We start from the raw sequence: 115343 nt of genomic DNA, 5'->3' as shown, positions 1-115343 counted from the left end.
CTTCCTCGCCGCCGTCCTCGAGAAGGCCACTGACAGCGGCGTCCTGATGAACCCCGTGAAGCTGAGGAAGGTCGCCTCCACGGTCCTCGACTCCGTGCGCGCGGACGGCGGGCTCGGCAGCGCGGAGATGCTCGAACTCGGGCGTGCGCTGCGGCGCTTCAACTCGGACTCCTCGGAGTTCGTGTCCGTCCCCGTCCAGGACGCCGACCACCGCGTGCCGAAGCTGGGCTCCACCGTGAAGTGGGACCGGCGGAAGGCAGACAAGCTCTTCGCCGCGCTGCGCGACGACAAGCCGCTCACCAACGAGAAGCCCAAGGACACCGAACGGGCCGGGGGCTCCCGTACCGGGAAGGGGTCCGGCGACGCCGCACCGGGCGCCGTCGTCAGCATTCCCCCGAGCGGCATCCAGGTGCAGGTCGACAACGGCACGGACCGCGAGGGTCTGGCGGGCGGCGTCGAGAAGAAGCTGGACGGCACCGGCTTCGCCACGACGGGCGCACCGGGGTCCGCGGACCGCCGGGACGTGTCCCGTACGACCATCTCCTACGACCCGCGCTGGGACCGCTCGGCCCGCACGCTCGCCAAGGCCCTGCCCGGGGCCAAGCTGGTGGAGGAACCCGGCCGCGGTCCCGTGATGCGGGTCCTCGTGGGCAAGAAGCACCACAGCGTGCGGAAGGTGCACCTCAGCTCGACCTCGTCGGGGGCTCCTTCGCCCAGCGCCGGCTCGGGGAACAACGGCGCCGTCACAGGGGGCGAGCGGGCCTCCTGCGCCTGACGGGCCGGCCTGACCGGCCTGGCGGGCCTGTGCCCGCCGAACCGGCCGGAACCCAGCCGGAGTCAGCAGACCGTCAGGCTCCGGACCACGGCTCGGACTGCGCCTGTTGCTGCAGGCGCGACTGCTCGCGCTCACGCTGCTTGCGGGCCCGCAGCTCCCTGATGGCGCGGCGGCTGGCCAGCCGGTGCGTGCGGCGGATCTGCGCCTCCTGATGGCGACGCTGGTCCTGCTCCGTCTCCGGCAGCACCGGAGGCACGGGGCGGGGCCTGCCGTCCGCGTCGACCGCGGCGAACACGAGGTACGCCGAGCCGACGTGGGTGGCGGGGACCGCCTCGTTCCAGCGCTCGGCCAGGACGCGCACACCGACCTCCATCGAGGAGCGGCCCGTCCAGTTGACCTGCGCCTTGACGTGGACGAGGTCGCCGACGCGCACGGGCTCGAGGAAGACCATCTCGTCCATGGAGGCGGTGACGGCCGGACCGCCGGAGTGACGTCCCGCGACAGCGCCCGCCGCGTCGTCCACCAGTTTCATGATCACGCCGCCGTGCACCGTGCCGAGGAGATTCGTCTCGTTGCCCGACATGATGTGCGAAAGCGTCGTACGGGAGGCGTGGGTGGGCTTGCCCTGCAGGCCGTTCTCCGCAGCGGGAGCCTGGTCGGTCATGCACCCCACCCTAGGGCGTGCACCCGCCGTGACCAGCCGGTGGCCTTATAGGGGACGAACAGTGCCTTTGCATCAGAACGGCTACAGCATCTGTCCGATCTCGCCCCCGGGCTGTGTTCCTCCGGGCGGGTCAAGGCAGACTGCCCTCCATGAATGACTGGCCCGGTGGATGGAACGACTCACACGACAGGTACGGCAGCCCGCGAGCCCACAGAGGCGTGCCGCCGCAGTCGAGAGGCGGCTATGACGCGGGCTACGGAGGGCAGCCGGGCTACTACGACGATCCGGGCTACGACTCGGGATACAACACCGGGCAGGTCTACGGCGGGCGCGCGGGTGGGCGCGACGGTTACGACGCCTACCCGTACGAGGACGCGCCCCCGAGGCGGCGCCGGCCGCGCTTCAAGACCGTGGTCATATCCCTGGTCGTCATCCTGCTCGCGTGGTCGATCGGCACCTACTTCTGGGCCGACTCCAAGCTCCGGCGTGAGGTCGACCTGAGCATCGTCGAGGACCGTCCGGGGACCGGCGAGGGCACCAACTATCTCATCGTCGGTTCCGACAGCCGTGAGGGCCTGTCCGCGCAGGAGAAGAAGGACCTGCACACGGGTTCGGCAGGCGGCAAGCGGACCGACTCGATGATGATCCTCCACGTCGGCAGCGGCGGCCCCACGCTGATCTCGCTGCCCCGCGACTCCTGGGTCGAGATACCGCCGTTCACCGGCTCCAAGTCCGGGAAGCACTACGACAACAGCCAGCAGACCAAGCTCAACGCCGCCTACTCGCAGGACGGCGCCACGCTCCTCGTCCGTACCGTCGAGCACAACACGGGCCTGAAGATCGATCACTACGCGGAGATCGGCTTCGGCGGCTTCGCCCAGATCGTGGACTCGGTCGGCGGCGTCGAGATGAACATCCCGCAGGACATCAAGGACAAGAACTCCGGCGCGGACTTCAAGAAGGGCAAGCAGGTCCTCGACGGCAAGCAGGCCCTCTCCTTCGTCCGCAACCGTCACGCGGGCACCGGGGACAGCGACCTGGGCCGCACGAAGAACCAGCAGAAGTTCCTCGCCGCGCTGGCGAACCAGACCGCGACCCCTTCGACGATCCTCAACCCCTTCAGGCTCTACCCGACGATGGGTGCGGGCCTGGACACCCTCGTCGTCGACAAGGACATGAGCCTGTGGAGCCTGGGCTCGATGTTCTTCGCGATGAAGGACGTCAACAGCGGTGAGGGCAAGCGGATGAACATGCCCATCTCCGGGCCCGCTCCTGCCGGTTCGCTGCAGTGGGACAAGGCGAAGGTCAAGCAGCTCACGGAGCAGCTGCAGAACGACGAGAAGGTCACCGTCACCTCCGACCGGTGACCCCTCCGCCGTGACCCCCGAGGTCCTCAGGCCTCAGTCACAGGCGCACAGACAGAACGGGTGCCCGGCAGGGTCCAGATAGACGCGGAAGCCACGCTTGCCTCCGTCGTCGCCCTGGATCAGCCGGGCACCCAGTTCGATCACCTCTTTCTCCGCCTGGTCCAGGCGCTCCTTCGGCACGTCCAGGTCCAGGTGCAGCTGCTGGGCGTGCTCGAGGCTGGGCCACTGGGGCGGGATGAAGCCGGGCGACTCCTGGAAGGACAGCCGCTGCCCGCCGGGGCCGTTGACGTCCATCCAGTCCTTCGTGCCGTCCGGATCCAACTTCCAGTCGAGTACCTGCGCGTAGAACTCGGCGAGACGCCGGGTGTCGGGACAGTCCAGAACGATGCTGTGCATCGAGGCGATGGCCATAGTTACCCCTTGAAGCAATTATCTGGTAACGCTGCTGGTTACCAGATGATGGCCCTTCGTCGGTAACGTGGCAAGGGTGACGGACCGATCGCCCCCAGAAGCACTCGTTCTGGTGCGGGAACTGACGAACACGCTCGACGTGGAGACGGGCGAGGACTCGCTCGCCGCGCCGGGCGGCGTCGCCGAGTTCGCGCGGCGTCACGGGATCGAGGGGCTCGGCCGGGACCGCAGCGGCGCCGAGCGCGGCGGACAGGAGCTCGCCGCGGTGTGCGAGCTCCGTGAGGCACTGCGGGCCGCGTGCCTGGCGCACACGGGCACGGACATGCCCCCGGAGGAGTCCGGGGTGCTCGCCCGGTTGCTGGCGGACGCACCGCTCACCGTCGACGTGGACGAGGCCGGGCGTGCGGCGCTGCGCCCCGCCGACGGGCTGACCGGCCTGCCGCTGCTGACCGCGCGCATCGCCGCGGGCATCGTCACGGCGGAGTCGGACGGCACCTGGCAGCGGCTCAAGGCGTGCCCGGCGCACGACTGCCTGTGGGTCTTCTACGACCGCAGCCCCGCCGGCCGCGGCCGCTGGTGCTCCATGGCGGTGTGCGGCAGCCGCGCCAAGATGCGCACGTACAGGGCGAAGCAGCGCTGAGTCCGCGCCGCGCCGAAGAAGGCGGGGGCGGGCCGGTCGGCGGTCAGGCGCTCCCCTCGGGCTCGTCAAGCCCCGTCAGGCTCCGGCGTGGACGCGCGCGGGATCAGGCCGTCGGGCGCCCCAGCGCGCGGAACTTCCAGTTCTCCTTGCGCCACAGCACCGGGTCGAGAGTGTTCCGGCCGTCCAGCAGGCGCCGCACCGCGACGACCTCGCCCAGCGCCGCCGGGTCCAGCTGCTGGAACTCGCGCCACTCCGTCAGATGCAGTACGACGTCCGCGCCGCGCACCGCATCGAGGGCGGTCGACGCGTAGCGCAGGGTCGGGAAGAGCGCGCGGGCGTTCTCCATGCCCTTGGGGTCGTAGACGGTCACCTGTGCGCCCTGAAGGTGCAGCTGCCCCGCGACGTTCAGCGCGGGCGAGTCCCGCACGTCGTCGGAGTCCGGCTTGAACGTGGCACCCAGGACGCCGATGCGGGTGCCCAACAGGGTGCCGCCCACCGCCTCCTTGGTCAGCTCGACCATGTGGACGCGGCGCCTCATGTTGATCGAATCGACCTCTCGCAGGAACGAGAGCGCCTCGGACGCGCCCAGCTCGCCCGCCCGCGCCATGAACGCGCGGATGTCCTTGGGCAGGCAGCCGCCGCCGAAGCCGATGCCGGAGCGCAGGAACTTCTTGCCGATCCGGTCGTCGTACCCGATCGCCTCCGCGAGCTTGGCCACGTCGCCGTCGGCGGCCTCGCACACCTCGGCCATGGCGTTGATGAAGGAGATCTTGGTCGCGAGGAAGGAGTTGGCCGAGGTCTTCACCAGCTCGGCCGTCGGGAAGTCGGTGACGACGAAGGGCGATCCCTCGGCGAGCGGCGTCGCGTACACCTCGCGCAGCTGCTGCTCGGCGCGCTCGCTGCGCACACCGACGACGATGCGGTCGGGGTGCAGCGTGTCCTGAACGGCGAAGCCCTCACGCAGGAACTCGGGGTTCCAGGCCAGTTCCGCGTCCTCGCCGGCGGGCGCCAGCTCGGCGAGCCGGGTGGCGAGCCGCGCGGCACTGCCCACCGGCACCGTCGACTTGCCGACGACGAGGGCCGGGCGCCGCAGATGGGTCGCCAGCGATTCGAGCGCGCTGTCGACGTAACTCATGTCGCAGGCGTATTCGCCGTGCTTCTGCGGGGTGTTGACGCAGACGAAGTGGATGTCGCCGAACTCCCCCACCTCCTCGTAGGAGGTGGTGAAACGGAGCCTTCCGCTCGAACCCTCGTGCCCCGCCACGTGCTTGCGCAGCAGCTCCTCCAGCCCGGGCTCGTACATCGGCGTCTCGCCGCGCTCCAGCAGGGCGATCTTCTCCGGCGAGATGTCCAGACCCAGCACGTCGAAGCCGAGTTCGGCCATGGCGGCGGCGTGCGTGGCGCCGAGATAGCCGGTGCCGATCACTGTGATCTTGAGCGGGGCCTTGTTCGCCATGGTTGGGTTGCTCCTGTAGGACGACACTTGGGACGCTCCGGAAGAGCTGCTCCGCACGCTCCGGGAACGCTGCCCGCGCAGCATATCCGGGGCCGCCTGTCGTGAACCTCACGTATCCCGGGCCGGGCAGCGGGCTCTAGAATCGGGTTACTTAACGGTAATTAGCAGATGCCCCCGTACCGGTCGCCCTACCGGCACAGCACAGCTGATGAGGAGTGAGACACCTTGGCGCCATCGGGAAAAAGCGCAGCCGCTGACTTCGGTCTGTACCGGCCGTCCGAAGAGCACGACATGCTCAGGGACTCGGTGCGCGCCCTCTCCGAGGCGAAGATCGCGCCCTTCGCCACCGAGGTGGACGAGGAGGCCCGCTTCCCGCAGGAGGCCCGGGATGCGCTCGAGGCCAACGACCTGCACGCCGTTCACGTACCCGAGGCCTACGGCGGCGCCGGGGCCGACGCCCTCGCGACCGTCATCGTCATCGAGGAGGTCGCTCGCGTCTGTGCGTCGTCCTCGCTGATTCCGGCCGTCAACAAGCTCGGGTCGCTGCCCGTGATCCTCTCCGGCTCGGAGGAGCTGAAGAAGCGCTATCTCGCGCCGCTCGCCGCCGGCGAGGCGATGTTCTCGTACTGCCTGAGCGAGCCGGACGCCGGTTCCGATGCGGGCGGCATGAAGACCAAGGCCGTACGGGACGGCGACCACTACGTCCTCAACGGCGTCAAGCGCTGGATCACCAACGCCGGTGTCTCCGACTACTACACGGTCATGGCGGTGACCGACCCCGACAAGCGCACCAAGGGCATCTCCGCCTTCGTCGTCGAGAAGGACGACGAAGGGGTCTCCTTCGGCGCCCCGGAGAAGAAGCTCGGGATCAAGGGATCACCGACGCGCGAGGTCTACCTCGACAACGTCCGCATCCCCGCCGACCGCATGCTCGGCGAGGAGGGCACGGGCTTCACCACCGCCATGCTGACCCTGGACCACACCCGCATCACCATCGCGGCCCAGGCGCTCGGCATCGCGCAGGGTGCCCTCGACTACGCCAAGGGGTACGTCGCGGAGCGCAAGCAGTTCGGCAAGCCGATCGGCGACTTCCAGGGCGTGCAGTTCATGCTCGCCGACATGGCGATGAAACTGGAGGCCGCCCGCCAGCTGACGTACGCGGCCGCCGCCAGGTCCGAGCGCATCGCCCTCGGCGGGGCGGACGAGGACCTGACCTTCTTCGGCGCGGCGGCCAAGTGCTACGCGTCGGACGCCGCCATGGAGATCACGACGGACGCGGTCCAGCTGCTCGGCGGCTACGGCTACACCCGTGACTACCCGGTCGAGCGGATGATGCGGGACGCGAAGATCACGCAGATCTACGAGGGCACCAACCAGGTGCAGCGGATCGTCATGGCCCGCAACCTGCCGTAGGACGGGACCCGTTCACGGGTCCCGGAACGGACCCAGCCAGCGAGGGCGCCCGCTCGGGGTCCGGCGGTCCCCCGCCGGTCCGCGCGGGCGTCCTCAGCCGTGCGTACCGGCGCGCGGCACCGGCGCCGACGTCGGGGTGGACGCCTGGGCGCGCGCCGCGATCCAGCTCAGCAGCCTCCGCTCGACGCCCGGCCTGCTCAGCAGGCCCCCGCCGTGCTCGGCGCCCGGCACGGTCACGACGGTGACGTCGCCCGGTGACATGCCCCGTCGCAGCTCGGCCTCCCGCAGCGCCTCGGAGTGCGCGACGGGAACGAAGTCGTGCCGGGAGTGGATCAGCAGCATCGGCGGATCTCCGGCCCCGGAGGCATGACGGGTGGCCGACATGTCCCGCCAGACGCGGCGGCATGCCTCGGCCCCGCGCGTGCCACTGCGGCGCGGCCGTGGCTCACAGCCCGCCAGCCGGACGGCGTTGGCGCGCAGCACCGCCATGCCGGCCTCGTCACCGTCGGGCGCTCTCGCGGCCTTCCACGAGCGGTACGGGTCCACAACGGGGGAGAGCGCGACGACGCCCGCGACGCGGCGCCGCCCCTCCCCCTGCGCGCCGGCGCTGGTGGCGAGCTGCCCGCCCGCCGAGGAGCCGAGGAGGACGATCCTGCGCGGGTCCACGCCGAAGTGCCCGGCACGCTGCCTGATCCAGCTCAGTGCGCGCAGCACGTCCGCGCGCTGGGCGGGCCACGGTGCGTCGGTGTTGCGGCGGTAGTCGAGATTGAAGACGGCGGGGCCGGCACCGGCGATGCGCCTTGCCCACCCGTTCCACCCGGCGGAGCGGTCCTGGTACCAGAAGCCTCCGTGCACGATGACGACGCCGGTACGGCGCGGACCCGGCCGCGCAGGATTCGGGTCACTGTATGCGGTCAGTCTCTGCCCGTGCAGCGGGCCGTAGGAGTAGATCCGGCGCTCCGGCCCCGTCTGCGCGTGTCCGCGCTCCTGGCTGCCCCGGACCACCGGTGACGTGCAGAGAAGGATCGCCAGACATGTGACGAGTACGAGCGGGAGCCTGTGCACCTCACCAGAGTCAGGGCGTCCGGCCCTGGCCGCAACAGCACTCTCCGTGAGCAGGGATCGCGTCCCGCACATACAGAAGCCCCGGCTCCGCGGGTGCGGAACCGGGGCCTCCGTGCCGGGTGCGCGTTACTTCACGGCGCCCAGCAGCGGGTTGATCCTCTTGCGGGCGGCGAGGAAGACGAAGCCCGCGAGCGCGGCGATGACGCCCTGCACCGCGAAGCCCGTCTTGCCGCTGGCGGCGTCGCCGAGCACCAGCTGGACGATCGCGAAGACGCAGTCGCCGGCGGTGACCGCGAGGAACCACACGCCCATGAGCTGGCTCGCGTACTTGGCGGGAGCCAGCTTCGTCGTCACCGACAGGCCGACCGGCGAGAGGCACAGCTCCGCGACGGTCTGGATCAGGTAGACGGTGATCAGCCACAGCGGCGTGACCTTGTCGCCGCCGGAGGCCGAGGCGATGGCCAGCATCATCACGCCGAAGGAGACGCCGATGCCGATCAGGCCGAAGGAGAACTTCGTCGTGGTCGCCGGGTTGCGGCTGCCGAGCTTGACCCAGAGCGCGGCCAGGACCGGGGCGATGATCATCACCCACAGCGGGTTGACCGACTGGAACCAGCTCGTGGGGAACTCGATCCCGAACAGGTCGGTCGATGTGCTCTTCTCCGCGAAGAGGCTCAGCGTGGAGCCGGACTGGTCGAAGATCATCCAGAAGATCGCGGCGGCGACGAAGAACCAGATGTAGCCGGTGAGCTTCTTGCGCTCGTCCTCGGTGACCTCGCGGTCACGGCGCATCCGTACGAAGTAGTACGTCGGGAGCACGAGGCCGGCGATGCTCAGCGGCCACAGCACCCAGTCGATGGTGAAGGCGTCGGCCAGCACGATGGCCGCGTAGAAGACGGCCGTCACGACGGCGGCGATCACGGTGTTCCGGATGGCCTTGTTGCGGTCGGCCGCGTCCAGCGGCTGCGGGACGACACTGGACTCCGGCGCGAGGTGCCTGGTGCCGATCAGGAACTGGATCAGGCCCAGGGCCATGCCGACGGCGGCGAGGCCGAAGCCCAGGTGCCAGCTGACCTTCTGACCGGCCCAGCCGATCAGGAGCGGGGCGGCGAAGGCGCCGATGTTGATCCCCATGTAGAAGACGGTGAATCCGCCGTCCCTGCGGGGGTCGTTGGGGCCCGAGTAGAGGTGCCCGACCATCGTGGAGATATTGGCCTTCAGCAGACCGGATCCGACGCCGATGAAGACCAGGCCCGCGAAGAAGAGCGCGTTGACGCCGGTGGCCAGCAGCGCGTGGCCGATCATGATCACGAACGCGGATATCGAGACCGTCCTGCGCGGGCCCCATACGCGGTCGCCGAGCCAGCCGCCCGGCATCGCCATCAGGTAGACCGTCGCGTTGTAGACGGAGTAGAGAGCCACGGCCGTGGCGGAGGCCATGCCCATACCGCCCTCTGCGACCGCGGCCGTCAGATAGAGGACGAGCAGGGCGCGCATCCCGTAGAAGCTGAAGCGCTCCCACATCTCGGTCATGAAGAGGGTGGCGAGACCGCGGGGGTGGCCGAAGAAGGTCTTGCCGTCGGCCGCAGGCGGGTGCTGCGGCGCGTCCTTGGACGTTGTGGACGCCATGTGGGGGGTTTCCTCGCTGTGTGAGAAGGGGGCCGGTGCGGGATGCCGGCGGGGTGCCGCCGGTCCCGGGCAGCCCCCGCGTGCTTCTCACACGGCAAGGGCCCGGCGCTGGGGACATGTTGATCGCTGGTGCCGCCTCCGCCGCACCGTCCCCGGGCCGGGACATGACGGGTGGGCCCTCGCGGGCAGAGCTCCTGAGGCCCGGCATCCCGGGGGCCGGATGGTGCGTGTGCTCGCCGCCCCCCTTGGCGGAAGTCCACCGCCGGGCCGGCCGGCCTCCGGTCTCATGGACGCGGTCGGCCGGCGACACAGGATCACCGCCGCACTGGCTCCGCCGGGGCCCCCGCCCCTGGGTGATCACGCCGGAAGCCAGCTCACCATACGTCACGGGGGTACCCGTAACGGAAGGGATTGGGAGCGGGATCACAGGCGCAAGGGGTAAATTCCCAGTCAATTCGAAGGTAACGAGTTCGCATCTCCGACGATCCGCGCTGGTTGGCAGGGACCGGCCTTACGCTCGGCGACGAGGACTACCATCGCCGCATGACCCGTGTACTGCTCGCCGAGGACGACGCCGCCATCTCGGAGCCCCTGGCACGCGCGCTGCGCCGTGAGGGATACGAGGTCGAGGTGCGCGAGGACGGCCCCGGGGCGCTCGACGCAGGCCTCAAGGACGGCATCGATCTGGTGGTGCTCGACCTCGGTCTGCCGGGCATGGACGGCCTGGAGGTCTGCCGCCGGCTGCGCAACGAGGGGCACACCTTTCCCGTGCTCGTCCTCACCGCGCGTGCGGACGAGGTCGACACCGTCGTCGGCCTGGACGCGGGTGCCGACGACTACGTCACCAAGCCCTTCCGCCTCGCCGAGCTGCTCGCGCGCGTGCGTGCACTGCTGCGGCGGGGCGCGGCCGTCGAGCCCGCCGTCCCGCCCGCCACGCACGGCGTGCGCATCGACGTCGACTCGCACCGCGTGTGGATGGGCGAGGAGGAACTGCAGCTCACGGCAAAGGAGTTCGACCTGCTGCGTGTGCTGGTGCGGGACGCCGGGCGGGTCGTCACACGCGATCAGCTCATGCGTGAGGTCTGGGACACCACATGGTGGTCGTCGACCAAGACCCTCGACATGCACATCTCCTGGCTCCGCAAGAAGCTCGGCGACGACGCCGCCAACCCGCGCTACATCGCCACCGTGCGGGGCGTCGGGTTCCGTTTCGAGAAGAGCTGAGAGACCGAGCGTGCCGGCCCCGTCGACCTCAGCACCGCTTCCCGGGGACCGGGACCGCCGTCCCCGCGGCGGCTCCTGTACGGAGGACGACTCGTGCGGCGCAGGCTGATCCTCTCGACGCTCGCGGTCGTGCTCGTCGTCGTGGCCGTGTTCGGCATCTCGCTGATCCTCGTCGAGTCCCGCTCCATCGAGAACAGCGCACGCGACAACGTGAAGTCGGAGGCCGTGCAGCTGGTCTCCGTCGTGGAGAGCCGCATCGTCGCCGGAGAGAAGGTCTCCCCCAGGACGATGAACAACGCCGTGCCGCACCACCGCCACGTGCGCATCGAAGTGCCCGGCAAGAAGGTCATCACGCTCGGGAAGCGCCCCGAAGGCAGGGTCATCGAGGCGTCGCAGACCGGTGCGCACGGCGAGCGCATCACCGTTCAGCAGGGCTACAGCTCGGTCGAGGACGAGCTGGGCCGCACGCTGCTGATCATCCTCGCGGTCGCGCTGCTCGCGGTCGCGTCGGCCGCCATCCTCGCCGTACGGCAGGCGCATCGCGTCGCGGCCCCCCTCACCGACCTCGCCGAGACGGCCGAGCGGCTCGGCTCCGGCGACCCCCGGCCCCGGCACCGCCGCTACGGCGTGCCCGAACTCGACCGCGTCGCCGACGTGCTGGACGGGAGCGCGGACCGCATCGGCCGGATGCTGACCGCCGAGCGCCGGCTCGCCGCGGACGCCTCGCACCAGCTGCGTACGCCGCTCACGGCGCTGTCGATGCGGCTGGAGGAGATCATCGCCACCGCCGACACCGACGACCCGGAGGACCGGGCCACGGTGAAGGAGGAGGCGACGATCGCGCTGGCCCAGGTCGAGAGGCTCACGGACGTCGTGCAGCGCCTGCTCACCAACTCCCGTGACCCGCGCTCGGCTTCGGCGGTCGGCTTCGACCTCGACGAGGTGCTCAAGCAGCAGGTGGCGGAGTGGAAGCCCGCCTACAGGAGCGAGGGCCGCGCGATCGTGCGTTCCGGGAAGCCCGGGCTGCGGGTCGTGGGCACGCCGGGAGCGGTCGCGGGCGTGCTGGCGACGCTGATCGAGAACTCCCTGATGCACGGGGAGGGCCGGGTCGCGCTGCGCACCCGCGTCACCGGCAACCAGGTCGTGGTGGAGGTGACGGACGAAGGTCCCGGCGTGGACTCCGAACTGGGTTCACGCGTCTTCGAACGGACGGTCAGCGGCCACAACTCCACCGGGCTCGGCCTCGCCGTCGCCCGCGACCTGGCGGAGGCGGACGGCGGACGGCTGGAGCTACTTCAGCATCATCCGCCGGTTTTCGCGCTCTTTCTCAGCCGCGAGAGCGTCAGCAGAAGCAGATCGGGCGAAGATGCGGCCTGAACCCGAGCGGAATACCCAGGTGCGGTACGTCCAGAAGCGGAAGACGGTACCGATGCCGAGGCCGATGACGTTCTTCGCGATGTTGTCCGCGAGCGGCGAGGTGTAGCCCAGTCCGTAGTGGGACACGGCGAGGACGGCGTTCTCGATGACGAGCGCGACGCCGCTGAAGAAGAAGAACAGGACGGTCTCGCGCCGGATGCGGCGCTTGTCGGTGTGCCGGTACGTCCAGTAGCGGTTGCCCAGGTAGTTCGTACCGATCGCGACGACTTGGGAGATCACACCGGAACGGATCGGCGCCAACTGCAGGGTGTGGATGCACAGGTTGAAGACGGCCACGTTGACCAGGAAACCGACGGCACCCACCGTGCCGAATTTCGCGGCCTCGCGGACGAGACGTTCCAGCCTGGTGCGCAATCGTCTCAACGTGCGCAGCGCGCTCCAGTCACCCATTGTGCCGTTGCCCCGTTTCGGTCGACGTCGTCCGTCCCCCGCGCAACATGCTAACCAGCGGGCATCCGCTCTCGCAGCGCGGGCGAGCGCGACCCCGGCCGCCCGGGCCGCGGGGCGGCGCGTCGGCCCGCTCCGGATCCCGGCCGCGTCCCGCGCCTCGTGCGGGCGCCCGTGGCGGGCGGCGACCGCCGCTTCGGCCGTGCGAGGCGGTGCGGATACGCTGAAGCTGTGACGTTCCCCGTAGTCGGCATGGTCGGTGGCGGCCAGCTAGCCCGCATGACCCACGAGGCGGGCATCCCGCTCGGCATCAGATTCAGGCTCCTCTCGGACACCCCGCAGGACTCCGCCGCGCTGGTGGCCGGCGAAGTCGTGGTCGGCGACCACCGCGACCTCGGCACCCTGCGTGACTTCGCCCGCGGCTGCGACGTGATCACCTTCGACCACGAGCACGTGCCGACGGACCATCTGCGCGCGCTGGAGGCGGACGGGATCCCCGTGCGCCCCGGCCCCGACGCGCTGGTGCACGCCCAGGACAAGGGCGTCATGCGCGAACGCCTGGACAGCCTCGGCGTGCCCTGCCCGCGGCACCGCATCGTGCAGGACCCCGCCGACGTCGCGGCGTTCGCCGCCGAGGTCGCCCTGGCCGAGGACGAGGCCGGGAGCGAGGGAGCCGGTACGTCCGACGGCGCCGGATTCCCCGTTCCCGTCGTGCTGAAGACGGTGCGCGGCGGCTACGACGGCAAGGGCGTCTGGGTCGTGCGCTCCACCGGCGAGGCGGCCGTCCCGTTCAGGGCCGGAGTGCCCGTACTGGCCGAGGAGAAGGTCGACTTCGCGCGTGAGCTGGCGGCCTGCGTGGTGCGCTCGCCGCACGGGCAGGCCGTCGCCTATCCCGTCGTGGAGTCCGTGCAGGTCGGCGGCGTCTGCGACACGGTGATCGCTCCAGCGCCCGGCCTTCCCGGCGACGAAGCGGTCACCGCGCAGCAACTGGCGCTGAGGATCGCCCAGGAGCTGGGCGTCGTCGGGCACATGGCCGTCGAGCTCTTCGAGACGCGCGACGGGCGTGTACTCGTGAACGAACTGGCGATGCGGCCGCACAACTCGGGGCACTGGACCCAGGACGGCGCGGTCACCTCGCAGTTCGCCAACCATCTGCGCGCCGTGCTCGATCTGCCCCTCGGCGACCCGCGCGCCCGCGCACGCTGGACGGTCATGGCGAACGTACTCGGCGGCGACTACCCGGACATGTACTCGGCGTACCGCCATTGCATGGCCCGCGACCCGCAGTTGAAGATCCACATGTACGGCAAGGACGTGAAGCCGGGGCGCAAGGTCGGCCACGTCAACACCTACGGCGACGACTTGGACGACGTGCGCGAACGCGCCGCACATGCCGCCGGATACCTGCGAGGAACGATCACCGAATGACGCCTGAAACCCCGCTCGTCGGCCTCGTCATGGGCTCCGACTCCGACTGGCCCGTCATGGAGGAGGCCGCCAAGGCGCTGGACGAGTTCGAGGTGCCCTACGAGGCCGACGTCGTCTCCGCGCACCGCATGCCCCGCGAGATGGTGACGTACGGCGAGGAGGCGGCCTCACGCGGGCTGCGCGCGATCATCGCGGGCGCGGGCGGCGCCGCCCATCTGCCCGGCATGCTCGCCTCGGTGACGCCGCTGCCGGTGATCGGGGTGCCGGTGCCGCTGAAGTACCTCGACGGCATGGACTCCCTGCTCTCCATCGTGCAGATGCCGGCGGGCGTGCCCGTCGCGACGGTCTCGGTGGGCGGGGCGCGCAACGCGGGCCTGCTGGCCGTGCGCATCCTCGCGGCCCACGACCCCGAACTCCAGGAGCGCATGGGGCGGTTCCAGGACGAGCTGAACGAAGAGGCCACGGAGAAGGGCCGCCGGCTGCGCGGCAAGGTCGCCGCGAGCAGGACCGGCTTCGGCTTCGGAGGCAGCTGATGACCGGTGGCGCGGGGACGGCCGCGGAGCCGGCCCTGCTGGAGCGTGCCCGCGAACTGCTCGCCGCCCACCCGGTGGTGGACGGGCACAACGACCTGCCGTGGGCGCTGCGCACGCAGGTGTCCTACGACATCTCCCGGCGCGACATCTCCCGGGACCAGTCGGCGCATCTGCACACCGACATCCCCCGGCTGCGTGCGGGCGGCGTCGGCGCCCAGTTCTGGTCGGTGTACGTGAGCACGGAGCTGGCCGGGGACGCCGCGGTGAGCGCCTGCCTCGAACAGATCGACGTCGTGCGGCAGTTGGTGGCACGCCACCCGTCGGAGCTGCAACTCGCGCTCACCGCACGGGAGGTGGAGGCGGCACGCTCCGAGGGCCGTATCGCCTCGCTGATGGGCGCCGAGGGCGGGCACTCCATCGTCAACTCCCTTGCCACGCTGCGCGCTCTGCACGAACTGGGCGTGCGCTACATGACGCTGACGCACAACGACAACACCGACTGGGCGGACTCCGCGACGGACGAACCGCGCCACGACGGCCTCTCGCGCTTCGGCGAGGAGGTCGTTCGGGAGATGAACCGGGCCGGGATGCTCGTCGACCTCTCCCACGTCGCCGCCTCCACGATGCGGGACGCGCTGCGCGTCAGCGAGGCGCCGGTGATCTTCTCGCACTCCTCCTCGCGCGCCGTGTGCGACCACCCGCGCAACATCCCCGACGACGTGCTGGAAGCGCTGCCGCGCAACGGCGGCGTGGCGATGGCGACGTTCGTGCCGAAGTTCGTGCTGCCGGAGGCCGTCGCCTGGACGAAGGCCGCCGAGGAGAACATGCGGGCGCACGGGCTGCATCCGCTGGACACCGGCGAGGAAGGCATGCGCGTACACCGCGCCTACGAGCAGGAGAACCCGCGTCCGGTCGCGGACGCGTCCACCGTCGCGGACCATCTGGACCACATGCGTGAGGTCGCCGGCATCGACCATCTCGGCATCGGCGGCGACTACGACGGCACGGCGTTCGTACCGGCACAGCTGGAGGACGTCTCCGGCTATCCGAACCTCATCGCCGAACTGCTGCGGAGGCACTGGTCCGAGGAGGACCTGGCGAAGCTGACCTGGCGGAACGCGGTGCGCGTGCTGGGTGAGGCGGAAGCGGTCTCCCGCGAACTGCGCGAGCGGCGCGGGCCCTCGGTCGCGACGATCGCAGCGCTGGACGGCTGAACGGCCGGTTCGATGCCCCGTCGGCACGCGGCCGCCGGGGCGGTCCGCCTGTGTGCGCTTCAATCTGGGCGTGGGTCTGCCGGCCTCCGGTCAGCCGGCCTCCGGTCAGCTGGGCCCCGGTCAGCTGGGCGGGGCCAGCTCCGCCCAGACCGTCTTGCCCATGCCCTCCGGATTGCGGACCACGCCCCAGTCCAGGCAGAGCCGCTGGACGATGAACATGCCGTGGCCGCCCGGACGACCGGCGCGGTGCGGTGTGCGCGGCGCCGGCGATCCGCTGCCCTGGTCGACGATCTCCAGCCGCAGCACCTCCGCGCCGCTGCCGACCCGCAGCTCCTCGGGCCCGTCCGCGTGCAGGCACGCGTTCGTCACCAGCTCGGAGACGACGAGCAGAACGTCCTCGGCGGCGGCGCGCTGGTCACCGGTCGAGGCGGGAAGCCAGCCCCAGTCCTGCAGCGCCTGCCGGACGAAATCGCGGGCACGGGGCACGGCACCGCTGACGCCGACCAGGCGCAGCCTGCGCACCTGGCGCATCGGACGACCCTTCCCCGTCTCTCCCCGTACGGACTCGCCGCTCTCCCGCTCCGCCCTGCCCACGACCTGACCCGGCTCGTCCGCGGAAGCGGCGTGGGCGGCGGAAGGGCCCGTGGAGGCACCCTCGGACGGAGCGGACGTGCCGCTGTGGTCGGAGGGCTGCTCCACCTGAGCGGCTCCCGCCGTCTTGCCCTGCGGGCCGGACTGCTCCGGCCCTCCGGCGGCACCGGCGGAGCCTGCCGCACCCGAGACCCTCGACGGTCCGGACGCCCCCGAGGCCCCTGACGAGCCCGCGGAGAGCCCGCTGAGGGCTCCGGCCCCGGTGCTCCCGGCCCCGGACGCAGCCGCTGTCGCGGTGCCCTCGGGCTCCGGACCGCAGTCGCCAGCCGGAAACGGCCGGGTGGTGCTCATCAGTGGTTCACCTCACCGATCACCGATAGTGCCTCTCGTCGCCGGGCCACGGGCAGGCGGGCGACATCGCGCGTGCCTGACTGGCTCAGGGGATCTCCTGCCCTACGGAACCGTGAGAACACCCACTGATGCGGACGGAGTGATGTGACGCGTGTAACTTCCGCGTAGCGGGCTGTACACACATGCCGGAACGTGCATCACGCCTCCGCCACATTGGCCAATGCCGAGTCGAGGTCGTCGTGGAGAGTGAACACCGCTCCCGCGCCCGTGATCTCGAAGACCCGGGCGACGACGGGCCGCATTCCCGCGAGGTGGACGCCTCCCCCGGCGGCCTCGGCCTTGAGCCGGGCCCCCAGCAGGACGTTCAGTCCGGTGGAGTCGCAGAACTCCAGTCCGGAGCAGTCCACGACCAGGCGGCTGCCGCCCTCCGCGATGGCCTGCTCCAGCGCTTCGCTGAACAGGTCCGCGGTGTGGTGATCGAGCTCCCCCTCAGGGGTCACGACGGCACTGCCCGCCTGGTGCCGAACGTCGACCGTCAGCCGACCCCGGCTCGTGCTGCCGGGCATCCCGCGGTCCATGCACACCCCTCTTGATCGCCAAAGCGCCGTCTCTTCTGCCCCCGTCAACAGACTCGAACCCTACGCCTTCACCGGCAGTACCGGTAGCCGAACAACCCACACATTGGGGCAAATTCGGACATCCAGCACTTGCCATACACGTACGCGAGCGGGTAGGCGTATAGGAATACAGAAACACGTCGGCATTGGAGGCGCCGCACCTTCGTAGTGCACGTCACGGCTTCGGCAGCCATATGCCGAGAATGATGGAGGACATCGCCATGTCACCGAGGCTCGATCAAGGGATACCGGACACCGCTACCGAACCGGTCCTCCCGGAACAGCTCGGCGCGGAGCAGCTCGGCGCGGAGCAGTTCAGCCCGGTCCAGGTGCCCGAACCCACGAGCCCGGAAGCTGTCGAGGAGATCTTCGACCAGCTTCAGCTCCCGGAGATCCCACCGTATGACGAGGTGGGCCCGGTCGACGCACGAGCCATGTCGAAGACCCTCTTCAAGCGCCTCGAGAAGCTGGACGAGGGCACCCACGAGTTCTCGTACGTGCGCAACACGCTCGTCGAACTCAACCTGGCCCTGGTCAAGTTCGCCGCCTCCCGCTTCCGCTCACGCAGCGAGCCGATGGAGGACATCGTCCAGGTGGGCACGATCGGTCTGATCAAGGCGATCGACCGGTTCGACATGGAGCGCGGAGTCGAGTTCCCGACGTTCGCCATGCCGACCATCGTCGGCGAGATCAAGCGCTTCTTCCGTGACACCTCCTGGTCCGTGCGCGTGCCGCGCCGGCTGCAGGAGCTGCGCCTGGACCTGGCCAAGGCCGGTGACGAGCTCGCGCAGAACCTCGACCGCGCACCGACGATGGAGGAGCTCGCCGAGCGGCTCGACATCTCCGTCGAGGAGGTCGTCGAGGGCATGGCGGCGAGCAACGCCTACACCGCCAGCTCCCTGGACGCGCAGCCGGAGGAGGACGACACCGAGGGCGCCCTCGCCGACCGCATCGGCTACGAGGACAACGGACTCGAGGGCATCGAGTACGTCGAGTCGCTCAAGCCGCTGATCGCCGAACTCCCCGCGCGTGACCGGACGATCCTCTCGCTGCGGTTCGTCGCCAACATGACCCAGAGCGAGATCGGCGACGAGCTCGGCATCTCCCAGATGCACGTCTCCCGTCTGCTCTCGCGCACGCTGAACAAGCTGCGCAAGGGCCTGATGGTCGAGGACTGAGCCCCGCGCCTCGCGCGGTCACACGGAACACGCGAGCGGGCCGCCCCGGTGGAGACACCGGTGGCGGCCCGCTTCGTCGTACGGGGACGGGGCTCCGGCGACGGTCAGGCGCCGGCCGGCCGCCCGCGGTGCCAGACCCGGCTCGTGAGGGGGACGCCGGGGCGGTAGGCGAGATGGACGTGCGAGGGGGCGTCCATCAGGACCAGATCGGCGCGGGCGCCGGGGCTCAGCCGGCCGATGTCGTCGCGGCGCAGCGCCCGTGCGCCGCCGGCCGTGGCGGACCAGACGGCCTCGTCCGGCGTCATCCCCATCTCCCGTACGGCGATGGCGACGCAGAACGGCATCGACGAGGTGAACGAGGAACCCGGATTGCAGTCCGTGGAGAGTGCGACGGTGGCGCCCGCGTCCAGCAGGCGGCGGGCGTCCGGGTAGACGGCCCTGGTGGAGAACTCGCAGCCGGGGAGCAGCGTGGCGACCGTGCCGTCGGCATGCGCGAGCGCGTCGACGTCGGCGTCGGTCAGGTGCGTGCAGTGGTCGGCGGAGGCGGCGCCGAGTTCGACGGCGAGCTGGACACCGGGGCCGTGCGAGAGCTGGTTGGCGTGGATACGGGGGATCAGGCCCTTCGCCCGGCCCGCCGTGAGGACGGCACGGGCCTGGTCCCCGTCGAAGGCGCCCTTCTCGCAGAAGACGTCGACCCAACGGGCGTACGGCGCGCAGGCGTCCAGCATGGGCCCGGTCACGAGGTCCACGTAGGCGGCGGGGTCGTCGGCGTACTCGGGGGCGACGATGTGCGCGCCCATGTATGTGACTTCGTCGGTCTGCTCCGCCGCCACGCGCAGGGCGCGCGACTCCTGTTCGGGAGTGAGGCCGTAGCCGGACTTGGTCTCCATGGTGGTCGTGCCCTGGCGGCGGGCCTCGTCGAGGAACCGGGTCAGGTTGCGGCCGAGTTCGTCGTCGCTCGCCTCGCGGGTCGCCGCGACGGTCGTGCGGATGCCGCCGGCTGTGTAAGGGCGCCCCGACATGCGGGCGTTGAACTCGGCCGTGCGGTCGCCCCCGAAGAGCAGATGCGAGTGGGAGTCGACGAAACCGGGGACGGCTGCCCGGCCTTCGGCGTCGTGGGCGGAGTCGGCGGCGGGCGCCTCCGCGGCGGGACCGACCCATGCGACGCGGTCGCCGTCGAGGACGACGGCGGCGTCATGTACGAGACCGAGGGGCCCGCCCTCGCCGAGTGCGGGGTCGTTGGTCACCAGGGTGCGGATGTTCGTGACGACTGTGCTGGTCATGTGTCGCTTCCTCGGCCCTTCTTCGACGATTCCTCGACGCTCGGTCGACCGGCCCTGCTCGCCGGCGCTGTGCTGCTGCGGGCGCTTCCGTTCCGGTGCTGCGGGTACTTCCGGTGCTTCGGGTGCTTGCGGTGCCGCGGCCCCACCGCCCGGAAGGTGGGACGGCGGCCCAACTCTCAGTGGACGGCGCCGATCGCCTCGGCCAGGGCGGCCGGCACGTCGGGGACGTACGCGTGCCGGGCGTCCCGCACGATGTGTTCCCCGCCCACGACCGTGTGGCGGATGTCGGCGGCGGACGCCGCGAAGACGGCCGTCTCGGGCGCCATGCGGAGCGGAGGTCCGGCCGTGCGCACCGAGTCCAGCGAGACCGTCGTGAAGTCGGCGAGCATGCCCGCCTCCAGGCGTCCCGCCTCGGGCCAGCCCAGCGTGGCATGGCCGTCCTCCGTGGCGGCGCGCAGCAGCTGTGCCGCCGTCCAGTGGCCGCGTGTGCGCGTGCGGAGGCGCTCGTCGAGCTCCAGCGCGCGAGCCTCCTCCAGCAGGTCGACGACGGCGTGGCTGTCGCTGCCCAGGGACAGGGTGGCGCCGGCGCGTTCCAGCCGGGGCGCGGGCCCGATCCCGTCGGCGAGGTCCCGTTCGGTGGTGGGGCACATGCACACCCCGGTCGAGGAGTCGCCGATGAGCTTGATGTCCTCGTCGGTCAGATGGGTGGCGTGCACGGCCGTCGTACGGCGCCCGAGGACCCCGTGGTCGGCGAGGAGCCGCGTGGGGGTGCAGCCGTGCGCCTCCTGGCAGGCGTCGTTCTCGGCGGTCTGCTCGGAGAGGTGGACGTGCAGCGGCGCCGAGCGCTCCTCCGCCCACTCCACGATCGGGCCCAACTCCCTTGCCGGGACGGCCCGTACGGAGTGGATGGCCGCGCCGGTACGTGCGTGCCCGCCCTCGGGGGCCCGCAGCTGCGCCGCACGCTCGGCCCACGCCTCGGCGGTGCCGTCGGAGAAGCGGAGCTGCTGCCGGCCGGGAGGCTCACCGCGGCCGCCCCGCCCGAAGCCCGAGGCGAGGTAGGCCGTGTCGAGGAGCGTGATGCGGAGCCCGGCGTCCCGGGCGGCGGAGATGAGGGCGTGGCCCATGGCGTTGGGATCGTCGTAGGGCTCGCCGCCCGGCCCGTGGTGGAGGTAGTGGAACTCGCCGACGCAGGTGATGCCGGCCAGCGCCATCTCCGCGTACGCGGCGCGGCCGAGGGCGTAGGCCGAGTCCGGCGTGAGGCGGCCGGCGACCTGGTACATCATCTCGCGCCACGTCCAGAAGGTGCCCGACCCGACCTGCACGGTGCCGCGCAGCGCGCGGTGGAAGGCGTGCGAGTGCGCGTTGGCGAAGCCCGGCAGGGTGAGGCCGCGCAGCTTCACGGCGCCGCGGGGCGGTGAGCCGACTCCCCTGCGTACGGCGGTGATCCGGCCGTCAGCGCCGGTCTCGATCATCACGTCGAGCTCCAGCGTGCCGTTGAGCCAGGCGTGCGTGCACCAGTACACGTGCTCCGGGTCGGGGGACGGCCCGCCCGGGCCCTCGCGGGAGTGCGACGGCGAGGCGGGCGTGGGGGACGAGGACGAGACGGATGGCATCAGCAGGCCAGCCCTTCCAGCACGTCGGCGAGTGCTCGCACTCCGGCCACGCAGTCGTCCTCTTCCGCGGACTCGGCGGGCGAGTGCGAGACACCGGTGGGATTGCGGACGTAGAGCATCGCCGTCGGGACGGAGGCGGACAGGATCCCCGCGTCGTGTCCCGCGCCGGTGGGCAGCAGCGGCGCTCCGCCCAGCCGCCGTGCGATCCGGTCACGCAGATCGTGGGCGAACTCCACGGTCCCCGTATGGGATTCACGTGTGACGCCGACTTCCACGCCGTCGGCACGCCCGCGCAGAGCGGCCGCGCTCTCGATGCCGGCGACGACGGCGGCGAGGGTCTCCTCGTCCGGGGCGCGCGAGTCGAGCCAGCCCCGTACGACGGAGGGGATGGCGTTGACGCCGTTCGGCTCGACGGCGACCTTGCCGAACGTGGCGAGTGCGCCCGCGCGTTCGGCCTCCTCACGGGCGGCGAGCACCGTCCCGGCGTAGGTCAGCATCGGGTCGCGGCGGTCCTCGAGCCGGGTGGTGCCGGCGTGGTTGGCCTCGCCGCGGAAGTCGAACCGCCAGCGGCCGTGCGGCCAGATCGCCGATGCGACGCCCACGGCGTGACCGGCTGTCCCGGCCGCCGCAGCCTCCCGGTCCCCCGCCGCCGCGGCCGCGAGGAGGCCGGGGTCCGCGAGCGCGCGTCCCTGCTCGATGTGGAGTTCGACGAACGCTCCGATGCGGGCGAGCCGGTCGGGGTCGGGACCGATGCCGTCCGGGTCGTGGCCGGCCCGCTCCATGGCCTGCGGCAGCGAGACGCCCTCTGCATCGCGCAGCTCGTACGCCTGCTTCTGTGTCAGCCCTCCGACGCTGAGCCGGGATCCGACGCACGCAAGGCCGAAGCGTGCGCCCTCCTCGTCGGTGAAGTTGACCAGGCCCAGCGGCACCCTGAAGTGGGCGCCCTTCGCCCGGAGTTCGTCCAGCGCGGCGAACGCCGAGACGACACCGAGGGGCCCGTCGAAGGCGCCGCCGTCCGGGACGGAGTCGAGATGGGAGCCGGTCACGACGGCGTTCCCGCGAGCGACCTCCTCCGCGCTCGTCACGCCGAGCCAGGCCCACTGGTTGCCGTTGCGGTCCGACTCGTAGGCCAGGCCGCGGGATTCGGCCTGTGCGCGGAACCAGGCGCGGCAGTCGGTGTCCGCTCCCGTCCACGCGTAGCGGCGGTAGCCGCCGCCGGCCTTGTTCTTGCCGATCGCGGCCAGGTCACGCCACATCTCGTGGAACGAGGGCGGGCTCGCCGCGGGGGTGCGGGGGCTCCCGATGTCGGGCACCGGCCTGCCGACGACAGGCCGCCGCGCCGGGCTCCCCTCGGCACCCTCGGCGTCCCCCGCTCCGCCTGCGTCCCGTGCGGTCACGCGCCGACCTCCCCTTCCCGGTCCTCCCGGCCCTCCCGGCCCTCACGCATCGGCACCCGCACGCCCCGCTCGGCGGCGATCTCCTCCGCGCGCTCGTAACCGGCGTCGACGTGACGCACCACGCCCATGCCCGGGTCGTTCGTCAGCACCCGGCGCAGCTTCTCGCCGGACAGCTCCGTCCCGTCAGCCACCGTGACCTGGCCCGCGTGGATCGAGCGGCCCATGCCGACGCCGCCGCCGTGGTGGATCGAGACCCAGGTCGCCCCGGAGGACGCGTTCACCATGGCGTTCAGCAGCGGCCAGTCGGCGATCGCGTCGGAGCCGTCGCGCATCGCCTCGGTCTCCCGGTACGGGGAGGCCACCGAGCCGCAGTCCAGGTGGTCGCGCCCCAGCACCAGCGGCGCCGAGAGCTCGCCGCTCGCGACCATGTCGTTGAAGCGCTCCCCCGCGCGGTCCCGCTCGCCGTAGCCGAGCCAGCAGATGCGGGCGGGCAGGCCCTGGTAGTGCACGCGCTCACCGGCGAGCCTGATCCAGCGGGCGAGCGACTCGTTCTCGGGGAAGAGCTCGAGCAGCGCGCGGTCCGTGGCGGCGATGTCCTTCGGGTCGCCCGAGAGCGCCGCCCAGCGGAACGGGCCTCTGCCCTCGCAGAACAGCGGGCGGATGTACGCGGGTACGAAGCCGGGGAAGTCGAACGCGCGCCCGTACCCGTGGAGTTGAGCCTCGCCGCGGATCGAGTTGCCGTAGTCGAAGACTTCGGCTCCCGCGTCCATGAAGCCGACCATCGCCTCCACGTGGCGGGCCATCGACTCGCGTGCGCGCTGCGTGAAGTCGGCGGGCTTGTCCGCCGCGTACTGCGCCATGTCGTCGAAGTCGACGCCGACGGGGAGGTACGCGAGCGGATCGTGCGCGCTGGTCTGGTCGGTGACGATGTCGATCGGTGCGCCGCGCTCCAGCAGCTGGGGCACCAACTCGGCGGCGTTGCCGAGGACTCCGACGGAGAGCGGGCGGCGCTCGTCGCGTGCCTTCGTCGCCAGCTCCAGTGCGTGGTCGAGCGAATGGGCCCGTACGTCGAGGTAGCCGTGCCCGATGCGGCGCTCGATCCGGGAGGGATCGCACTCGATACAGATCACGACGCCGTCGTTCATCGTGACGGCGAGCGGCTGCGCGCCGCCCATGCCGCCGAGTCCGGCGGTCAGGGTGATCGTGCCGGCCAGCGTGCCGCCGAACCTCTTGGCGGCGACGGCCGCGAAGGTCTCGTACGTGCCCTGGAGGATCCCCTGCGTGCCGATGTAGATCCACGAACCGGCGGTCATCTGCCCGTACATGGTGAGGCCGAGGGCGTCCAGCCGCCGGAACTCCTCCCAATTGGCCCAGTCGCCCACGAGGTTGGAGTTGGCGAGCAGCACGCGCGGCGCCCATTCGTGGGTGCGCATCACGCCGACGGGACGGCCGGACTGCACGAGCATCGTCTCGTCATCGCCCAGCGTGCGCAGCGTGCGGACCATGGCGTCGAAGGAGTCCCAGTCGCGGGCCGCCTTCCCGGTGCCGCCGTAGACGACGAGCTTGTCGGGGTGCTCGGCCACCTCGGGGTCGAGGTTGTTCTGAAGCATCCGAAGGGCGGCCTCCTGCGGCCACCCCCTGGCACTCAGTTCGCTGCCGCGCGGCGCCCGTACGGGTCGCGGTCCTGACATCTCCCGTGCCTCCCTGCCGTGTGTCGTCCCGACTCCCCCGACTTCAATTATTCACACACTGTACGGAGTGAATAGACCTAGTCAATATCGCGGGTGGTCCGTACCCCTGCGCGCGGCGGACGTGTTTGGCTTGTCGTATGCACGACTCCAGCAGCAGCCCTGCCACGACGGCCCCGGCGGCCGCCACAGCCTCCTCGGACTCCCCCGTTTCCCCGGTCTCCCCCGGCTCCCGGGCCCCGTCGCCGGCCGGAGGCCGCGCGGCCTCCGCCGCCTCCGCGGCCGGAACGGACGCCATGGACGGCTCGGCGATCGCGGCCCGCCGCGACCTGGCCGTACGCGCCGCCGTCGAGCAGGGCCTCGTCACGGAGGACCGGCACCCGATCGCCGCCCTCCTCGACGTCCGGGCGATACGCGAGGCCGCGCACGCGCTGCGGACGGCCTTCGAGAACGTGGCAGCGCCCGGCCAGGACGTTCTGCACACCTTCGCCGTGAAGGCGGCCTCGCTCGTGCCGGTCCTGCGGCTCCTGGCCGACGAGGGCATCGGCTGCGAGGTCGCCAGCCCCGGCGAACTGGCCCTGGCACGGGCCGCGGGCGTACCGGCGGCGCAGACGGTCCTGGACTCCCCCGCGAAGACCGTCAGCGAACTCCGCGAGGCCCTCACCCTCGGCATCGCCCTCAACGCGGACAACCCGTCGGAGCTCGCCCGCCTCGACGAGCTGATCGACCCGGACCTGCCGTCGCCGTCACCGGTGGGTCTGCGCGTCAACCCGCAGATCGGCGGCGGCTCCATCGGGGCGATGAGCACCGCGACGGCCACCTCGAAGTTCGGGGTCGCGCTCGACGACCCGGGCGCTCGCGAATGGGTCGTACGGGCCTACCGGGAGCGCCCCTGGCTGACCCGGCTGCACTCGCACGTCGGGTCGCAGGGCATGCCGCTGGAGCTGATGGCGGAGGGCGCCCGGGCGACGTACGAACTCGCCGAGGAGATCAACGCCGCGGTCGGCAGGCGCCAGGTCGACACCCTCGACCTTGGTGGCGGCCTCCCCGTCAACTTCGACAGCGACGAGATCACGCCGTCCTTCGACGAGTACGCCCGGCTGCTCGCGGCGGCCGTGCCGGGGCTCTTCGACGGGCGGTACGGCATCGTCACCGAGTTCGGCCGCGCACTGCTGGCCAAGGCCGGAACGGTCCTCGCCCGCGTGGAGTACGCGAAGTCGGCGGGCGGGCGGTCCATCGCCGTCACCCATGCGGGCGCACAGATCGCGGTGCGTACCGTCTTCACGCCGGAGGCGTGGCCGCTGCGGGTGGCCGCGTACGACGCGGCGGGAGAGCCGAAGACCGCCGACGGCCCCGGCGGGACCGTCGTCCAGGACGTCGCCGGGCCGTGCTGCTTCGCCGGTGACCTGGTGGCCCGTGAGCGGCCGCTGCCGCGGCTGGGAGAGGGGGACTACGCGGCGCTCCTCGACACCGGGGCGTACTACTTCTCCAATCCGTTCGGCTACAACTCGCTGCCGCGGCCGGGCATTTACGGCTTCACGGTGACCGGTGCACGCGACGAGCCGGCTGCTGACGGAGCGGGCGGCGAGGTGCGGTTCGTGCCCGTGCGTGAGCCGCAGTCGCTGGCCGACATCGTGGCGGACTCCGGCGGGGAGCAGAGGGACGCGCTCCGGGAGGAGTGAACCCTTACCCCGCGGTCCCGGTTCCGGCCCCGGCCTGCACCGCCGACTCGCCCTGCTTCGCGGCGAGTTCACCGAGCAGGCGGAGAGCGGCCGCGACGGCGGGATGACCGTCGCTGCCGCGCCGGGTGACGCTCAGGAAGCGCCTGGACGGGACGTGGCGTCCGGTCAACGGAGTGCGTACGAGGTCCAGTTGCGGAGGCAGCAGAGCCAGGTGCGGCACCAGGGCGATGCCCAGCCCGTGCGCGACCAGCGTCGCGACGAGGCTCCAGTCACGCGCCTCGTGCGCGACCGACGGCGCGAACCCGGCGGTGCGGCAGGCCGCGAGCACGAGCTCCCGCGCCGAGCAGCCGCGGCCGGTCATGCCCAGGATCCAGGGCTCCGCGGCGAGGTCCTCCAGGGCGGGCCCGGGCTCCCTCGCCCGCTCATGTCCGGCGGTCGTGAGCAGGTCGAATGGATCCTCCAGCAGGGGCCGCTGGTCGAAGCGGGCGTCGTTGAACGGGGGGTTGTCCGCGATCGCCTCGACGACCGCCAGATCCGTGTCGCCGGAGAAGAGCAGGTCGAAGCAGTCCAGAGGCTCGGCCTCCCTGACCCTCACGGTCAGTCCCGGCCACTCCCGCTGCATCTGCACGGCCAGGGGCACGAGCAGCGCGGACGCCGCCGAGGGGAAGCCGGCCACGCGCAGGACTCCGCTCGGCTCGCCCACAGCGGTCGCGTGCAGCTCGGCCTCGGTGCGCTGCCACAGCTCCTCCATGGCGTCGGCGTGCCGCAGAAGGGCGTGGGCCGCCTCGGTCAACCGCACGCGCCGGCCCTGGGGTTCGAGCATCGGGACGCCCAGCTCCCGTCCGAGCTGGCGCACCTGCTGGGAGACGGCCGACGGGGTCAGATGCACGGCCTCGGCGGCCGCCGTCACGGTGCCGTACTGCGCGATCGCGCGCAGCACGGTGAGACGACGCAGATCAATCATGTAACCGTTCTACACGGTTCAGTAAAAAAATCGAACCTGGACCTGCATGGTCGGTCCCGGCAGCCTTGCTGGTGCGGGGTCCCGGTGCCCACCGGTGACCCGCCGAGCGAGGAGGTTCACACGTGTCCCACTGCCCGTACTGCGGATGGCCCGACGACCAGCCCGTCCGGGACCTCTCACAGCACCCCACAGGTGAGGGGATCCTCGTCTGGACGCGCTGCGCCTGCGGATCGCTCCAGGCACGGCTGCTCACCGCCGGCATCCTCCGGATCGTGACCAGGGGGAAGCCGGCGGCACGGCACACCGGGGACGAGGTCCGATGCTGAGGGGTCCGGGAGGGCGGCACGCGTCCCTGACCGCCCGGTCGCCGGGCCGTTCCCACACGGACGGACCGGCGGCGGCCGTCCCGGCGCTTCTCCGGGGCGGCCGCCGTCCTCAGGCCGTCAGGCGCCGCCCCAGACCTCCTCGGCCGTCTCCACGATCAGTCCGAGCTTGGCCTTCTGGTCGTCGATCGTGAGGTTGTTGCCCTCCAGCGTGGAGGAGAAGCCGCACTGCGGGGACAGGCTGAGCTGGTCGATGTCGACGTAACGGGACGCCTCCTCGATGCGGCGCTTCAGCGCGTCCTTGCTCTCCAGTTCGGGCCGCTTGCTGGTGACGAGACCGAGCACGACCTGCTTGCCCTTCGGCACGAAGCGCAGCGGTTCGAACCCGCCGGAGCGCTCGTCGTCGAACTCCAGGAAGAAACCGTCCACTTCGAGACCGCCGAAGAGCGCTTCGGCGACGAAGTCGTAGCCTCCCGAAGCCACCCACGAGGAGGCGAAGTTGCCGCGGCACATGTGCGTCGTGACGCGCAGGTCGGCGGGACGGTCCGCCAGGGCGCGGTTGATGTTGGCGATGTACGTCTCGTGCTGGTGCTCGGGGTCCCCGCCGATCTCCGCGACGTGACGGCGCTGCTCCGGGTCGTTGAGGTACGCGAGGCTGGTGTCGTCGAGCTGGAGGTAGCGGCAGCCCAGGTCGTACACGCCGCGCACCTGGGCGGCGTAGGCATCGGTCAGGTCCGTCCAGAAGGACTCCATGTCCGGGTATACGGACTCGTCGATGGCGGCGCGGCCGCCGCGGTAGTGGACCATGCTGGGCGACGGGATCGTCAGCTTCGGGGTCACGCCCTCGGAGACGGTCTCCCGCAGGAAGGTGAAGGCGTCGGCGAAGATCGTCGACTCCAGGTGCAGCTTGCTGTCCACGTGGGCGGAGGGCGGTGCGAACTCGATGTCGCCGTCCGCGTTGTGGAACTGCACCCGGAGGTTCTCGTCCTGGACCTTGTTGATCCCGCCGAGCGAGTAGATGAAGTCCATGTGCCAGGACTGCCGCCGGAACTCTCCGTCCGTCGCCCCGCGCAGCCCGGCCTCGCGCTGGAGCGCGACGACGTCGCGTACCGCCTCGTCCTCGGCGGCCTTCAGCTCGGAGGCCTCGATGCGCCCCGCCGCGTGGTCCTCGCGGGCCTGCTTGAGTGCCGCCGGGCGCAGCAGGCTCCCCACGTGGTCGGCGCGGAAGGGCGGAAGCGTACGCGCGCCGGTGGTCTCCCCCGTGGACTGCGTCCAGGTGGTGCCCCCAGTGGTGGTGGGCGTCGTCGGCTCTGACGTCATGGGGTGTCCCTTCTCCAGGTAGGGGGGTTCACCCTGCTCCGGAGTGGTCCATTCCTCAACCACGAGTTCCGTTGTCCGGAAGGACGGATTGACATGGGCTCTCCCCCTGGGCCCTGCGGCCCGGGTGGGGGTCCCCCCCAGCGGAGCGTGGGGGAGTGCCCCCCAGCTAGGCGGCGGCGAAGCGCCACCGGGTCTGGCTGTAGTCACCCTTGCGGAAGCCGAAGACCGTGGACGGGACGACCTCGAAGACCACCGCCCGGCCGCCCTGCAGATGGTGGAAGGCCCCGTCCCGCGCCTCGAACCGCCAGTCCTCGCCGTACTTCTCCACCCACGCGTCCGCCAGCCTCCGCAGCCTCTCGTCGTCGCGCACGGCCACGGCATCGCCCTCCAGGACGAGGTCGAGCCCTTCGTCGAGCGCGCTGTTTCCCGTCGTGAGCACGCAGTGCGAATTGGCCGCCAGATTGCGGAACTTGCGCTCCTCCTCGCCCGTGCAGAAGTGCAGCGCGCCGTCGTACCAGACGGCGATCAGCGGCGTGACGTGCGGACGGCCGTCCGGACGCACGGTCGTCAGCCAGTAGGTCCCGGCGCGCGCCAGGCCGTCGCGTGCGGTGTCCCAGTCGATGGGTTCCGCCCCGGGGGCGCTGTAGCGGGCGTCCAGGTCTGTGGCCGGCTCGTGGTTCCGCATGCGGGTCTCCTCCGTGATCGTGGCAAGTTCGACGGCGGTCCTGCGTGCTGCCGCCGTCCGCTGAGAGAGGACCGGATGAACGTGCGCAAGTCATCGGAGCCTTGATGATCGTGGGCGGTGGGAAGCTTCAGCCCATGCCGGAGTCTCACGAAACCCCCGATGCAAAAACCCCCTCCGACGGCGCGCCCGCCGGGGGGACACCCCTCGTCCGCGCCATCGGCCCCAAGTTGCTGGTCTTCTTCATCATCGGCGACATCCTCGGAACGGGCATCTACGCCACCACGGGGAAGGTCGCAGGGAAGGTCGGCGGGGCCCTGTGGCTGCCGTTCGTGATCGGGTTCGCGGTGGCGCTGCTGACTGCGGCCTCCTACGCGGAACTCGTCGGCAAATACCCGCGGGCAGCCGGCGCCGCGCTCTACACCCAGCGGGCGTTCAAGATGCCGTTCCTGACCTTCATCGTCGCGTTCATGGTCATGTGCTCGGGCCTGTCGTCGGCGAGCGCGGCGGCCCTCGCCTTCGCGGGCGACTATCTGTCGGCACTCGTGGACGCGCCGTCCACGCTCATCGCGATCCTCTTCGTCCTCGCGCTGGCGGCGCTCAACCTGCGTGGCGTCTCGGAGTCGGTGAAGACCAACGTCGTGCTCACACTGGTCGAACTGACGGGGCTGGTGATCGTCCTCGCGATCGGTGTGTACGCCGTGTTCGCGGGCGAGGGCGACCCCGGCCGGCTCGGCGAGATCCACACGACGGGCGGCACCGGGTACGCGGTGCTGACGGGCGTGATGGGAGCGGCGGCCCTGGGATTCTTCGCGTTCGTCGGCTTCGAGGACTCGGTCAACATGGCGGAGGAGACGGTCGATCCCAGCCGCAGCTTCCCCCGTGCGCTGTTCATCGGCGTCGCCGTCACGGGCACCATCTACGTACTGGTGGCGCTGATCTCGTCGCTGCTGGTCGACTTCCGGGTGCTGGAGAAGTCCACCGGGCCGCTGCTGGAGGTCGTCAAGGCGGGAGGGGTGAGCTTCCCGCCGGAGCTCTTCGCCGTCATCGCCCTCTTCGCGGTCAGCAACTCCGCGCTGATCAACATCATGATGGCCTCACGCCTGTGCTACGGCATGGCCAACGAGGGCATCCTTCCGGCCGTCATGGGGCGGGTGCTGCCACGCCGCCGCACCCCGGTCGTGGGCATCGTCTTCGTCACGCTGCTCGCCGTCGCGCTGGTCTCCACCGGCGAGATCGAGGGGCTCGGCGACACCACCTCGTTCCTGCTGCTGTGCGTCTTCGCCGTCGTCAACATCGCCGTCCTGGTACTGCGCAAGGAGCGGGTGGAGCACCACCACTTCCGCACTCCGACCGTGCTGCCCGTCGTGGGCGCGGTCGCCACGATCCTGCTGGCAAGCCCGCTCGCCGACCGTGCGGCGGACGTGTACGTACGGGCGGGAGTCCTCGTTGCGCTCGGCATCGCGCTGTGGGCCGTGAACAGGGCGTTCCTGGGAATCGCCGCGCGACGCCGATGAGTTCGCGTCTCCGGGCCGGTCGGTACAGGGGACGGCCGGACCGACCGGACGGCCGGCGGACACGGAGAAGGCAGGCGGGCGGGCGATGGATGACGGCACGCCGAACGCCGGCGCCGCGTTGCTGGAGCGGGCGCTCGGATACGCGCTGTGCGCCGTACGGCCGGTGACGGCCCCGGCGCTCAACCGCCGGACGCCATGCGGCCGTTGGGACCTGCGGGCGCTTCTGTGGCACACCAGCGACTCGCTCGCCGCACTGTGCGAGGGGATCGAGGACGGATACGTCGGCCTGGAACCGCCCCCCGCTCCTGCCGGGGGCGGGGTCGGCCGCGGAGCCGACGACCCGGCATCGGCGTTCCGGGCCGCGGCCTCGCGGCTGATGGGGGCATGGGCCGGCTCCGGCAGCCCGGCGGGACGGCTCGTGGCGATCGACGACATGCCCCTGACGGCCGCGGCCCTCGCCCGTACGGGAGCACTGGAGATCGCCGTGCACGGGTGGGACATCGCTCAGGCCACGGGGCTGCCGCGGCCCGTGCCGGCGGCGCTCGCCACCGAACTGATGCGCACCGCGCGTCAGTTGGTGCCCAGGCCAGAGGCGCGCCATCCGCTCTTCGGTGCGCCGATCAGGGTCCCGGCGGAGGCCGATCCGAGCGACCGCCTCGTGGCGTTCCTCGGCCGCGACCCGTACGGGACGTGGCGGGGCCAGGACAGGGGCGGCGCGGAGGGCCGGGCGGCACAGGCGTAGGGCCGTCGGGTGCGGCCGCCGGACCCGACGGCGTCGTTCGGCCGCGCCCCGCCGCTCCGTTCCGCCGCGCGCTCACTCCAGGAACAGCCCGCGGTCCGCCGCCCGCGCGTCGAACTCCTCCAGCCTGGACTGGGCCTCGGGCAGCCCGTCGCACATCGCCTCCAGCAGCACCCGCCCGAGCAGCATGGGCGCACAGGCCGTGTCGAAGACGAGTCCCGTTCCGACGGCCGCGGGGAGCAGCAGATCCTCGGGGTGTGCGACGGGTGCGAAGGCGCTGTCGGCGACGGTGACGATCCGCAGGCCCGCGGCGCGTGCGTGATCGAGCGCCTCTGCGACCTCCTTCGGGTGGCGTGGCAGGGCGAAGCACAGCAGCACGTCCGCTCCGGCGCGTACGCACCCGTCGATGCGGTCGGAGAGCATGCTTCCGCCCTCGTCCAGCAGCCGCACGTCGGGGTGGACCTTGGCGGCGAAGTAGGCGAAGCCGCGCGCCTGCGCCGAGGCGGCGCGCAGGCCCAGCACGGGCAGCGTGGGGCTCGCGGCGAGCAGCCGGCCCGCGCGCTCGACGGGAGCGGGGTCGGCGAGCAGCGCCGCCAGGTGCCGCAGATTGTCGATCTCGGCGTGCACTGCCTGCTGGTAGGCGTTGTACGGGTCGGGCTCGGCGTCCTGTTCGCCTGCGGCCCCTCCTGCCCCCGTCGCCTCGGGCGCCGATTCGCGCAGATGCCGGCGGAGCGCCGGATAGCCGTCGAAGCCGAGAGCCACGGCGAAGCGGGTGACGGACGGCTGGCTCACCCCCGCCAGCTCGGCCAGTTCGACGCTGGAGAGGAAGGGCGCGTCACCGGCCTGCCGGACCATGCAGTGTGCGATCCGGCGCTGTGTCGGCGTGAGCCTGTGCCCCTCGAAGAGCTTCAGCAGTCGCGCGCTCGCGCTGCTCATCCCGTCCTCCTGCGTTCGGTCGGTCTGCTGTGGCGGCCGCGCCCGAGGGCCGCGGGCCCGGGGCCCGCGTTCACAGCGCGGAGAGCCGGTCGAGCAGACCGACGGCCACATCTACATCATCGGACAGCGGACGGTCCGCCATCTCGGGCTCGAGTTCGGCAGCCGCCAGCTCATAGGCCCGGCCGACCGGCAGTCCCGGGTCCGGGACCGTGCCGCGCTGCCGCAACGCACGTATCGCCGCGACGAGTTCGCACGCCAGTACCTGCCGCTGGTGTTCGGGCATCCGCAGGGCGTGCCGGGCGGCCAGTGAGGCGAAGCTGGCCACTTCCTCCACACCGCGGGAGAGCACCGCGTGGCCGAGCGAGGCCGGCTGGGCCAGCGAGGTCAGCTCGGCGAGGGCGGCGCCGGCGGCGTACTCCAGGATCATCACTCCGGAGCTGGCGGGTGTGTCCTCGCTGAGGAAGGGACGCAGCCCGGTGATGCCGGGTTCGACGAGCGACACGAGCCGGGCCGTGGACAGCCGGGCCGTCTGCAGCACGGCGAGGCGGAGGCCGTCGAGCGCTGAGGCGGCGTGTGCCGCGTAGAAGCTGCCGTGGTGCAGTGCCCCGTACACGCCCTGGGCGTCCGCGCTGATCAGGGGGTTCTCGGCGGCCGCGTTGAGATCGACCTCGAGCACGCCGGCCAGCGTGTCGGCGGAGTCCAGCGCGGGCCCGTGAATCTGCGGCACGCACCGGAATCCGTACGGGTCCTGGATGCGCCCGCTGGGCGGCCCGGGCCGTGCGGGGGCGCCGAGAATCACGCGCATCCGGGCGGCGGCGGCGACGGATCCGGGGTGCGGGCGCTCCCTGTGCACGGGTTCGGCGTACGCCTCGTAGGAGCCGCCGACCGCGAGGAGGGAGAGGGCGGCGACGACGAGTGAGGCGTTCTGCAGCCTGCACAGTTCGTCGAGGGCGAGCGCGGACTGGCCCAGAGTCAGAGCGTTGCTGCTGATGAAGGCGAGCGCGTCGTTGCCGTCCAGTGCGACTGTCCGCGGTGCGGGACCGCCGGTCCAGGGCTGCTCGCCGAGCAGGGCCAGTCCGGTCTGGGCGAGTGCGGCGAGGTCTCCGGTGCCGACCGCTCCGTGTTCGCGTACGACAGGGTGCGCGCCGTTGCGTACCGCCTCCAGAAGCGCGAGCACGATCTGCGGGTTGAGTCCGGCGCCGCCGGCGAGCAGCTGGTTGGCGCGGACGGTGAGCATGGCCCGCACCTCGCGGGCGGGGAGCGGGCTGCCGACGGCACCGGCGTGGCTGCGCAGCAGCCGCAGTCCGTGGCCCTCGGCGGTGGCGTCCACATCGACGTCGCCGTCGGCACGCACGGCGGCGGTGCGGTTGGCGCCGACTCCGGTGTTACGGCCGTAGACCCGTCCGGCGAGGGCGAGTTCGCGGGCGGCGTGCCAGGAGCGTTCGACGCGGGCGAGCGACTCCGGATCGGGTTCACCGAGAGCGGCGGAGCCATGGGCGAGCTCGACGACGGCCGCCGTATTCAGTGTCCGGCCGTCCGGGGTCACACTCCGTGCGGTGTCCACGATCTGAGACGACATCCGAGTCGACCTCCTCCCACCCATGGTTTCCCGGCATGGTCACCGCTGCTCAGCCATCCGCATGGCGGGCAATGGTCACGCGCCTTTCACACCCGGCCCTTGACAACTATTCACACCCCCACGACTGTGCATGACTATATGCAGTCGGGCAAGGGACTCCGGATGATCAGCTTCGACTCGGTCAGCAAGCACTACCCGAACGGCACCACCGCCGTCGACGACCTCACACTCGAACTCCCCGAGGGCGACCTCACCGTCCTGGTCGGCTCGTCCGGGTGCGGCAAGACCACGACCCTGCGCATGATCAACCGGATGGTCGATCCAAGCGCCGGCACCGTGCGGGTGGCCGGGCGCGACGTGCGCGAATCGGACGCCGCCGAGCTCCGCAGAAACATCGGCTATGTGATCCAGCAGTCCGGGCTCTTCCCGCACCGGACCGTCCTCGACAACGTCGCCACCGTTCCCCTGCTGCTCGGCTGGGGCCGCCGCAAGGCCCGCAGCCGCGCGGCCGAACTGCTCGAACGTGTCGGCCTGGACGCCGGATCGGGCAGTCGCTACCCGCACCAGCTCTCCGGCGGCCAGCAGCAGCGCGTCGGTGTGGCACGCGCACTCGCCGCCGATCCGCCGGTTCTGCTGATGGACGAGCCGTTCGGCGCCGTCGACCCGGTCGTGAGGACCCAACTGCAGGACGAACTGCTTCGGCTGCAACGCGACTTGCGCAAGACCGTCGTCTTCGTCACCCACGACATCGACGAGGCCGTCCGGCTCGGTGACCGCATAGCCGTCTTCCGTACCGGCGGCCGGCTCGTGCAGTGCGCGCCTCCCGCACAGTTGCTGACCCGGCCCGCGGACGATTTCGTCGCCGGGTTCCTGGGCGCCGAGCGCGGGCTCAAGCTGCTCTCCCTCACCACGCTCGGAGAGGCGGACGTGCCGCACGAGCCCGTCACTCCGGTCCGCACGGACGAGCCGGTCTCGGGCATCCGCGCCGCCGGCGGCAGCTCCAACAGCGCCGCCGGCGAAGGGGATTGGCGTGTGGCGGTCGCCCCCGACGGGACTCCGGTCGGCTGGCTCGACGCCGGGCACCTGCCCGCCGGCGGCACCGCCGCAGACGCGGAACTGCTGCCCCTGCGACCGCTGCGCGACGAGGACTCGCTACTCGCCGCGCTCGACGAATCCGTCACCTCGCCGGCCAGGGCGGTCGCCCGTGTGGACGGGGACGGCGTGCTCCGCGGCATCACGGCGCGTGCCGCGCTGCACGAGCGTGCCGCCGCACACCACGCCGCTACAGCGACGGCGGGCACCGACGGCGGCGGCCGGTCCCGCGCAGACGCAGCCGCAGACCGGTCCGGCCAGAACGGCACTGACGGCACGGACGGGACGGACGGCGGAGACGTCCGGACCACCGAGGCGGCCTCGTGACGGCCGTGGACTGGGGCTGGTTCCCCGATCACATCGGCGACATGACGGTGCTCACCCTCGACCACCTGTCCATAGCCGTACCCGCGGTGCTGTGCGGACTGGTGATCGCGCTGCCCCTGGCGGTCGTGGCCCACCGGGTGAGGATGCTCCGCGGAGTGATCCTCGGAGTCTCCAACGTCCTGTTCACCATCCCCTCGCTGGCCTTCTTCGTCCTTCTGCTGCCCGTCACGGGCCTCACCCGCAGCACCGCGATCACCGGCCTGACCATCTACACCCTGGTCGTGCTGATCCGTAACACCGTCGAGGGCCTGGACAGCGTCCCCGCCGACGCCCGCGAGGCGTCCCTCGCCATGGGCTCACGGCCGCTGCGGACCCTGCTCACCGTGGAACTGCCGCTGGCCCTTCCGGTGATCATGGCGGGCGTGCGGGTGGCCACCGTCATGACCATCTCCCTGGTGAGCGTGGCGAGTTACATCGGCTACGGCGGACTCGGCCAGCTCTTCACGGACGGCTTCCAGCGCAGCTACACCACCCCAGTGATCGCCGGTGTGCTGCTGACCCTGCTGCTCGCGGTGCTCGCGGACGGCCTCCTCGTCACCGTTCAGTACCTGTGCACGCCGTGGACCCGGCACCGCACCACGGCCGCCCGCACGAAGAGGACCGGCGCGGTCCCCCGCACGAAGCCCGAGGAGGTTTGATCCATGCTTCAGCTCCTCGCCGACCTCGCGCGGTGGCTGACCGGTCCCGCCCAGTGGCAGGGCCCCGAAGGCATCGCCGTGCGGCTGCTCGAACACCTCGAGTACTCCCTGCTGGCGACCCTCGCCGGTGCCGCACTCGCCCTCCCCCTCGGCCTCCTCATCGGGCACACGCGGCGCTTCGCGTTCCTCGCCATCAACCTGGCGGGCTTCGGTCGCGCCCTGCCCACGGTCGGTCTGGTCACCCTGGTCTTTCTCGCGGGCGGGCTGAGCATGTGGCCCGTCTATGTGGCGCTGATCGCCCTCGCAGTCCCCGTCATCGTCACCAACACCTACGCGGGCATGACGGCCGTCGACCCGGACGTCACCGACGCCGCTCGAGGCGTCGGCATGACGGGCCCACAGGTGCTGTTCAAGGTCGAACTCCCCCTCGCGCTCCCCCTGGTGATGACCGGACTCCGGCTGGCCATGATCCAGGTCGTCTCCACGGCGACCATCGCCGCGTACGTCAGCTTCGGCGGACTCGGCCGCTACATCTTCGACGGGCTCGCCCAGCGCGACCTCGTCCAGGTCCTCGGCGGGGCGGTCCTCGTCGCCCTGGTCGCCGTCCTGCTCGACCTGGCGATGGCCGGTCTGCAGCGCTCCCTCTTCCGCAACCGGCCCGCCGACGCACGCTGACACGACGCTACGGAGAAGCCATGCCCAGCAATTACCGCCCGCGCCGCCGGGCCGTTCTCACGGGGCTCGCCGCCGCGGCCGCGGCTCCCGCCCTCGCGGCCTGTTCCAGCGGCATCACCTCGCTCAAGGGCAAGCGCACGGACGGCTCCGGATCCGCGGACAGCGGAGCCGGACTCGTGGTCGGCACCGCCAACTTCACCGAGAACCAGATACTCGGATACCTCTACGCCGAGGCCCTGCGCGGCAGCGGCGTGAAGGCCACCGTGAAGCCCAGCCTCGGCTCCCGCGAAGTCGTCGTTCCCGCCATCGAGGGCGGAGACATCGATCTGCTGCCCGAGTACCAGGGCAATCTGCTGCTCCACTTCGAGAAGAAGGCCGAGGAGACCGAGGCCGGGGAGCTTCAGAACGCCCTCGCGGCCGAACTCCCGGCCTCGCTGGAGGTGCTGCCGTACGCGGCGGCCGAGGACAAGGACGTCTTCGTCGTCACGCGGGAGACCGCCCGCAAGCACGGCCTCAAGAGCTACGCCGACCTGAAGAAGACCGACGGCGACCTGGTCTTCGGCGGTCCGGCCGAGGACAAGACCAGGGTCGTCGGCCTCGTCGGCTTCCGTGAGCGGTACGACGTCACCTTCAAGGAGTTCAAGGCGCTGGACGCGTCGGGACCCCTGGTCAAGGGAGCTCTGAAGAAGGGCGACGTCGACATCGCCAACCTCTTCAGCACCGACGCCGACATCAGCAGGAACGACTGGGTGGTGCTCGAAGACCCCCGGCACATGGTGCCCGCGCAGCACATCGTCCCGGTGGTGCGCAGCGCCGTGGCCGACGCTCCCGTGCGCAAGGCGCTGGCCCGGCTCGGGGCCGTGCTGACGACCGCTGAACTGAGCAAGCTCAACAGGCTCGTCGACGTGGAGCGCAAGGACCCCGACGACGTCGCCGCGGACTGGGCCGCCGAGCATCACCTCACCAGGGAGTGACGCCGGCCCCGCGGCGCCGTCCTGAGTCGGGTCCGAAGACCCGAGAGCCCGAAGGCCAGGAGGTCCGAAGGTCCGCCGAACGGAACGGAACGGAACAAGAGAGGCAGGACGAGCACGATGCCCACACCCCGCGCGGAGTCCCTCGTGGAACGCCGCTCGATCGACGTCGTACCGGACGGCGAACGGCACGGCAGCGCCTTCAGCCAGTTCACGCTGTGGCTGGGCGCGAACCTCCAGATCACCGCCGTCATCACGGGTGCGCTCGCGGTCGTCTTCGGCGCGGGCCCGCTCTGGGCGGTGACCGGGCTCGCCCTCGGGAACGTGCTGGGCGGCGCGGTGATGGCCCTGCACTCCGCCCAGGGGCCGAGGCTGGGCCTGCCCCAAATGATCTCCTCCCGGGCGCAGTTCGGGGTGCGGGGCGCGATCGTGCCGCTGGCGCTGGTCATCGTGATGTACGTCGGCTTCTTCGCGAGCGGCAGCGTGCTGGCCGGGCAGGCGGTCGGCGAACTCACGGGGCTCGGCGAGACGGCCGGCATCATCCTCTTCGCCCTCGTCACCGGGATCGGCGCGGCCGTCGGCTACCGCCTCATCCACACCCTGGGCCGACTCGCCTCGCTGATCTGCGCGCTCGCCTTCGTCTACCTCGGCTTCCGGCTCCTGCAACGCGCCGGCCTGGGCGGCCTGCTCGCCGACCGCGCCTTCGAACTCCCCGTCTTCCTGCTGGCAGTTGCGCTCGCCGCCTCCTGGCAACTCGCGTACGGGCCCTACGTCGCCGACTACTCGCGCTACCTGCCGCGTTCGACGTCCGCGCGTGCCACGTTCTGGTGGACCCTCGCCGGCACCGGGATCGGCTCGCAGTGGTCGATGACCTTCGGGGCGCTCGCCGCGGCCGCCGCGGGGGGCAGCTTCACCGGCCACGAGGTCGAGTACATCGTCGGCCTGGGCGGGGCCGGAATCATCGCCTCGGGTCTCTACTTCGTGATCGCGCTCGGCAAGCTGACGATCAACGTCCTGAACACCTACGGGGGTTTCATGTCGCTGGTCACCAGCGTGAGCGGCTTCCGTGGCCAGGCGGTGCTCTCGCAGCGGGCACGCGCCGCCTACATCGGCGGGATCATGGTCGCCGGAACGGCGCTCGCCCTTCTCGGCAAGGACAGCTTCCTCACCTCGTTCAAGGACTTCCTGCTCTTCCTGCTGACCGCCTTCACGCCCTGGTCCGCGATCAACCTCGTCGACTACTACCTGATCGCGAAGGAGCGGTACGACCTGCCGGCGTTCAGCGACCCGGCGGGCCGCTACGGTGCCTGGCGGTGGCGGGCCCTGAGCGTCTACGTCATCGGCCTGCTCGCCCAATTCCCGTTCCTGGCAACGCACTTCTACACCGGCCCCTTCGTGGGCCCGCTGGGCGGCGCCGACATCTCCTGGATCGTCGGGCTGGCCGTGCCCGCGGTCCTCTACTGGCTGCTCGCACGGCACGACACCTCCCACATCCCGGACCGCACGATCCTCGGACCGGACGACGCGGAAACCGCCGCCGGCGCAGGCGGAGGTGGGGGCAGGCCGACCGCGGATACGGGGGCTGGCACCACTGCCGGGGACGGCCCGCGCGCGTAGCGTGCCAGACATGGACACCCGCGACCCCGAGCTCACGCGCGAACTCGACGCGACCCTTCAGACCCGCAGGGAGCTGGGCAAGGAGTACGAGGACGAACTCATCGCCTCCTTCCTGGAAAAGCTCGACCACCGGCTTGAGACGGTCGTGGACAAGCGGATGCGCCGCCGGATGGCGGAGCAGCAGATGGTCGTGGCCCGCGGGGGCGCCCGGGCGCAGACGGGCGGCGGTTCGCCGTCGTATCCGGAAGGCATGGGTGCGCGGCTCCTGGCGGTCGCCTCGCTGGTGCTCGCCGTGCCGCTCTCGGCCATCGCCGCCGTCAACACGGGGCTGGCGGGCCTGCTGGTGTGCTGGGCCGGCATCGTCGGCGTCAACGCGGTGCAGGGGAACTGGAATCCCTTCCGGCGGGCCAAGGAGGAGCGCCGGCAGGAGAGCGACTGGGACTGAGCGGCCGGCACCGGGGCCGCCGCCACTGCCGCCCGCACGGGCGGCAGCCGGGAGCCGGGGCCCGGGCGGAGACGCCCACGAGGGCTTTGCCGACAGGGGCCGTGCCGACGAGGGCTGTGCCGACGAAGCGGGGTCCTGCAGCGGGGGGCCGCCGCACCCCGGTGCGGACACCGGGGCGGGACGAACGGCAGCCCCCCGCGGGGATACACGCCGGTCAGGACCGGTCGCGTCCCGGCGTCCGGGTCCGGGAGCCGCTCCGGAGTTCCTCGACGCCGACACAGACCACTGTGCCGACCGTCTGTCAACCGCACGTTTCGGGGCCGTGACACTCTCTCGCCACTTCGCGGCCGCCCGGACGCCAGGGCCACCGCGGGGACTTCCGGGTGTTCACGGCCCCGCCGGCCTCACTTCTTCGTGCCCCCCGCCAGATAGGCCAGCAGGTCCTGCCGGCTGACCACACCGACCGGCTTGCCCTCCGCCAACACCACGGCGGCGTCGGCGCCTTCGAGGACCGGCATCAGGTCCCCCACCGACTCGCCGGAGCCGACGTGCGGCAGCGGCTCGCTCATGTGCTTCTCCAGGCGGTCGCCCAGCGAGGCACGCTGCGCGAACAGCGCGTCCAGCAGGTCCCGTTCGACGACGGAGCCGACGACCTCCGCGGCCATCACGTCCGGGTGCCCGGCCCCCGGCTTGACCACCGGCATCTGCGAGACGCCGTACTCGCGCAGCACCTCGATGGCCTCGCCGACCGTCTCCTCGGGGTGCATGTGCACGAGCGAGGGGATCGGGCCCTCCTTGTGACGGAGCACGTCACCGACGCGCACGTCGGTGGCCTCGCCCTCCTCCAGGAAGCCGTAGTCGTTCATCCACTCGTCGTTGAAGATCTTGCTGAGGTAGCCACGGCCGCCGTCCGGCAGCAGCACCACGACCACGTCGTCCGGTCCGAGCTTCTTCGCGACCTCCAGCGCGCCCACGACGGCCATGCCGCAGGAGCCGCCCACCAGCAGGCCCTCCTCCTTGGCCAGGCGACGGGTCATCTGGAAGGAGTCCTTGTCGGACACGGGAACGATCTCGTCCGCCACACCGCGGTCGTAGCAGTCGGGCCAGAAGTCCTCGCCGACGCCCTCGACCAGGTACGGGCGGCCGGATCCGCCGCTGTAGACGGAACCCTCCGGGTCGGCACCGACGATCCGGACCCGGCCCTCGCTGACGTCCTTGAGATAGCGGCCCGTTCCGGAGATGGTGCCGCCGGTGCCGACGCCCGCGACGAAGTGGGTGATCCGCCCTTCCGTCTGCTCCCACAGCTCGGGGCCCGTCGTCTCGTAGTGAGAGCGCGGGTTGTTGGGGTTGCTGTACTGGTCGGGCTTCCACGCGTCCGGGGTCTCGCGCACGAGCCGGTCCGAGACGTTGTAGTACGAGTCGGGGTGGTCCGGGTCGACGGCCGTCGGGCAGACGACCACCTCGGCGCCGTACGCCCGCAGCACATTGATCTTGTCCGTCGACACCTTGTCGGGGCAGACGAAGAGACAGCGGTAGCCCTTCTGCTGAGCGACGATGGCGAGTCCGACACCGGTGTTGCCGGAGGTGGGCTCGACGATGGTGCCGCCCGGACGGAGTTCGCCGGACGCCTCCGCCGCCTCGATCATCCGCAGCGCGATCCGGTCCTTCACAGAACCGCCGGGATTGAAGTATTCGACCTTCGCCAGAACCGTGGCACGGATACCCTCCGTGACACTGTTCAGCTTGATCAGCGGGGTGTTGCCGACAAGGTCGATCATGGACTCGTGATACTGCAACGTGGTCTCCGCGCGTCCGTGGGCAGCGTCGTTGCGTGCCCTTACCGTCACGATATTGCGCAACACGCGCACACCGGAGGCCCGTTGCGAAGGTTGCAGAGCGGTCCCCACGGGGCAACACAGTGTTAGGAGCGCTCAACCCGCACGTCACAGGACGCGCACCGAGCGCTCACACCGACTACCCAACCACGGTGCCTCTTCATGCACCCCAGCACCATTCGACGGGTCACCGCCCGGCGGTAGCGGGAACGGATCGGCGCGGGCTCCGGTGTCACAGACGTCACTGTCCACGCAGTACAACGCACACGGAACGCGCAGCACAGTAGGACCAGCACCAGCACCAGCACCCAGAACCATCAGCGGGAGGCGGACCAGAGAGATGCCGATGTCGAAGGCGGCGAGCGCAAGAGTGGCACGGCGGATTGCGACCGCGGCCGCATACGGCGGCGGTGGCCTCAGCCTGCTCGGAGGCGCCGCCGTCGGACTGCTGTTCGCCGAGGCGCAGCTCGCAAAGCGGAAGATCGGCGGCTCGGACGACGAACCCCCCAAGGCCGACGGTGTCTACGGCGCCGCCCTCGCGGGACACCACCCGGGACGAGCCGTGCGGCTCGCCTTCCTCGGCGATTCCACGGCGGCCGGCCAGGGGGTGCACCTCCCCCGCCAGACGCCGGGCGCGCTGCTCGCTTCCGCGCTCGCGGCCGTCGCCGAACGCCCGGTGGAACTGCGCAACGTGGCCCTGCCCGGCGCCCAGTCCGACGACCTGGAGCGCCAGGTCACCCTGCTGCTGAGTGAGCACGACCTCGACCACGCGCCCGACGTCTGCGTCATCATGATCGGCGCCAACGACGTCACGCACCGGATGCCGCCCTCCCGAGCGGTGCGGCTCCTCTCGGACGCGGTGGCGCGGCTGCGTACCGCCGGGTGCGAGGTGGTCGTCGGCACGTGCCCCGACCTGGGCTCCGTCGAGCCGGTCGGCCAGCCCCTGCGGTGGGTCGCGCGGCGCCTGAGCCGTCAGCTCGCCGCGGCGCAGACCATCGCCGTCGTCGAGGAGGGCGCCCGTACGGTCTCGCTCGGCGACCTGCTCGGCCCCGAGTTCGCGGCGCACCCCCGCGAGCTCTTCGGCCCGGACAACTACCACCCCTCGGCCGAGGGTTACGCGACCGCGGCGATGGCGATACTGCCGACCCTGTGCGCGTCGCTGGGCCTGTGGCCTACGGAGGACGAGCGGCCCGACGCCGCGCGCCGGGAGAGCATCCTGCCGGTGGCACGGGCGGCGGCGGAGGCGGTCGCCGAGGGCGGCACCGAGGTCACGGCCGTCCGCGGCCCGTGGGCCCTGCTCAAGCACCGCCGCAGGCGCCGGCTGCCTCCGGCGGAAGAGGTCGAGGCGGCGCACGAAGAGGCTCTCTAGAGCCGGCGGTCGGGCCGTACGGCTCCGCCCGCCGTCCGGTCCTGCGTACACCCCGGGGCGCCAGGGGGCACCGGCCGCCGCCGGGGACGGGGACGGATCCGGCGCGGGCCCGCCGGGCACGTGCCTCCGGTGCGGGCTCCTCAACTGTGCGCCGGGCAGCGGGCGTTCGGCCGCCGCGGCCGGCCCGCCGAGGGAGGGGAGCCGAGGGTCCCGCCGGGAGGCAGGGGAGCTCCCGTCCCGCTCGGCCACCGCACACGCCTACCGTTGACAGCAGCCCCCTCCACGCTCCGGACGGTGGAAAGCAAGCGCTTAGAAAAGAGTCCGGCATCACACCGTGCGGCCCGTGACCCCGGGGCTACGGGGAGGTAGCTTCCCGCAGGAAACCGCTCTGCCGACCCTCTGGAGCCGTGATGCCCGAAGCAGTGATCGTCTCTGCCGCCCGCTCGCCCATCGGACGCGCCTTCAAGGGGTCGCTGAAGGACGTACGGCCCGACGACCTGACCGCGCAGATCATCAAGGCCGCCCTCGACCAGGTGCCGGAGCTCGACCCCACCCAGATCGACGACCTGATGCTCGGCTGCGGTCTGCCCGGCGGCGAGCAGGGGCACAACCTGGGCCGCGTCGTCGCCGTGCAGATGGGCATGGACCACCTGCCGGGCTGCACCATCACCCGCTACTGCTCCTCGTCGCTGCAGACGACCCGCATGGCGCTGCACGCCATCAAGGCGGGCGAGGGCGACGTGTTCATCTCGGCCGGCGTGGAGACCGTCTCCCGTTCCGTCAACGGGAGTTCGGACGGGATGCCCGGCACGCACAACCCCCTCTTCGCCGACGCGGAGGCCCGTACCGCCGAGCGCGCCGAGAAGGGCGGCTCGGGATGGGAGGACCCGCGCGAGAGCGGGCAGGTCCCCGACGTCTACATCGCCATGGGGCAGACCGCGGAGAATCTGGCCCGCCTCAAGGGCGTCACCCGCAAGGACATGGACGAGTTCGGGGTCCGCTCGCAGAACCTGGCGGAGAAGGCCATCGCCGACGGCTTCTGGGAGCGGGAGATCACGCCCGTCACCACTCCGGACGGAACGGTGTCGAAGGACGACGGGCCGCGTGCCGGTGTGACGCTCGAAGGCGTGGAGGGCCTCAAGCCCGTCTTCCGTCCCGACGGCCTGGTCACGGCGGGCAACTGCTGTCCGCTCAACGACGGCGCGGCGGCGCTGGTCGTCATGTCCGACACCAAGGCGCGCGAGCTGGGGCTGACGCCGCTGGCGCGCGTCGTCTCCACCGGGGTCTCCGGCCTCTCTCCCGAGATCATGGGTTACGGCCCGGTCGAGGCCAGCAAGCAGGCCCTGGCCCGTGCCGGGATGACGATCGGCGACATCGATCTCGTCGAGATCAACGAGGCGTTCGCCGCCCAGGTCATCCCCTCCTACCGGGACCTCGGCATCGACCTGGACAAGCTCAACGTCAACGGAGGCGCGATCGCCGTCGGCCACCCCTTCGGCATGACGGGGGCCCGCATCACCACGACGCTGCTCAACTCGCTGCGCTGGCACGACAAGCAGTTCGGCCTGGAGACCATGTGCGTCGGCGGCGGCCAGGGCATGGCCATGGTGCTGGAACGCCTCAGCTGACGTGCAGGAGATGTGATTTATCCCCCTGGAGCTGAGTGTTTCTCCTGCTCACGACGAGCGGGGCTGTGGAGGTATCAGTTCACCTCTGTCCTATTCATGGCGTTTGGGACTACGGTCGACTCGCCCCCGGGCTTCTCCCGTGCTCTGCCGGGAGAAGCCGCTGGGGAAATCGAGCAAGCGTCCAGGGGGACCGACGGAACCAGGAGAACGTCAGTGAGCGCGATATCTCTGCTGCTGCTCGCGACCGCGGTCACGGCCGCCGCGGTCGGGGGCGCCGCCCTGCATTCGGCGCGCGGCCTGCGCCGGCGCCTCGACGAGTGCGCGCAGTGCGGCACCCCCGAACGCGGGGCCAGGGTTCCGCACGCGCGCTCCGCCGAGGAGATCCGGAGCATCGTCGTCGAGGCGATCGCGGAGGAGCGTGAGCGTGAGCTGGCGGAGGCCCGTGCCATGTGGGCGGCGCAGGAGCGCGGCAGCGACGGCACGCACGTGCACGACGCGACGCTGGCCGACCGCGGCACGGAGTACGAGATAGCTCCCGTCCTCGACGCCCTTCTCAAGGGCCGCGTCGACGACGACGTACTGGAGAACCTGCGCGAACTGCGCGACCGCGACATGCCCCAGCCGGGCATCTTCGTACCGCGGCAGGTGGAGCGCGACCTGGGCGACGATCTCGAATCCGTGGAACCGCTGGAGCAGCAGCCCGGTCCGCAGGACGGGCAGGAGACCCCCGGCGTGACCGCGGCCCGCCGCCGTCACCCTTCGGAGCCGGACTTCACGCTCCGCGGCGAACCCGCCCTACCGGCGCAGACGCCGCTGCGCTCCAGGAACGCCGCCGGTCACGAGCGGACCGTGGGACGGCTGGCGGAGCTGGCGGACGCCCGTACGCCGCTCTCGGACGTGCGGCAGGGCCCGCTGGGCACGCTGGACGTCTATCTCTTCCAGGACGGCACGACCGTGTGCCTCTCCCCCGGCCACCGCGAGACGGCCGAGGCCCTGTGCGCGGCGCTGCGGGACGGGGACGTCCCGGTGCTGATGGGGGGCTCCACCGTCTCCGGCGCGTACGCCCTCACCTTCGCCTACGGGGAGGGCCGCACCGCCTATCTGCTCGCGGACCGGGTCATCGCTTCCCGGTAGCAGCCGCGGCGATACGCACGGTGGCGAGCTGAACGAGGCCGACGGCGTCGGCCAGTTCATGATCGGCGTCAACTTCGCAGAGAATTTCCGCCAGATCGTGTGCCGCCACCAACAGCTGGTCGCCGACGGCGAAAACCCCCACGTCCGGCAGCTCCAGCGGGGGGCGTCCCGGGAACTCCAGACGCTGTGCCCGCACCGCCAACTCGCGGGCCAGGGCCAGTCCTTCGGCCGCTGCTCCCCTGCGCAGAGCGCTCTCCGGAAGGGTCCGCAGACGGTCCGCCGCAGGCTGCACCGCGGAGATCAATGGGGCTGTATCGAGCACCCCGCAAGCGTATGCGCCCCCGACACACTGTTGCCATCGTCCCGTTACTCAGGCACCTTGGCGGGAAGGACTCCATAAGGCAGCGTCCGGAGGCGCCGATGTCCCAGATCTTCTCCGAAGAGACCCACCGGAACATGCTCACCCGCATCCCTCAATGCACCGGCCGTGAAGTATCCGAATGGCTGCGGACTGTAGATGAAGGCCCTTCCCTCTTCCGCTTCGAGGAGAAGGTGAGCTGGCTGCGCGGCGAGCACAACCTCGCGTACGGCCACGCGAAAGCGATCATTCACGAGTACGACCTGCGGCGCGCTGCGCGCCATCTGTAACCGGCCTCCCCAGGATCTCTTGGATTTCCGGAACTGATCCGGATCAGCACATACGAAGGGGCCCGCGAGGCGTCACCGCCTCCGGGCCCCTTCGGTGCGTCCGTCAGTCGTTGCCCTGAAGGATCGCGATCAGTCGCAGGAACTCGAGGTAGATCCACACGAGGGTCAGCGTCAGACCGAAGGCGGCCAGCCAGGACTCCTGGCGGGGTGCGCCGTAGGAGATGCCGTCCTCGACCTGCTTGAAGTCGAGCGCCAGGAAGAGCGCGCCGATCAGGATGCCGACGATCCCGAAGAGGACGCCCATCGCACCGCTGCGGAAGCCGAGGCCGTCACCGCCGCCGAAGACCGCGAACAGCAGGTTCACCATCATCAGCAGCACGAAGCCGATGGCGGCGGCCATCGCGAAGCGGTAGAAGCGCCGGGTGACCCGGATGATCCGGGTCTTGTACATCACCAGCACCGCGGTGAAGACCGCCATGGTGCCCAGCACGGCCTGCATCGCCGCGCCGTCCGCGATGTAGCTGTCGACGAAGTTGCTGATCGCGCCGAGGAAGAGGCCTTCCAGCGCCGCGTACGCCAGGATCAGCGGCGGCACGGCCTTGCGCTTGAAGGACTGGACGAGCGCCAGCACCATCGCGACGAGGCCGGCACCGATGGCGAGCGGCAGTGCCAGATCCGTGATCCAGGCCACTGCGGCCATGACGACGACGAGGCCCACCGTCATACCGGTGCGGGCGACGACGTCGTCCATCGTCATGACGCCGGTCTGCGGCGGAGTGGCCGGCGGAGCCCCGTAGGGCTGACCGACTGCCTGCGTCTGCTGCTGGGCGTAAGGGTTGTTCGCGTAAGGGCTGTTCGCGTACGGGTTCCCGGCCTGCGGCTGCTGGCCGGCGTCGAAACCGGCATAGCCGCCTGAGCGGCTGAACCCCCGTCGCGAGAAGACCGGGTTGCTGCTCCTCATCTCACTCCTCCATGGCCGCACGGCACGGCACTAGCCTTCAGAGTAATGCGTTAGCAAAAACAGCACGCTACTCCAGTGTCAAGAACGAAGAAAAGCGGGGCGTGGTTCCGTCTTGGTTCCGTTCTTGTACCGCGCTCCAGGTCCTCCACACGTGCCGCATCGCGGCCGGGGCGTTGCGCCGAACGACTGAAGAACCCGGGGGCCGGGGCCTGCTGGAGACGGTGCAGCTGAGCGGCTCTCAGGGCAGCATGTGTGTGCCGGGGGCGGTGAGCAGTGTCACCAGCGCGAGGCCCGCGACCGTCCAGGCCACGTAGTCGCCGATGTGCCCCGACTGCAGGCGGCGCAGGGGCGCCAGGAGACGATCGCCGATCCCCGGGTAGGGACGCCGCCGCACGCCGAGCACCGCGATCCCCACACCGAGCGCGGTCGAGAGCAGCCCGAGCAGGACGCCGGCGGTGTTCCAGTGCGCGGGCGGGCCGCCTTCGGGGTGCGGGGTGACACCGTCCAGGACCGCGGCTTCGTAGAGGTCGTGCGTGGCGAAGAGATGTGCCGCGTCGCCGGCGCCGTCCCCCAACTGCGGTACGAGCCCCGCCGCGAGGGCCGCGGCCAGCAGCCCGGCCGGCACCACGAGCATCGGGCCCGGGATGCGCCGCAGCCGGCCCGCGGTCTCGGGCTGTTCGCCGCCGTCGGTGAGGGGGCCGGTCACGGGCTCCTGCGTGCCTTCCTGCGCGTCCGGTTGACCGCCGGGGCCCCCGGTCCCGTCCGGTCGCGGTCCGGCTCCGGCGAAGATGCGCACGCCCGCCCGCAGAATCGCGCCGCCTGTGAGCGCCGAGACGAGCACGAACACCGCGGTGAGCCAGTGGCCCGTGTGGCCCGCGGCCTCCTCCGCCACGGCCTTGCCGAGCGACGTCCCGAACGGGGGCATTCCGCAGACGGCGAGCCCGCCGAGGACGAACATGGCGCCGGTGAAGGGCAGTTCACGTGCCCGCCCGTACAACTCGTGCTCGTCGACGGAGGCATAGCGGTCCAGCAGGATGCCGGTGCACGCGAACAGGGCCGCCTTGACGGCTCCGTGGGCCAGTACGTACAGCGAGGTGCCCGCGACTCCTTCGGGGGTCAGCAGGCCGACGCCGATGAGGAACAGGCCCGTGTGCGACACCGTGGAGAAGGCGAGCAGCCTCTTCACGTGCCGCTGCCGCCAGCTCATCACCGCCCCGAGCAGGGCGGTCAGGACGCCGACGGTGACGAGGGCGCGGGTGAAGGCTTCCGGCGGCAGGCCTCCGGGCCCGGCGAAGATCGTCCAGTAGAGGCGGGCGACGCCGAAGACGCCCAGCTCCACCATGACGCCCGAGAGCAGCATGCACACGGGCGTGGGTGCGACGGCGTGGGCGTCGGGCAGCCAGAAGTGGAACGGCACGGCCGCCGCCTTCACCAGGAGTCCGGCCGCCAAGAGTACGAAGGCCGCCAGGACGAGGGCGTCGGCCCGCTGCCCGTCGAGCGCCCGCCCGACCTGGGCGAAGCCCAGTTCGCCGGTGCGGGCGTAGAGCAGCGCGATACCCATCAGCATCGCGTAGCCGCCGAGGGAGTTGACGATGCCGAAGGCGAGCGCCCCTTGCACCGGACGCGGTTCCTCGACGCGGAATCCGGTGAGCGCGTACGCGACGACGCCCATGAGCTCGAAGAAGACGAAGGAGTTGAACAGGTCCCCGGTGAGGCAGAAGCCGCACATGCCCGCCTGGAAGAGCAGGATCAGCGCGGGGAAGGAGCCGGTGCGCCGCCGCGGGGGCTCCTCGAAGTACCGCCAGGAGTAGACGAGTACGGCGACGACGAGCAGCGACGTGAACGCGGTGAGACCCAGGGAGACCGGCTCGCCTGCCAGCACGATCCCCACACCCTGGCCCCCGGCACCGGGTCGCCAGCCACCCAGCCACTCCACGACGTAGGGGCCCTCGTGGGTACCGCCCGCCAGCACCACCGCGGACAGGACGGCGGAGACCGCCGCGAAGAAGACGCCGAGGCTGTCCGAGGCGATGCGCGGCAGCCGCCGGCCTCCCGCGGCGAGCACGGCGGCGCCGAGCATCGGCACCACGACGACGAGCGGCAGCAGCCGCGACACGTTCATCCCGCCGACACCCCCGTCAGCCCTTGAGAGCCAGCAGCTCGTCCGGGTCGACGGTGCCGTGCCGCTTGTGGAGCTGGGTGACGAGGGCCAGCAGCAGCGCCGTCACGGTGGCGCCCACGACGATGTCGGTGAGGGTGAGGGCCTGCACGACGGGGTCCACGACGCGGGCGTCCTTGGGCAGGGCCGCGTAGACCGGCGCGGTGCCGCCGTCGCGGTAGCCGATGGCGAGCAGCAGCACGTACGTCGAGGACTGGGTCACGGACAGACAGCCGACGGTGTGGATGAGGTTGCGGCTGGTGACCAGGCCGTACACGCCGATGAGGAAGATCCAGCCCGCGACGAGATAGGGCAGCAGGGTCATGCGTTCCCACCCCCTCCCGCTGCCTCGGCGGGACCGGCGCCGTTGTTGCCGGGGGGCGCCTCGATCTCCACCGCCTGGTCGAGGAAGGAGGCCAGCAGCACCACCACGCCGCAGGCCACTTCCATGCCCACGGCGGCGTTGAGCAGGACGACGGTGCCGCCGGAGGTCAGCGTCCCGAACGTCCCCAACGGCAGGACGTTGGTGAGGAACGCCGAGCCCGCCAGGACCGTCGAGATGCCGGTGACGACGTACGCCGCCTCGCCGGCCGCGTCCCCGATCTCGTACGGCGAGAGCGGCCGGATGCGCTCCAACGCCCCGTAGTCCGCGGCCACATAGAGCAGATGCAAGGCCGTCGCCACGACGACTCCGCCCTGGAACCCTCCGCCGGGGGTGATCTGGCCGTGCGCCACGACGTACAGGCCGACGAGGAGCGCGACGGGCAGCATCACCATGCCGAGGCGGCGGATCGGAGGCGAGACCCGGGCGCGGCGCGGCGGCCGCCGCCGCTCCCCCGTGGTCTGGCGCAGGAGCACCATGGCGCCGAGTACGGCGGCGAAGAGGATCGACTCCTCGCCGAGGGTGTCGAAGGCGCGCTGGTCGAAGTTGACGGCGGCGACGGCGTTGGCCGTGTGGTGCGCGAACGCCGCGCGCACGGCGCGGTCGCCGTAGGGGTGGTGGCTGCCGCCGAACTGCGGCAGTCCGAGGAAGGCGGCGACGAGGAGCACCGCCACGACGGCCGCCGCGGCCAGGAAGAGCACGAGCCTGCCGCGCCGCGTCAACGCTCCTCCTCCTTGCGGGCGTCGTTGCCGGATCCGCCCCGTACCTTCCGCACCGTCAGCACGATCATCAGCGGCGTCACCGCGGAGCCGACGGCGAGCTGCGACAGGCTGACGTCGGGCGCCTGGACGAAGGCGAAGAGCAGGGCGAGCGCGAGGCCGAGGAAGGACAGCACGAGCGCCTGACGCAGCGGTTCGCGGTTCAGGACGGCGGCGGTCGCCGTCACGGCGACGAGGAGCAAAGCCACGACGATGAGCGCGTCAGTCACGGGCCGGAGCCTCCTCCGGGACGCCGGACTCCGAACTGAGCTGTGAGCCTCCGCTCGTGACCAGTGCCCCCGCCAGCAGCAGGCCGCCGATCACCAGTACCTTCACGGCCTCCCGGCCGGGGCCCGCGGCCACGCACAGCGGTACGACGACGGCCGGCACCCCGAACAGCGCGGTCCAGCGCACGATGCGGGCGGGCGGCAGCCCGCCGAGGAACCGCGCGTACACGAGCGTCCCGGCGGGCGCGAGGACGGCGAGGACCAGAGCCAGGTCCAGATAGTCGGGACGGCGGAAGCCCTCGGCCGCAAGCAACAGCGTGAGCCCTGCGAGGAGTTGGGAGAGGTTCTGCGCGACGAGCCGCGTGTTCGGGCCGCCCGTGGCGACGTACCGGAGGACGGGCACCAGGCACAGCAGCGGCACCATGGCGGCGGCGAGCCAGCCGTCGGACGTGCTCATCCGGAGAGCACCTCCTGGCGCGCGGCCCGCCTCGCCGCCCTCGCACAGACCGCGGCGGGGAGCGCGAGGGTGGCGCCGACCGCACTCTCCACCGGGTCCACGGTCGTGATCAGCACCATCCACAGGCCCGTCAGCGCCGCCCACCAGGCGAGCACTTCGGCGAGCGCCGCCCAGCCCTTCCGTACCCTCGGGCCCGTCAGCACTCCCGTCAGGCCCGCCAACACGCCCGCACCTTCGCCGTCATGAGCGTGTGGGTACCACGCGCCGCCCGTCACACACCCGGCGGCGCGCGGTCGCGAGCCCCGGTCCGGCACGGTCGTGGGTCCCGACCCGGGGCGGCTCCGTCAGTCCAGGGCGTGACCGGTGGTGGCGTCGACGTGCCCGGGTACGGGGTCGTGCCTGTCGCCGACGGACGAGGTTCCGGACGGTTCGAAGAGGAGGATCGAGGCGCCCCCGGCCGAGGACGGCTTGTGCTCCACACCCCGTGGGACGACGAAGACCGACCCCTTGCCGAGCACCACGGTCCGCCCGTCGTCGCCGTCGCCGTCACGCAGGGCGATGCTCAGCTCTCCGTCGAGCACGAGGAAGAACTCGTCGGTGTCCTCGTGCGCGTGCCACAGATGTTCGCCCGCAACCTTGGCGACGCGGACGTCGTAGTCGTTGACCCGCGAGACGATGCGCGGGCTCCACAGCTGGTCGAAACCGGCGAGGGCGGTGCTCAGATCGATCGGTTCGTCTCTCATGAGGTCATCGTCGCCCTGGTGGACGCGGCACGGGAGTGCTGGGAATCGCATGTGGCGCAAGAATCCTCGCAACCGCCCGGGCCCGCCCGGCCGCATCGTGTCGCCGTCATCGTGGACGAGGGCTCGAACCCCTTCGAGCTGGGTGTCGCCACCGAGCTCTTCGGGCTGCGGCGCCCTGAGCTGCGACGGCCCTGGTACGAGTTCACGGTGTGTGCCGCGACCCGCGAAGTCCCCATGCACATCGGGATGTTCACGCTCTCCGGGGTGGCGGACCTGACCGCGGCGGACGAGGCGGACACGGTCATCGTGCCGAACCGTCCGGACCCGGAGGTGCGCCCGGGCGGCGCGGTGCTGGAGGCCGTATGCAGGGCCTCGAGGCGCGGAGCACGCCTCATCAGCTTCTGCACGGGCACCTTCACCCTGGCCGAGGCAGGTGTGCTCGACGGCCGCCGCGCCACGACGCACTGGCGCTGGGCGGACCTCTTCGCATCCCGCCACCCGGCGGTGCGGCTGGAGCCGGACGTCCTCTTCGTCGAGGACGGCGGCATCCTCACCGCTGCGGGCAGCGCGGCGGCCCTGGATCTCGGCCTCCATGTCATCGGGCGCGACCACGGCGCCGAGGTGGCGAACGCGGTCAGTCGCCGCCTCGTCTTCGCCGCCCACCGCGACGGAGGGCAGCGGCAGTTCGTGGAACGTCCCGTGCCGGTCACCCGGGACGCCTCGCTCGCGCCGGTACTCGAGTGGGCCCGGGAGCGGCTGGACGAGCCGCTGACCGTGACGGGCCTGGCGGCTCGCGCCGCTGTCAGCCCCGCCACTCTGCACCGGCGGTTCCAGGCCGAGCTGGGCACGACACCGCTGGCGTGGCTGACGGGCGAGCGCGTCGCGCTGGCCTGCCGGCTGATCGAGCGCGGCCAGGGCGCCCTCGGGACGGTGGCCCGCGCCAGCGGACTCGGCACGGCGGCCAACCTCCGCGCCCAGCTGCGGCGACGTACGGGCCTCTCGCCCAGCGCGTACCGCCGCCAGTTCAGCGCCCGCGTCCCCTGACGGCGCTCCTCGCGCGGCCGGTCCACCGAGGGGGCCACGGGCGGCGAGGGCAGGAACCTTTGCCATCGGGCACAACTCGGCCTGCGCCCGGATCCGTCCCCGTACGATGCGTCCGTGATCAGCAACCGCCCGACGGCGTCTCCCGCATCCCCTCTCCAGGGGCGCGCCTGGGCGCTGCCGTTGCTGGTCATGGCGGTCCTGTGCGGGCTGCTCGCGATGCACGGGCTCGGGGCGGCGCCGCCCCCCGAAACTCACCCGCACCGGGCGACGGCGCACTCGGCGCCGGAAGCAGCGGCCGCGGGCGGTCACGCCGCAGGCCGTCACGCCGCCCACGGCACCGCTCACGTCCACGCCCACGGCACCGCTCACGTCCACGCCCACGGCAACGCTCACGTCCACGGCGATGCCGACGGTGAGAGCCCGCGCATCGGACCGGGGGACGAGCACGCGGGCCAGTGCGAGTGCGACGGGCTGGGCGGGCACGTCGCACACGCCGATGCGGCCTGTTCGGCGAGCGGCACCAGCGGCTCCCCGAGCATGGACGGCCCCGCCTCCATCGAGGCGGCCGGCCCGCAGCCGGAGGAGGACCTCGACGGGTGGTGCCGGCCGGACACCGGCGCGGAACGGGCGCCACCCTCACTTCACCGGCTTCAACTCCTGCGCATATAGGGGCGCCTCACGGCGCGGTCCCGGGGCCGCCGCCGATCAGGTGCACCCGGAAACAGCAACTCTTCGACACGCAGGAGCAGTACGACCATGAGCACACAACGTTCTTCCCTCAGCCGCGTGGTGACCGCCGCCGCGTCCGCCGCCGTCGCGGCGCTGGCGCTCGCCGCATGCGGCAGCGGCCAGGACCAGGCGTCCGGCAACGGCCACGGCTCGGGCCACGACAGCGGAAAGAAGCCCGCGAAGAGCGCGGGCGCAGCCGACGTCTCCTTCGCGCAGGGCATGATCCCGCACCACCGCCAGGCCGTGGAGATGTCCGAACTGGCCTCGTCCCGTGCGGAGTCGGCGAAGGTGAAGTCGCTCTCCGTGCGGATCAGCAAGGCCCAGGAGCCCGAGATTGAGAAGATGTCGGGATGGCTGAAGTCGTGGGGCGAGAAGGTCCCCGCCCCCGGCCAGGAACACTCGGCGCACTCGGGTCACTCCATGGCCGGGATGATGACGCCCGAGGACATGGAGAAGCTCAAGAAGCTGTCCGGCGAGAAGTTCGACCGCGAATTCCTGCGGATGATGACGGCACATCACGAGGGCGCCGTCGACATGGCACGCACAGAGGAGTCGGACGGCTCGTACAAGCCGGCGAAGGCCATGGCCCGCGACATCAGGCGCTCACAGACCGGTGAGATCAAGGAGATGCGGGAGCTGCTGAAGAAGTAGCGCTCCCTTCCGCGCAGGGTTCGCCCAGCCCCGTACGTCGGCCCGCCCCCTGCGGTGCCCGATGTACGGGGCGCCGGCGAGCAGCAGCAGCCGCTCCGCGAGCAGCCCCGGCCCCGCCCTCCTGCCCTCGCGGTCGCCGGCCGGCCGGCAGCGCGCACATCCGCCCGGACGCGCGGACAAGATGCATGACGCGAGCGAATCTTGCGGCCCGGCTGGGTACTCGCGAGCGCGACCCGGCGTGCGCAGAGCGAGGAGCGTCAGTGCCCGAAGCGAGATCGCCCGCGGGCCCGGAACCGGAGCCCGGACCCGGGCCCGAGTCGGAGTCCGGCACACGCTCACGGCGCTGGAAGGCCCTGGCGGTCTGTCTCGTCGCGGGCTTCATGACGCTGCTGGACGTCTCGATCGTCAACGTGGCCCTGCCGTCCGTACGGGAGGGCCTGCACACCACCGAGTCCGAGCTCCAGTGGGTGCTCTCGGGCTACGCGCTCTCCTTCGGGCTCTTCCTCGTACCCGCCGGGCGGCTGGGCGACGCGCGAGGCCGCCGCCTGGTCTTCATGGTCGGCCTGGCCCTGTTCACTCTGGCCTCCGCCGCGTGCGGGGCCGCCCGTACGAGTGCGTGGCTCGTGGCCGCGCGGCTGGTGCAGGGTCTGGGCGGCGGGCTGATCGCACCGCAGATCTCGGCCCTGATCCAGCAGATGTTCTCCGGACGGGAACGGGCCCGGGCCTTCGGCATGTTCGGCACGGTCGTCGGCGTCTCCACCGCCGTCGGACCGCTGCTGGGCGGCGTGATCATCCAGGCGGCCGGGGCGGACGAGGGCTGGCGCTGGGTCTTCTACGTCAACCTCCCCATCGGCATCCTCTGCCTCTTCCTCGCCCGCCGACTGCTGCCCGACACCCCCACCGCCGGTGCGCGCCAGTGGTCCCGGAGCCTCGACCCGGTGGGCGTGGCCCTGCTGGGCGCGGGCGTCCTCGCGATCCTGCTGCCGTTCGTCCAGGCCCAGCAGTGGAAGGGCGACGGCAAGTGGCTGCTGCTGCTCCTCGCGGCGGTGCTGCTGGCCTGCTTCGTCCGGTGGGAGTCGCGGTGCTCACGGCGCGAGACCGAACCGCTGGTGGCGCTCTCGCTCTTCCGCGTCCGCTCGTACTGGACGGGCTGCCTGCTGATCGTCTTCCAGTTCGCGGGCTTCACGTCGATCTTCTTCATCACCACGCTCTATCTGCAGAGCGGGCTGCACTACAGCGCGCTGCAGGCGGGACTCGCCATCACGCCGTTCGCGCTGGGGTCGGGAACGACCTCGCTGCTCGGCGGGCGGTACGTCGACCGGTACGGGCGCAGGCTCGTGGCCGGTGGCCTCGCGCTGACCGCGCTCGGACTGGCGGGAACCGCGCTCACGGCACACGAGGTCGAGGGGCACAGCACCGGCTGGTACCTGATGATTCCGCTGCTGCTCGCGGGGCTGGGCACCGGATTCGTCATCGCCCCGAACCAGGCGCTGACCCTCTCCCAGGTGCCGGTGGCGCGGGGCGGCAGCGCTGCCGGAGTGCTGCAGACCGGGCAGCGCATCGGGGCATCGGTCGGCATCGCGGGCGTGGGATCCCTCTTCTTCACCCGGCTGAACGCGGGCCACGGCCCGCCGGCCGAGGCCGACTGGCGCTCGGCGTACCAGCACGGGCTGGTGCTCTCCGTCGTCTTCGTCCTGATCGCGCTGACGGCGGCCCTGGCCGATGTGTGGACGGACCGTCAGGGCACCGAATCGCACCCCGCCGTGGATCACGGCCCGCCGCCGCCCCCCGGTTGATACGCCCCGTCGTGGATCCGGCGAGGCGGGTGGTCGCCGGCTCCCGGGCCCGCCTCCCGTGGTCGGGGCGGGTTCCGCTAGCGCGGACGTCCGCTGTCGTCGTACGCCTGCTTCTCGTCCGAGGGCGGGGACAGGCCGGGCGCCCCGGTCGGCATCGCCGGGTGGCGTCCCAGAAGGAAGACTCCGCCGATGGCCGCCCCCAGCCCCAGGATTTCCCAGGTGACCGCCAGCGGCGTCAAGCGAACGGTGTCGCCGAGGAACCCGATGCTGCACGCGATTCCGGAAAGTGGCTCCGCGGCCGTCAGCGCGGGCAGGGACTGCCGCAGTGCCCCGGCTTCGAAGGCGCTCTGCACGAGAACCAGTCCGATGACGGCCGATGTGACGATGACGTACGGCTGCCAGCTCGTGACCAGCCCGACGAGGCCGGAGTCGCTGAACACCGTGCTCGCCTCCCGGGTCAGGGCGTCCTGGACTCCGTAGAGCACTCCTGCCGCTCCGGCCAGGAGCGGAGGCTCCTCGGCCAGCCGCAGATTACGGGCGATCACGACCATCACCAGGGCCACCGCCACCACCGACCCCAGCACGAGCCAGCGCCGGAAGGCACCGATCTGAGCGTCGTCGTTGCCCTGCGGGGATCCCGCGGCAACGAATGCGGCCACGCCTCCGCTGAGCAGCACCACCCCCGCCCAGCCGCTTCCGCCGAGCCGCTGCCCGCTGATCCGCCGTGCCAGCGCCATCGCGAAGAGCAGGTTGGTGGCCAGCAGCGGCGCGACTCGTGAGACGTCCCCCTGTGCCAGCGCGGCGGCACTGAGGAGCTGGCCGATCACCATGAAGCCGATGCCGAGCAGCCAGCGCGGGACCTTCATCAGGTCCAGCAGCAGCCGGAAGGAGAGGATGTCGGCCAGCGGGGCGCGGGCTGCGGCCTCCTGCTGGAGTACGAACCCGAGGCCCAGAAAGCAGGCCCCGACCAGGCCGTACACGTAGACCATGATCGACATGCCACTCCAGGGCGCTTGAGCGGGCCCCGCGGTGCACTGCGGGCCGTCCGGATCCGGCGTATCCGTCTGATTGCTCTCAGCATCTCCCAAATGTTCCGGTCCCGGAGACTGCTGGGCCGCGACACAGGTGATTGCCCACGGAGCGGACCAAAGCCCCGGCGCCGTGACGGCCCGGCGGTGTGCCGACGGGCAGGAGCGGGGCCGCACAGGGATCGCGCGGCACGGACACCGGCCGTGCGGGTGCCGGATGGCCGGAATGGCCGCACGGTGCGAAGCCTTCGGCCCCGCTTCCTCAACAGCCCCACCACACCTGCGTGCGCTGAATAGCGTTGAGACATGAGTTTGATGACCGAGGGGGAGGCACCTGGGCCCGTCCGCTTCTACCTGGCCTGTGACGACGTCGGCTGCCCGGCCCGCGCGGTGTTCGACCTCGTGATCAACGAGCCCCCGCCGCCGATAGAGGACGACCTGTTCGGGCACATCCTGCACAGCAGCACACGTGCGGCCCCCTATCTCGAGGAACAGGGCTGGACCTTCACGCAGGGGATCGGCTACTGGTGTCCGACCTGCTCCACTCCCCGGTCCGAACGTCCGGGCCCCTCCAAGCCCGGGCGGCGTCATGTCGCGCGCCGTCAGCGGCGGGACCCGCGGGGCCCGCAGTAGGGAGCCTTGCCCCGCAGCGCGCCAGCCCTTGCCCGCGGGGCGGCCACGGAGGGGCGCTCGCAGGCGGAATAGCCCCCTCGAAATAGCCCCCCCTCGAAGCGCCTGCCCGCAGTGGCCGCGACGCTCCGCGCACAGCCGGAGGTTCCCCGGTCCACGCTCCGTGATCACGCCTGGCAGAACGCACCGAGCACACACCCGCACCTGTGCGCTCCCGCGGTGGCCGCGTGCGCCTGCGAATTCAAGCCGTTCCGGGACACCCGTCCGGTGCGGCCTCCGTGCCCTTATGTTCTGCTTTCACCATAGGAGACCGCTCTGCCTGCTGCGGTTGTATCTGCTCCCGTATGGATCGACCCTGTAAGAGAAACGTATCCGGGCTGGATTGGTGCCATGAATGCGTGGAGCGAGGCCGAGACCATCGACTTCCGTGGGCCACTCGACGTGGCGAGTGGCGCCACGGTGCTGCTCGACAACCAGAACGTGATCATCGGGTGGAGCGAAGCCGCTGAAGGCCTCTTCGGATATGAACCGCGCGAGATTCTGGGCCGGCCGCTCGAGACGCTGATAGTGGAGAGAACGTCCCAGGAACAGCCGCTCATCGAGCTCCTCGACCGGTCCGTCGGCCCGGCATGCCGCAGTGAGGCCAGCGTCGCGCGTCACCGGGACGGCCACCACGTCGATGTGGCGACGACGATCTGCTCCCTCGCCGGGAGGGACGGGCCCCCGCAGATCATGGTCGCGGCGGAGCTGGAACCGCTGCGCAGCTGGGAGGCGCACCAGGCCATGCTCCGCGGGCTCGCGACCCAGTCGCCGATCGGCCTTGGCATCTACGACACCGATCTGCGTCTGACCTGGATAAACGCGAAGTACCAGAGCGAGATAGACAAGGGCCAAAACCTCGGCGACTTCGTAGGCAAGCGCGTGGACGAGCTCTACGACGGCGGCGAGGTGATCTCGGAGGGCTATCCCAGCTCACTGGGCGAGGTCATGCAGAGCGTGATCGATACCGGCAAGCCGGTCTTCGGCGTGCTCTACGAGGCCCGGCCACCCGTCGACCCGGAGCACGACCACGTCTGGTCGTGCGCGTACTACCAGCTCAAGGACGCCGACGGACACGTGCTCGGCGTCTGCGAGGACGCCCTCGACATCACCGACCGCTACCGCGCCCAGCAGCGTCTCGCGCTGACGGTGCGCGCCGGGGTGCGGATCGGCACCACGCTCGACATGATCACCACGGCCAGGGAGATCGCCGAAGTGGTCATCCCGGCCTTCGCCGACAGCGTCACCGTGGACCTGGTCGAGGGAGTGCTGGAGGGCGAGGAGCCCCGCCCGCACGGAGAGACCCCGGCCATGATCAGAGTGGTGGAGCGCGTCGGCAGTCCGTACGCGGGTGCCGAGGACACGCCCGCCACCGGTCCCTTCCCCGTCGAGTACGAGCCCGGCTCGCCGCAGCTCGACTCGCTCGCGTCCCGCAAGGCCATCACCGTCGACCGCGAACGCCCTGCGGAGGCGCAGGAGGACGACAACGGCGTCCACTCCACGCTCGCCGTGCCGCTGCGCGCCAGGGGCACGACGATGGGCCTGGTCACCTTCATGCGCAGCGGCAATCCGGCCCCCTTCGACCACGACGAGCTCTCCCTCGCCAACGAACTGGCCACCCGCACCGCGCTGTCGATCGACAACGCCCGCCGCTACACGCGCGAGCGCGCCTCCGCGCTGACGCTCCAGCGCAACCTGCTGCCCAGGGGCCTGCCCGAGCTGTCCGCCGTCGAGGTGGCCCACCGCTATCTGCCGTCCGACGTCGGGCTGGGCGTCGGCGGCGACTGGTTCGACGTGATCGCCCTGTCCGGGACGCGCGTGGGCATGGTCGTGGGCGACGTGGTCGGTCACGGCGTGAACGCTGCCGCCACCATGGGGCGTCTGCGCACCACCGTCAGGGCCCTGGCCCGGCTGGATCTCGCTCCCGACGAGCTGCTCTCCCGGCTGGACGACCTCGTACTGCAAGGTGCCGAGGACCAGGAACCCGGTGCCGTGCCCGGCACGGACGAGGGGCTCGGCGTCGCCTGCCTCTACGCCGTGTACGACCCGGTCTCCCGCATGTGCACCGCCGCCCGCGCCGGGCATCCGCCCGCCGCCAGCGTCGATCCGGAAGGCAACTTCAAGCTGCTCGACATCCCGCCCGGTCCCCCGCTGGGCGTCGGCGGGCTGCCCTTCGAGTCGATGGAGACCGAGCTGCCGGAGGGCAGCCTCCTAGCGCTTTTCACCGGAGGGCTCGTCCAGGACCGCGACCGCGACATCGACACCGGCGTCGCGAAGCTCAAGGGCGTGCTGAGCGACCGCCGGGCCACGCTCGAGGAGTTGTGCGACCGGACCCTGAGCGAGCTGCAGCCCGACGGTCCGGCGACCGACGACGCCGCGCTGCTTCTGGCACGCACGCACGAGCTGGGAGCCGACCAGGTCATCGGCTGGGAGCTGGAAGCCGAGCCCAGCGCGGTCTCCCGCGCACGGACCCTGGTCATGGACCAGCTGACCGAATGGGGCCTGGACGAGCTGGCGTTCACCACCGAACTCGTCGTCAGCGAACTCGTCACCAACGCCATCCGGCACGCGGTCGGCCCCGTCTATCTGCGGCTCATCCGGGACCGCAGCCTGCACTGCGAGGTCTCCGACAAGGGCCACACCTCGCCGAACCTCCGGCACAGCGCGACGGACGACGAGGGCGGTCGCGGCCTGTTCATCGTGGCGCAGATGGTGCAGCGCTGGGGCACCCGCTACACGACCTCGGGCAAGACGATCTGGACGGAGCAGGCACTGCCCTGACCCCTGGACGCCCGGTGGGTCCTCATGCTCGGTGAGTCCGTGGACGCAGTCGGTCCGTGGACACGGACGGAAGCGAGGATGTGCCGGACCGTCACAGCTCAGGCGCATGGGTGGTGCCCGGAGCCGGACTTGAACCGGCACGGCCCTCAGGGCCAACGAGGTTTAAGCTCGTCGTGTCTACATTCCACCATCCGGGCACCGGCTCCAGGTCCCGCAGTTACGCAGAGCATGCGGGTTCCTACCCCAGGGTGCAGGTAGAGCCTATCCAGCGTCAGGCCCCCAACTGGGGCGCGTCAGCTCGATGTTGTCTTATTTTATGGGCAACTGACGACGCGTCAGTGCCGCGTCCCCCACTTCGGAGGGCCGCTCGGATCACGTCCCTGGCACGTGAAATGACGGAAAGTCGCCGTCCGGACACTGGAATTCGCCTTCCGCCGGCGGGAGTCCCGCCGGGGGTGCCCGCCCTCGTCCGCCGTCTCGGGGGAGCCGTCATACCCAGGGATGACCGCGTGACTTTGATGTACCTCGGAAGGCTGGCTCCGATACGGGCATGGGGGGTGATCCGCGGGGGCGCACGGAAGGACAACATGGTGTGGACCCGAGATCCGTACACCGTTCGACAGGAGCCCACTCCCGTGACCACCACCTACTCCTCCCGCGTACCGGCTGCTGCACCAGCGCCCGCCGGCGTCGCCGCAGCGCGCGCCACGGACCTCTCGAAGGTCTACGGGCAGGGCGAGACCAAGGTGGTCGCGCTCGACCGCGTCTCCGTCGAGTTCCGCAAGGCCGAATACACCGCGATCATGGGGCCGTCGGGCTCCGGCAAGTCGACCCTGATGCACTGCATGGCGGGCCTCGACTCGGTCTCCAGCGGCAGCGCCCTGATCGGCGACACCGAACTGACCAGGCTCAAGGACAAGAAGCTGACGAAGCTGCGCCGCGACCGGATCGGCTTCATCTTCCAGGCCTACAACCTGCTTCCGACGCTCAACGCGATGGAGAACATCACGCTTCCGCTCGACATCGCGGGCCGCAAGGCGGACCAGGCCTGGCTGGACCGCGTCATCGAGACCGTCGGCCTCTCAGGCCGGCTCAAGCACCGCCCGAGCCAGCTCTCCGGCGGCCAGCAGCAGCGCGTGGCCGTGGCCCGCGCGCTGGCCAGCAGGCCGGAGATCATCTTCGGGGACGAGCCGACGGGCAACCTCGACTCCCGCGCCGGAGCGGAGGTGCTGGGCTTCCTGCGCAACTCCGTAAGGGAGTTGGGCCAGACGATCGTGATGGTCACCCACGACCCGGTGGCAGCCTCCTACGCGGACCGCGTCGTATTCCTCGCGGACGGCCGCATCGTCGACGACATGTCCGGGCCGACCGCCGAGTCGGTGCTCGAGCGCATGAAGAACCTCGACGCCAGGGTGCGTACGAACTGAGCCGCGCCGGCGCGGGCGCCTCCGCGACGGCCACACGGCCGCGCACCGCCCGCCGAGGCAACCACCAGCACGAACCCGGAACCGGCCCAGGACCGCCGGGCCGCTGGATACCGCGTTCCCAGAAACCCAGAACCCAGGACAAACCGATGCTCCGTACTGCCTTGCGCAACGTCTTCGCGCACAAGGCCCGGCTGCTGATGACCGTGCTCGCCGTGATGCTCGGCGTGGCCTTCGTCTCCGGCACCCTGGTCTTCACCTCGACCATCTCCGACGCGTACCAGAAGAGTTCGGAGAAGGGCTACAGCAACGTCGACCTCGCCATCGAGCCGCCCGCGGGCGGCGATTCCGGGCCTCCCCGCAGGCGGCCCGGCGGCCAGGACCGGCTGACGCAGGCCACCCTCGACAAGGCACGCGAGCTGCCCGGCGCGCAGAGCGCCAGCGGCTCCGTCACCGGCTTCACCGCGCTCGCCGACAAGCACGGCAAGCTCGTCGGCGAGGGCTGGCAGACCACCGGCGGCAACTACGACTCCGGCCGCAACGGCAAGGCCGAGGACGCCCGTTACCCGATGAGGAACGGCCGGGCGCCGCACGGTTCCGACGAGGTCGCCATCGACTCCGCGACGGCGAAGCGCGTCGGTTTCGAGATCGGCGACACCGCCCGCATGTCGGTCAACGGCCCGGTGCTCAAGCAGCGCGTCGTCGGCATCTTCACCACCGACGACGGCAATGTCGCCGCGGGCGGCACGCTCGTGCTGTTCGACACCCCCACCGCCCAGCGGCTCTTCGCCCTGCCGGGGCAGTACGACCAGATCACGCTGAAGGCCGCCGACGGCACTTCGCAGGCGGAGCTGAAGTCCCAGGCGGAGAAGATCATTCCCAAGGGCGCGGACGCGGTCACCGGCAAGAAGCTCGCCGCCGACCAGTCCGAGGCGATCAAGAAGGGCATGAGCGGGATGCAGACGGCGATGCTGGTCTTCGCCGGGATCTCGCTGTTCGTCGGCATCTTCATCATCGCCAACACCTTCACGATGCTCGTCGCCCAGCGCACCAAGGAGCTGGCGCTGCTGCGCGCAGTCGGTGCCGGGCGCCGTCAGGTGACGCGCTCGGTGCTCATCGAGGCGCTGGTCGTGGGCACTGTCGCCGCGGTCGGCGGCATGGCGGCGGGCGTCGGCATCGGAGCGGCGCTGCGCTCGCTCATGGGCAGGTTCGGCGCGACCGTGCCGGACGGGCCGCTCGTCGTCGACGCCACCGCCATCGGCGCCTCGCTGGCCACCGGCATCGTGGTGACCGTCCTCGCCGCCTGGCTCCCGGCCCGCAAGGCCGCGAAGATCCCGCCGGTGGCGGCGATGAGCAGCGTCCACGCGGCGGCGACGACGCGTTCGCTGGTCATCCGCAACACGATCGGCGCGCTGCTGGCCGGCGCGGGCACGGCACTCGTGCTGTACGGCGCCGGAATGGACGACCGCGACACGGCCAAGATCCCGCTCTCGGCCGGTGCCGCCACGCTCCTCATCGGGGTCTTCGTCCTGACGCCGCTGCTGTCGCGGCCGCTGATCGCCGCCGCCGCGCCGTTCATGCGGATCTTCGGGGTCTCGGGCAAGCTCGCCCGCCAGAACTCGGTGCGCAACCCGCGCCGCACCGCCGCGACCGCGTCCGCGCTGATGATCGGGCTCACTCTGATCACCGGTCTGACCGTCATCGCCGGAAGCGTGCAGCAGGCCGTGGAGAAGCTGGCCACCGATTCGCTGAAGGCGGACTACACCGTCAGCATGGCCAACCAGACGCCGCTCTCATCCGGCGTCGAGCGGAAGCTGACGCGCGACGACCAGGTCGAGTCGCTGAGCCCGATGCGCAACTCCCCGGCCCGGGTGGGCAGTTCCACGGAGTATCTGACGGGCGTCAAGGGCGAGACGATCAGCGACCTCACCGACATGCCGTTCGTCTCCGGCGGCTGGGACGGGCTGTCCGGCAACAAGGCCGTCGTCGACAAGGAGACCGCCAAGGAGAAGGGCTGGAAGACCGGTTCGGCCTTCCCCGTCACCTTCGAGGACGGGAAGAAGGCCCGGATGACGGTCTCGGGCGTCTACGAGGGCAACGAGATGATCAGGGGCATCATGCTCGACACCGGGACTCTCGACCCGCACATGAAGCAGCTCTCGAGCATGCAGGTGATGGTCAAGACGAAGGATGGCGCGAGCGATTCGGTCAAGGCGTCGCTGGAGAAGGCGCTGGGCAGCAATCCGGCCGTCCTCGTCCAGGACGAGAAGGACGTCACGGAGTCCATCGCCAAGATCTTCACCCTGATGCTCAACATGCTCTACGGGCTGCTCGCGATGGCGGTGATCGTGGCCGTGCTGGGTGTGGTCAACACACTGGCGATGTCGGTCTTCGAACGCTCGCAGGAGATCGGGATGCTGCGCGCCATCGGCCTGGACCGGCGGGGCATCAAGCGGATGGTGCGGCTGGAGTCGCTCGTCATCTCGCTCTTCGGCGGTGTGCTCGGCATCGGACTCGGCATCTTCTTCGGATGGGCCGCGGGCAAGGTCGTCGGGTTGTCGCTGTCGACGTACTCGCTGGTGCTGCCGTGGGACCGGATCGGGATCTTCCTCGGACTGGCGGCGGTCGTGGGCATGCTGGCCGCGCTGTGGCCGGCACGGCGGGCCGCCAAGCTGAACATGCTCACCGCGATCAAGACGGAGTAGCCCGGCGGCGCCCCGCCCGCGGGTCCGCCGCGGGCAGGGCAGGGCGCGTCACCGCGGCCCGGTTCCCTCACCGAGGGGGCCGGGCCGCTGTGTTGCGCGGGCTCCTGGGCCGTCAGCCCGGCGCGTCACCGAAGTCGGGGACGGGGAGGCGCTCGCCGTCGCGCAGCGCCGAGTCGTGCGCGACGACGCCGGGCAGCGTGTAGCGGGCGGCGACCCACGCGTTGACGGAAGGCAGCGTGCTGTCGTTCACCGCGTTGACGAAGTCGTCGACGAGGAAGTGGTGGCTTCCCTCATGCCCGTTGGGTGCGTGAGCGAACTCGGCGGGCAGCCGGGCGCGGTCGTGCACCGGAGCCGTGCCGGAGATGAACGCGTCACGCAGCGCCGGTGAGACGTCGGCGAGCGAGGGATCGTCCGCGGAGAGCGTCGGGACGGCCTGCAGATGCTCCGAGACGTCCCGCACACCGGTCTTGTCCTGCCAGAAGCTGACGGTCGCCAGCTGCTCGAAGCTCCCCTCCGTGCCGAAGAAGCGGAAGCGTGACTCACGGATGTGCGAGGGGTATCCGACCCGGCGGAACTCGTTCGTGCGGAACGATCCCCCGCCGGCGACCTCGAAGAGCGCCGTCGCGTTGGAGAAGTCGTTGCCGAACTGGCTGACGTCCCGGTCGAACACGCCGTCACCCCGCTCGTCGCGGACACCGACGGCGCTGACGCTCGTGGCGTACGTCTGCCAGGCGCCCAGCACGCCGCCGATGCTGTGCGTGGGGTAGAGCAGCGGCGGATAGCTGGCCGTCTCCTTCCACCGCTCGCCCCCGCTGAAGCGGTACGCGTCGTAGAAGCCCAGGTCCATGTCGTGGACGTAGTCGCCCTCGGCGTAGAACAGCCGCCCGAAGCCGCCGTCGGCGATCTTCTCGCGGGCGTAGACCGTGGCCGGGTTGTAGTGGCTGGTCTCACCCATCATGTAGGTGAGGCCGGTCTCCTTGACGGCTTCGATGATGGCCGCCGTCTCCTCCTCGGAGACCGCCATGGGCACCGCGGAGTAGACGTGCTTGCCCGCGCGCAACGCCCGTACCGCCAGCGGTCCGTGGGTCCAGCGCTGGGTGAAGAGGGCGACGGCGTCGACGTCCGATTCGAGCATGTCGTCGAAGGAGGACACGGTGCCTGCCAGCCCCTCCGCGGCAACGAGCCGCTCGGCGCGCTCGGGCAGGAGATCCGTGACATGAATGGCGCCGACGCCGGGGTGCAGCCGGAAGAGCTTGGCGAACGATCCGGCGAACTGTCCGGCGCCGACGATTCCGATGGAGAAGGGCACGAGCGAAAGCCTTTCCTGTGCGTGCCGTGGTTACTCGGTACTCAATTTTTCCGCTGGCTCAATTGCCTTGCTGGAAGAGGAAGTTGATCTGCCTGTTCGTCTCCGAGAGGGAGCTCGCCGGGGAATCGCCCGAGTAGATCTCCTGCATGGCGGGGATCATCATCGCGTTGATGTCGGCGGCGTGGTCCGTCACCGGGAAGGAGAAGGTCGTGCCTTCCTCGAGGTGACGGGTGAAGGGTGAGACGTCCAGCCCGTTCTTGCGGTGGGTGGCGATGGCCTTCTTCGTGCCCTCGGGGGTCGCGGGGAATACCGTCGCGTCCTTGCCCACCAGGTTCTGGCACTCGTCCGAGGCCAGGAAGGCGACCCATTTTGCGGCGCCCTGCTTGTTCTTCGCTCCCTTCGGTATGGAGTCGGCCAGGCCGCCCAGCATCGAGGCACGCTTGCCCGTCGGGCCCTTCGGCGTCGGGGCTATGCCGAGGTCGACGCCCTTGAGGCCGGCGAATGTGCTGAGCATCCAGGAACCGTGCATGGCGAGGGCGGCCTTGCCCGAATCGAGCTGCGTCTCCGGGTGGTTGGTGTCCGAGTAGTCCTCCAGCGGGGCCATGTAGCCCTTCTCGGCGAGGCCGAAGTACCAGTCGATGGTCTTCTGGAAGCCCTTCTGGTCGTAGTTGTAGTGCTCACCCCACGGGTTCTTGTCCGTGTAGCTCCAGCCGGCCGAGGCGGCAAACGAACTCCACTGCGTCTGGCCGCTGTTGTCTCCACCGGCGTCATTGGTGGCCAGGCCGTAGCGCACGACGTTGTCCTTGTCGAAGCCGGGCTCGTCGCCGCGCTTCCCGTTCGCGTCGACCGTCAGACGGGCGAGGGTCTTCTCGAAGCTGCCGCCGTCCCGCGGATTCCAGGCCAGATCGCGCAGTTCGGCGTCGCTGACGCCCGCCGCCTTGGTGATCTTCTTGTTGTAGAAGACGCCGATGGTGTCCCAGTCCTTCGGTGCGCCGTAGCGGTGCCCGTCCCGGCCCGTCCAGGGCTTCGCCAGGCCCGGTTCGTAGTCCGATGCCTCGATGCCGCGGGTCGGGCCCAGCTCGTCCAGCGGGCTGAGCGCGCCGAGCCCCTCGTACTGGGGGTACTTGGCGACGTGGTTGGTGAACACGTCCGGCTGGGTGCCGGCGATGAAGCTCGACGTCAGCTTCGTCCAGTACGAGTCCCATCCGATCTGGGTGATCTTGACGCGCAGCCCGGGGTTCTTCTTGTGGAACGCCTTCGCGCACGCCTCGTACGCGGGCTGCTGGGCGGAGTCCCACATCCAGTACGAGACCGTGTGCTCGTCCCCGGCCGAGACGGTCTGCGGTGCGCAGCCCGCGGCGGGAAGGGCCAGGGCCAGCGCCACGAAGGAGGCCGCGCAGGCCCGGACGGAGATGCGGCGCCGGGTGCCGCGTGGTGCGGTGCTCATCCCACTCTCCTTCACTTGATGCCGCTGAAGCCGATGGAGTTCACGATGCGCTTCGCCAGCAGGGCGAAGAGCAGCACCATGGGCAGGGCGGCGACGAATGTGGCCGCCATCAGGCCCGCCCAGTCGGTGCCCGTCTGCGGGGTCTGCGCCCGGAAGATGCTGAGCGCGACCGTCAGCACCCGCGAACTGCCGCTGTAGGAGACCATCAGCGGCCAGAAGTACTCGTTCCACGCGGTGATGTACGTGAGGATGCTCAGCGTCGCGATGGGCGCCGTGGACATCGGGAGTATCAGCCGGAAGAAGACACGGATCCGCCCGGCCCCGTCGATGAGCGCGGCCTCCTCCACCTCGCGGGATATGCCGAGGAAGAACTGGCGCAGGAAGAAGACGGCGAACGGCATCGTCATGAATACCATCGGCGTCGCGATGCCGAACAGGCTGTCCACCAGACCGGCTTCCTTGATCAGCACGAAGTTCGGCAGCAGCGTGAAGACCGCGGGGATCATCAGTCCGCCCAGCACGAAGCCGAACACGGCGTCCCGTCCGCGCCAGCGCAGACGCGCGAAGGCGTAGGCGGCCATCGCGGCGAAGAACACCTGGCAGAAGGTGACGATCGTGGCGACCAGGACCGAGTTGGCGAGGTAGCGCCAGAATTCGAGCGAGCCGCCCGACCCTCCCTCGGCGAGTGCCTCCTTTGTGCTCTGCAGGCCGAAGACCCTCAGGAAGCCGCCGAAGCTGAAGTCCACGGGGAGCGCCGAGGCGGGAGCCTGCGCCAGGGCGGTGTTCGTGGAGAGCGCCGTCCTCAGCATCCAGTAGAACGGGAACAGCGTGATCAGGGTGATCACGGCCATTGCCGCCCAGGCCAGCACACGCCCCCACGACAGCGGACGTCGCTCCCGCTTGCCGGCGCCCGGCGCCTCGCGGGTCTCCGGTTCGCTGCCGGTCCCCGCATGCGTCATCGTTGCCGTCACTTCGGACCTTCCCTTCTCAGCCGAGGTCCGAGCGGCCGGCGCGCATGAGCCGGTACTGGAAGACGGTGATTGCGGTCAGCACGAGCATCAGAGCCACCGAAATGGCCGAGGCGTAGCCGAACTGCAGCCGGTCGAACGCGAGGTCGTAGACGTACAGCTGCAGCACGTTGGTGGCGTTGGCGGGTTTGCCGTCGGTCGTGACCGAGACGGTGTCGAAGACCTGGAACGAGCCGATGATCGTGATGATCAGGACCAGCGACAGGATCGGACGCAGCAGCGGAATGGTGATGGACCGGAACATGCGCCACTCGCTCGCGCCGTCGACGCGGCCCGCCTCGTAGACCGTCGGCGGTATGGACTGCAGGCCCGCGAAGATCAGCAGCGCCGTGTAGCCCACGTGCCGCCAGACGTTGACGAGAGCGATCGTCGGTATCGCCCATGAGGCGTCGCCGAAGAAGGCGATCCGCTCGAAGCCGAGCCATTCGATGATCTCGTTGCCCACGCCGAGCTGCGTGTCCAGGATCCACAGCCACACGATTCCGGCGACGACGTTCGAGACCAGGTAGGGAGCGAGCACGACTCCCCGCAGGACGGTCGAGCTGGTGAGCCTGTGCATCAGAACGGCTATCAGCAGCGCGACGACCGTCTGCACCCCGATGTTGACCACGACGTAGTGCAGCGTCACGCCCAGCGAGTCCCAGAAGACCGGGTCGTTGACGAGGCGCCGGTAGTTGTCGAGGCCCACCCACTTCTCGGCGGAGAGCAGGTCGAAGCTGGTGAAGCTGAGGTAGACACCGCGCAGCGTCGGCCACACCAGGAAGGCCAGGTATCCGATCATCGCCGGGGCGATGAAGAGGAGAGCCGTACGGGCTTCTCCGGGAGCACGTCCCGGGGCCGGGCTCGCAGTCGTCGGTTTGATCACGGCCACCGGCAGACCTCCTCGTCCGCGTCGCCTCAGGGCTTCATCTCGATGGATTTACTTCTACGTGGAAGTTAATGTGAGTGTCAAGGCGTCTCACACAGGAGATCCGGTGCCGGAATCACGCAGGTATAGTTCTGTACGGAACTTAACCGGGGTTCGCATAGGCTGAGATTCCCCACGTCCAAGTACCGTCGCGGAGGCTGGGATTGAACGGTTCGAAGAGTCCGGGCAGTTCGGGTGGGTCGGCCCCGAGCTGGCGGCCGCTGACTCCCACGGAGCGCGCGGTCGCCATCGAGGTGCTCAAGAACGGCCCGACCTCCCGCAGTGAGATCGCCCGGCAGCTCGGCATGTCGGGCGGCAGCCTGACGCGTCTGGCGAAGCCGCTGATCGACTCCGGTCTGCTGCTGGAGGGGCTCACGCCCGCGACCACGGCGGGGCAGGGCCGCCCAGGACGCCCCCTGGACATCGTCACCGAGCCCTGGCACTTCGTTGGCCTGAAGATCACCGGCGACATGGTCTACGGGGTCGTCACCACTCTGAAGAGCACCGTGGTCCGGCGGGAGGACCGCAAGCTGGGCTCCTCCGAGCCCGATGCCGTCGCCGATGTCGCTCACTCGATCGTGCGGTCCTTCGCCGAGGAGTTCCCGCATCTCGCGGGCATCGGCGTCGGCCTCGCGGGCCCGGTCCGCGGACGGTCCGTGGCCGTCGACTCCCCGTACCTGGGCTGGCACGAGGTGGCCTTCGCCGCCCTTCTCGAGGAGCGGACCGGGCTGCCGGTGGTGGTGGAGAACGACGTCGCGGCGCTGGTCGAGGCGGAGACATGGTTCGGCGCCGGGCGCGGCTTCGACCGCTTCGCCGTCCTGACCATCGGCGCGGGCATCGGCTACACGCTCGTCATCAACGGGGAGGCCATCCGCCCCTCCGACGACTATCACGGCACGTCGGAGCGCTGGATCCTCGACCCGTCCGGCCCGCTGACCCCCGAAGGCGAACGCGGCAGCGCAGCCTCGCTGCTCACAGTCCAGAGCATCGAGTACCAGGTCCGCGCGGCGACCGGCCGCTCCGTCGACTACGAGGAGATCCTCCGGCTCGCCCGCCGGGAGGACCCTGCGGCCTCGCGCGTCATCGGCGAGGCCGCCCGTGCGCTGGGCATCCTCATCTCGCACATCGCGAACTTCGCGCTGCCGGAGAAGATCCTGCTCGCCGGCGAGGGTGTCGGGCTCATGGACGTGGCCGGCGGCGCCGTTCTGGACGCCATCGAGTCCCACACGAATCCGCACGCGGATCCCGTGAACCTGGAGACCAAGGTCTCCGACTTCCACGACTGGGCGCGCGGCGCCGCCGTGCTCGCCATCCAGGTGCTCGTGCTCGGCGAAGCGGCCGGCGAGTGACCGGCGGGCGGCGCGCCGGCGAGGGTCGGGTCCCCGCCGGTCACGCCGTCCCGGCCGCCATGGCCGTCACGCCGCGCGCCACTCCCTGGTGCGCAGCGGCAGTCCCGACGCCCCGTCGGAAGGGGTGCGGACCGCGAGGATCTGGTTGATACCGATCCTGTTGTGCTCGAAGGCGAGCGCCGACGCGGCCATGTACAGCCGCCACACCCGCGCTCGTCCGTACGAGCTGAGGCGCGCCGCCTCGCTGAAGGCGGCCTCCAGATTGGCGACCCACGCACGCAGCGTCATCGCGTAGTGCTCGCGCAGCGATTCGAGGTCGCGCACCTCGAATCCCGCCTCCTCGAGCACGCCGACCGTCTGCCCCACCGGGGCCAGTTCTCCGTCCGGGAAGACGTACGCGTCGATGAACTCGTCGACCTCGTAGGCCGATTCGTCCCTCACGGGGCGGCGCCCGATCTGGTGATTGAGCAGCCGCCCGCCCGGCCGCAGCAGCTCGTACAGGTCACCGGCGTATTCGCGGTAGCGCGCCCGGCCGACGTGTTCCGCCATGCCGATGGAGGAGATGGCGTCGTACGGGCCGTCCCGCACCTCGCGGTAGTCCTGCACGCGGATCTCCACACGGTCCGTCAGCCCCTCCTCGGCCACGCGTTTGCGGGCGTAGGTGGCCTGCTCCTGGGAGAGGGTGATGCCGACGGCGCGCACCCCGTACTCACGGGCCGCGTGCAGCACCAGCGAGCCCCATCCACATCCGACGTCCAGCAGCCGCTGCCCCTCCCGCAGCGCCAGCTTGCGGCAGACGAGGTCGAGTTTGGCGCGCTGGGCGCCCTCGAGCGTCGGCGTGCTCCCGGCCGTCGGGGTCTCCCAGTAGGCGCACGAATAGACCATGCTCGGGCCGAGGACGAGCCGGTAGAAGTCGTTGCCCACGTCGTAGTGGTGACTGATGGCGCTGCGGTCGCGGAAGGGGCTGTGCCGCACCCCGAGCCGCCTTCGCCGCTCCTCCGCGGGCGGCGAAGGCGGAGGCAACGCACCCCCGAGCGCGAACAGTTCGCGGACGGCGGCCCGTACGTCGGGGTCACGCGCACGGTCCAGGGCCGCGCGCAATCCGCGCGGCGAAGGCTCCTGCGCGCTCTCGTTCTTCTCCCACATCAGGCCTGCCAGCCGGTCGAGCAGTCTGTACAGCTCACCGTCGCCATCGGTGTCGATCTCCCCCGCCACCCACGCGCGGGCGAGGCCCAGTTCGCCCGGCCGCCACAGAACGCGGCGCAGGGCGCGCCGGTGGCGTACGCGGAGGACGGGAGCATCGGGTGGTCCTGCTTCGCTGCCGTCCCAGGCACGGATGCGGACGGGAAGAGGCGCGCCGAGCAGCCGTTCGGTGAGCGCGCTGAGTCGTGAGGCGACATCGGTCATTGCACACACCTCCATACGGAAGGGGTGGAACCCCGTACATGCAACACGATTGTCGTGCGAACTATGCCGACTCACACACCGGTTTGTCTCCGCGTCACCTCGCGGGATCGCGTGGAAGGAGAGTGCGGGAACTGCGAAGGGGGCGCCCGCACCACGGATGGCGGACGCCCCCTTCACGGAGGTCTTCGGTGTCCTTCTGCGGATCACCTCACCGGCAGGTTCAGGAAGCCTTGGCCTCTTCCCGGTGGTTCACCTCGCGGCTCTCCTTGACCCGCGTCTTGTGCTCGGCCGCGGCTTCCTCCGCCGCGGAGGCGGTCACGGGCGAGGCGGCCTCGTAGAACTCCTCGCGCGGGTGTTCCATCGCGCCGAGGGAGACGACCTCCCGCTTGAGGAACATGGCGAGAGTCCAGTCGGCGAAGACGCGGATCTTGCGGTTCCAGGTGGGCACGGCCAGACCGTGGTACGTGCGGTGCATGTACCAGGCGAGGCGGCCCTTGAGCTTGATCCGGGTCCTGCCGAAGACGATCATCGCGACGCCCTTGTGCAGGCCGAGACCGGCGACGGCACCCACGTTGCCGTGCTTGTAGTCGCGCTGCGGGAAGCCGCGCAGTGCCGAGATGATGTTGTCACCGAGCACCTTCGCCTGACGCAGAGCGTGCTGCGCGTTCGGCGGGCAGTAGGCACCTTCCTTGCCTGCGGCCAGGTCGGGCACCTGTGCGTTGTCCCCGGCGGCCCAGATGTGGCCGCTGCCGCGCACCTGCATGGTGGCGTCGACGTCCACGTGCCCCTTGGGGCCCAGCGGCAGACCGAAGCGTGTCAGCGCCGGGTTGGGCTTGACGCCGGCGGTCCACACGATGGTGCTGGAGTCGACCTCGAGGCCGTTGCTGAGCATGACATGCCCACCGACGCAGGAGTCCATCGAGGTGCTCAGGTAGCACTCGACGCCGCGGCTCTTGAGGTGCTCCAGACCCCACTCGCCGAGCTTCGGGCCGACCTCGGGCAGGATGCCGGGCGCTACGTCGACGAGGATGAAGCGCATGTCCTCGCGCCGCACGTTGGGGTAGTACTTGGCCGCGTCGCGGGCCATGTCCTCGACCTCGCCGACGGTCTCCGCACCCGCGAAGCCGCCGCCGACGAAGACGAAGGTCAGCGCACGGCGCCGCACGTCCTCGTCGTTGGTCGAGTCGGCCTTGTCCAGCTGCTCCAGCACGTGGTTGCGCAGGCCGATGGCCTCCTCGACGCCCTTCATGCCGATGCCGTTCTCGGCCAGGCCGGGGATCGGGAAGGTACGGGAGACGGCGCCCATGGCGATGACGAGGTAGTCGAAGGGCAGGTCGTACGCCTCGCCGACGAGCGGCGCGATCGTGGCGACCTTGCTCTCCTGGTCGATCGTCGTCACACGGCCGGTGAGGACCTCGGCCTTGGGCAGTACCCGCCGCAGCGGAACCACGACGTGGCGCGGCGAGATGCTGCCGGCAGCGGCTTCGGGGAGGAACGGCTGGTACGTCATGTACGAGCGAGGGTCGACGACGGTGACGGTCGCCTCGCCGTAGCGCATCTTCTTCAGGATGCGCCGTGCAGCGTACAAACCGACGTACCCGCCACCCACAACGAGGATTCGAGGACGCTCCGTGGTGCTCATGTCATCGAGTATGGACCCGCACCTGGGGCCGACCTCGTGAGGGGCTTCACAAGCACGGTCGCACCCCCTGCTACACTGCGCGGCCACGTGCAGGAGCCCCTCCGGCTCCTGATCCTCCGGCCGGAGCCGCAGAGCGGCGATACCCGCCGTGAGCTGCATTTATCGTCCGCACCACGAGAACGTCGCCGAACCCGTGCGCCGCCCTTCATGTGGCTGGAATCCGGCGTTCACAGTGGCCCTCCCCCGCCGGCGTCCGTTTCGGGGCCCGAACGGGTGTGATGTGCGTCCGACGAGGGGGTTTTCCACGTGAATTATTTCACGAGATCTCTTTCGAAGGGCTCCGGAGAGGTGCCCGGACACCCTTTCAAAGGAGACGGGCGTCGCTCAAGTGAGGGCAGCGGCGGGGGTCAACCAAGGCTCCACGCAATGCCGTCGAGGATGTCGTGCTCGCTGACGACGACCTCCTCCGCCCCCGTGCGTTCCATGATCACCAGCAGTATGACGGCGCCCGCCGCGATCACGTCCACGCGCCCGGGATGCATGACCGGGATCGCCGCCCGCTCGTCGTGCGTCGAGGTCAGCAGCCGCTCCACGGTGTCGGCGACCTGCTCGCGCGGGATCCGGGAGTGGTGGATCGCGGAGGGCTCGTACGCGTCCAGGCCCAGGGCGATGCCCGCGACGGTGGTGACAGTCCCCGCGAGGCCGACGAGGGTACGGGCCTGCGCCAGCGGCACGCTCCGCTCCACCTCGTCCAGCGCCGCCGACACGTCGGCCCGCATCGCCTCGCGCTGCGCGGCAGTGACGGGGCCGGTGATCCCGTGGCGCTCGGTGAGCCGCACACAGCCGACATCGACGGACCTGGCGGCCCGCACGGAGTCGTCACCGACGACGAACTCCGTGGACCCTCCGCCGATGTCCACGACCAGATACGGCTTGTCGAGATCCGCGCGCCCCGTCAGCTCCTTGGTGGCTCCGGTGAAGGAGAGCTGCGCCTCCTCGTCGCCGGTGATCACCTCGGGCTCGGCTCCGAGGATGTCCACGACTCCCCGCACGAACTCGTCCCGGTTCTCCGCGTCCCGCGACGCGGAGGTGGCGACGAAACGCACGTGCCGCGCACCGTGCGCCTCGATGGCCCGCGCGTAGTCGCGGCAGGCGGCGAAGGTGCGCTCCAGCGCCTCCGGCGCGAGTCGTCCCGTGCGGTCGACACCCTGACCGAGGCGGACGATCTCCATCCGCCTCTCCAGATCCTTCAGTTCACCGTTCGCCGGGTCGGCGTCGGCGACCAGCAGCCGGATCGAGTTGGTACCGCAGTCCACGGCGGCGACACGGGTCATGCGCTCTCCTCACGCTCCTCACACGACGGGTCGGCCCCAGCGTATGCGCGCAGTGGCCGGCGCTTGCCGGGACGGCCGCCCGCAACCCCACCGAGCGACACATGCGTGACACCGGCCGGCTCGGGCGGTCAGCCTGCCGCCGTGTCGCCCTGCTGCTCGGCGCCCTCGCCCGTGTCCTGCTCCCCGTCACGCGGGACCGCGACGCACGGGCCCTTGGCCCACCACTCCGGCAGCATCGCCAGCGCCTCGTCGCCGAGAGGGTTGACCCCCGGGCCGGCGACGAGTGAGTGGGCGACGAGCACATGCAGGCACTTCACCCGATCCGGCATACCGCCGGCGCTGGGGAAGCCGGGGAGCACATCGATGGCGTCCCGGCGGGCGAGGTAGTCCTCGTGCGCCGCACGGTAGGCCGCGGCCAGTTCCTCGTCCTCCGCGAGCCGCGCCGTCATGTCACGCATGACGCCCTCGGCCTCCAGGGTGCCGATCGCCGAGGCGGCCCGCGGGCACGTCAGGTAGTACGTGGTGGGGAAGGGAGTGCCGTCCTCCAGCCGCGGCGCCGTCTCCACCACATCGGGCAGGCCGCACGGGCAGCGGTGCGCGATCGCGCGCAGACCGCGGGGCGGCCGGCCCAACTGCGCCTTGAACGCGGCCACATCGGCGTCCGTGGGCGGCGTGGGCTCGGTCTGCGGCGGAGGTTCTTCCATCGGTGCGGGACTCTTTCGGGGGTGACGGTGGGATTGGTCTTCGGCGGTGACGCTCACGGGAGTTCCCGGGGACACATCGAACGGCCCGTGTGCGGAGGGGAGTTCAGCGGCTCAGTTGCCCTCTCCGGACGCGCTGCTCTCCCCGGCCCCTTCCGCCCTGTCGGCCTTGTCCACGCCGTCCCAGAGGTTCTGGTACCAGGCGCGGTCGGAGCCGCGGTCGGAGGGCCTGTGCGCGATGCCGGTACCGTCCGGCAAGGTGAAGCCCGTCTCGCCGGGGCGGACGAAGTGCAGGTGCTTGCGGGCCTGTTGCTCGACGTACGCCGGGTCCCGCCAGCGCGCACGCTCCTCCCGCAGGCGCTCGACCTGCTTGCGGGCGTGCTCCGCCTGACGCTGCTGCTCGGCGATCTCCGTGCGCTGCGAGACGTACTGGCGCATGGGATAGGCCAGGGCGACCACGAGCGAGCACACGACGAGGGCCAGCACCGCGGCCCTTCCCGTGAGACGGCTGCGGCGCGGAGCACGCACGGTCCGCCCGCGGGCCCGGTAGACGCGCTCGGCGGCCCGGGTGCCGAGCGCCCTGAGTCTGGTCGCGGTGGAGAAGCGATCCGCGGGCACGTTCCTCCCCTGTCCCCTTCTCAGCTGTCCGTGCTGCCGCCACGTCCCGGCTCACGCCGCGCATCGTGCCTGCGCGTACTGCTTCCGGCGGCCGGGCGGCCCCCGCCACCGTACGGGAACGGCGGCGGGGACGGGCGCAGCGACTGCCGGTCGGGCACCGCGACATGAGCGGCGCGGCCATGGCCGGGTTGCGGAGAGCCTGCGTCAGCCCTTGTAGCGGGGGAAGGCGCTGCGGCCGGCGTACACGGCCGCGTCGTCGAGGATCTCCTCGATGCGCAGCAGCTGGTTGTACTTGGCGACACGCTCGGAACGGGCGGGCGCGCCCGTCTTGATCTGCCCGCAGTTGGTGGCCACGGCCAGGTCGGCGATCGTGACGTCCTCGGTCTCGCCGGAGCGGTGGGACATCATGCACTTGAAGCCGCTGCGCTGGGCGAGCTCCACCGCGTCCAGCGTCTCGGTGAGCGAACCGATCTGGTTGACCTTCACCAGAAGGGCGTTCGCGGCGCCGTCCTCGATGCCGCGCGAGAGCCGCTCGGGGTTGGTGACGAACAGGTCGTCGCCGACGAGCTGGACCTTGCCGCCGAGCTTCTCGGTGATGGTCTGCCAGCCGGCCCAGTCGTCCTCGTACAGCGGGTCCTCGATGGAGACGAGCGGGTAGGCGTCGACGAGTTCCGCGTAGTAGTCCGTCATCTCGGCGGCGGTGCGGTCCTTGCCCTCGAAGGAGTAGACACCGTCCTTGTAGAACTCGGACGCGGCGACGTCGAGCGCGAGCGCGATGTCCTGGCCGATCGTGTAACCGGCCTTCTGCACGGCCTCGACGATCAGGTCGAGCGCCTCGCGGTTGGAACCCAGGTTGGGGGCGAAGCCGCCCTCGTCGCCGAGGCCGGTGGCCAGACCGCGCTCCTTCAGTACGCCCTTGAGCGCGTGGTACGTCTCGGCACCCCAGCGCAGCGCCTCGGAGAAGGACTCCGCGCCGATGGGGGCGATCATGAACTCCTGGACGTCCACGTTGGAGTCCGCGTGCGAGCCGCCGTTGAGGATGTTCATCATCGGCACGGGCAGCATGTGCGCGTTCGGGCCGCCGAGGTAGCGGAAGAGCGGCAGGTCGGACGCCTCGGAGGCGGCGTGCGCGACGGCGAGCGAGACACCGAGGATGGCGTTGGCGCCGAGCGAGGACTTGTCCGCCGTCGCGTCCAGGTCGAACATCGCCTGGTCGATGAGGCGCTGCTCGGTCGCGTCGTAGCCCACCAGTTCGGGGCCGATCTGCTCGATGACCGCGAGCACGGCCTTCTCCACGCCCTTGCCGCCGTAGCGGCCCGTGTCACCGTCGCGCAGCTCCAGTGCCTCGAAGGCTCCGGTCGAGGCGCCCGACGGAACGGCAGCACGGCCGGTGCTGCCGTCGTCGAGGCCGACCTCGACCTCGACCGTGGGGTTGCCTCGCGAGTCGAGGATCTCGCGGGCTACGACGACGTCGATGGACGGCACGAGGATCTCCTTCGTGAAGTGTCTGGCTTACTGTCCAGAGCCTAACTGGCATGGGGTGGTGCCCAAGTCGGCCAGTCGTGTCGGGCGGTGGAACAGCCGGCAACGGGGAGCGAAGGAGCCCAGCTCAGGCGCGCTCCGCGCAGGGCGGAATTTGTTTGGCGGGGGAAGAAAAGAATGGCGGGCAGCCTTTTCGGGCCCGTCCGCGCACGGGACGGCGGGGCGTACGCGGGGTCGCGGCCGCGGGGGGGGGCGACGTCGGGCTCCGCTGGGCGTCAGGGCCCCGCGTTCGGCCGCAGTCGGAAACGTCCGTCGGAGTCGCGGCCCGTCGAAACCCTCAGTGGTGGCGTCAGAGACGGAGTTCCTGGCCGGGGAGGATGAGGCCCGGGTCGGAGCCGACGACTTCGCGGTTGCGCTCGTACAGCTCGTGCCAACCGCCCTTCACGTCCTGCTCGTCCGCGATGTCGTAGAGCGAATCGCCCCGCGCGACGCGGTATTCGCCGTCCTCGGCGTTCTTGCCGTCGTTGCCGTCCTCGTCGGCGTCCGTGCGGCCGTCGCTGCCGTCGCGCGAGGGGTGTTCGTCCGTGTCGTCACCGGCACCCGGACCGACTGGGTCGCTCGGCTCGTACGAGGGGTCGCCCCCGGAACCGCCCGTACCGGATGTACCGGACGAATCGCCGGACTCCGACGGGTCGGCGGATCCGGAGGGCTCGGAAGGTTCGGACGGCTCAGAGGGTTCGGCGGACGCGTCCGGATCCGGGGCGTCGCCGCCGTCCTCGGGTGCCTCCGTCGACGGGACGGTGGGATACGGGCGTTCGGCGACGGGCTCGTCCACGACGTCGTCGGAGCCGTCCGGGTCGACGTCCGGTGAGCCCGGCGAGTCCTCCGAAAGCCCGGCGCTCTCCGCGCAGTCGCCGAAGGAGTCCGTGCCCTCGTCGTCCAGGACACGCTCCGCCACGGTGATCTGCTGGTCGCGGCTGGCGAGATCGGGCCGCTCGGCGTAGTCGGTGCCGCCGTGCTGCTCCCAGGTCTCCTGGTCCATCTGGAGCCCGCCGTAGTAGCCGTTGTCCTCGTTGGCGCTCCACAGACCGCCGCTCTCGCACTCGGCCACGGCGTCCCAAGTGGAGTTGTCCGCCGCGTTCGCCGCCGTCGCGCCGAGAAGGGGGATGGCGAGGCCGGCTCCTGTCACCCCTGCCGCGACCACGAAGTTGGGGGCCTGGCGTGGGCGCCGGTGGCGCCCGTTCCCGGACAGCAAGGGCGGCATACGGGGTGACCTCTCGTGGGGGCACGAACGTTCGGGGTGACGCTGGCGTGGTGCGAGGGCGTGGTGCGCCTTTGCTTACGACGAGCCGCGCACGAATGCCGTGTCGCGCGGCCGCCGCCCGAAGGTAGCTCCCCGGCGTTCATCATCACAAGGTGGTGTCACGTACATCACGTGAAAGTCACACCCGTGATGTCGCGTCACTCCTGTTGCACTTCGCCACTTGGCCTCGGTTCCGGCGTGAACTCCACGGGAAGCGTGCGCAGACCGCGCATGATGAGGCCGCCGCGCCACCGAAGTTCGGAGGGCGGGACGGCGAGCCTCACGTCCGGCAGCCGCCGCAGCAGGGCGCTCAGGGCGACCCGGCCCTCCAGCCGCGCGAGCGGTGCCCCGAGGCAGTAGTGGATGCCGTGCCCGTAACCCAAGTGCTGGTTGTCGCGCCGCTCCAGGTCCAGTACGTCCGGATCGGCGAACTTCGCGGGGTCGCGGTCCGCCGCCGCGAGCACGACGAGTACGGGCTCCCCCTCGGCGATGCCGGCGCCGCCGATCTCGAGCGGCTCGGTCGCGAAACGCCAGGTCGCCATCTCCACCGGCCCGTCGTAGCGCAGCAGTTCCTCGACCGCCGTGGACAGCAGCCTTTCGTCGCCGGCCGTTATGGCGTCGCGCAGCACGGACCGCTGCCTCGGGTGGCCGAGCAGCGCGTACGTGCCGTTGCCGATGAGGTTGACCGTCGTCTCGAAACCGGCGAAGAGCAGGATGAAGGCCATGGCGGCGGCCTCGTTCCCGGTCAGATGCTCACCGTGGTCGCTGGCGCGGATCAGCCCCGAGATCAGGTCCTCGCCCGGCTTCTCCCTTTTGCGGTGGATGAGTTCGGCGAGGTAGTTGCGCATCTTCTTCACGGCGCGGCCGACTCCGCCGCGCGGGGGGCCCGGCTCCCCTGGCTTGTGGTGGCGCAGCATCATGCCCGCCCAGTCGCGGAAGTCGTCCTGGTCCTCTGCAGGAACGCCGAGCATGTCGCAGATGGCGTAGATGGGCAGGGGGAAGGCGAACTCGTGGATGAGGTCCGCCTCGCCGCGTGCCGCGAAGCCGTCGATGAGCCGGTCCGTCAACTCCCGGACGCGCGGCTCGAACTCGGAGACGCGGGCGGGCGTGAACGCCTTCGAGACCAGGCGCCGCAGCCGCGTGTGGTCCGGCGGATCGATGTTGAGCAGGTGCGTCATCAGGTTTGCGCTGCGTTCGCCGGGAATGCCGACCTTGCCCTTGCCGTGCGCGGAACGTTCGTGATGGTGCACGGGGTTCTTGCTCAGCCGCTGATCGGCCAGGGCCTGCCGGGCGTCGGCGTAGCGGGTGACCAGCCAGGCCTCGACGCCGCTGGGCAGTTCCGTCCTGCGTACGGGCGCGTGTTCGCGCAGCCACGCGTACGCGGGGTACGGGTCGGCGGCGAAGTCCCAGTCGAAGAGCGGGGGCATGGGCGGCGGGGACGCGGTGGCGTGGGCACAAGTGCGGCTGCGGTCGGGGGCGTCGGCTTGCGCGGGGGCGGGCGCGGGTTCCGTGGCGCCGTGCTCGGGGGCGGGCGCGGGCTTCGCGGCGCCGTGCTCGGGTGCGGGCTCCGCGGCGTGCCCGGGTGTGGGCGCGGGCTTCGCGGCGCCGCGCTCGGGTACGGGCGCGGGCTTCGCGGTGGCGTGCTCATCGGTCTCGTCTTGCACGCATCGACGCTAACGGGTCGCACCGGGCGCGCCGCCCGGGCATGGATGGACCCCGGCCCGGGGGTCCGGTTCGGGATCCTGGACCCCGAGGCCGGGGCTGGCCATCGGCCGAGCGGCCGCGGGTCGGGCCCGGCCCGGCCTGTCAGGTGTGGCCAGCATTCCCGTCAGGTGTGGCCGGGGCCTCCGCTGCCGAACGACCCGCTGCTGCCCGGGTCCCACTTCCGAGGCGGCCCTTCGTGCTCGCCGGGGTGGCTGTCGGAGTCGTAGTCCTTGAAGTCGTAGGGCATGCGGCGCTCGCCGTCGCGCGGGACCTCGTCGGGGACCCGATGCCTCGTCTCGTAGTCCTGAGGGGTCTCCGGGCCACGCTCCCCCGGGCTGGAGGGACGCTGGTCGCCCCGGGCGCGGATGCGGATGCCGTAGGCGACGGCGACGATCAGGCCGACGACGACCACGAGGCCCACGATCAACGGAGCGATACCCACGAGCAGGTCATGCTCCGCGGCGAGCACCGTCAGCGGCTGGTTTGCGGCGTCCACTGCGTACATGACGCACGGGTACCCCCGCCTCGGCCGGTATGCCGGTGCGGGAGGCACCGCCTCGGTGCGTTTCCCCGGAGCGCCGGCACCGCTTGCGTGATGTGAGCGGTGCTCTCGCTCGGTACGAGTGCTCTCGCTCTCTGCATTCGCACCGGTCACGTGGTGTGAGCGGTGCTCTCGCCCGGCACCAGCGCTCTCGCCAGGCGCCGGTGCTCTCGCCCGAAGCGTCCCGCACCGGCCACGCTCGCGTCGCGTGAGCGGTGCTCTCAACTGGCACGGGTGCTCTGGCCCGCGAGCACCGGGCACCGCTTGCACGGGGTGAGCGGTGCTCTCTCCCGATGCCAGCGCTCTCGCGCCCTGGCATACGCACCGGTCGCATGTGAGCACTGCTCTCGCCCGGCACCAGCGCTCTCGCCGCGCACCGGTGCTCTCACCCCCAAGCGGCCGCACCGGCGACGCTCGCGTCACGTGAGCGGTGCTCTCAACTGGCACGGGTGCTCTGACCCACGAGCACCGGGCACCGCTTGCACGGGGTGAGCGGTGCTCTCTCCCGATGCCAGCGCTCTCGCCCCCTGGCATCGGCTCGGCTTGAGGAATGAGCGGTGCTCTCGCCAGGTGCCGGTGCTCTCACCCCCAAGCACCCGCCCGCTCACGTCACGTGAGCAGCGCTCTCACTCCGCACCGTTGCTCTCGCCCGCGAGCACCGGGCACCGGGCACCGGGCACCGCTTGCATGGGGTGAGCAGCGCTCTCACCCCGTACCGGCGCTCTCGCCCCCCGCATCAGGCCCTTCCCCCACCTCAAGGCCTTCCGCTGCGCGGACCTCGTCACGGTACGTACGGGCCGCGACCCGAAGCGCCGTCTCCGGATCGACCCCTTCCGCTTCCGCGCGGACGGCCAGCGCCAGCAGCTCGTAGCCGATGCCGCCGGACTGCGAGGGCGGGACCGGGGGCACGTCCGGGACCGGGGGCACGTCCAGCCCGGCCGTCCGCACGCGCTGCGCCAGCTTCGCCGCCAGGGCCAGCGCGGGCTGCCCCAGCGGAATCCCCTCGGTGACCGAGTCCCGGCGCTTCTCCACGGCCTTCACGCGCAGCCAGTGCTCCCGGACCTCCTCCGCCGTGGCGGCCTCCTCCTCCCCGAACACATGGGGGTGGCGGCGGATCAGCTTCTCCACGATGCCGGCCGCCACGTCGTCGATGGTGAAGGGCTCCTCCGGGTCGTCCTGTGCGATGCGCGCGTGGAAGACCACCTGAAGCAGCACGTCGCCCAGCTCCTCGCACAGGGCGCCGCGGTCGCCCTCCTCGATCGCTTCGACGAGCTCGTACATCTCCTCGATGCCGTACTTGACCAGCCCCTCGTGCGTCCTGGCCCCGCTCCACGGGCAGACGGCACGGATGCTGTCCATGACCTGTACGAGGTCGAGGAGACGCGCGCCGGGCAGGTCGTACGAGCCGGGCAGCAGCTCCAGTTCGGGCATCGACGTGCGGCCCGACCCGGCCAGCGCCGCCAGCCCGTCGGTGAGCCGCGGCTCGCCCTCGGCGGCGGCGATGACAACCGTCGTACGGCCCTGGCCGGACGCCTCGACCAGTTCGCGGGCGCTCGGCAGGGCTCCGGTGGCGACGGGGACGCCGGCCTCGCGCACGTACGGCAGCTGAGGGTGCTCCGGGTCCTCGCACACGACGCTGTCGGCGGTGCGCAGCGCCTCCCAGGCGGGCCAGGACAGCAGTCCGGGTGCCACCCGGTGGCTGGTGGTGAGAAGGACGATGCGGCCGGCCGGCGAACCAGCGGGAGTATCAGCAGGAGTAGGGGCGTTCACGCGTCGAACGTAACGCAGCGGCCGGAGAGCACCGCTCCCGGCCGCCGCCCTGAGCTCCTGGCGCCCGAACCGGGGCCGCCGCCCTGAGCTCCCCGCACCCGGACCCGGGGCTGCCACACTCCCCAGCCCCGGACCGAGCCCGCCGCACTCCCCGGCCCCGGACCGGGGCCACCGCCCTCCCCGGCACGGGGCCAAATCCCTCGGCCCGGACCGGGGCAGGGCGTCACATCTGCGGCTGCTGCTGTTGCTGCGCCTGCTGCCGGTCCCGCTGCTTGCCGGTCAGGTCCTGCAGCCACGGCTCCGTCCGGTTGCCGAGCGTTGAGGCCTGCACGTCCCACTTGCCGTAGCGCGGGTTGACGGCGATGTGCAGCTTCTCGGAGGTCTTGGTGAACTTCTTCCGCAGCGCCGCGTTGCCCTGCGGCGTGCGCGGGTCGATGTTGCCCGCCTTCGCGATCTTGTCCACGGCGACCTGCGTGCGCATCCAGTCGTCGATCTGCGAGGGGGCGACGGCCTGCTGCTGGAGCAGCGCGTCCTTCAGCCTCTTCTCCCCGCCCGCCTGCGAACGCAACTGTGCTCGGTACTTGCCCACTTCGCGGCGCGTCACGGACACCCCGGCGTCCTTCGCGGCCCTTTCGATGATGCGCTCGCGGATCAGGCCGTCGAGTGAGGCCCGCGTCAGCTGGCCACTGCCCTTGATCATCTCTTCGCCGTGGGGGGCCGCGCGCTGCGCGTTCCGCACCGCCTCCACCTTCGCCTGGAGCTGCGCCATGCTGATGCGTTCACCGCCCGTCACGGCAGCGGCGCCGGGGTGCGCGTCGTTGCCGCAACCGGTGAGCAGCGGCGCTGCCACGAGCAGCGCGGCGGCACCGGAGACGGTGAGCGCGAACCTGCGACGACGGCTTCCTTCAGTGCTCCTGTGCATCGAGTCTCCTGGACGGCGGCTAGGGGCGTGCGACGGTTGTGCACGACCTCGGCGTTGATCGATGTTAAGTAGTGAAAGTGGTGGAGACCACCGCTTCGGCTTTCATCCGGACAACGATTCGGACGACGAGACGTGCCGCGACCGGCAACGGGGCCTCGTCATCCCCCGCACTGCCTGAGCATCATCCGCTTGTCCGGCGCGGTGACGGGCAGCTCGTACTCGAGGGCGACCTGTGCGAACCGTACGGAGTACGCGCAGCGGATCCGCTTGTCGGGCGGCAGCCAGGACGCAGGTCCCGAATCCCGTTTGGCGCTGTTGGAGGAGCCGTCCACCGGCAAGAGGTTCAGCGGATCATTGGCTATCCGCTCCCGCTTGCTCTCGCTCCAGCGGGCCGCTCCCATCTGCCAGTCGTAGGAGAGCGGCATGATGTGGTCGATCTGGACCTCCATGGCGCGCTGTTTGCGCCACTCGACGGTCCGGCCGGTGTACGGGTCGTGCAGGGTCATGGAGACGACCACGCAGTCCGAGCCCTGCTCGCGTACCAGCTTCCGCCCGTCCCTGGCCAGGATGTCGTTCCTGGTGTCGCAGCCGTTGCGCCCCAGCGGTACGCCGTCGACCGTGTCCTTCCAGGCGTAGCCGAACGCCTCGCGCTCGTAACCGGTCCTGGGGCCGCGGCCCTTGGTGCGGACGGTGGCGATCAGGGCGCGTGCGCGCTCGCGTTCGGACTCCGAAGTGACCGGCGCCAGGCCGCGCTTGCTGCCTTCCGGATTGGCGAACGGGCTGACGGCGCCGGAGCCGTCCGACGAACCGGGACCGGGGCCGCCTTCGCTGTGCGTGGGCGTGGGCGATTCCCGCGACGTGGGGCTCTCGGACTTGCCCGGGTTCGAGCCGCCGCCCTGCCCCGGAACCTGGCACCCGGAGGCCAACAGGCCGACGGCGAGCGGGAGGGCGGTCAGCAGGGCGGTGCGCGTGGTTCGAGCACGTGGCACGGCGAGACTCCCGTCGGGGCCGGTCGGCTGCGGCTGCCGGCGGGAGGGCCGGCCGCGATGTGTTCGAGCTTACGTTCCCCGGTCGGGAGCCGATGCGGCGCGGTACGCGCTCGGTTGCCGGCACCGCCCGCTTGCTGCCCAGCCCGCTCGCCCGCACCGCCCGGAGTCCGCGTCACACGGACGACGGGCAGGACGGCACTCCCGGCGAGCGGCTCGGCCTCACGACCCCGGAACCGTGGTGAGGAACTCGCCGACCCACGCCAGCAGTTCACCCCCCACGACCGGCTTGCCGCCGATGCCGCCCGGCTTGGGCCGCGGCACCAGCACCTGACGTGTCGCCTTCTTGATGACCGACCCCGGGTAGACGCGCTTGAGGCGCAGCTCCTGCGACTCGCGCAACTCGACTGGAGTGAAGCGCACGTTGTTGCCCTGGAGCGTGATGTCCGTGACGCCGCAGGAGCGCGCCAGCATGCGAAGACCCGCCACCAGCAGCAGGTTCTCCACGGGCTCCGGCAACGGCCCGTAGCGGTCGGCCAGTTCCTCCCGTACGGCGGTGATGTCCTCCTCGGAGTTGGCGGAGGCGATGGCCCGGTACGCCTGCAGGCGCAGCCGCTCACCCGGTGCGTAGTCGTGCGGCACGTGGGCGTCGACGGGCAGCTCGATCTTGACCTCGAGCGGGGCCTCCTCCACCTCGCCGCCCTGCTCCAGGGCGTTTCGGTAGTCGGCGACGGCCTCGCCGACCATGCGCACGTACAGGTCGAAGCCGACGCCCGCGATATGGCCGGACTGTTCGCCGCCGAGCAGATTGCCCGCCCCGCGGATCTCCAGGTCCTTCATCGCCACGTACATGCCCGCGCCCATCTCCGTGTGCTGGGCGATCGTGGCGAGGCGCTCGTGCGCGGTCTCGGTCAGCGGCTTCTCGGGCGGGTACAGGAAATAGGCGTAGCCGCGCTCACGTCCGCGGCCGACGCGCCCGCGCAGCTGATGGAGCTGCGAGAGGCCGAAGTTGTCGCCGCGCTCGACGACGAGGGTGTTGGCGTTGGAGATGTCGATGCCGTTCTCGACGATGGTCGTGGCGACCAGCACGTCCGACTTCTTCTCCCAGAAGTCGATGACGACCTGTTCCAGCGCCTGCTCCGACATCTGCCCGTGTGCCGTGGCGATCCGCGCCTCCGGCACGATCTGACGGAGCCGGGCCGCGGCCCGCTCGATGGACTCCACACGGTTGTGGATGTAGAAGACCTGGCCCTCGCGCAGCAGTTCACGGCGGATGGCGGCGCCGATCTGCTTCTCCTCGTACGGGCCGACGAACGTCAGCACCGGATGCCGTTCCTCGGGCGGCGTCGTGATCGTGGACATCTCGCGGATGCCGGTCACCGCCATCTCCAGCGTCCGCGGGATGGGGGTGGCGGACATGCTCAGCACGTCGACGTTCGCCCGCAGCTTCTTCAGCTGCTCCTTGTGCTCGACGCCGAAGCGCTGCTCCTCGTCGACGATGAGCAGCCCCAGGTCCTTGAACTTGGTGTCGGAGGAGAAGAGCCGGTGCGTGCCGATGACGACGTCGACCGTGCCATCCCGCAGGCCCTCGACAACCGCACGCGCCTCGGACTCGGTCTGGAAGCGCGACAGGGCCCGCACGTTGACGGGGAACTGCCCGTAGCGCTCGCTGAAGGTGGAGAAGTGCTGCTGGACCAGGAGCGTCGTGGGCACCAGCACGGCGACCTGCTTGCCGTCCTGCACCGCCTTGAACGCCGCCCGCACCGCGATCTCGGTCTTGCCGTAGCCGACGTCGCCGCAGATGAGCCGGTCCATCGGGACCGACTTCTCCATGTCCTCCTTGACCTCGCCGATCGTGGTCAGCTGGTCCGGCGTCTCCGCGTACGGGAACGCGTCCTCCAGCTCACGCTGCCAGGGCGAGTCCGGGCCGAAGGTATGGCCGGGGGCCGCCATGCGCGCCGAGTACAGCCTGATCAGGTCGGCGGCGATCTCCTTGACGGCCTTCTTCGCCCGCGCCTTCGTCTTCGTCCAGTCGGCACCGCCGAGACGGTGCAGCGAGGGCTGCTCACCGCCGACGTACTTGGTGACCTGCTCCAGCTGGTCCGTGGGCACGAAGAGGCGGTCGCCGGGCTGGCCACGCTTGGCCGACGCGTACTCCACCAGCAGGTATTCGCGTGTGGCGCCCTGCACGGTGCGCTGGACCATCTCGACGTAGCGGCCCACGCCGTGCTGCTCGTGGACGATGTAGTCGCCGGGGACGAGCGAGAGCGGGTCGATCTGCTTGCGGCGCCGCACCGGCATCCGGGCGGCCTCGCGGCCCGCGGCCCGCTGCCCCGACAGGTCGGTCTCGGTGAGCACCGCCAGCTTCAGCTCCGGTGCGACGAAGCCGTTGTCGAGGCTGCCTCGTGCCACGTGCACCACGGACGGGGCGATGTCGCCCAGGTCGCCCTCCTGGCGGGCGGCGATGCCCTCGCCGCTGAGGACCTCGACCGTACGGACGGCGGGACCGTGCGCCTCGGTGACGTACACGCAGCGCCAGCCCGCCGACAGCCACTCCTTGGTGTCCGCGAGGGCGCGTGCGGTGTCGCCGCGGTAGCTCTCGGGGGCTCGCATGCCCAGGCGGAGGACGTCGGCGCCGTCGTCGTCCTGCGTCGGTGCGTCCTCGGGGACGCCGTCGGGGACGCCGTCGCCGGAGGCCGCTCCGGGGCTGAAGGGACTGACCGACCACCACATCATGCCCAGCTCGCGGGCGCGTTCACGCAGGTCGGCGATGCCCCACAGCGACGCCGCGCCCAGATCGACGGGGGCCTCCCCGCTGTCGGACATCGCGGTGGCGCTCCAGGACGCCTGGAGGAACTCCTGCGAGGTGGCCACCAGGTCCGCCGCCCGCGTGCGCACCCGCTCCGGATCGCACACCAGCGCCATCGTGCCCTTGGGGACGACGTCGAGCAGCAGCTCCATGTCGTCGACGAGGACGGGCGCGAGGGACTCCATGCCCTCGACGGCGATGCCCTCAGTGATCTTCCCGAGCAACTCGCCGAGTTCGGGGTGCTTCTCCGCGAGGGCCGCGGCCCGCTGCCGTACGTCGTCGGTCAGGAGCAGCTCGCGGCAGGGCGGCGCCCACAGGCCGTGCTCGGCTGCCTCCAGCGAACGCTGGTCGGCGACGCGGAAGTAGCGGATCTCCTCGACCTCGTCGCCCCAGAACTCCACGCGCAGCGGGTGCTCCTCGGTCGGCGGGAAGACGTCGAGGATGCCGCCGCGCACGGCGAACTCGCCGCGCTTCTCGACCAGTTCCACGCGCGAGTAGGCAGCCGCGGCCAGCGCGTCGACGACCTCGTCCATGTCGCAGCTCTGCCCCTGCCGCAGCGCGACGGGCTCCAGGTCCCCGAGACCCTTGACCTGCGGCTGGAGCACGGCCCGTACGGGCGCGACGACCACGCTGACCGGACCCGTGCCCGCGTCGCCCGCCTCGTCGGGGTGCGCCAGGCGCCGCAGCACGGCGAGGCGGCGGCCGACGGTGTCGGAGCGGGGCGAGAGCCGCTCGTGCGGCAGCGTCTCCCACGACGGGTACTCCACGACGCTCTCGGGCGGCAGCAGCGAGCGCAGGGAAGCCGTCAGGTCCTCCGCCTCGCGGCCCGTGGCCGTCACGGCCAGCACCGGACGGCCGGCCGACCGCGCGAGCGCCGCCACCGCGAAGGGCCGGGCGGCGGTGGGACCGACGAGGTCGACATGGTGACGGTTGCCGTCGGCGGCGGCCTCGACAGCCTCCTGCATCGCGGGGTCACGCGAGAGAGCGTCGAGCAGTCCGGTGAGACTCATCTGGGGTGGCTTCCCGTCGGGGGGTGGGCAACGCGAACGCCCCGCAACGACGTGGTGCGGACGTTCCGGGGGATTCCAAGCCTACGGCGGCCCGCCGACGGACGTGGCCGCGATCTCCCGCAGGGCTGCTCAGGGCCGCGGCGGGGCGGCATGCGGTGCTCCGCAGCAGCGGGCACCGGCGGCCCGGTGACCTCGTGGGGTCCGGCCGGGCGGCCGGTGCCGGCAAAGCGCTCTGTCACGGCGTGCGTACTCGCCGTTCGGCCGTGACCAGTGGCGGTCAGCGGGGGTATGCGCAGATCGCGAAGACGCTGATCCCGACCGTGGGGCCGCTCGTCTGCCGTCCGAGACCGATCCAGCCCCGGTTGTTGTCGGTGGGGAAGCTGCCGACCAGGATCGCCTCGTTGCCGCGGGCCTCGGCTCCGCCGCCGAGTACCTTCTTGCCCTTGGGGCACCACACGGTGCGGCGCTGGAAGTTGGGCACATCCTGGTTCGCCAGCCGCACGACCTCGTAGCCGTGGATCCTGTCGTGGCCGCCCTTGGTCTTGTGCACGGCCGCCGATCCCGAGTCGGCCTGTGCCGAGCAGCCCGTCCCGGCCACCAGGGCCAGTGCCAGCGCGCCCGCGCCGATAAGCCGGTTCATTCTCATCTGTGCCTCTCCTTCTGAGCCGAGCCCGGCGGCTGCCGGGTTCGGCTCAGTATCAAGCGGACATATGGAATGAAAGATGTGCAACACGGGCGGGCTTCTCAGCGTCGCGCCATCGCCGTAGCCGGGCCCTCACCTGCGGGGCTCCGCAGAAGTGGAGAACCCGGTGCGCGAGGGGAACAGGGCCGGGTGGTCCGGGGCGGGTCACTCGGGCCCGCCCCGGACCACCCCGGCCCGTCCGCTCGTCACTCCGTGGCGATCGCGTTCAGCACGTTCATCCGTCCCGCCCGGAACGCCGGGACCAGCGCCGCCACGAGACCCACCAGGGCGGAGCCGACGAAGACCGCGCCGATCGTCGGCCAGGGGATCTCCAGCACGTTCAGCCCTTCCAGCGCCAGCAGCTTCTGGGCGGCAGCGCCCCAGCACATTCCGAGACCGAGGCCGAGCATGGCGCCGAAGAGCGCGATGACGACCGACTCCAGCCGGATCATGCGACGCAGCTGCCGCCGCGCGAGACCGATGGCCCTCATCAGGCCGATCTCACGGGTGCGTTCGACGACGGAGAGCGCGAGGGTGTTCACCACTCCCAGCACCGCGACGATGATCGCCAGCGCCAGCAGCCCGTAGACCATGTTGAGCATCTGCCCCACCTGGTCCTGCAGGGTCTCCTTGAAGTCGGCCTGGTCGCGCACCTGGTACTGCGGGTAGGGCTTCAGCTCCTTCTTCAGAGCCGTGTACGCCGCGTCCTCCTCGCCGTCCTGCGCCGACCCGAACATCATGACGCTGGGCGGCAGTTGGGCCTCCGGGAGGTGGCGGCGCGCGGTGGCGATGTCCGTGTACATCGCTCCCCGGTCGACGCTGGTCTCCTCCTTGGTGACCGCGGCGACGGTGAGTTCCGCCGTACGGCCGCCCGCGAACGCGACCTTCAGCTTGTCGCCCGTCCTGACGCCGTGCTCCTTGGCGTAGGCCGAGCCCACCGACATGGCGTCCCGGTCGTACGCCGCCGCCAGGTCGCCGGACTTCACCTCGCGGCGCAGGTCCTTCATGTACGAGGGGTCGGTCGCGGCGAGCTGCTCCTTGCCCGACTTGCCGTCCGGTGTGGTGACGCGGGCGGCGACCATCTTGTAGGAGGTCACCGTCTCCAGGGACTTCGACGCCTTGAGCTTCCTCTCCACGGCGGGAGTGATCGGCTGGCCGTTGCCCGACTGGATGATGAAGTCCGCACCCACGGAACGGTCCAGCTCCTGCGTCGCCGAGGCGACCATCGAGGAGCCGACGACCGACAGCGACGCGACGAGCGCCAGCCCGATCATCAGCGCCGCGGCCGTGGCGCCCGTACGGCGGGGATTGCGCAGCGCGTTCCGCTCGGCCAGGCGCCCCACCCGGCCGCCGAACGGCCGCAGCGTCACCACCGACAGCACCCGCACCAGCGCCCCCGCGAGTACCGGTCCGACGACGATGAAGCCGACCAGGGTCAGCACGACGCCGGCCCCGAGATACATCGACCCTTCGGCCGCCTTCTCCGCCTGCGTGGCGGCGTAGAGACCGGCGCCGCCGCCGCCCGTGAGCAGGATCCCCAGGACGGCGCGCACCACCCCCGCCTTCGCGTCCGCGGGGGTGCCCGCGTCCCGCAGCGCCGCCATCGGGGAGACCCGGCCCGCGCGGCGGGCGGGGAGATACGCCGCGAGCATCGTGACCAGGACGCCCAGGACGAGGCCGGTGACGGGCGTCGTCCACTTGATGGTCAGCTCGGACGTGCTCAGGTTCATGCCCAGCTGACCCATGAGCTCCATCAGCCCGACGGCCAGGCCCACTCCGGCACCCACGCCCAGCACGGATCCCACGACGCCCAGCAGCAACGCCTCGATGAGCACGGACCTGTTGACCTGCCGGCGGCTGGATCCGATGGCCCGCATCAGCCCGATCTCGCGGGTGCGCTGCGCGACCAGCATCGAGAAGGTGTTGACGATGAGGAAGATGCCCACCAGCAGGGCGATGCCCGCGAATCCGAGCAGCGCGTACTTCATCACGTCGAGGAAGGAGCCGATCTGCTCCCGGTTGGAGTCCGCGGCCTGCTTCTGCGTCTGGTACTTGTACTCGCCCGCGCCGAGCTCCGCGGTCACGTTCTTCTTCAACAGGGCGTGCGTGACGCCCTGTTCGGCGGTGACCGCGATGTTCGTGTACGAGCCGGTGCCGCCGAGCAGTTCCCGCTGAGCGGTCCTCGTGTCGAAGTAGACGATCGCCGCACCGGGGTTGGTGACCTGGAACGTGGCGATGCCGGAGATGCGTGCGGAGAAGTCTCCGGTGGCGGCGATGGTCCGCAGCTCGTCGCCGACCTTCAGGCCGCGCTTCTCCGCGGTGTCCGCGTCCACCATGACCTCGGACGCGCCACGCGGGGCGTGCCCCGAGGTGATCTTCATCGTCCTGCGGTCGTCCGACGTCCAGTTGGCGGCGATGGTGGGCGCCCCGGTGGTGGAGCCGATGTTCTTGTCGTCGCCGTCGACGACGGTGACCTGCTCGCTGGCGACCACGCCCTCCGCGGACTTGGCGCCCTCGGCGTCCCGCGCCTTCGCCAGCGCGGAGGCGGGCAGGGTGCGGGGCCTGGCCGTGCGCTGGTCATCGCCGGACTCGTCCGTCTTCTTCGGGCTGACGGTCACGTCGGCCGCGGTGGAGGCGAAGAGCCGGTCGAAGGTGGTGTTCATGGTGTCGGTGAAGACGAGCGTGCCGCACACGAACGCCACGGACAGCAGGACGGCGACGGCGCTGAGCGCCATCCTCCCCTTGTGCGCGAAGAAGTTGCGCAGCGATGCCTTGAACACGGTCACGGCCGGCTCCCGTTGGTGCCGAAGGCGTCGAAGTCCACGCCGCGTCCGCTGCCGTCCCGGCGGTCCTCGAGACCGTCGTCGAAGGTGCCGAACGCCTCCAGCCCGTCCGGGGTACGGCGCCCGGCCGGACCCGCGGCCGGGGCCGCTCCCGACTGCGCGACCGCCCCGGGGTCGGTGCTCTCCGCGAGGCGCAGCATCTTGTCCAGCACGGCCTCGGCGGTCGGACGGTACATCTCGTCGACGATGCGCCCGTCCGCGAGATACAGGACGCGGTCCGCGTACGCGGCGGCCACCGGGTCGTGCGTGACCATCACGATGGTCTGCCCCAGCTCGTCGACCGAACGCCGCAGGAAGCCCAGCATCTCCGCGCCCGCACGGGAGTCGAGATTGCCCGTCGGCTCGTCACCGAAGATGATCTCGGGACGTGCCGCCAGCGCACGCGCGACGGCGACCCGCTGCTGCTGACCGCCGGAGAGCTGGGTCGGCCTGTGCTTGAGCCGGTCCTCGAGGCCGACGGTGGCGATGACCGTCTCCAGCCACTGCTTGTCGGGCTTACGGCCCGCGATGTCCATGGGGAGGGTGATGTTCTCCAGGGCGTTGAGCGTCGGAAGCAGGTTGTAGGCCTGGAAGATGAAGCCGATGCGGTCACGCCGCAGCTTCGTCAGTTTCTTGTCCTTCAGGCCGGTGATCTCCTGCTCGCCGATCCGGATGCGCCCCTCGGTGACCGAGTCCAGACCGGCCAGGCAGTGCATCAGGGTCGACTTGCCGGAGCCCGAAGGCCCCATGATCGCGGTGAACGCGCCGCGTGCGATGTCCACATCGACGTGGTCGAGCGCGACGACCCGCGTCTCGCCCGACCCGTACGCCTTGACCAGCTGACGGGCGGAGGCGGCAACGGCCTGGGCCCCGCTGCCCCCGCTCCTGGGGTCCGCTACAGCCGTCGTCATGGTGTGTGTTCCTCTCCCCGTCCGGTGCTCCCGGCAGTTTCCGGCGTCGTGCGTCCGCGCGAGCGGCCCTGTGCCGCCGCGCCCGTGTGTGAGTTCTCCTGGAGTGTCCCGGTGCGCGGATGCGCGCCGCGATGGTGCCCGTACCTCTTCCGGAGCGGGGGCTGACCCCACCCTCCGAGCGGCCGGTGCCGCCGTGGCCGGCCCTCCGGCCGGGGCAGCCGGAACCGTCCGTACTGCCTTCGCCGGCTCCGTGAACAGGAGCCTATGCACCGGAAGCTGTGCTCTCGTCCTGCTCCAGGACGATTCCACGGGGCGCCCACCGTCGGAGGACCCCCTAGGGGTGTGCCGTGCACACCACACGCAGCCATGACCTTCAGTGACGATGTTGGAAATGTGACAGGTTTCCGTACGACTCTTCCAACGGCCCGACACTCGCCAGTAACGTGCCTTCAACCTCGGGCGTTCGGCCCCGTACGGGAGGGGAGGCGCGCATGGCGTTCAACACCGGCGAACAACATGGATTCTTCGACGACTACGGAACGTATCCGGATTCACCCTCGCATCCACCCCGGCCGCCGCACCCCCCACGCCCCTCGTACGGTCCGCCCCCCACGCACGCCCCGAGCGTCCCGGCCCACGCGGACACCGAGCTCCTGCGGCTGCGCAGCGCCTACAGGTGGCTGCGCCGCAGCATGACCGTGGCCGTCCTCGGCTACTTCACCGTCTATCTCGGCATGGCCGCATACCTGCCGGACCTCATGGCACGGTCCGTGTTCGGCGCCATCAATCTCGGCGTCTTCCTCGGACTTCTGCTGATCCCCATCACCCTGCTGACGATCCTCACCTACGAGCTCTTCGCCCGCGTCACCGTCGACCCCATATCGCACAGAGTGCGCATCGCCGACGAGGAACGGCGCGAGAGCGAGGAGGACGGCAGGTGAACCCGGGTTCCGTCGACGCCAGTTCGCAGTCCCTATCGTTCGCGATCTTCGCCGCACTGGTCAGCGTCACGCTGCTGCTGTGCATCATGACCAGCGCCGAACGCGACGACCTGGACGAGTTCTACACGGGTTTCCGCACTCTGGCCCCGCTGCGCAACGGCCTCGCCATCGCGGGCGACTACATCTCCGCCGCCACCGTCCTGTCCACGATCGGCATCATCGCGCTCGCCGGTTTCGACGGGCTGCTCCTCGCGCTGAGCACCGCCCTGTCCCTGCTGCTGCTGATGGTCCTGCTGGCCGAACCGCTGCGCAACGCGGGCCGGTTCACCATGGGTGACGCCCTCACCCACCGCGGGTCCAGCCGGCTGGTACGCCTCGCCGCGACCGCCGTCACCCTGGCCTCGCTGCTTCCCCTGATGGTCTTCCAGCTCTCCGGCGCCGGCCATCTCGTCACGCTCGTGCTGGGCTTCGAGGGCTCCTCCGTGCGTACGGCGACCATCATCGCCCTCGGCGGACTCATGATCGGCTACGCGGCGATCGGCGGGATGAAGGGCACCGCGCTCATCCACATCATCAAGCTGGTGGTGCTCTTCGGCGCCTCGTTGATGCTCGCACTGCTCGTCATGGACAAGGTCGGCTGGGACCCCTCACGACTCGTCACCCTCGCCGACACCGGCAGCGGAGGCGGCTCCGTGTACGCACGCTCCGGACTGCTGATCGAACCCACGACCATCGGCAAGGCGGACCTGGTCGCCAGTTCGCTCACCGTCGTCTTCGGCGCCGCCTGCCTGCCGCACGTCACGATGCGCATGTACACCGCGCGGAACGCGCCCGAGATCCGGCGTGCCATGTCCTACGCCGTCATGATCATGGCGGTCTTCGCGGCCCTCATCGCGGTCATCGGCGCCGGTGCGACGGCGCTCCTCGGCCGCGAAGTCCTCGCGGCGGGCGGCCCGCAGGGCAGCACGGCGATCCTCCAGCTGGCCCGCGCGATCCTCGCCGACTCGGCCGCGCTCTCGACGTTCGTCTTCACCACCGTCTCGACGGCGGTCTTCCTCACGCTGCTCTCGTCCGTCGCCGGGATGATCCTCGCCTGCGGCAACTCGCTCGCCCACGACCTCTACGCGCATGTACTGAGCCGCGGCGAGCCGCCGCAGCGGCGCGAACTGCTCATCGCACGGCTCGCGGCCTTCGCCGTGGGCGCACCCGCCATCGCACTGGCCGTACTCGTACAGAACCACGGGCTGCGGGCGCTGATCATCCTGTCCTTCAGCATCGCCGGGTCCGCCATCGCACCGGCACTCGTCTACAGCCTCTTCTGGCGGCGCTTCACACGCACCGGGCTGGTGGCGACGCTCATCGGCGGCACGGCCACGGCGATCGTGGTGACGGCCTTCTCCACGACCGTCTCGGGCACGTCCCAATCCCTCTTCCCCGAAAAGAACTTCGACATCTTCCCGCTCACCACCAGCGGCATGATCAGCGTCCCCGTGGGCTTCTTCCTCGGCTGGGCGTTCACGTTCCTCAGCGGGCGCCGCGCACGGGAGCGCGGGCGCAGGGAGTATCTGGCGGCCGAGGCGCGGTTGCTCGCGGGGGCGCGGCGCCGCTGAACCCGCCGCGGGCGGGGGTGAGTTCGGTCGGCCGCGGGCGGCGGCGAGTTCGGTCGGCCGCGCGCCGAGTCCGGGCCCCGGGGGGGGTGACCGCGCTCGAATGCGGCGCACGTCACGCCGGGACGGGGTGCGCCGGGGAGGTCACCGCGGGCCTCGGCGAGTTCGGACCGCGCGGCGGGAGCTTGCGACACGGGGCCCTGCCGGGCAGGTGACCACCGGGGCCGGGGACGGGTCCTCCCAGATCCCCCCGAGCGGCGGCAACCGCCCACGGCGGGCGGACACGTTCAGCGACCCCGACCCCGGACCCGCCCAGGGACGGTGACCGCTTCACGGGACCCGGCGGACAGCACGCCGCGCGAAGCCGCCGCCCGGCGTAACGAGTTCGAGCCCCACAAGCGGGGGCCGTCGACGGACGACCAAGACCGAGCGGGAACTCAGGGGCCGCGAGGACCCGCTCGGCAACGAGGCCCCCCGGCCTGCGGCAACCGCCCGCCGCACGGCTAGCGTTCGACGCCCGCGACACCCCCGGAACTTCCCCTGGGGCTGTGATTGCTTCACGGGACCTGGCGCACTGCGCACCGAGCGAGGCCCGCTGAAGCCACCCCTCACCACGGCGAGCTCTGCCAGCGTGGGCGAGGCCGGCGACGGACGGGCCCCACCGAGACAGGACCACGAGAGCCCCGTACGGCAACGAGAGCCCGCGGCAGCAGCACAACCGCCCGCCGCACAGGCGACGTTCAGCGACCCCGACCCCCGGACCCGCCCAGGGACGGTGACCGCTTCACGGGACCCGGCGTACAGCACGCCGCGCGAAGCCGCCCGCCGTTGCGAGTTCGAACCCCACAAGCGGGGCGCCAACGGACGGCCAAGACCGAGCGGGAGCTCGGGGCCGCGAGGACCCGCTCGGCAACGAGAGCCCCGCAGCGGCAGCACAACCACCCACCCCCCAGCGGACGTTCAGCGACCGCGACCCCGGACCTGCCCGGGGACGGTGACCGCTTCGCGGGAGGCGGCGGACTGTTCGCCGGGCGTGCCCGGCGCGGCGGGCTCCGGGGCCGCGGTCTGCTCGGCCGGAGGCTCCTGCTCCGCGCCGGGCTCGAAGGTGCGTCCCGTCAGCGACGCCAGGGTGCTGCGCACGCGCGCCATGTGCCGCCTCATCTCCGCCGCCCGCTCGGCGTGCTCCCACAGCACCCGCTCGGTCTCGCGCTCGACGGCCTCCTCGCGCACGCGGGCTCCCGCGTGGAGCTTCGCGCCACGGGCCTGCGCCTCCTCCTGCCAGCGCCGCGCGTCCTCCTCTGCCTCGGCCCGTTCGCGCCGCGCCGCCTCCATCAACTGCTCGCCCCGGTCGGCCAGTTCGCGGACATACGTCTCGACGGCCCGCTTCCGCTCGGCGAGCTCGCGTTCCGCCTCCTCCGATGCGGCCGCCTGCTCCTGCTCCTGTTCGGCAAGTGTCGCGGCGCAGTGCTCCTCGGTCTCCCGAAGCGCCTCGTCTGCCGCTGTGCGCGTCTGCGCCGCCGCCTCGCGCGCGGCCACCGTCACGGCCTTCGCCTCGCTGCGCGCCGCCGCGATACTGCGGGCGGCCGCGGCGGACGCCTCCCGCCGCAGCAGCTCTGCCTCCTCCTCCGCGGCCTCACGGACCGCGCGCGCGTGAGTCTCGGCCTCCTGCGTGGTCTGTGCGGCTTCCGCCTCCGCCGCCGCCCTCACGTCGGCCGCTTCCGCCTCGGCCATCGTCAGGAGCCGGCGGGACCGGCCGCCGAGCGACTCGTACGTCTGCGGCGGCAGCGATTCGGCGAGGGACCTCAACCGCTCGGCCTCCGCGGCGAGTTCCTCCTCCCGCGCGATGAGCCCGGCGATGTGCCTGCGGTCGTCCTCCCTCTGCCCGATCAGCCCTGCGACCGCCTTGTCGACCTGCTCGGGCCGGTAGCCACGGCCCCGTACAACGGTGAACGCATGCGGCGACGCACCCATCTCGAGCCCCTTACCTCAGCAACACACTCAACGGCGGACGCACATCTTTCTTGATCCGAGCGAAGCGGTCATAACGCGACACTCCATACGAGCGCACCACGAACGAGGCGTGGTGTCACTCGGAGTGGGCACAGGGCGCGCCCCTGCCGCGCGGAATCGTGCGCGGCACCAGCGGCGATGCCCGCACAGCACGAATCCCGCCGCCCGTCACCTCACGGACGGTGCGGACCATCCGTGCGGGTGACGGGCGACGGGACCGGATGCCGCCGCGAAGAGTGAACGGAGCGGGTGCGCGGGGGTGTTGACCCCGGCTGCCGTGCGTTGCACGTGTGCGTGCCCGGACGCGCCGGGCCGGACGGACGGGACGAGCGGGGCGGGTGGGACGAAACCTAGAAGAGCCCGTCCCACATCTGCTCCAGCAGCACCGCCCACCAGTTCTCCGGGGTGGAGAAGACGGCCGGGTCCAGCGCGGCGAGCTGCGCCTGGAAGTCGACGGTCCACCGCCCCGCCTGCTCCTGCGACAGCCCGTACCGCAGCGGCCACATCCGGCCGAGCAGCGCGAGCGCGCGCACGAACTCGGGAAGCCCGGTGTTGACGAACTGCGGCCGCGCGGGCTGCCCTTCGGGACCGCCCTCCAGCGGCACCGCCACGATGTTCGCGGTGCCGTACTGCACGCACATCTGCTTGCCGAAGTCGTTGCCCATGACCAGGTACGAACCGGCGTCGGAACCGGGCTGCACGCCCCGCTCCTGCGCCAGCTCGGCCAGCGTCGGCACCGGTCGGCCCGGCTGGGTCTGGCCCCAGAAGAACGGGCCGACGTCCACCGGCAGACCGGCCCACACGAGCGTCTGCCCGACGACGTCCGGCACGCCCTGCCGCGAGACGGCGTGCTGATCGAAGCGGAAGACGGCCTGCGGCCCGAACGCCTGCAGCAGCTCCTGCCCTATCGCGTCCGGCGGCAGAGGCGGTACGGGCGGGATCTGGTGCTGCGGCGGCAGCGGCACGCGGAACGGCGCGGGGCGCGCCGGCCCGTCCGCGACCTGGTGCAACTCGCCCTGGTGCTCCAGGAGATGACGCATCCCCTGCTGACGTGTGGCGTGGTCGCGTCCGTACGGCGCCGTATGCGTCACACGGACCTGCGGCCACGTCTCGCGGATCATGCGGGCGCAGTAGCCGCCCGGCAGCTCACACGACTCCAACTCGGTGTGCAGCTCCACCACTTGCTGCGGCGGCACGTTCATGTTGCGCAGCTCGTGCAGGATCTGCCACTCCGGATGCGGGGTGCCCGGCGCGGAGCGCCTGATCAGCTGCTGCTCCGAGCCGTCCGGTGCACGGTAGCGGAGCACCGCCATGTAGCCGGGGCCGACCGTGGGCAGGCCGGTGGGCTGCTGCTGTTGCGGATAGCCGTACGCGGGCGGCGGGACGGCGCCGGGCACGCCGGGTGCCGCGGGCTGTCCGGGAGCGCCCGGCGGAGGACCGGCGGGTGGCCCCTGCTGCGGGAAGCCGTAGCCCTGCGGTGGAGCTCCCGGGGCCGCGGGCACGGGCGGCGGCGCTGAAGGCGGCGGGGACGGCGGTCCGGGGGGCGGAGGCGTGCCGGGGCCGCCCTGCGAGGGTCCCGCAAGCATCGTCGCCGCATGGTGAACGTCGCCTCCGCCGGCGCCCTCTCCGGCGCCGGTCCCGCCCGTACCCGGAGGCTGTCCGGGAGCGGCGGGCGGAGGCGGAGGGGTACCGGGAGCGCCGGGAGGCGGAGGCGTACCGGGGCCGCCCTGCGAGGGTCCCGCGAGCACCGTCGCCGCATGGTGAACGCCGCCCCCGGACCCCGTCCCGTCGCCGGGGCCCGAACCGGGGGCGCTGGCGCCGCTGTCCCGCAGCTGCGCCACCTCGTCGGCGGAGACCATCTGCGTCGGTACGTAGCCCGCGCCTGAGGAACCCGGCGCGTCTCCGCCCGCGCCGGGCGGCCTGGCTCCTGGTGTGCCGGGCGCCCCGGGTGGCGGCGGTACGGACGGGCCGCTCCCCCGCGAAGGTCCTGACGGCGCGGATCCGCGCGCCGCCGCCTTGCCGGTGTCCGCGTCGGAGCTGCCCGACGCGCCGATAGCACCGGGAGGACCGGGCGGCGGCGGAGGGGCACCGATACCACCGGAACCGCCGTGCGACGGGCCCGCGAGCATCGTCGCCGCATGGTGCACGTCACCCCCGCCGCCGGAGCCCGCGTCGCCGCCTGGACCCGAACCGGGCGGTGGTGGCGGCGCGTTGGGCGGGAGGGGCGGCGGCGGAGGCACCGCCGGACCATGGGCCTGACCGGGCACCTGGCCCTGCGCCTGACCCTGACCCTGACCCTGCGGGTCCGTGCCGTCCACCGCCGGGGAGACAGCCGTCCTCGGAAGAGGGGTGCCCTCGGGCATCATCTCCGTCTTGGCGTCCGCGGAGGCCCCGCCGTCGGCGAGGGGCGGGGCGAAGACCGTGGCGGGCGGCAGCTGTGCCTCACCGCCGCCCGAACTGCTCGTGTCCGCCGCGTCCCACGGGCTGACGCCCGCAGCGGACGCACTCGCGGCAGCCCCGGCGCCCCCCGTGACGGCGCCGGATCCCGTTCCGGCGCCCGCACCCGTGCCTGCGCCCCGCCGGTCCGGGATGCCCATCTCGTCGGCTGCCTGCTGAAGCCAGTCCGGCGGCGTCAGCAGGAACGACGTCGCCTCCAGATCCAGGCGCTGCGGAGCGGACGCACCGCCCGGAGGGGACGCCGCGGCGGGCGAGCCGTACTCCTCCTCGTAGCGGCGGATGACCTCACCCACCGGCAGCCCCGGCCACAGCGTCGTCTCCCCGCTGTCCCGCGCTATCACCAGCCGCGCACGGGGCACGTCGTCCCCGGACCCGGAGGGCGGCTCCGCCCACGCCACGAAGCCCAGGTCGAACTCCCGCACCCGCACCTCGCGGTGCCGGTCGTCGGGCACGTCGCCGTTGACCCAGCGCTCCGCGCGCTCCTGAGCCTGTGCGAAGGTCACCATCGCGCGCTCACTCCCCAACTCCCCCAACTCTCAATGAGGACCTCACATCTGGACCGCACGTGCGAAACCGCCGTCCACCATCAGGTTCGCGACGGTCTCCAACTCCGGCGGACTGCCCGCGAGCCGCAGCAGGAACTCGTCGAAGTCGGCGCCGCACGGCCGCAGAAGCCGCTCCGTACGCGTCTGCACATCGAGCCCGTCCCGGTCACGCGCGTCGTCGAAGGCGCAGAACCACACCGAACCGACGGCCTCGCCCTTGACCTTCACGGCGATCAGGCCGCCCTGCACGAAACCCACCCCGAGGAAGTCCTTGGTGAAGTGGTCGCGCAGACACTTGTTGATGTACACGAGGTCGTTGACCGCCGCGTCCTCCCGCACCGTGAAGAACGGCTGGTCGACCAGCAGCCCCAACTCGGCGTCCAGCCCTACCCCTCGCGGCGCGCAGCCGCCCGCCGCCTTCAGGAACGCGCGGTAGGCGCCGGGCAGCCGGTACCCCAGCCGCTCCTCCGCCTCCAGCACCTGCGACTCGGTCACCGCGACCGAATGCGGCACCTCGAAGTGCACCGGCCTGGTGTCCTGCAACGGCCGCGTGCCGCTCTTGGCGTGGTCGACGTTGGCGGTCGCCAGGCCCCCGTGATGCCGCAGCAGCACCTTCACCTCGACGGGGACGAGCTCCATGCGGCGGCCGTATGCGACGTGATGCCACGTCCAGCCGTGCGGAGTCGCCACCGGCGAGAGGTCCGCCCACAGTTCGTGACCCGAGGCGTGCAGCGCGGCGTTGGCCGACACGTAGTCCGTGAGCCTCAGCTCGTCACCGCCGAAGCCCTCCGGAGGCTCCGCGATCTCGGCGGCGGCACGCGCGTACGGGGAGAAGACCGGCAGACCGCTCTCGTCGACCCGGACCCCTGCCGGATGCCGGGCGGCCCGCACCGGATCGGGAAAGTTCACGACCTGGCCGGCGTAGGCCCGGTTCGGCGCCGCGGCGCTTCCCCCGCCCCCGGAGCCGGATGGGCCTCCCCCCGGCTGAGTGTGGGGGCGCGCACCCGCCCCGAGCCGACCTGTCGTCATCGCGGAAGCCCCCTGCTGCACATCTGGCTGACGTGGGACAGCCTATGCGGTACGCCAACTGCGGGGCACCGCCCGCCTTTGCGGACGATCACCACGTCCCCGACCGCGGAGCGGCGCGGGCCCACCGGCCCACGGGGCACGCGGCGGCGGCGCACCGGGTCCGCCCGTCCCGTCCTGGTTCCCTACTTCTCGCCGGCCTTCGTCAACTTCTCGTGCTGCTTCTTCACCAGCGACTCGGCGACGGCCTGCGGCTCGCCCGACAGCGAGACCGACATGAACGACGCCGTGTTACTGCCCGCACGGACGATGGTGAAGACCGTCGGAGAGTCCTTCCCCTTCGCGTCCTCCATCGTGAACCGGACCGACTCGTCACCGACGCCCACCGGCTCGCCACGCTTGATCCGCAGCTGCGTCTTCTCGCCCGTGCCGATCTTCCCCGCGAACGAATCGCACCTGCCCAGGGCCTTCTTCAGGTCCCCGAGCCACTTCACGGCCCCGCCGTCGCCGTACGAGGAGAGCAGCACCTGCTGAACCGCGCCGCCCGTACTGAGTGAACCTTTCATCAGCACACCGCTCGCATACGCCTTGCGCTCACGCTCCGGCTCGGAATCCACCACATCGGTGATCGGGGAGCACCGCGGGTCGTCCGACTCGATCGTGCCCTGACCGGCCAGCGCGTCCTCCTTGTTGCGCTGCGCCCGATACCCCTTCACATCACCGGACTTGAGCAGCGCATCGTTCAACTGCTTCCTGTCCAGCGGCGGCACACCGCCCCCGGCGTCACCGCTGCCCTCGCCCTTGGCTCCCTCGCCGTCCGAGCCACCGGACTTCTGGCCCTGGCCGTCCGCCTTCTTCCCGGCGCCCCCGCCGTCGTCGCCGCCGCCGCTGCAGGCCGCAGCCGCCACAACAAGCACCGGGACAACCACCGCCACCCCCAGCGCACGGCGGACACGCACACCGAGGTGACTACCCCTGCGACCACACGTGCGACTGTGTCGGTCACCATCACTGCGACAACGAAGGGAGGTGCGACCCATCGCGGAACTCCTGCCTCGAAAAAAAGACGATGTACGCCAGATGCTGGCCCCCACTGTCCCTGCCCACCACCCCTTTACTCAGCCCACTTCGGAAACCGGCGCATCCCCCTGACATGCCCACTGGCATGATCGACTCACCCCCCACACTGCATACTTGGCCCGGCACACAGCACACACCACGACACAAACGGCAGAAGGGTCCGTGCGGGGAGGAACCACCACATGAACACCGCGTCGCTGAATTCCCCGGCGTCCACACCAGCCGCACCGGCGGCATCGGCCGCACCGGCAACGGCCACCGGAGCGGCCGCGCCCGCCACGCACACCGCACCGGCCACGAAGAGAACCGCCGACGACCCCCGCGTCGGCTGGAACGCCGCACCCGACGACACCACACCCCCGCTCCACGAACGCCGCGACGGCATCCTCCCCGCCGTCGCCGCCGCCCTCTCCGTACGCGGCCGCACCCTCACCTCCACCGGCAACAAGGGCGACCAGCCCCCCGCACCGCACCCCCTCGTGCAGGACTTCCTCGACACCCTCGCCACCGAGAACCGCGCACGCCACACCGGCCGCTGCCCCGAAACCGTCCTGCTCTCCCGCTACCTCACGTCCACCGAGCACGCCCGCGCGGCCAAACGCGGCAACCGCCGCACAGGCAGCGCCAAGCCCCGGCCCCTCACCCACAGCGAGGCCAAGCGGGCCCTGAAGAACGCCAAAGTCACCGCCCGCCACATCCGCGAACACGGCGACCCGCTGCACGGCCACTACGCACCCCCCTGTCGCGCATGCAGCGCACTCCTCACCCACTTCGGCGTACGCCCCGTCGACCCCGGAACCGCCGGCGAAAAGGCACCCCGGTGAACCGCCCCCCGCACAAGCGCACATCCACGACGCGCTTCCCCGTCGCCGTCGACGACGCACTGCGCAACGCAGGCTGGCAACCCGGACGATGGGACATGCGCCAGGCCGAGGAATGGGCCGACGCCCTGCGCGGCCACATCTCACCCGGCGGACACCGTCACGCCGTATTCCCCGCCGCCGTCGAAGTCTGGGCCGAATTCGGCAACCTGCCGATCGCCCCCACAGGCCCCGGCCGCAACATCGCCCCCGCGAGCCTGCACATCGACCCCATGCACGCCCTCCACACCGCCCGCACCCTCGCCGACCTCGGCCGCGCCCTGCACACCCAGATCTGCCCGCTCGGCACCGACGGAGCCGACGCCGCACTCCTCGCCATCGACACCGAAGCGCGCGTCTACAGCCTCGACCACACCGGCGACTGGTACCTCGGCCGCGACTTCGACACCGCCCTCGCGGCGCTGCTCACCGGCACCCGCCCCGAACGCCTCACCAGACCGCTCGACGCCGCGGCCCGTACGGGCACGACAGGCGCCGGCACCGGCTCGTACTCCGACCCGGGCACGGAACCGGATCCGGAGACGGATCCGGGCTGGGAGACGGAATCGGACTCGGTGTGGGGCCGCGCCCCCGGGGCGGACCCGGCGAGGATCTCCGGCACCGTCCACACCGCCCGTCCACCCGGACCACGACGTCCCCCCGACACCTCACACCCCGCCGGAGCCGGCTGACGGAAACCCGCACACCGCCGCCACCCCGCACAGCGCAGCCCTACCGAGGACCCGCCCCGTCCTGCCCCGTGACCGTCGACCTCCCGGCAGGGATCACCGCCGACACCCGGAAACCCCCCACATCCGTCGGCCCCGACACGAATCCCCCGCCGAGCGCCGTCACCCGCTCCTTCATCCCCACAAGCCCGTTGCCGCCGCTCGGCAGCTCCGCACCGGCCGCACCGTCCCCGTCCGCCGGCCGCTCGTTCTCCACCTGAACCGCGACCTCGCCCTCGCGATGCGCCAGCCGCACCCTCGTACGGGCACCCGGCGCATGCTTGTGCACGTTCGTCAGCGCCTCCTGCACCACACGGAACGCCGTCTGTTCCACGCCCGCCCCGTAACCGCGCGACGAACCGTCCACCGAGAAGTCCACGGACATGCCCGTCTCCCGCGACTGCCCCACCAGGGCGTCCAGCTCAGACAAGTACGGGCCCTCGCACGCGCCCTGCTCCTCCGCCGCGGCATCCCCCGTACCGGAAACACCCCCCGCACCCGCAGACACACCCGCAGACGCACCCGCACCGCCGGAACCGTCGCCCGACGCCTGCCGCGGCACACCCTCACGCCGCCGGCCCGCCGCGCCGTCCTTCGCCGAACCCGCGGCCGCCGCCGCGAACTCCGCCAGCCGCACCGACGCGCCCCCGGGACCGGCGACCTCCGCATCCGCCTCCTGCGAACGCTCCGTCGAACGCAGCACGCCCAGCATCGTCCGCAACTCCGTCAGCGCCTGCCGGCCCATGTCGCCCACCAGCGCGGCATTCTTCGACGCCTTCTCCGGATCCTTCAGCGCCACCGCCTGCAAAGCCGCCGCATGCACCACCATCAGGCTCACCCGGTGCGCCACCACGTCGTGCATCTCCCGGGCGATCCGCGTGCGCTCCTCGCTGCGCGCCCACTCCGCGCGCTCCTCCGCCCGGTCCGCCAGCAGCGCCAACTCCCGCTCCAGACCGTCCGCCCGCTCCCGCAGCGACTCCACCAGACGGCGGCGCGCACCCACGTACAGACCCATCAGCACCGGCGGCGCGGTGAGCCCGATCGCCACCACGACGGACATCAGCGGGATGAACCACGCCGGAGGATCGAACCCGGCGTCCCGGCCGATGCTCTGGTGCATCCGCACGACCGTGATGATCACGGCAGCCGCCGCCTGCATCCCCGTGAGCAGCACCGTGATCCGGCGCGGCACGTCCGCAGCGACCGCGAGACTGTAGAGCCCGATGAAGCCGAGCAGATAACCCATCTCCGCCGGCGTCAGCGCGATGGACACCAGCACGACAGCGATCGGCCAGCGCCGCCGCAGCACCAGCGTCGAGCCCGTCACCAGCCCCAGAACCACGCCGGACGCCGCGGGCAACCCGGCCTCACCTGCGAAATCGACGCCCTGGACCGCGCACTCCACGGCGGACACCAGGCCGAGAGTGATGTCCAGCACGGCGCTCCGCCGGCGCCTCCACCACCATGGCCCGCCGACGGTCCGCCTCTCCCCCGTCTCGGTCATACCGACCAGCGTACGACCGGCTGCCAACCAGTTTTCCGGCTCGTGAAGGAACCGACGATTCCGTAGCCGGACCCGAATGTTCCGGTTAACAGCAACCACCGCCCCGATCCGCAACGGAAACGAGCGTTCCCTACTCGAACTGGTGAATAGTCCATCATTCCGGCGCACTCCGCCACGGTCCCGGCGGAAGCTTCCGTCATGGTGCAGGCGAAAACCGAACTGAGGACCCGCGCACGGGAACTGCGGCGCGCGGGCAGGACGTACGACGAGATCGTGGCGGAGCTGGGGGTGTCGAAGAGCTCGGTGTCGCTGTGGGTGCGGGATCTGCCCAGGCCCCGGGCCTCACCGGAGCGGATGCATGCGATGCGCGAAGCCCGCTGGGCGCCCTACCGGGCCTTCCGCGACCGGACACGCAAGGAAGCCAGAGAGGCGGCCGAGCGGGAGATCGGGACCCTGACGGACCGCGAGCTGTTCCTGATCGGCGTCGGGCTGTACTGGGCAGAGGGGGCCAAGAGCAAGCCGTACCGGCGGAGCGAGGAGATCGCCTTCGTCAACAGCGACCCGGGGATGATCCAGGTCTTCCTCGCATGGCTCACGCTGCTCGGCGTCGAGCCCGAGCGCCGGCGGTTCCGGGTGATGATCCACGACTCCGCGGACGTGGCCGGGGCTGAGCGCTTCTGGGCCGATCTGGTCGGCGGTGACGTCGCGGACTTCGGCAAGACCACCCTCAAGCGACACAACCCGAAGACGGTCCGCAAGAATGTGGGGGCCGACTACCGAGGCTGCCTCGTGGTGCGCGTGCGCCAAGGCGCCGATCTGTACCGTCGCGTAGAGGGCTGGTGGTACGGCATAGTAGGAGCCAGCGTCAGGAGCAAGTAGCATACTCCCACCTCTTGACGAATATTCCGCCGTAGTGTAATAGGCAGCACAGGGTCTTTTGGTGTCCCCGGTTCAGGTTCGAGTCCTGGCGGCGGAGCTGCATTTCGTAGCGGGCCCGGCCTCTCCGAGGTCAGGGCCCGCTCTCGTGTCCGGATCCGGAACCCCTCGCAACCCACCGGTATCCTGCGGGTGTTCCCCCTGACCCCGTAGCCGAAGGGCACACCCGTGAGCGCCAACCGCCCGGCAGCCGTCGTCGTACTCGCAGCAGGTGAGGGCACCCGAATGAAGTCGGCGACGCCCAAGGTCCTGCACGAGATCTGCGGCCGTTCCCTTCTCGGCCATGTCGTCGCAGCGTCCCGCAGCCTCTCCCCCGAGCATCTCGTCGTGGTCGTCGGGCACGCCCGTGAGCAGGTGACCGCGCATCTGGCCGAGGTGGACGCCGAGGTACGCACGGCCGTGCAGCACGAGCAGAACGGCACCGGCCACGCGGTGCGCATGGCCCTCGAGGAGCTCTCGGGCAGCGGCGTGGTCCTGGACGGCACGGTGGTCGTGACCTGCGGGGACACCCCGCTGCTGACCGGGGAGACCCTGCAGTCGCTGGCCGACACGCACTCCGCCGACGGCAACGCGGTCACTGTCCTGACGGCCCAGGTGCCGGACTCGACGGGTTACGGCCGCATCGTGCGCGATCCGGACAGCGGCGCCGTGACGGCGATCGTCGAGCACAAGGACGCGACGCCGGAGCAGCTGGCCATCACGGAGATCAACTCGGGTGTCTTCGCCTTCGACGCGCAGCTGCTGACGGACGCGCTGGGGAAGGTGCGTACGGACAACAGCCAGGGCGAGGAGTACCTGACGGATGTGCTCGGCATCCTGCGCAGCGCGGGGCACCGTGTGGGCGCGTCGGTGGCGGGCGAGCACCGGGAGATCCTCGGTATCAACAACCGTGTGCAGCTTTCCGAGGCGCGCCGTCTGCTGAACGGCCGTCTGCTGGAGCGGGCGATGCTCGCGGGTGTGACGGTGGTGGATCCGATGTCGACGTGGATGGATGTGTCGGTGTCGTACGAGCAGGACGTGACGGTGCTGCCCGGTACGCAGTTGACGGGTTCGACGCACTTGGCGGCGGGTTGCGAGGTGGGCCCGAATTCCCAGTTGGCGGACACGGCTGTGGGTGCGGGTGCGTCGGTGAACAACACGGTGGCGTCGGGCGCGCGGATCGGGGACGGCGCGAAGGTCGGTCCGTTCACGTATTTGCGTCCTGGTACGAGCCTGGGCGTGAAGGCGAAGGCCGGCGGTTTCGTGGAGATCAAGAACGCGAAGATCGGCGAGGGTTCGAAGGTTCCGCATCTTTCGTATGTGGGTGACGCTTCGGTCGGCGATCACACCAACATTGGTGCTGCGACGGTGTTCGTGAATTACGACGGCGAGAACAAGCACCGCACGTCGATCGGTTCACACTGCAAGACGGGTGCGGACAACATGTTTGTGGCGCCTGTCACTGTTGGGGACGGCGCTTATACGGCGGCGGGTTCGGTGATCACGAAGGATGTGCCTCCGGGTTCGCTCGCTGTGGCGCGTGGCCAACAGCGCAATATTGCGGGCTGGGTGGCGCGTAAGAGGCCCGGGAGTGCGGCGGCGCAGGCGGCTGAGAGTGCCTCGCAGGGTGGCGCCGAGGGTGCCGGCGGTGCGGCGGATCCGCAGGGCGCGGATGGTCCGCAGGGTGGCTGACGAGCGGGTACGGCTCCTGCCGGGTACGCGTGGCTGTGGGCCGGGGCGTACGGTTAAGAGGCACGCACGCCCCGCGGAACTCAAGGAGACGGTGCAGTGACCGGGATCAAGACGACCGGCGAGAAGAAGTTGATGCTCTTCTCCGGCCGCGCCCACCCCGAGCTTGCGGAGGAGGTCGCGGATCAGCTGGGTATCGGTGTTGTCCCGACCAAGACTTTCGACTTCGCGAACGGCGAGATCTATGTCCGCTTCCGGGAGTCCGCGCGTGGCGCCGACTGCTTTCTGATGCAGAGCCACACGGCCCCGATCAACAAGTCGATCATGGAACAGCTGATCATGATCGATGCTTTGAAGCGTGCTTCGGCCCGCAGCATCACGGTGATCGTGCCGTTCTACGGCTATGCGCGTCAGGACAAGAAGCACCGTGGGCGGGAGCCCATTTCGGCGCGGCTGATGGCGGATCTGCTGCAGACCGCGGGCGCGGATCGCATTCTCACGGTGGATCTGCACACGGATCAGATTCAGGGTTTCTTCGACGGTCCGGTGGATCACCTTTTCGCGTTGCCGATTCTCGCCGACTATGTGGGCGAGCAGGTGGACCGGAACAAGCTGACGGTCGTCTCCCCGGACGCGGGGCGTGTGCGGGTGGCGGACCGGTGGGCGGACCGGTTGGGTGCGCCGCTGGCGATCGTCCACAAGCGCCGTGACCCGGAGGTCGCGAATCAGGTGACGGTGCACGAGGTGGTCGGTGACGTCGAGGGCCGGGTGTGTGTCCTGGTGGACGACATGATCGACACGGGTGGCACGATCTGCGCCGCGGCGGACGCGCTGTTCGCGAACGGTGCGGAGGATGTCATCGTCACGGCGACGCACGGTGTGCTGTCGGGGCCCGCGGCGGACCGGCTGAAGAATTCGAAGGTCAGCGAGTTCGTCTTCACGAACACGCTGCCGACGCCGGGTGAGCAGGATCTGGACAAGGTCACGGTGCTGTCGATGGCGCCGACGATCGCTCGCGCGGTGCGTGAGGTCTTCGAGGACGGCTCGGTGACGAGTCTCTTCGACGAGCAGGCGTGAGAGGGCGGCCCGGGCGTGCTGCTCGGGCCGCTGCTTCCGGCCCCGGCCGGGGCCGGGCCCGTCGTCCGCGGTTCGTTCCGCTCCGTGATCGTGATCGATTTCCGCACGGCCTTCTTCGCCGCGTAGACTCCCGATGTCGCTCGGCGAGGGAGGCCGTGTTCGTGCGCTGGTCGTACGGCCCGGCTCATCCGTTATCGACGCGCGCTCTTCGCCAGGGTCCCCACGGCGGTCTCCGCCGGGGCCGGCTCTGCGGCGTGGCCGGTCTGTCGTGGACGGACCGAGTGACACCCCAGATGCGGGATCCGTTTCGAATGCGAGGAGCGCAGCATGGCTGACGTCAACCTTTCCGCGAGTATCCGTTCCGAGTTCGGCAAGGGCGCTGCTCGTCGTCTGCGCCGCGAGGAGAAGATCCCCGCGGTGATCTACGGCCACGGCGAGGACCCGGTCCACGTGGCGCTGCCCAGCTACGACATGATGATGGCGCTGAAGACGCCGAACGTCCTGATCCACCTGGACGTCGAGGGCAAGAAGCAGCTGGTGATCCCGAAGGCCGTGCAGCGCGAGGCGATCCGCGGCTTCCTGGTCCACGCGGACCTGCTGATCGTCCGCAAGGGCGAGAAGGTGAACGTGGACGTGCCGATCCACGTCGAGGGTGAACTGGCTCCCGGGCAGAACCTGCTGGAGCACGTGCTGAACGCGCTGCCGGTCGAGGCCGAGGCGACGCACATCCCGGAGTCGGTCACGGTGTCCGTCGAGGGTCTGGACGCGGGCGACTCGGTCACGGCCGGGCAGATCAAGCTGCCGAAGGGCACGTCGCTGGCCGTTGAGGAGGACGACGTCGTCATCCAGGTGCTGGCGGCTCAGGCCGAGGAGCCGGAGCCCGAGGAGGAGACCGAGGCCGCGGAGGAGGCCCCGAGCGAGGTTGCCCCTGAGTGATCCGGTCTTGATCCGGCCTTCCGGGTCCTGATCTCCGGCTGCCGCCGCGTTCCCTGGCCGCTCGGCCGGGTGGAGCGCGGCGGCGGTCGTTCCGCTGCCGGTTGCCGCCGGCGCGGTTCGCTGTTCGCCGATCTTCGAAGGACCGTTCTGATGAGGACTGTTGCCGGTACGGGTGGTGCCGGTGGTGCTGGTGCCGCCGGGGGTTCGGGCGGCGGCCCGTCGGGGCCGTGGCTGGTGGTGGGCCTGGGCAATCCGGGTCCGGGTTACGCGGGCAACCGGCACAACATCGGGTTCGCCGTGACGGATCTGCTGGCGTCCCGTATCGGGGGGAAGTTCAAGGCGCACAAGTCGCGTTCGCGTGTGCTGGAGGGCCGGTTCGGGGCGCCGGGTTCGGCCTCGGGCTGCCGTGTGGTGGTGGCTCAGCCGATGTCGTACATGAATCTCTCGGGTGGTCCCGTCACGGCGCTGCGGGACTTCTACAAGGTGCCGATGGACCGGATGGTGGTGGTCCACGACGAGTTGGACATCGACTTCGGAGTGCTGCGGCTGAAGAAGGGCGGCGGCGACAACGGTCACAACGGGCTGAAGTCGCTGACGAAGTCGATGGGGCCGGGATATTTCCGTGTGCGGTTCGGTGTGGGCCGGCCGCCGGGCCGGATGCCGGTCGCGGACTACGTGCTGAAGGATTTCTCCGCGGCGGAGCGCAAGGAGCTCGACTACTTCACCGACCGGGCCGCGGACGCGGTGGAGTCGCTGGTGCTGGACGGCTTGGAGCGGGCGCAGAGCACGTACAACTCGTAGCGCGTGCCAGGGAGTTGACTGGCGGCTCGGCGGCTGCTGCCGGTTTTCGGTGCGGGCCGGGAGGAGCCGGACGCATCCTCCTTTTACTGCCCAAGCGGGATGCGGAGGTTGACCCTCCGGGCGGTTTGCCCAAGGATCTCGGCCATGTCCTCCTCCTCGACGACTTCCTCGACGGGCACCGTCCGGGTCAAACGCAGCCGCACTCGCCGGGCCGGGGAGAGCATGTTCGGGATGCTGCTGCTGACGCGCAACATCGTGCTGATCCTGGGTTCGCTGCTCCTGCTCGTCGCCGGAGGGTGGACGTCATGGGAGACGGCGGGGCCGGCGCTCACGAGCGACGTCCGGGGCACGGTGCGGATCGCGAAGTGCACCGAGGAGGAGTGTGCCGGAACGTTCTTCTCCACCTCCAAGGACGGTGCGCAGGCGCAGAAGGTGACGATCGCCGAGTCCGCGTCCGGGAAGGTCGGAGAGCGGCTCCAGGTGGCGCTGCGCCCGGGCACGAAGGAGGCCGTGCGCACGGGCCCGTCGGGTGCGCTCTACGGTTCGGTGCCGTTCGGGGGTTCGCTGGTGCTGGCGGGGCTCGTCTTCGCGATGGGCATGCGGATGAAGCGGACGGGGCTGGTGCTGGGGGTGCTCGGCATCGCGGTGATGGGTGCGTCCTGGGCGGTGCTGACGTTCTGAGGCGCGTCCCCGGGCGGGCGTCCCTGGCGTGACCGTACCGGGCGTGTCCGTACCGGGCTTCGAGGGCGTGCCCCTGGCCTTCGTCCACGCCCTGCCCCACCCATGGCTGTGATTGAGACTGCGCGGCGCCGCCGCGGCGGGTGAAGTCCCGCTGCGGCGGCGCCGTTCGCGTCGTGCGTCCGTGCCGTCAGCCGGTGTTGCGCAGCCCCGCGGCCACGCCGTTGACGGTCAGCAGCAGCGCCCGGCCGAGCATCTGGTCGGGCTCCTCCTCGCGCGCGGCGGCTGCGCGCTGCCGGTGCAGCAGCGTCACCTGAAGGTAGGAGAGCGGGTCGAGGTAGGCGTCACGGATCGCGAACGTCTGCTTCAGCACGGGGCTCGCGTCGAGCAGTTCGCGTTCCCCGGTGATGCTCAGCACTTCCCGCACCGTGAGGTCGTGTTCGGCGCGGATGGTCTCGAAGACGTGCTTGAGCTCGTCGGGCACGAGAGTGTCGACGTAGTGCTGTGCGATGCGCAGATCGGTCTTGGCGAGGGTCATCTCGACGTTGGCGAGGAAGTTCTGGAAGAAGTGCCAGTGTTCCTGTGCCTCTTGGAGCACCCCGTCGAGTCCCGCCTCGCGCGCCGCCTTGAGGCCCGTGCCGACGCCGAACCAGCCGGGCACGATCTGCCGCGACTGGGTCCAGCCGAACACCCAGGGGATCGCCCGCAGTCCGTCGAGGCCGGCGCCGCTGTCGGGGCGCCGTGAGGGCCGCGAACCGAGGTGCAGTTCGGCGAGCTGGTCGACGGGTGTGGAGGCGAAGAAGTAGGCGGGGAGGTCGGGGTCGTCCACCAGCTTCCGATAGGCGCCGTGCGCGGCGTCGGAGACGGTGTCCATGGCGGCGTCCCAGCGTGCGAGCGCCTCGTCGGACTGGCGGGGCGCGGTGTGCAGCGCGGACGCCTGGAGGGTGGCGGCGACGGTCAGTTCGAGGTTCTCCCTCGCCAGCGACGGCACCAGGTACTTGTCGGAGATGACCTCGCCCTGCTCGGTGACCTTGATCTCGCCCTCGAGGGTGCCCCAGGGCTGGGCGAGGATCGCGTCGTGCGTGGGCCCGCCGCCGCGGCCGACGGTGCCGCCGCGGCCGTGGAAGAGCCGCAGCCGCACGCCGTGCCGGTGCGCGACGTCGCGCAGACGGCGCTGTGCGCGGTGGATCTCCCACTGCGAGGTGGTGATGCCGCCGAACTTGGAGGAGTCGGAGTAGCCGAGCATGACCTCCTGCAGGTCGCCTCGGAGCGAGACGAGCTTGCGGTAGGAGGGGTCGGAGAGCATCGCGTCGAGGAGCTCGTCGGCGATCTTCAGCTCGTCGGTGGTCTCCAGCAGCGGGACGATGCCGATGCGGGCCCAGCCGGCGTGCAGGTCGATCAGTCCGGCCTCGCGGGCGAGCACGGCGGCGGCGAAGACGTCGTCGGCTCCCTGGCACATGGAGATGATGTAGGACTCGATGACTTCGGGTCCGAAGGTCTCCAGCGCCTTGCGGACGGTGGTGAAGACGCCCAGGGTCTTCGCCCCGGCGGCATCCAGCGGCGCCGGCGAGGGCGAGAGGGGGCGGCGGGAGCGCAGCTCCTTGGCCAGGAGGCGCTGCCGGTAGTCGCGGGGCATGTCGATGTAGCGCCAGGACTCCTCGCCGAGCCGGTCGAAGAGCTGGCCGAGGGCGTGGTGGTGGGCGTCGGCGTGCTCCCGTACGTCCATGGTGGCCAGCTGCAGGCCGAACGCGGCGATGGTGCGCAGCACCCTCTCCAGGCGGCCGTCGGCGACGAGTTCGCCGCGGTGTGCGCGCAGCGACGTCTGCAGCAGCATCAGGTCGTCGACGAGTTCGGTGGTGCCCAGGTAGTCGCGCCCTGCGACGTGGGGTGCGCCGGCGGCGAGCCGTTCGCGGGTGTTGAGGAGCTTCTGCCGGATGCAGGTGGCCTTGAGGCGGTAGGGCTCCTCGGCGTTGAGCCTCTTGTAGCGGGGGCTGATCTCGGGCAGCCGGTCCAGGTCGCGGCTGAGGGAGTCCAGGAGTTCGTCGGTGGCGCCGCTGTTGCGAATGGAGTTCGACAGGGCGCCACGGAGGTCGTCGATGTGCTCGAGGGCGTCGGTGATGCCGTGTTCGTGCTGGAGCAGCAGCACTTCCCAGGTCACGTCGGGGGTGACGTTGGGGTTGCCGTCGCGGTCGCCGCCGATCCAGGTACCGAAGGTCAGGGGGCGGGTGCCGGTGGGCAGGGGTGCTCCGGCCCGCTCGAGTTCGGCTGCGAGGTCCTCCAGTACGTCGCCGACGGCGCCGCGGTGCAGTTCGTCCAGGTAGTAGACGGCGTTGCGGGCCTCGTCGGCGGGTTCGGGGCGTGCCACGCGCAGCTCGTCCGTCTGCCAGACGAGGTCGACGTTCTCGGCGAGGCGCAGGTCGGTGCGGCTGCTGTCGTCGTGGTCGGGGTGTTCCAGCAGCTCGGCGATCTTGCGGAGCTTGGTGAGGACGGAGCGGCGGGCGGCCTCGGTGGGGTGCGCGGTGAAGACGGGCCGGACTCCGAGGTTGCGCACGGTCTGCGCGAGGTGGGCGGGGTCGGCGTCCTTGAGCATGTCGGCGGTGCGGGAGAGGTTTCCGCCTTCGGTGGCGCGGCGGGCGCGCAGTTCACGGCCGCGGTGGACCTGCTCGGTGACGTTGGCCAGGTGGAAGTACGTGGAGAAGGCCCGTACGAGCTTGGTGGCGGTCTCCAGGTCGGTCCTGCCGAGGAGGGCT

Annotated in this window: 96 protein-coding genes, 2 tRNA genes and 1 pseudogene (2 of these 99 running past the window's edge); 44 read left to right on the top strand and 55 right to left on the bottom strand. The window is 71.0% G+C overall.

The window, feature by feature from the left end:
• On the top strand, window positions 1-775 hold the 3' portion of the coding sequence (locus G4Z16_RS21450) for an LCP family protein (RefSeq protein ID WP_246530980.1). It extends 656 nt beyond the left edge of the window; the window shows 775 of its 1431 coding nt (coding positions 657-1431); its start codon lies beyond the left edge, outside the window; the stop codon is at window positions 773-775.
• A 73-nt stretch (window positions 776-848) separates the two neighbouring features.
• On the opposite strand, the gene G4Z16_RS21445 is transcribed toward G4Z16_RS21450, so the two are convergent.
• Complete coding sequence (locus G4Z16_RS21445) at window positions 849-1439, bottom strand: acyl-CoA thioesterase (RefSeq protein WP_078511511.1); 591 nt, start codon at window positions 1437-1439, stop codon at window positions 849-851.
• Window positions 1440-1588: 149 nt separating this feature from the next.
• Here G4Z16_RS21445 and G4Z16_RS21440 point away from each other — a divergent pair, with 149 nt between their 5' ends.
• On the top strand, window positions 1589-2806 hold the full coding sequence (locus tag G4Z16_RS21440; protein ID WP_197352327.1) for an LCP family protein: 1218 nt from the start codon (window positions 1589-1591) through the stop codon (window positions 2804-2806).
• A 33-nt stretch (window positions 2807-2839) separates the two neighbouring features.
• Here the strand turns inward: G4Z16_RS21440 and G4Z16_RS21435 are convergent, their stop codons facing one another.
• On the bottom strand, window positions 2840-3217 hold the full coding sequence (locus G4Z16_RS21435; RefSeq protein WP_197352326.1) for a VOC family protein: 378 nt from the start codon (window positions 3215-3217) through the stop codon (window positions 2840-2842).
• A 76-nt stretch (window positions 3218-3293) separates the two neighbouring features.
• On the opposite strand from G4Z16_RS21435, the gene G4Z16_RS21430 reads away from it, so the two are divergent.
• A complete protein-coding gene (locus tag G4Z16_RS21430) occupies window positions 3294-3857 on the top strand; it encodes a CGNR zinc finger domain-containing protein (protein WP_197352325.1) in 564 nt (187 codons plus the stop codon).
• 103 nt (window positions 3858-3960) lie between these two features.
• On the opposite strand, the gene G4Z16_RS21425 is transcribed toward G4Z16_RS21430, so the two are convergent.
• Window positions 3961-5313 (bottom strand): UDP-glucose dehydrogenase family protein, encoded by a 1353-nt coding sequence (locus G4Z16_RS21425; RefSeq protein WP_197352324.1) that lies wholly within the window; start codon window positions 5311-5313, stop codon window positions 3961-3963.
• Between the two features lie 225 nt (window positions 5314-5538).
• Between G4Z16_RS21425 and G4Z16_RS21420 the strand changes: the two genes are divergently transcribed.
• Window positions 5539-6726: an acyl-CoA dehydrogenase family protein gene (locus G4Z16_RS21420; RefSeq protein ID WP_281393705.1), complete on the top strand. Its 1188-nt coding sequence runs from the start codon at window positions 5539-5541 to the stop codon at window positions 6724-6726.
• Between the two features lie 93 nt (window positions 6727-6819).
• On the opposite strand, the gene G4Z16_RS21415 is transcribed toward G4Z16_RS21420, so the two are convergent.
• The gene (locus tag G4Z16_RS21415; RefSeq protein ID WP_197352323.1) at window positions 6820-7791 is read right to left on the bottom strand and encodes an alpha/beta hydrolase; all 972 of its coding nucleotides are present in this window, start codon (window positions 7789-7791) and stop codon (window positions 6820-6822) included.
• A gap of 126 nt (window positions 7792-7917) precedes the next feature.
• A complete protein-coding gene (locus G4Z16_RS21410; protein WP_197352322.1) occupies window positions 7918-9420 on the bottom strand; it encodes a peptide MFS transporter in 1503 nt (500 codons plus the stop codon).
• A 543-nt stretch (window positions 9421-9963) separates the two neighbouring features.
• Between G4Z16_RS21410 and G4Z16_RS21405 the strand changes: the two genes are divergently transcribed.
• Window positions 9964-10644: a response regulator transcription factor gene (locus tag G4Z16_RS21405; protein WP_197352321.1), complete on the top strand. Its 681-nt coding sequence runs from the start codon at window positions 9964-9966 to the stop codon at window positions 10642-10644.
• A 93-nt stretch (window positions 10645-10737) separates the two neighbouring features.
• Window positions 10738-12021 carry an ATP-binding protein gene (locus G4Z16_RS21400; RefSeq protein WP_197352320.1) on the top strand — a complete coding sequence of 428 codons (1284 nt, stop codon included), beginning with the start codon at window positions 10738-10740 and terminating at the stop codon, window positions 12019-12021.
• Here the strand turns inward: G4Z16_RS21400 and G4Z16_RS21395 are convergent.
• Window positions 11935-12471, bottom strand: coding sequence for a GtrA family protein (locus tag G4Z16_RS21395; protein WP_197352319.1), 537 nt, complete (start codon window positions 12469-12471; stop codon window positions 11935-11937). The two genes, G4Z16_RS21400 and G4Z16_RS21395, sit on opposite strands and share 87 nt — an antisense overlap.
• Window positions 12472-12699: 228 nt before the next feature.
• Here G4Z16_RS21395 and G4Z16_RS21390 point away from each other — a divergent pair, with 228 nt between their 5' ends.
• From G4Z16_RS21390 to G4Z16_RS21380, 3 genes are read left to right on the top strand one after another with little or no spacing between them, the layout of a single operon-like run.
• Window positions 12700-13896 carry a 5-(carboxyamino)imidazole ribonucleotide synthase gene (locus G4Z16_RS21390; RefSeq protein WP_197352318.1) on the top strand — a complete coding sequence of 399 codons (1197 nt, stop codon included), beginning with the start codon at window positions 12700-12702 and terminating at the stop codon, window positions 13894-13896.
• Window positions 13893-14429 (top strand): 5-(carboxyamino)imidazole ribonucleotide mutase, encoded by a 537-nt coding sequence (gene purE / locus G4Z16_RS21385; RefSeq protein WP_197352317.1) that lies wholly within the window; start codon window positions 13893-13895, stop codon window positions 14427-14429. Before G4Z16_RS21390 ends, purE begins: the two co-directional genes overlap by 4 nt.
• Entirely contained in the window at window positions 14429-15643 is a 1215-nt protein-coding gene (locus tag G4Z16_RS21380; RefSeq protein ID WP_197352316.1) for a dipeptidase, read from the top strand. The genes purE and G4Z16_RS21380 overlap by 1 nt, the downstream gene beginning before the upstream one ends.
• A gap of 120 nt (window positions 15644-15763) precedes the next feature.
• Here G4Z16_RS21380 and G4Z16_RS21375 read toward each other — a convergent pair whose 3' ends face one another.
• Together G4Z16_RS21375 and G4Z16_RS21370 are read right to left on the bottom strand one after the other, a co-directional pair.
• Window positions 15764-16237, bottom strand: a complete 474-nt coding sequence (locus tag G4Z16_RS21375; RefSeq protein WP_197354812.1) for an ATP-binding protein — start codon at window positions 16235-16237, stop codon at window positions 15764-15766.
• A gap of 545 nt (window positions 16238-16782) precedes the next feature.
• Window positions 16783-17163 (bottom strand): STAS domain-containing protein, encoded by a 381-nt coding sequence (locus G4Z16_RS21370; protein WP_197352315.1) that lies wholly within the window; start codon window positions 17161-17163, stop codon window positions 16783-16785.
• 260 nt (window positions 17164-17423) lie between these two features.
• Here G4Z16_RS21370 and G4Z16_RS21365 point away from each other — a divergent pair, with 260 nt between their 5' ends.
• Window positions 17424-18380, top strand: a complete 957-nt coding sequence (locus G4Z16_RS21365; protein WP_425508099.1) for an RNA polymerase sigma factor SigF — start codon at window positions 17424-17426, stop codon at window positions 18378-18380.
• Between the two features lie 104 nt (window positions 18381-18484).
• Here G4Z16_RS21365 and hutI read toward each other — a convergent pair whose 3' ends face one another.
• From hutI to hutU, 4 genes are all read right to left on the bottom strand, one after another.
• The gene (hutI, locus tag G4Z16_RS21360) at window positions 18485-19663 is read right to left on the bottom strand and encodes an imidazolonepropionase (protein ID WP_197352313.1); all 1179 of its coding nucleotides are present in this window, start codon (window positions 19661-19663) and stop codon (window positions 18485-18487) included.
• Between the two features lie 176 nt (window positions 19664-19839).
• A complete protein-coding gene (locus tag G4Z16_RS21355; protein ID WP_246531338.1) occupies window positions 19840-21135 on the bottom strand; it encodes a formimidoylglutamate deiminase in 1296 nt (431 codons plus the stop codon).
• Between the two features lie 140 nt (window positions 21136-21275).
• Window positions 21276-22532 carry an allantoate amidohydrolase gene (locus G4Z16_RS21350; RefSeq protein WP_197354811.1) on the bottom strand — a complete coding sequence of 419 codons (1257 nt, stop codon included), beginning with the start codon at window positions 22530-22532 and terminating at the stop codon, window positions 21276-21278.
• A gap of 137 nt (window positions 22533-22669) precedes the next feature.
• Window positions 22670-24364, bottom strand: a complete 1695-nt coding sequence (gene hutU / locus G4Z16_RS21345; RefSeq protein ID WP_197352311.1) for a urocanate hydratase — start codon at window positions 24362-24364, stop codon at window positions 22670-22672.
• A gap of 293 nt (window positions 24365-24657) precedes the next feature.
• On the opposite strand from hutU, the gene G4Z16_RS21340 reads away from it, so the two are divergent.
• Entirely contained in the window at window positions 24658-26043 is a 1386-nt protein-coding gene (locus tag G4Z16_RS21340) for a type III PLP-dependent enzyme domain-containing protein (RefSeq protein WP_197354810.1), read from the top strand.
• Window positions 26044-26047: 4 nt separating this feature from the next.
• On the opposite strand, the gene G4Z16_RS21335 is transcribed toward G4Z16_RS21340, so the two are convergent.
• Window positions 26048-27007 carry a LysR family transcriptional regulator gene (locus G4Z16_RS21335; RefSeq protein ID WP_197352310.1) on the bottom strand — a complete coding sequence of 320 codons (960 nt, stop codon included), beginning with the start codon at window positions 27005-27007 and terminating at the stop codon, window positions 26048-26050.
• A 122-nt stretch (window positions 27008-27129) separates the two neighbouring features.
• Here G4Z16_RS21335 and G4Z16_RS21330 point away from each other — a divergent pair, with 122 nt between their 5' ends.
• Entirely contained in the window at window positions 27130-27333 is a 204-nt protein-coding gene (locus tag G4Z16_RS21330; protein ID WP_197352309.1) for a hypothetical protein, read from the top strand.
• A 117-nt stretch (window positions 27334-27450) separates the two neighbouring features.
• On the opposite strand, the gene G4Z16_RS21325 is transcribed toward G4Z16_RS21330, so the two are convergent.
• Both G4Z16_RS21325 and G4Z16_RS21320 read right to left on the bottom strand, forming a co-directional pair.
• A complete protein-coding gene (locus G4Z16_RS21325; protein WP_197352308.1) occupies window positions 27451-28650 on the bottom strand; it encodes a 5-methyltetrahydropteroyltriglutamate--homocysteine S-methyltransferase in 1200 nt (399 codons plus the stop codon).
• 166 nt (window positions 28651-28816) lie between these two features.
• Window positions 28817-29335 carry a pyridoxamine 5'-phosphate oxidase family protein gene (locus G4Z16_RS21320; RefSeq protein ID WP_197352307.1) on the bottom strand — a complete coding sequence of 173 codons (519 nt, stop codon included), beginning with the start codon at window positions 29333-29335 and terminating at the stop codon, window positions 28817-28819.
• Window positions 29336-29469: 134 nt separating this feature from the next.
• On the opposite strand from G4Z16_RS21320, the gene G4Z16_RS21315 reads away from it, so the two are divergent.
• Together G4Z16_RS21315 and G4Z16_RS21310 are read left to right on the top strand one after the other, a co-directional pair.
• Window positions 29470-30849: an APC family permease gene (locus tag G4Z16_RS21315; RefSeq protein ID WP_197352306.1), complete on the top strand. Its 1380-nt coding sequence runs from the start codon at window positions 29470-29472 to the stop codon at window positions 30847-30849.
• A gap of 85 nt (window positions 30850-30934) precedes the next feature.
• Window positions 30935-31591, top strand: coding sequence for a TIGR03086 family metal-binding protein (locus G4Z16_RS21310; protein WP_197352305.1), 657 nt, complete (start codon window positions 30935-30937; stop codon window positions 31589-31591).
• 72 nt (window positions 31592-31663) lie between these two features.
• Here G4Z16_RS21310 and G4Z16_RS21305 read toward each other — a convergent pair whose 3' ends face one another.
• Together G4Z16_RS21305 and G4Z16_RS21300 are read right to left on the bottom strand one after the other, a co-directional pair.
• Window positions 31664-32524, bottom strand: coding sequence for a MurR/RpiR family transcriptional regulator (locus G4Z16_RS21305; RefSeq protein WP_197352304.1), 861 nt, complete (start codon window positions 32522-32524; stop codon window positions 31664-31666).
• Window positions 32525-32594: 70 nt separating this feature from the next.
• The gene (locus G4Z16_RS21300; protein ID WP_197352303.1) at window positions 32595-34103 is read right to left on the bottom strand and encodes an aromatic amino acid ammonia-lyase; all 1509 of its coding nucleotides are present in this window, start codon (window positions 34101-34103) and stop codon (window positions 32595-32597) included.
• A gap of 162 nt (window positions 34104-34265) precedes the next feature.
• Here G4Z16_RS21300 and G4Z16_RS21295 point away from each other — a divergent pair, with 162 nt between their 5' ends.
• From G4Z16_RS21295 to G4Z16_RS21270, 6 genes are all read left to right on the top strand, one after another.
• Entirely contained in the window at window positions 34266-35522 is a 1257-nt protein-coding gene (locus G4Z16_RS21295) for an ABC transporter ATP-binding protein (RefSeq protein ID WP_197352302.1), read from the top strand.
• A gap of 41 nt (window positions 35523-35563) precedes the next feature.
• A complete protein-coding gene (locus tag G4Z16_RS21290) occupies window positions 35564-36220 on the top strand; it encodes an ABC transporter permease (RefSeq protein WP_197354809.1) in 657 nt (218 codons plus the stop codon).
• A 3-nt stretch (window positions 36221-36223) separates the two neighbouring features.
• Window positions 36224-36895 (top strand): ABC transporter permease, encoded by a 672-nt coding sequence (locus G4Z16_RS21285; RefSeq protein WP_197352301.1) that lies wholly within the window; start codon window positions 36224-36226, stop codon window positions 36893-36895.
• Window positions 36896-36915: 20 nt separating this feature from the next.
• On the top strand, window positions 36916-37869 hold the full coding sequence (locus G4Z16_RS21280) for an ABC transporter substrate-binding protein (protein WP_197352300.1): 954 nt from the start codon (window positions 36916-36918) through the stop codon (window positions 37867-37869).
• Between the two features lie 117 nt (window positions 37870-37986).
• Complete coding sequence (locus G4Z16_RS21275; protein ID WP_197352299.1) at window positions 37987-39483, top strand: purine-cytosine permease family protein; 1497 nt, start codon at window positions 37987-37989, stop codon at window positions 39481-39483.
• Between the two features lie 10 nt (window positions 39484-39493).
• Entirely contained in the window at window positions 39494-39928 is a 435-nt protein-coding gene (locus G4Z16_RS21270; RefSeq protein WP_197352298.1) for a hypothetical protein, read from the top strand.
• 404 nt (window positions 39929-40332) lie between these two features.
• Here G4Z16_RS21270 and G4Z16_RS21265 read toward each other — a convergent pair whose 3' ends face one another.
• Window positions 40333-41724, bottom strand: a complete 1392-nt coding sequence (locus tag G4Z16_RS21265) for a cystathionine beta-synthase (RefSeq protein ID WP_197354808.1) — start codon at window positions 41722-41724, stop codon at window positions 40333-40335.
• 379 nt (window positions 41725-42103) lie between these two features.
• Between G4Z16_RS21265 and G4Z16_RS21260 the strand changes: the two genes are divergently transcribed.
• From G4Z16_RS21260 to G4Z16_RS21250, 3 genes are all read left to right on the top strand, one after another.
• A complete protein-coding gene (locus G4Z16_RS21260; RefSeq protein ID WP_197352297.1) occupies window positions 42104-43132 on the top strand; it encodes an SGNH/GDSL hydrolase family protein in 1029 nt (342 codons plus the stop codon).
• Between the two features lie 410 nt (window positions 43133-43542).
• The gene (locus tag G4Z16_RS21255) at window positions 43543-44760 is read left to right on the top strand and encodes an acetyl-CoA C-acetyltransferase (RefSeq protein WP_197352296.1); all 1218 of its coding nucleotides are present in this window, start codon (window positions 43543-43545) and stop codon (window positions 44758-44760) included.
• 213 nt (window positions 44761-44973) lie between these two features.
• On the top strand, window positions 44974-45894 hold the full coding sequence (locus tag G4Z16_RS21250) for a hypothetical protein (protein ID WP_197352295.1): 921 nt from the start codon (window positions 44974-44976) through the stop codon (window positions 45892-45894).
• Here G4Z16_RS21250 and G4Z16_RS21245 read toward each other — a convergent pair.
• Entirely contained in the window at window positions 45878-46216 is a 339-nt protein-coding gene (locus tag G4Z16_RS21245; RefSeq protein ID WP_197352294.1) for a hypothetical protein, read from the bottom strand. The genes G4Z16_RS21250 and G4Z16_RS21245 overlap by 17 nt on opposite strands.
• 98 nt (window positions 46217-46314) lie before the next feature.
• On the opposite strand from G4Z16_RS21245, the gene G4Z16_RS21240 reads away from it, so the two are divergent.
• Window positions 46315-46542 (top strand): DUF4287 domain-containing protein, encoded by a 228-nt coding sequence (locus tag G4Z16_RS21240; RefSeq protein WP_028437044.1) that lies wholly within the window; start codon window positions 46315-46317, stop codon window positions 46540-46542.
• A gap of 103 nt (window positions 46543-46645) precedes the next feature.
• Here G4Z16_RS21240 and G4Z16_RS21235 read toward each other — a convergent pair whose 3' ends face one another.
• From G4Z16_RS21235 to G4Z16_RS21200, 8 genes are all read right to left on the bottom strand, one after another.
• A complete protein-coding gene (locus tag G4Z16_RS21235) occupies window positions 46646-47503 on the bottom strand; it encodes a Bax inhibitor-1/YccA family protein (RefSeq protein ID WP_197352293.1) in 858 nt (285 codons plus the stop codon).
• Window positions 47504-47741: 238 nt separating this feature from the next.
• A complete protein-coding gene (locus G4Z16_RS21230) occupies window positions 47742-49625 on the bottom strand; it encodes a complex I subunit 5 family protein (RefSeq protein ID WP_197352292.1) in 1884 nt (627 codons plus the stop codon).
• 16 nt (window positions 49626-49641) lie between these two features.
• Entirely contained in the window at window positions 49642-49986 is a 345-nt protein-coding gene (locus tag G4Z16_RS21225; RefSeq protein ID WP_197352291.1) for a sodium:proton antiporter, read from the bottom strand.
• Window positions 49983-50765, bottom strand: a complete 783-nt coding sequence (locus G4Z16_RS21220) for an MnhB domain-containing protein (RefSeq protein ID WP_197352290.1) — start codon at window positions 50763-50765, stop codon at window positions 49983-49985. Before G4Z16_RS21220 ends, G4Z16_RS21225 begins: the two co-directional genes overlap by 4 nt.
• Entirely contained in the window at window positions 50762-51031 is a 270-nt protein-coding gene (locus G4Z16_RS21215; protein ID WP_197352289.1) for a Na(+)/H(+) antiporter subunit B, read from the bottom strand. Before G4Z16_RS21215 ends, G4Z16_RS21220 begins: the two co-directional genes overlap by 4 nt.
• Window positions 51024-51485: a monovalent cation/H+ antiporter complex subunit F gene (locus tag G4Z16_RS21210; protein WP_197352288.1), complete on the bottom strand. Its 462-nt coding sequence runs from the start codon at window positions 51483-51485 to the stop codon at window positions 51024-51026. Before G4Z16_RS21210 ends, G4Z16_RS21215 begins: the two co-directional genes overlap by 8 nt.
• Window positions 51482-51709 carry a hypothetical protein gene (locus G4Z16_RS21205; protein WP_343070875.1) on the bottom strand — a complete coding sequence of 76 codons (228 nt, stop codon included), beginning with the start codon at window positions 51707-51709 and terminating at the stop codon, window positions 51482-51484. Before G4Z16_RS21205 ends, G4Z16_RS21210 begins: the two co-directional genes overlap by 4 nt.
• A gap of 120 nt (window positions 51710-51829) precedes the next feature.
• On the bottom strand, window positions 51830-52228 hold the full coding sequence (locus tag G4Z16_RS21200) for a cupin domain-containing protein (RefSeq protein WP_197352287.1): 399 nt from the start codon (window positions 52226-52228) through the stop codon (window positions 51830-51832).
• Between the two features lie 51 nt (window positions 52229-52279).
• On the opposite strand from G4Z16_RS21200, the gene G4Z16_RS21195 reads away from it, so the two are divergent.
• The 4 genes from G4Z16_RS21195 to G4Z16_RS21180 all read left to right on the top strand — a co-directional run bounded on the left by G4Z16_RS21195 (window position 52280) and on the right by G4Z16_RS21180 (window position 56448).
• On the top strand, window positions 52280-53272 hold the full coding sequence (locus tag G4Z16_RS21195) for a helix-turn-helix domain-containing protein (RefSeq protein ID WP_197352286.1): 993 nt from the start codon (window positions 52280-52282) through the stop codon (window positions 53270-53272).
• Window positions 53273-53386: 114 nt separating this feature from the next.
• Complete coding sequence (locus G4Z16_RS21190) at window positions 53387-53941, top strand: DUF6153 family protein (RefSeq protein ID WP_197352285.1); 555 nt, start codon at window positions 53387-53389, stop codon at window positions 53939-53941.
• Window positions 53942-54028: 87 nt separating this feature from the next.
• On the top strand, window positions 54029-54652 hold the full coding sequence (locus tag G4Z16_RS21185) for a DUF305 domain-containing protein (RefSeq protein WP_197352284.1): 624 nt from the start codon (window positions 54029-54031) through the stop codon (window positions 54650-54652).
• A gap of 260 nt (window positions 54653-54912) precedes the next feature.
• A complete protein-coding gene (locus G4Z16_RS21180; protein ID WP_246530979.1) occupies window positions 54913-56448 on the top strand; it encodes an MFS transporter in 1536 nt (511 codons plus the stop codon).
• Window positions 56449-56525: 77 nt separating this feature from the next.
• On the opposite strand, the gene G4Z16_RS21175 is transcribed toward G4Z16_RS21180, so the two are convergent.
• Window positions 56526-57446, bottom strand: a complete 921-nt coding sequence (locus tag G4Z16_RS21175) for a DMT family transporter (RefSeq protein ID WP_425508098.1) — start codon at window positions 57444-57446, stop codon at window positions 56526-56528.
• Between the two features lie 336 nt (window positions 57447-57782).
• Between G4Z16_RS21175 and G4Z16_RS21170 the strand changes: the two genes are divergently transcribed.
• Window positions 57783-58109, top strand: coding sequence for a hypothetical protein (locus tag G4Z16_RS21170; RefSeq protein ID WP_197352282.1), 327 nt, complete (start codon window positions 57783-57785; stop codon window positions 58107-58109).
• 387 nt (window positions 58110-58496) lie between these two features.
• Entirely contained in the window at window positions 58497-60926 is a 2430-nt protein-coding gene (locus G4Z16_RS21165) for a SpoIIE family protein phosphatase (protein WP_197352281.1), read from the top strand.
• A 111-nt stretch (window positions 60927-61037) separates the two neighbouring features.
• Here G4Z16_RS21165 and G4Z16_RS21160 read toward each other — a convergent pair.
• Window positions 61038-61123, bottom strand: a tRNA-Leu gene (locus tag G4Z16_RS21160).
• Between the two features lie 438 nt (window positions 61124-61561).
• On the opposite strand from G4Z16_RS21160, the gene G4Z16_RS21155 reads away from it, so the two are divergent.
• Window positions 61562-62353, top strand: coding sequence for an ABC transporter ATP-binding protein (locus tag G4Z16_RS21155; protein WP_246530978.1), 792 nt, complete (start codon window positions 61562-61564; stop codon window positions 62351-62353).
• Window positions 62354-62499: 146 nt separating this feature from the next.
• Complete coding sequence (locus tag G4Z16_RS21150; RefSeq protein ID WP_197352279.1) at window positions 62500-65055, top strand: ABC transporter permease; 2556 nt, start codon at window positions 62500-62502, stop codon at window positions 65053-65055.
• 112 nt (window positions 65056-65167) lie between these two features.
• Here G4Z16_RS21150 and G4Z16_RS21145 read toward each other — a convergent pair whose 3' ends face one another.
• Genes G4Z16_RS21145 through G4Z16_RS21130 form a run of 4 tightly spaced genes read right to left on the bottom strand, consistent with a single transcriptional unit; the run spans window position 65168 to window position 69704 of the window.
• A complete protein-coding gene (locus G4Z16_RS21145) occupies window positions 65168-66364 on the bottom strand; it encodes a Gfo/Idh/MocA family protein (protein ID WP_197352278.1) in 1197 nt (398 codons plus the stop codon).
• 58 nt (window positions 66365-66422) lie between these two features.
• Window positions 66423-67811: an ABC transporter substrate-binding protein gene (locus G4Z16_RS21140; protein WP_197352277.1), complete on the bottom strand. Its 1389-nt coding sequence runs from the start codon at window positions 67809-67811 to the stop codon at window positions 66423-66425.
• 11 nt (window positions 67812-67822) lie between these two features.
• The gene (locus G4Z16_RS21135; RefSeq protein WP_197354805.1) at window positions 67823-68770 is read right to left on the bottom strand and encodes a carbohydrate ABC transporter permease; all 948 of its coding nucleotides are present in this window, start codon (window positions 68768-68770) and stop codon (window positions 67823-67825) included.
• 28 nt (window positions 68771-68798) lie between these two features.
• The gene (locus G4Z16_RS21130) at window positions 68799-69704 is read right to left on the bottom strand and encodes a carbohydrate ABC transporter permease (protein WP_246531337.1); all 906 of its coding nucleotides are present in this window, start codon (window positions 69702-69704) and stop codon (window positions 68799-68801) included.
• Window positions 69705-69910: 206 nt separating this feature from the next.
• Between G4Z16_RS21130 and G4Z16_RS21125 the strand changes: the two genes are divergently transcribed.
• Window positions 69911-71095: an ROK family transcriptional regulator gene (locus tag G4Z16_RS21125; protein ID WP_197352276.1), complete on the top strand. Its 1185-nt coding sequence runs from the start codon at window positions 69911-69913 to the stop codon at window positions 71093-71095.
• Window positions 71096-71161: 66 nt separating this feature from the next.
• On the opposite strand, the gene G4Z16_RS21120 is transcribed toward G4Z16_RS21125, so the two are convergent.
• From G4Z16_RS21120 to G4Z16_RS21045, 16 genes are all read right to left on the bottom strand, one after another.
• Window positions 71162-72502: an SAM-dependent methyltransferase gene (locus G4Z16_RS21120; protein ID WP_197352275.1), complete on the bottom strand. Its 1341-nt coding sequence runs from the start codon at window positions 72500-72502 to the stop codon at window positions 71162-71164.
• A 220-nt stretch (window positions 72503-72722) separates the two neighbouring features.
• Window positions 72723-74144 carry an NAD(P)/FAD-dependent oxidoreductase gene (locus G4Z16_RS21115; protein ID WP_197352274.1) on the bottom strand — a complete coding sequence of 474 codons (1422 nt, stop codon included), beginning with the start codon at window positions 74142-74144 and terminating at the stop codon, window positions 72723-72725.
• A 407-nt stretch (window positions 74145-74551) separates the two neighbouring features.
• On the bottom strand, window positions 74552-75478 hold the full coding sequence (locus tag G4Z16_RS21110; protein ID WP_197352273.1) for a Ppx/GppA phosphatase family protein: 927 nt from the start codon (window positions 75476-75478) through the stop codon (window positions 74552-74554).
• A gap of 128 nt (window positions 75479-75606) precedes the next feature.
• Complete coding sequence (locus G4Z16_RS21105) at window positions 75607-76182, bottom strand: DUF501 domain-containing protein (RefSeq protein WP_197352272.1); 576 nt, start codon at window positions 76180-76182, stop codon at window positions 75607-75609.
• Between the two features lie 111 nt (window positions 76183-76293).
• Complete coding sequence (locus tag G4Z16_RS21100) at window positions 76294-76797, bottom strand: FtsB family cell division protein (protein ID WP_197352271.1); 504 nt, start codon at window positions 76795-76797, stop codon at window positions 76294-76296.
• Window positions 76798-77001: 204 nt separating this feature from the next.
• Window positions 77002-78282 (bottom strand): phosphopyruvate hydratase, encoded by a 1281-nt coding sequence (eno, locus tag G4Z16_RS21095; RefSeq protein WP_028437061.1) that lies wholly within the window; start codon window positions 78280-78282, stop codon window positions 77002-77004.
• Between the two features lie 346 nt (window positions 78283-78628).
• A complete protein-coding gene (locus G4Z16_RS21090; RefSeq protein ID WP_197352270.1) occupies window positions 78629-79543 on the bottom strand; it encodes a LysM peptidoglycan-binding domain-containing protein in 915 nt (304 codons plus the stop codon).
• A gap of 197 nt (window positions 79544-79740) precedes the next feature.
• The gene (locus G4Z16_RS21085; protein WP_197354803.1) at window positions 79741-81009 is read right to left on the bottom strand and encodes a cytochrome P450 family protein; all 1269 of its coding nucleotides are present in this window, start codon (window positions 81007-81009) and stop codon (window positions 79741-79743) included.
• Between the two features lie 401 nt (window positions 81010-81410).
• Complete coding sequence (locus G4Z16_RS21080; RefSeq protein WP_197352269.1) at window positions 81411-81791, bottom strand: DUF6479 family protein; 381 nt, start codon at window positions 81789-81791, stop codon at window positions 81411-81413.
• 741 nt (window positions 81792-82532) lie between these two features.
• A complete protein-coding gene (locus G4Z16_RS21075; protein ID WP_197352268.1) occupies window positions 82533-83597 on the bottom strand; it encodes a nucleoside triphosphate pyrophosphohydrolase in 1065 nt (354 codons plus the stop codon).
• Window positions 83598-83820: 223 nt separating this feature from the next.
• Window positions 83821-84519 carry a SurA N-terminal domain-containing protein gene (locus G4Z16_RS21070; RefSeq protein ID WP_197352267.1) on the bottom strand — a complete coding sequence of 233 codons (699 nt, stop codon included), beginning with the start codon at window positions 84517-84519 and terminating at the stop codon, window positions 83821-83823.
• Window positions 84520-84677: 158 nt separating this feature from the next.
• Window positions 84678-85508 carry an HNH endonuclease family protein gene (locus G4Z16_RS21065; RefSeq protein ID WP_246530977.1) on the bottom strand — a complete coding sequence of 277 codons (831 nt, stop codon included), beginning with the start codon at window positions 85506-85508 and terminating at the stop codon, window positions 84678-84680.
• A gap of 219 nt (window positions 85509-85727) precedes the next feature.
• Window positions 85728-89324, bottom strand: a complete 3597-nt coding sequence (gene mfd / locus G4Z16_RS21060; protein WP_197352266.1) for a transcription-repair coupling factor — start codon at window positions 89322-89324, stop codon at window positions 85728-85730.
• A gap of 277 nt (window positions 89325-89601) precedes the next feature.
• A complete protein-coding gene (locus tag G4Z16_RS21055; RefSeq protein ID WP_197352265.1) occupies window positions 89602-89970 on the bottom strand; it encodes a hypothetical protein in 369 nt (122 codons plus the stop codon).
• Between the two features lie 242 nt (window positions 89971-90212).
• Entirely contained in the window at window positions 90213-92792 is a 2580-nt protein-coding gene (locus tag G4Z16_RS21050; protein ID WP_197352264.1) for an ABC transporter permease, read from the bottom strand.
• Window positions 92789-93739 carry an ABC transporter ATP-binding protein gene (locus G4Z16_RS21045; protein WP_197352263.1) on the bottom strand — a complete coding sequence of 317 codons (951 nt, stop codon included), beginning with the start codon at window positions 93737-93739 and terminating at the stop codon, window positions 92789-92791. The genes G4Z16_RS21050 and G4Z16_RS21045 overlap by 4 nt, the downstream gene beginning before the upstream one ends.
• A gap of 491 nt (window positions 93740-94230) precedes the next feature.
• Here G4Z16_RS21045 and G4Z16_RS21040 point away from each other — a divergent pair, with 491 nt between their 5' ends.
• Window positions 94231-94680 (top strand): DUF485 domain-containing protein, encoded by a 450-nt coding sequence (locus G4Z16_RS21040; RefSeq protein WP_197352262.1) that lies wholly within the window; start codon window positions 94231-94233, stop codon window positions 94678-94680.
• Window positions 94677-96290 (top strand): sodium/solute symporter, encoded by a 1614-nt coding sequence (locus tag G4Z16_RS21035; RefSeq protein ID WP_246530976.1) that lies wholly within the window; start codon window positions 94677-94679, stop codon window positions 96288-96290. Before G4Z16_RS21040 ends, G4Z16_RS21035 begins: the two co-directional genes overlap by 4 nt.
• A 957-nt stretch (window positions 96291-97247) precedes the next feature.
• On the opposite strand, the gene G4Z16_RS21030 is transcribed toward G4Z16_RS21035, so the two are convergent.
• The 4 genes from G4Z16_RS21030 to G4Z16_RS21015 all read right to left on the bottom strand — a co-directional run bounded on the left by G4Z16_RS21030 (window position 97248) and on the right by G4Z16_RS21015 (window position 103284).
• The gene (locus G4Z16_RS21030) at window positions 97248-98258 is read right to left on the bottom strand and encodes a cellulose-binding protein (RefSeq protein WP_197352261.1); all 1011 of its coding nucleotides are present in this window, start codon (window positions 98256-98258) and stop codon (window positions 97248-97250) included.
• Window positions 98259-98647: 389 nt separating this feature from the next.
• The gene (locus tag G4Z16_RS21025; RefSeq protein WP_197352260.1) at window positions 98648-101260 is read right to left on the bottom strand and encodes an SUKH-4 family immunity protein; all 2613 of its coding nucleotides are present in this window, start codon (window positions 101258-101260) and stop codon (window positions 98648-98650) included.
• 42 nt (window positions 101261-101302) lie between these two features.
• Window positions 101303-102328, bottom strand: a complete 1026-nt coding sequence (locus G4Z16_RS21020; protein ID WP_197352259.1) for an SMI1/KNR4 family protein — start codon at window positions 102326-102328, stop codon at window positions 101303-101305.
• Between the two features lie 182 nt (window positions 102329-102510).
• Window positions 102511-103284: a hypothetical protein gene (locus tag G4Z16_RS21015; RefSeq protein WP_197352258.1), complete on the bottom strand. Its 774-nt coding sequence runs from the start codon at window positions 103282-103284 to the stop codon at window positions 102511-102513.
• 303 nt (window positions 103285-103587) lie between these two features.
• Between G4Z16_RS21015 and G4Z16_RS21010 the strand changes: the two genes are divergently transcribed.
• Together G4Z16_RS21010 and G4Z16_RS32645 are read left to right on the top strand one after the other, a co-directional pair.
• Window positions 103588-104229 (top strand): YwqJ-related putative deaminase, encoded by a 642-nt coding sequence (locus tag G4Z16_RS21010; protein ID WP_197352257.1) that lies wholly within the window; start codon window positions 103588-103590, stop codon window positions 104227-104229.
• Window positions 104154-104720, top strand: a pseudogene (locus G4Z16_RS32645) (SUKH-3 domain-containing protein); the annotation flags it as partial. The gene G4Z16_RS21010 and the pseudogene G4Z16_RS32645, both read left to right, overlap by 76 nt.
• A gap of 277 nt (window positions 104721-104997) precedes the next feature.
• On the opposite strand, the gene G4Z16_RS21000 reads toward G4Z16_RS32645, so the two are convergent.
• Entirely contained in the window at window positions 104998-106497 is a 1500-nt protein-coding gene (locus G4Z16_RS21000) for a histidine kinase (protein WP_197352255.1), read from the bottom strand.
• Window positions 106498-106695: 198 nt separating this feature from the next.
• Between G4Z16_RS21000 and G4Z16_RS20995 the strand changes: the two genes are divergently transcribed.
• The 7 genes from G4Z16_RS20995 (at window position 106696) to G4Z16_RS20965 (ending at window position 112596) form a co-directional block, all read left to right on the top strand.
• Entirely contained in the window at window positions 106696-107376 is a 681-nt protein-coding gene (locus G4Z16_RS20995) for a hypothetical protein (RefSeq protein WP_197352254.1), read from the top strand.
• A gap of 25 nt (window positions 107377-107401) precedes the next feature.
• Window positions 107402-107473, top strand: a tRNA-Gln gene (locus G4Z16_RS20990).
• Window positions 107474-107601: 128 nt separating this feature from the next.
• The gene (glmU, locus tag G4Z16_RS20985) at window positions 107602-109104 is read left to right on the top strand and encodes a bifunctional UDP-N-acetylglucosamine diphosphorylase/glucosamine-1-phosphate N-acetyltransferase GlmU (protein WP_197352253.1); all 1503 of its coding nucleotides are present in this window, start codon (window positions 107602-107604) and stop codon (window positions 109102-109104) included.
• Window positions 109105-109200: 96 nt separating this feature from the next.
• A complete protein-coding gene (locus G4Z16_RS20980) occupies window positions 109201-110178 on the top strand; it encodes a ribose-phosphate diphosphokinase (protein WP_197352252.1) in 978 nt (325 codons plus the stop codon).
• 327 nt (window positions 110179-110505) lie between these two features.
• Complete coding sequence (locus G4Z16_RS20975) at window positions 110506-111114, top strand: 50S ribosomal protein L25/general stress protein Ctc (RefSeq protein ID WP_197352251.1); 609 nt, start codon at window positions 110506-110508, stop codon at window positions 111112-111114.
• Window positions 111115-111264: 150 nt separating this feature from the next.
• Window positions 111265-111915 carry an aminoacyl-tRNA hydrolase gene (gene pth, locus G4Z16_RS20970; protein ID WP_197352250.1) on the top strand — a complete coding sequence of 217 codons (651 nt, stop codon included), beginning with the start codon at window positions 111265-111267 and terminating at the stop codon, window positions 111913-111915.
• Window positions 111916-112059: 144 nt separating this feature from the next.
• Window positions 112060-112596 carry a hypothetical protein gene (locus tag G4Z16_RS20965; RefSeq protein WP_197352249.1) on the top strand — a complete coding sequence of 179 codons (537 nt, stop codon included), beginning with the start codon at window positions 112060-112062 and terminating at the stop codon, window positions 112594-112596.
• 187 nt (window positions 112597-112783) lie between these two features.
• Here G4Z16_RS20965 and ppc read toward each other — a convergent pair whose 3' ends face one another.
• Window positions 112784-115343 carry the 3' portion of a phosphoenolpyruvate carboxylase gene (gene ppc / locus G4Z16_RS20960; protein ID WP_425508097.1) on the bottom strand. 245 nt of this gene lie beyond the right edge of the window, so only the last 2560 of its 2805 coding nucleotides appear in the window; its start codon lies off the right edge, out of view — the gene reads right to left on this strand; its stop codon occupies window positions 112784-112786.

Origin of the sequence: Streptomyces bathyalis, from assembly GCF_015910445.1 — a bacterium.
Lineage (GTDB): Bacteria > Actinomycetota > Actinomycetes > Streptomycetales > Streptomycetaceae > Streptomyces > Streptomyces bathyalis.
The sequence above is the reverse complement of the archived record's forward strand: the minus strand, read 5'-3'. Positions and strand labels throughout refer to the sequence as shown.

What these genes read in the sequence shown, in the direction of transcription:
- G4Z16_RS21380 (WP_197352316.1), top strand. Translation starts at nt 14,429, where the DNA reads ATGACCGGTGGCGCGGGGACGGCCGCGGAGCCGGCCCTGCTGGAGCGT.
- G4Z16_RS21105 (WP_197352272.1), bottom strand. Translation starts at nt 76,182, where the DNA reads ATGGAAGAACCTCCGCCGCAGACCGAGCCCACGCCGCCCACGGACGCC.
- G4Z16_RS21335 (WP_197352310.1), bottom strand. Translation starts at nt 27,007, where the DNA reads ATGATTGATCTGCGTCGTCTCACCGTGCTGCGCGCGATCGCGCAGTAC.
- G4Z16_RS21280 (WP_197352300.1), top strand. Translation starts at nt 36,916, where the DNA reads ATGCCCAGCAATTACCGCCCGCGCCGCCGGGCCGTTCTCACGGGGCTC.
- G4Z16_RS21355 (WP_246531338.1), bottom strand. Translation starts at nt 21,135, where the DNA reads ATGATCGAGACCGGCGCTGACGGCCGGATCACCGCCGTACGCAGGGGA.
- G4Z16_RS21110 (WP_197352273.1), bottom strand. Translation starts at nt 75,478, where the DNA reads ATGACCCGTGTCGCCGCCGTGGACTGCGGTACCAACTCGATCCGGCTG.
- G4Z16_RS21000 (WP_197352255.1), bottom strand. Translation starts at nt 106,497, where the DNA reads ATGACCGAGACGGGGGAGAGGCGGACCGTCGGCGGGCCATGGTGGTGG.
- G4Z16_RS21170 (WP_197352282.1), top strand. Translation starts at nt 57,783, where the DNA reads ATGAGTTTGATGACCGAGGGGGAGGCACCTGGGCCCGTCCGCTTCTAC.
- G4Z16_RS21045 (WP_197352263.1), bottom strand. Translation starts at nt 93,739, where the DNA reads ATGACGACGGCTGTAGCGGACCCCAGGAGCGGGGGCAGCGGGGCCCAG.
- G4Z16_RS21140 (WP_197352277.1), bottom strand. Translation starts at nt 67,811, where the DNA reads ATGAGCACCGCACCACGCGGCACCCGGCGCCGCATCTCCGTCCGGGCC.
- G4Z16_RS21270 (WP_197352298.1), top strand. Translation starts at nt 39,494, where the DNA reads ATGGACACCCGCGACCCCGAGCTCACGCGCGAACTCGACGCGACCCTT.
- G4Z16_RS21370 (WP_197352315.1), bottom strand. Translation starts at nt 17,163, where the DNA reads ATGGACCGCGGGATGCCCGGCAGCACGAGCCGGGGTCGGCTGACGGTC.
- G4Z16_RS21305 (WP_197352304.1), bottom strand. Translation starts at nt 32,524, where the DNA reads ATGAGCAGCGCGAGCGCGCGACTGCTGAAGCTCTTCGAGGGGCACAGG.
- G4Z16_RS21235 (WP_197352293.1), bottom strand. Translation starts at nt 47,503, where the DNA reads ATGAGGAGCAGCAACCCGGTCTTCTCGCGACGGGGGTTCAGCCGCTCA.
- G4Z16_RS21310 (WP_197352305.1), top strand. Translation starts at nt 30,935, where the DNA reads ATGGATGACGGCACGCCGAACGCCGGCGCCGCGTTGCTGGAGCGGGCG.
- G4Z16_RS21340 (WP_197354810.1), top strand. Translation starts at nt 24,658, where the DNA reads ATGGACGGCTCGGCGATCGCGGCCCGCCGCGACCTGGCCGTACGCGCC.
- mfd (WP_197352266.1), bottom strand. Translation starts at nt 89,324, where the DNA reads ATGAGTCTCACCGGACTGCTCGACGCTCTCTCGCGTGACCCCGCGATG.
- G4Z16_RS21135 (WP_197354805.1), bottom strand. Translation starts at nt 68,770, where the DNA reads ATGACGCATGCGGGGACCGGCAGCGAACCGGAGACCCGCGAGGCGCCG.
- G4Z16_RS21020 (WP_197352259.1), bottom strand. Translation starts at nt 102,328, where the DNA reads ATGACGACAGGTCGGCTCGGGGCGGGTGCGCGCCCCCACACTCAGCCG.
- G4Z16_RS20975 (WP_197352251.1), top strand. Translation starts at nt 110,506, where the DNA reads ATGGCTGACGTCAACCTTTCCGCGAGTATCCGTTCCGAGTTCGGCAAG.
- G4Z16_RS21185 (WP_197352284.1), top strand. Translation starts at nt 54,029, where the DNA reads ATGAGCACACAACGTTCTTCCCTCAGCCGCGTGGTGACCGCCGCCGCG.
- G4Z16_RS20995 (WP_197352254.1), top strand. Translation starts at nt 106,696, where the DNA reads ATGGTGCAGGCGAAAACCGAACTGAGGACCCGCGCACGGGAACTGCGG.
- G4Z16_RS21405 (WP_197352321.1), top strand. Translation starts at nt 9,964, where the DNA reads ATGACCCGTGTACTGCTCGCCGAGGACGACGCCGCCATCTCGGAGCCC.
- G4Z16_RS21325 (WP_197352308.1), bottom strand. Translation starts at nt 28,650, where the DNA reads ATGACGTCAGAGCCGACGACGCCCACCACCACTGGGGGCACCACCTGG.
- G4Z16_RS21085 (WP_197354803.1), bottom strand. Translation starts at nt 81,009, where the DNA reads ATGCCCCCGCTCTTCGACTGGGACTTCGCCGCCGACCCGTACCCCGCG.
- G4Z16_RS21410 (WP_197352322.1), bottom strand. Translation starts at nt 9,420, where the DNA reads ATGGCGTCCACAACGTCCAAGGACGCGCCGCAGCACCCGCCTGCGGCC.
- G4Z16_RS21440 (WP_197352327.1), top strand. Translation starts at nt 1,589, where the DNA reads ATGAATGACTGGCCCGGTGGATGGAACGACTCACACGACAGGTACGGC.
- G4Z16_RS21295 (WP_197352302.1), top strand. Translation starts at nt 34,266, where the DNA reads ATGATCAGCTTCGACTCGGTCAGCAAGCACTACCCGAACGGCACCACC.
- G4Z16_RS21150 (WP_197352279.1), top strand. Translation starts at nt 62,500, where the DNA reads ATGCTCCGTACTGCCTTGCGCAACGTCTTCGCGCACAAGGCCCGGCTG.
- G4Z16_RS21120 (WP_197352275.1), bottom strand. Translation starts at nt 72,502, where the DNA reads ATGACCGATGTCGCCTCACGACTCAGCGCGCTCACCGAACGGCTGCTC.
- G4Z16_RS21175 (WP_425508098.1), bottom strand. Translation starts at nt 57,446, where the DNA reads ATGTCGATCATGGTCTACGTGTACGGCCTGGTCGGGGCCTGCTTTCTG.
- G4Z16_RS21350 (WP_197354811.1), bottom strand. Translation starts at nt 22,532, where the DNA reads ATGTGGCGTGACCTGGCCGCGATCGGCAAGAACAAGGCCGGCGGCGGC.
- G4Z16_RS21275 (WP_197352299.1), top strand. Translation starts at nt 37,987, where the DNA reads ATGCCCACACCCCGCGCGGAGTCCCTCGTGGAACGCCGCTCGATCGAC.
- G4Z16_RS21255 (WP_197352296.1), top strand. Translation starts at nt 43,543, where the DNA reads ATGCCCGAAGCAGTGATCGTCTCTGCCGCCCGCTCGCCCATCGGACGC.
- G4Z16_RS21210 (WP_197352288.1), bottom strand. Translation starts at nt 51,485, where the DNA reads ATGAGCACGTCCGACGGCTGGCTCGCCGCCGCCATGGTGCCGCTGCTG.
- pth (WP_197352250.1), top strand. Translation starts at nt 111,265, where the DNA reads ATGAGGACTGTTGCCGGTACGGGTGGTGCCGGTGGTGCTGGTGCCGCC.
- G4Z16_RS21365 (WP_425508099.1), top strand. Translation starts at nt 17,424, where the DNA reads ATGTCACCGAGGCTCGATCAAGGGATACCGGACACCGCTACCGAACCG.
- G4Z16_RS21070 (WP_197352267.1), bottom strand. Translation starts at nt 84,519, where the DNA reads ATGCACAGGAGCACTGAAGGAAGCCGTCGTCGCAGGTTCGCGCTCACC.
- G4Z16_RS21425 (WP_197352324.1), bottom strand. Translation starts at nt 5,313, where the DNA reads ATGGCGAACAAGGCCCCGCTCAAGATCACAGTGATCGGCACCGGCTAT.
- G4Z16_RS21010 (WP_197352257.1), top strand. Translation starts at nt 103,588, where the DNA reads ATGAACACCGCGTCGCTGAATTCCCCGGCGTCCACACCAGCCGCACCG.
- G4Z16_RS21300 (WP_197352303.1), bottom strand. Translation starts at nt 34,103, where the DNA reads ATGTCGTCTCAGATCGTGGACACCGCACGGAGTGTGACCCCGGACGGC.
- G4Z16_RS21115 (WP_197352274.1), bottom strand. Translation starts at nt 74,144, where the DNA reads ATGAGCACCACGGAGCGTCCTCGAATCCTCGTTGTGGGTGGCGGGTAC.
- G4Z16_RS21395 (WP_197352319.1), bottom strand. Translation starts at nt 12,471, where the DNA reads ATGGGTGACTGGAGCGCGCTGCGCACGTTGAGACGATTGCGCACCAGG.
- G4Z16_RS21040 (WP_197352262.1), top strand. Translation starts at nt 94,231, where the DNA reads ATGGCGTTCAACACCGGCGAACAACATGGATTCTTCGACGACTACGGA.
- G4Z16_RS21315 (WP_197352306.1), top strand. Translation starts at nt 29,470, where the DNA reads ATGCCGGAGTCTCACGAAACCCCCGATGCAAAAACCCCCTCCGACGGC.
- G4Z16_RS21260 (WP_197352297.1), top strand. Translation starts at nt 42,104, where the DNA reads ATGCCGATGTCGAAGGCGGCGAGCGCAAGAGTGGCACGGCGGATTGCG.
- hutU (WP_197352311.1), bottom strand. Translation starts at nt 24,364, where the DNA reads ATGTCAGGACCGCGACCCGTACGGGCGCCGCGCGGCAGCGAACTGAGT.
- G4Z16_RS21435 (WP_197352326.1), bottom strand. Translation starts at nt 3,217, where the DNA reads ATGGCCATCGCCTCGATGCACAGCATCGTTCTGGACTGTCCCGACACC.
- G4Z16_RS21320 (WP_197352307.1), bottom strand. Translation starts at nt 29,335, where the DNA reads ATGCGGAACCACGAGCCGGCCACAGACCTGGACGCCCGCTACAGCGCC.
- G4Z16_RS21200 (WP_197352287.1), bottom strand. Translation starts at nt 52,228, where the DNA reads ATGAGAGACGAACCGATCGATCTGAGCACCGCCCTCGCCGGTTTCGAC.
- G4Z16_RS21240 (WP_028437044.1), top strand. Translation starts at nt 46,315, where the DNA reads ATGTCCCAGATCTTCTCCGAAGAGACCCACCGGAACATGCTCACCCGC.
- G4Z16_RS21230 (WP_197352292.1), bottom strand. Translation starts at nt 49,625, where the DNA reads ATGAACGTGTCGCGGCTGCTGCCGCTCGTCGTCGTGGTGCCGATGCTC.
- G4Z16_RS21445 (WP_078511511.1), bottom strand. Translation starts at nt 1,439, where the DNA reads ATGACCGACCAGGCTCCCGCTGCGGAGAACGGCCTGCAGGGCAAGCCC.
- G4Z16_RS21055 (WP_197352265.1), bottom strand. Translation starts at nt 89,970, where the DNA reads ATGAGAATGAACCGGCTTATCGGCGCGGGCGCGCTGGCACTGGCCCTG.
- hutI (WP_197352313.1), bottom strand. Translation starts at nt 19,663, where the DNA reads ATGACCAGCACAGTCGTCACGAACATCCGCACCCTGGTGACCAACGAC.
- G4Z16_RS21090 (WP_197352270.1), bottom strand. Translation starts at nt 79,543, where the DNA reads ATGCCGCCCTTGCTGTCCGGGAACGGGCGCCACCGGCGCCCACGCCAG.
- G4Z16_RS21025 (WP_197352260.1), bottom strand. Translation starts at nt 101,260, where the DNA reads ATGGTGACCTTCGCACAGGCTCAGGAGCGCGCGGAGCGCTGGGTCAAC.
- G4Z16_RS21080 (WP_197352269.1), bottom strand. Translation starts at nt 81,791, where the DNA reads ATGTACGCAGTGGACGCCGCAAACCAGCCGCTGACGGTGCTCGCCGCG.
- G4Z16_RS20965 (WP_197352249.1), top strand. Translation starts at nt 112,060, where the DNA reads ATGTCCTCCTCCTCGACGACTTCCTCGACGGGCACCGTCCGGGTCAAA.
- G4Z16_RS21030 (WP_197352261.1), bottom strand. Translation starts at nt 98,258, where the DNA reads ATGGGTGCGTCGCCGCATGCGTTCACCGTTGTACGGGGCCGTGGCTAC.
- G4Z16_RS21165 (WP_197352281.1), top strand. Translation starts at nt 58,497, where the DNA reads ATGAATGCGTGGAGCGAGGCCGAGACCATCGACTTCCGTGGGCCACTC.
- G4Z16_RS21285 (WP_197352301.1), top strand. Translation starts at nt 36,224, where the DNA reads ATGCTTCAGCTCCTCGCCGACCTCGCGCGGTGGCTGACCGGTCCCGCC.
- purE (WP_197352317.1), top strand. Translation starts at nt 13,893, where the DNA reads ATGACGCCTGAAACCCCGCTCGTCGGCCTCGTCATGGGCTCCGACTCC.
- G4Z16_RS21225 (WP_197352291.1), bottom strand. Translation starts at nt 49,986, where the DNA reads ATGACCCTGCTGCCCTATCTCGTCGCGGGCTGGATCTTCCTCATCGGC.
- G4Z16_RS21290 (WP_197354809.1), top strand. Translation starts at nt 35,564, where the DNA reads ATGACGGTGCTCACCCTCGACCACCTGTCCATAGCCGTACCCGCGGTG.